Source organism: Nocardia rhizosphaerihabitans, from assembly GCF_014646295.1.
Classification (GTDB): domain Bacteria; phylum Actinomycetota; class Actinomycetes; order Mycobacteriales; family Mycobacteriaceae; genus Nocardia; species Nocardia rhizosphaerihabitans.
In genome coordinates this window covers 545308-659942 of the sequence record NZ_BMNE01000003.1, presented here as the reverse complement: position 1 = coordinate 659942, position 114635 = coordinate 545308, and the positions used below count along the sequence as shown (strand labels likewise).

The 114635-nt window shown below is 68.3% G+C and carries 108 protein-coding genes and 2 pseudogenes (2 of these 110 only partly in view); 54 read left to right on the top strand and 56 right to left on the bottom strand.

Annotation, left to right across the window (positions count from 1 at the left end):
* On the bottom strand, positions 1 to 218 hold the start of the coding sequence (locus IEY60_RS15920) for a form I ribulose bisphosphate carboxylase large subunit (protein ID WP_189028745.1). Its footprint begins 1225 nt before the window's first position; the window shows 218 of its 1443 coding nt (coding positions 1-218); the start codon lies at positions 216 to 218; the stop codon falls past the left edge of the window.
* 124 nt (positions 219 to 342) lie between these two features.
* Here IEY60_RS15920 and IEY60_RS15915 point away from each other — a divergent pair, with 124 nt between their 5' ends.
* Positions 343 to 1224, top strand: a complete 882-nt coding sequence (locus IEY60_RS15915) for a LysR family transcriptional regulator (RefSeq protein WP_229739871.1) — start codon at positions 343 to 345, stop codon at positions 1222 to 1224.
* Between the two features lie 21 nt (positions 1225 to 1245).
* Here IEY60_RS15915 and IEY60_RS15910 read toward each other — a convergent pair whose 3' ends face one another.
* Positions 1246 to 2070 carry a TIGR02452 family protein gene (locus IEY60_RS15910; protein ID WP_189028743.1) on the bottom strand — a complete coding sequence of 275 codons (825 nt, stop codon included), beginning with the start codon at positions 2068 to 2070 and terminating at the stop codon, positions 1246 to 1248.
* 206 nt (positions 2071 to 2276) lie between these two features.
* Between IEY60_RS15910 and IEY60_RS15905 the strand changes: the two genes are divergently transcribed.
* The 16 genes from IEY60_RS15905 to IEY60_RS15830 all read left to right on the top strand — a co-directional run bounded on the left by IEY60_RS15905 (position 2277) and on the right by IEY60_RS15830 (position 20413).
* A complete protein-coding gene (locus tag IEY60_RS15905) occupies positions 2277 to 3371 on the top strand; it encodes a hypothetical protein (protein WP_189028741.1) in 1095 nt (364 codons plus the stop codon).
* 100 nt (positions 3372 to 3471) lie between these two features.
* Positions 3472 to 3873, top strand: coding sequence for an Rv3143 family two-component system response regulator (locus tag IEY60_RS15900; protein ID WP_189028739.1), 402 nt, complete (start codon positions 3472 to 3474; stop codon positions 3871 to 3873).
* 370 nt (positions 3874 to 4243) lie between these two features.
* Positions 4244 to 4624 (top strand): NADH-quinone oxidoreductase subunit A, encoded by a 381-nt coding sequence (locus tag IEY60_RS15895; RefSeq protein WP_189028737.1) that lies wholly within the window; start codon positions 4244 to 4246, stop codon positions 4622 to 4624.
* Positions 4625 to 4634: 10 nt separating this feature from the next.
* Positions 4635 to 5189: a NuoB/complex I 20 kDa subunit family protein gene (locus IEY60_RS15890; protein ID WP_019047013.1), complete on the top strand. Its 555-nt coding sequence runs from the start codon at positions 4635 to 4637 to the stop codon at positions 5187 to 5189.
* Positions 5186 to 5941: an NADH-quinone oxidoreductase subunit C gene (locus tag IEY60_RS15885; RefSeq protein WP_189028735.1), complete on the top strand. Its 756-nt coding sequence runs from the start codon at positions 5186 to 5188 to the stop codon at positions 5939 to 5941. The genes IEY60_RS15890 and IEY60_RS15885 overlap by 4 nt, the downstream gene beginning before the upstream one ends.
* Positions 5941 to 7254 (top strand): NADH dehydrogenase (quinone) subunit D, encoded by a 1314-nt coding sequence (nuoD, locus tag IEY60_RS15880; protein ID WP_189028733.1) that lies wholly within the window; start codon positions 5941 to 5943, stop codon positions 7252 to 7254. The genes IEY60_RS15885 and nuoD overlap by 1 nt, the downstream gene beginning before the upstream one ends.
* Entirely contained in the window at positions 7251 to 7976 is a 726-nt protein-coding gene (gene nuoE / locus IEY60_RS15875; RefSeq protein WP_189028731.1) for an NADH-quinone oxidoreductase subunit NuoE, read from the top strand. Before nuoD ends, nuoE begins: the two co-directional genes overlap by 4 nt.
* Before the next feature lies 1 nt (position 7977).
* Positions 7978 to 9300 (top strand): NADH-quinone oxidoreductase subunit NuoF, encoded by a 1323-nt coding sequence (gene nuoF / locus IEY60_RS15870; protein ID WP_189028729.1) that lies wholly within the window; start codon positions 7978 to 7980, stop codon positions 9298 to 9300.
* Complete coding sequence (locus IEY60_RS15865) at positions 9297 to 11756, top strand: NADH-quinone oxidoreductase subunit G (RefSeq protein WP_189028727.1); 2460 nt, start codon at positions 9297 to 9299, stop codon at positions 11754 to 11756. The genes nuoF and IEY60_RS15865 overlap by 4 nt, the downstream gene beginning before the upstream one ends.
* The gene (nuoH, locus tag IEY60_RS15860; protein ID WP_189028725.1) at positions 11749 to 13533 is read left to right on the top strand and encodes an NADH-quinone oxidoreductase subunit NuoH; all 1785 of its coding nucleotides are present in this window, start codon (positions 11749 to 11751) and stop codon (positions 13531 to 13533) included. Before IEY60_RS15865 ends, nuoH begins: the two co-directional genes overlap by 8 nt.
* Positions 13530 to 14351: an NADH-quinone oxidoreductase subunit J gene (locus IEY60_RS15855; protein ID WP_189028722.1), complete on the top strand. Its 822-nt coding sequence runs from the start codon at positions 13530 to 13532 to the stop codon at positions 14349 to 14351. The genes nuoH and IEY60_RS15855 overlap by 4 nt, the downstream gene beginning before the upstream one ends.
* Positions 14348 to 14647, top strand: a complete 300-nt coding sequence (nuoK, locus tag IEY60_RS15850) for an NADH-quinone oxidoreductase subunit NuoK (RefSeq protein ID WP_189028720.1) — start codon at positions 14348 to 14350, stop codon at positions 14645 to 14647. Before IEY60_RS15855 ends, nuoK begins: the two co-directional genes overlap by 4 nt.
* A gap of 1 nt (position 14648) precedes the next feature.
* Positions 14649 to 16535 (top strand): NADH-quinone oxidoreductase subunit L, encoded by a 1887-nt coding sequence (gene nuoL, locus IEY60_RS15845; protein WP_189028718.1) that lies wholly within the window; start codon positions 14649 to 14651, stop codon positions 16533 to 16535.
* Complete coding sequence (locus IEY60_RS15840) at positions 16532 to 18154, top strand: NADH-quinone oxidoreductase subunit M (protein ID WP_189028716.1); 1623 nt, start codon at positions 16532 to 16534, stop codon at positions 18152 to 18154. Before nuoL ends, IEY60_RS15840 begins: the two co-directional genes overlap by 4 nt.
* Entirely contained in the window at positions 18151 to 19773 is a 1623-nt protein-coding gene (gene nuoN / locus IEY60_RS15835; protein ID WP_189028714.1) for an NADH-quinone oxidoreductase subunit NuoN, read from the top strand. Before IEY60_RS15840 ends, nuoN begins: the two co-directional genes overlap by 4 nt.
* A gap of 1 nt (position 19774) precedes the next feature.
* Positions 19775 to 20413 carry a class I SAM-dependent methyltransferase gene (locus tag IEY60_RS15830; RefSeq protein ID WP_189028711.1) on the top strand — a complete coding sequence of 213 codons (639 nt, stop codon included), beginning with the start codon at positions 19775 to 19777 and terminating at the stop codon, positions 20411 to 20413.
* A 183-nt stretch (positions 20414 to 20596) separates the two neighbouring features.
* On the opposite strand, the gene IEY60_RS15825 is transcribed toward IEY60_RS15830, so the two are convergent.
* The gene (locus IEY60_RS15825) at positions 20597 to 20926 is read right to left on the bottom strand and encodes a hypothetical protein (RefSeq protein ID WP_189028709.1); all 330 of its coding nucleotides are present in this window, start codon (positions 20924 to 20926) and stop codon (positions 20597 to 20599) included.
* 30 nt (positions 20927 to 20956) lie between these two features.
* Positions 20957 to 21565 carry a TetR/AcrR family transcriptional regulator gene (locus IEY60_RS15820; protein ID WP_229739870.1) on the bottom strand — a complete coding sequence of 203 codons (609 nt, stop codon included), beginning with the start codon at positions 21563 to 21565 and terminating at the stop codon, positions 20957 to 20959.
* A 65-nt stretch (positions 21566 to 21630) separates the two neighbouring features.
* Between IEY60_RS15820 and IEY60_RS15815 the strand changes: the two genes are divergently transcribed.
* On the top strand, positions 21631 to 22635 hold the full coding sequence (locus IEY60_RS15815) for a saccharopine dehydrogenase (RefSeq protein WP_189028707.1): 1005 nt from the start codon (positions 21631 to 21633) through the stop codon (positions 22633 to 22635).
* A 1-nt stretch (position 22636) separates the two neighbouring features.
* Here the strand turns inward: IEY60_RS15815 and sigJ are convergent, their stop codons facing one another.
* A complete protein-coding gene (gene sigJ / locus IEY60_RS15810) occupies positions 22637 to 23575 on the bottom strand; it encodes an RNA polymerase sigma factor SigJ (RefSeq protein ID WP_229739869.1) in 939 nt (312 codons plus the stop codon).
* A 176-nt stretch (positions 23576 to 23751) separates the two neighbouring features.
* Here sigJ and IEY60_RS15805 point away from each other — a divergent pair, with 176 nt between their 5' ends.
* Genes IEY60_RS15805 through IEY60_RS15795 form a run of 3 tightly spaced genes read left to right on the top strand, consistent with a single transcriptional unit; the run spans position 23752 to position 26815 of the window.
* A complete protein-coding gene (locus tag IEY60_RS15805; protein WP_189028703.1) occupies positions 23752 to 24873 on the top strand; it encodes an amidohydrolase family protein in 1122 nt (373 codons plus the stop codon).
* On the top strand, positions 24870 to 25253 hold the full coding sequence (locus tag IEY60_RS15800; RefSeq protein WP_189028701.1) for a hypothetical protein: 384 nt from the start codon (positions 24870 to 24872) through the stop codon (positions 25251 to 25253). Before IEY60_RS15805 ends, IEY60_RS15800 begins: the two co-directional genes overlap by 4 nt.
* Before the next feature lie 5 nt (positions 25254 to 25258).
* Complete coding sequence (locus IEY60_RS15795; RefSeq protein WP_189028699.1) at positions 25259 to 26815, top strand: multicopper oxidase family protein; 1557 nt, start codon at positions 25259 to 25261, stop codon at positions 26813 to 26815.
* A gap of 6 nt (positions 26816 to 26821) precedes the next feature.
* On the opposite strand, the gene IEY60_RS15790 is transcribed toward IEY60_RS15795, so the two are convergent.
* Positions 26822 to 27958 (bottom strand): epoxide hydrolase family protein, encoded by a 1137-nt coding sequence (locus IEY60_RS15790; protein ID WP_189028697.1) that lies wholly within the window; start codon positions 27956 to 27958, stop codon positions 26822 to 26824.
* Between the two features lie 62 nt (positions 27959 to 28020).
* Between IEY60_RS15790 and IEY60_RS15785 the strand changes: the two genes are divergently transcribed.
* On the top strand, positions 28021 to 28986 hold the full coding sequence (locus IEY60_RS15785; protein ID WP_189028695.1) for a helix-turn-helix transcriptional regulator: 966 nt from the start codon (positions 28021 to 28023) through the stop codon (positions 28984 to 28986).
* Between the two features lie 39 nt (positions 28987 to 29025).
* On the opposite strand, the gene IEY60_RS15780 is transcribed toward IEY60_RS15785, so the two are convergent.
* From IEY60_RS15780 to IEY60_RS15755, 6 genes are all read right to left on the bottom strand, one after another.
* Complete coding sequence (locus IEY60_RS15780; RefSeq protein ID WP_189028693.1) at positions 29026 to 29853, bottom strand: alpha/beta fold hydrolase; 828 nt, start codon at positions 29851 to 29853, stop codon at positions 29026 to 29028.
* Between the two features lie 107 nt (positions 29854 to 29960).
* On the bottom strand, positions 29961 to 31334 hold the full coding sequence (locus tag IEY60_RS15775; RefSeq protein ID WP_189028691.1) for an MFS transporter: 1374 nt from the start codon (positions 31332 to 31334) through the stop codon (positions 29961 to 29963).
* A gap of 91 nt (positions 31335 to 31425) precedes the next feature.
* Positions 31426 to 33057 carry a TlrC/CarA/OleB/SrmB family ABC-F type ribosomal protection protein gene (locus tag IEY60_RS15770; RefSeq protein WP_189028689.1) on the bottom strand — a complete coding sequence of 544 codons (1632 nt, stop codon included), beginning with the start codon at positions 33055 to 33057 and terminating at the stop codon, positions 31426 to 31428.
* A gap of 277 nt (positions 33058 to 33334) precedes the next feature.
* On the bottom strand, positions 33335 to 34765 hold the full coding sequence (locus IEY60_RS15765) for a three-helix bundle dimerization domain-containing protein (protein WP_229739868.1): 1431 nt from the start codon (positions 34763 to 34765) through the stop codon (positions 33335 to 33337).
* A gap of 221 nt (positions 34766 to 34986) precedes the next feature.
* Entirely contained in the window at positions 34987 to 35592 is a 606-nt protein-coding gene (locus IEY60_RS15760; protein ID WP_189028687.1) for an HdeD family acid-resistance protein, read from the bottom strand.
* Between the two features lie 58 nt (positions 35593 to 35650).
* A complete protein-coding gene (locus IEY60_RS15755) occupies positions 35651 to 35806 on the bottom strand; it encodes a hypothetical protein (protein ID WP_189029519.1) in 156 nt (51 codons plus the stop codon).
* A gap of 59 nt (positions 35807 to 35865) precedes the next feature.
* On the opposite strand from IEY60_RS15755, the gene IEY60_RS15750 reads away from it, so the two are divergent.
* The 3 genes from IEY60_RS15750 (at position 35866) to IEY60_RS15740 (ending at position 38268) form a co-directional block, all read left to right on the top strand.
* On the top strand, positions 35866 to 36804 hold the full coding sequence (locus IEY60_RS15750) for a LysR family transcriptional regulator (protein ID WP_189028685.1): 939 nt from the start codon (positions 35866 to 35868) through the stop codon (positions 36802 to 36804).
* A 32-nt stretch (positions 36805 to 36836) separates the two neighbouring features.
* Complete coding sequence (locus IEY60_RS15745) at positions 36837 to 37139, top strand: DUF6506 family protein (RefSeq protein WP_189028683.1); 303 nt, start codon at positions 36837 to 36839, stop codon at positions 37137 to 37139.
* A 196-nt stretch (positions 37140 to 37335) separates the two neighbouring features.
* Positions 37336 to 38268 (top strand): tyrosine-type recombinase/integrase, encoded by a 933-nt coding sequence (locus tag IEY60_RS15740; protein WP_229739867.1) that lies wholly within the window; start codon positions 37336 to 37338, stop codon positions 38266 to 38268.
* Positions 38269 to 38310: 42 nt separating this feature from the next.
* Here IEY60_RS15740 and IEY60_RS15735 read toward each other — a convergent pair whose 3' ends face one another.
* Both IEY60_RS15735 and IEY60_RS15730 read right to left on the bottom strand, forming a co-directional pair.
* Entirely contained in the window at positions 38311 to 38892 is a 582-nt protein-coding gene (locus IEY60_RS15735; protein ID WP_189028681.1) for a hypothetical protein, read from the bottom strand.
* The gene (locus tag IEY60_RS15730; RefSeq protein WP_189028679.1) at positions 38889 to 39497 is read right to left on the bottom strand and encodes a CBS domain-containing protein; all 609 of its coding nucleotides are present in this window, start codon (positions 39495 to 39497) and stop codon (positions 38889 to 38891) included. Before IEY60_RS15730 ends, IEY60_RS15735 begins: the two co-directional genes overlap by 4 nt.
* 237 nt (positions 39498 to 39734) lie before the next feature.
* Between IEY60_RS15730 and IEY60_RS15725 the strand changes: the two genes are divergently transcribed.
* Together IEY60_RS15725 and IEY60_RS15720 are read left to right on the top strand one after the other, a co-directional pair.
* The gene (locus IEY60_RS15725; protein WP_229739866.1) at positions 39735 to 40808 is read left to right on the top strand and encodes a TerC family protein; all 1074 of its coding nucleotides are present in this window, start codon (positions 39735 to 39737) and stop codon (positions 40806 to 40808) included.
* 124 nt (positions 40809 to 40932) lie between these two features.
* Positions 40933 to 41253, top strand: a complete 321-nt coding sequence (locus tag IEY60_RS15720; RefSeq protein WP_229739912.1) for a helix-turn-helix transcriptional regulator — start codon at positions 40933 to 40935, stop codon at positions 41251 to 41253.
* A gap of 227 nt (positions 41254 to 41480) precedes the next feature.
* On the opposite strand, the gene IEY60_RS15715 is transcribed toward IEY60_RS15720, so the two are convergent.
* From IEY60_RS15715 to IEY60_RS15685, 9 genes are all read right to left on the bottom strand, one after another.
* A complete protein-coding gene (locus IEY60_RS15715; protein ID WP_373291719.1) occupies positions 41481 to 41867 on the bottom strand; it encodes a Tn3 family transposase in 387 nt (128 codons plus the stop codon).
* Positions 41750 to 42226 carry a DUF4158 domain-containing protein gene (locus IEY60_RS35800; RefSeq protein ID WP_444543799.1) on the bottom strand — a complete coding sequence of 159 codons (477 nt, stop codon included), beginning with the start codon at positions 42224 to 42226 and terminating at the stop codon, positions 41750 to 41752. The genes IEY60_RS15715 and IEY60_RS35800 overlap by 118 nt, the downstream gene beginning before the upstream one ends.
* A gap of 191 nt (positions 42227 to 42417) precedes the next feature.
* Complete coding sequence (locus tag IEY60_RS35795; protein ID WP_229739864.1) at positions 42418 to 43197, bottom strand: excinuclease ABC subunit UvrA; 780 nt, start codon at positions 43195 to 43197, stop codon at positions 42418 to 42420.
* Positions 43194 to 43529, bottom strand: a complete 336-nt coding sequence (locus IEY60_RS35790; RefSeq protein WP_229739863.1) for a hypothetical protein — start codon at positions 43527 to 43529, stop codon at positions 43194 to 43196. The genes IEY60_RS35795 and IEY60_RS35790 overlap by 4 nt, the downstream gene beginning before the upstream one ends.
* Positions 43530 to 43769: 240 nt before the next feature.
* The gene (locus IEY60_RS15705; protein WP_189028677.1) at positions 43770 to 44975 is read right to left on the bottom strand and encodes a GNAT family N-acetyltransferase; all 1206 of its coding nucleotides are present in this window, start codon (positions 44973 to 44975) and stop codon (positions 43770 to 43772) included.
* Positions 44976 to 45072: 97 nt separating this feature from the next.
* On the bottom strand, positions 45073 to 46524 hold the full coding sequence (locus IEY60_RS15700) for a S8 family peptidase (protein WP_229739862.1): 1452 nt from the start codon (positions 46522 to 46524) through the stop codon (positions 45073 to 45075).
* Between the two features lie 255 nt (positions 46525 to 46779).
* Positions 46780 to 47760: a coiled-coil domain-containing protein gene (locus IEY60_RS36230; protein ID WP_189028675.1), complete on the bottom strand. Its 981-nt coding sequence runs from the start codon at positions 47758 to 47760 to the stop codon at positions 46780 to 46782.
* Positions 47761 to 48196: 436 nt separating this feature from the next.
* Positions 48197 to 48889: a DUF998 domain-containing protein gene (locus IEY60_RS15690; RefSeq protein ID WP_189028673.1), complete on the bottom strand. Its 693-nt coding sequence runs from the start codon at positions 48887 to 48889 to the stop codon at positions 48197 to 48199.
* A 96-nt stretch (positions 48890 to 48985) separates the two neighbouring features.
* Positions 48986 to 49843: a helix-turn-helix domain-containing protein gene (locus tag IEY60_RS15685; protein WP_229739861.1), complete on the bottom strand. Its 858-nt coding sequence runs from the start codon at positions 49841 to 49843 to the stop codon at positions 48986 to 48988.
* 277 nt (positions 49844 to 50120) lie between these two features.
* On the opposite strand from IEY60_RS15685, the gene IEY60_RS15680 reads away from it, so the two are divergent.
* The 5 genes from IEY60_RS15680 to IEY60_RS15660 all read left to right on the top strand — a co-directional run bounded on the left by IEY60_RS15680 (position 50121) and on the right by IEY60_RS15660 (position 54551).
* Positions 50121 to 50915, top strand: coding sequence for a CPBP family glutamic-type intramembrane protease (locus IEY60_RS15680; RefSeq protein WP_189028671.1), 795 nt, complete (start codon positions 50121 to 50123; stop codon positions 50913 to 50915).
* A gap of 188 nt (positions 50916 to 51103) precedes the next feature.
* Positions 51104 to 51643 carry a TerD family protein gene (locus IEY60_RS15675; RefSeq protein ID WP_189028669.1) on the top strand — a complete coding sequence of 180 codons (540 nt, stop codon included), beginning with the start codon at positions 51104 to 51106 and terminating at the stop codon, positions 51641 to 51643.
* 128 nt (positions 51644 to 51771) lie between these two features.
* A complete protein-coding gene (locus tag IEY60_RS15670; RefSeq protein ID WP_229739860.1) occupies positions 51772 to 52227 on the top strand; it encodes a VOC family protein in 456 nt (151 codons plus the stop codon).
* 97 nt (positions 52228 to 52324) lie between these two features.
* Positions 52325 to 53521 (top strand): 3-methyl-L-tyrosine peroxygenase-related protein, encoded by a 1197-nt coding sequence (locus IEY60_RS15665; protein WP_505827564.1) that lies wholly within the window; start codon positions 52325 to 52327, stop codon positions 53519 to 53521.
* Positions 53522 to 53567: 46 nt separating this feature from the next.
* Entirely contained in the window at positions 53568 to 54551 is a 984-nt protein-coding gene (locus tag IEY60_RS15660) for a TauD/TfdA family dioxygenase (RefSeq protein WP_189028663.1), read from the top strand.
* A gap of 40 nt (positions 54552 to 54591) precedes the next feature.
* On the opposite strand, the gene IEY60_RS15655 is transcribed toward IEY60_RS15660, so the two are convergent.
* Both IEY60_RS15655 and IEY60_RS15650 read right to left on the bottom strand, forming a co-directional pair.
* On the bottom strand, positions 54592 to 55455 hold the full coding sequence (locus IEY60_RS15655) for an alpha/beta fold hydrolase (protein WP_373291718.1): 864 nt from the start codon (positions 55453 to 55455) through the stop codon (positions 54592 to 54594).
* Between the two features lie 163 nt (positions 55456 to 55618).
* The gene (locus IEY60_RS15650) at positions 55619 to 56203 is read right to left on the bottom strand and encodes a TetR/AcrR family transcriptional regulator (protein WP_229739858.1); all 585 of its coding nucleotides are present in this window, start codon (positions 56201 to 56203) and stop codon (positions 55619 to 55621) included.
* Positions 56204 to 56274: 71 nt separating this feature from the next.
* Here IEY60_RS15650 and IEY60_RS15645 point away from each other — a divergent pair, with 71 nt between their 5' ends.
* On the top strand, positions 56275 to 57438 hold the full coding sequence (locus IEY60_RS15645; RefSeq protein ID WP_189028658.1) for an acyl-CoA dehydrogenase family protein: 1164 nt from the start codon (positions 56275 to 56277) through the stop codon (positions 57436 to 57438).
* 9 nt (positions 57439 to 57447) lie between these two features.
* Entirely contained in the window at positions 57448 to 58575 is a 1128-nt protein-coding gene (locus IEY60_RS15640) for an acyl-CoA dehydrogenase family protein (protein WP_189028656.1), read from the top strand.
* A gap of 48 nt (positions 58576 to 58623) precedes the next feature.
* Here the strand turns inward: IEY60_RS15640 and IEY60_RS15635 are convergent, their stop codons facing one another.
* The 6 genes from IEY60_RS15635 to IEY60_RS15610 all read right to left on the bottom strand — a co-directional run bounded on the left by IEY60_RS15635 (position 58624) and on the right by IEY60_RS15610 (position 70437).
* A complete protein-coding gene (locus IEY60_RS15635) occupies positions 58624 to 59019 on the bottom strand; it encodes a RidA family protein (RefSeq protein WP_189028654.1) in 396 nt (131 codons plus the stop codon).
* 100 nt (positions 59020 to 59119) lie between these two features.
* Positions 59120 to 60430, bottom strand: a complete 1311-nt coding sequence (locus IEY60_RS15630; protein WP_189028652.1) for a discoidin domain-containing protein — start codon at positions 60428 to 60430, stop codon at positions 59120 to 59122.
* Entirely contained in the window at positions 60430 to 63894 is a 3465-nt protein-coding gene (locus tag IEY60_RS35780; RefSeq protein WP_229739857.1) for a hypothetical protein, read from the bottom strand. Before IEY60_RS35780 ends, IEY60_RS15630 begins: the two co-directional genes overlap by 1 nt.
* Positions 63895 to 63923: 29 nt before the next feature.
* On the bottom strand, positions 63924 to 66032 hold the full coding sequence (locus IEY60_RS15620; RefSeq protein ID WP_189028650.1) for a hypothetical protein: 2109 nt from the start codon (positions 66030 to 66032) through the stop codon (positions 63924 to 63926).
* A 41-nt stretch (positions 66033 to 66073) separates the two neighbouring features.
* Positions 66074 to 68881 carry a DUF6603 domain-containing protein gene (locus tag IEY60_RS15615; RefSeq protein WP_189028648.1) on the bottom strand — a complete coding sequence of 936 codons (2808 nt, stop codon included), beginning with the start codon at positions 68879 to 68881 and terminating at the stop codon, positions 66074 to 66076.
* A gap of 425 nt (positions 68882 to 69306) precedes the next feature.
* Positions 69307 to 70437 carry an acyl-CoA dehydrogenase family protein gene (locus tag IEY60_RS15610; RefSeq protein ID WP_189028645.1) on the bottom strand — a complete coding sequence of 377 codons (1131 nt, stop codon included), beginning with the start codon at positions 70435 to 70437 and terminating at the stop codon, positions 69307 to 69309.
* A gap of 90 nt (positions 70438 to 70527) precedes the next feature.
* Here IEY60_RS15610 and IEY60_RS15605 point away from each other — a divergent pair, with 90 nt between their 5' ends.
* From IEY60_RS15605 to IEY60_RS15595, 3 genes are all read left to right on the top strand, one after another.
* Complete coding sequence (locus IEY60_RS15605) at positions 70528 to 71229, top strand: winged helix-turn-helix transcriptional regulator (RefSeq protein ID WP_189028643.1); 702 nt, start codon at positions 70528 to 70530, stop codon at positions 71227 to 71229.
* Between the two features lie 81 nt (positions 71230 to 71310).
* Positions 71311 to 71550, top strand: coding sequence for a hypothetical protein (locus IEY60_RS15600; RefSeq protein WP_189028641.1), 240 nt, complete (start codon positions 71311 to 71313; stop codon positions 71548 to 71550).
* A gap of 73 nt (positions 71551 to 71623) precedes the next feature.
* The gene (locus IEY60_RS15595) at positions 71624 to 72832 is read left to right on the top strand and encodes a site-specific integrase (protein WP_189028639.1); all 1209 of its coding nucleotides are present in this window, start codon (positions 71624 to 71626) and stop codon (positions 72830 to 72832) included.
* 3 nt (positions 72833 to 72835) lie between these two features.
* Here IEY60_RS15595 and IEY60_RS15590 read toward each other — a convergent pair whose 3' ends face one another.
* Positions 72836 to 73318 (bottom strand): nitroreductase family deazaflavin-dependent oxidoreductase, encoded by a 483-nt coding sequence (locus IEY60_RS15590; RefSeq protein ID WP_189028637.1) that lies wholly within the window; start codon positions 73316 to 73318, stop codon positions 72836 to 72838.
* 345 nt (positions 73319 to 73663) lie between these two features.
* On the opposite strand from IEY60_RS15590, the gene IEY60_RS15585 reads away from it, so the two are divergent.
* Complete coding sequence (locus IEY60_RS15585; protein WP_189028635.1) at positions 73664 to 74986, top strand: family 1 glycosylhydrolase; 1323 nt, start codon at positions 73664 to 73666, stop codon at positions 74984 to 74986.
* A 38-nt stretch (positions 74987 to 75024) separates the two neighbouring features.
* Positions 75025 to 75750: a TetR/AcrR family transcriptional regulator gene (locus IEY60_RS15580; protein WP_229739856.1), complete on the top strand. Its 726-nt coding sequence runs from the start codon at positions 75025 to 75027 to the stop codon at positions 75748 to 75750.
* Between the two features lie 21 nt (positions 75751 to 75771).
* Here IEY60_RS15580 and IEY60_RS15575 read toward each other — a convergent pair whose 3' ends face one another.
* From IEY60_RS15575 to IEY60_RS15560, 4 genes are all read right to left on the bottom strand, one after another.
* Complete coding sequence (locus tag IEY60_RS15575; protein ID WP_189028633.1) at positions 75772 to 76770, bottom strand: AurF N-oxygenase family protein; 999 nt, start codon at positions 76768 to 76770, stop codon at positions 75772 to 75774.
* Between the two features lie 130 nt (positions 76771 to 76900).
* Positions 76901 to 77494: a hypothetical protein gene (locus IEY60_RS15570; protein ID WP_189028630.1), complete on the bottom strand. Its 594-nt coding sequence runs from the start codon at positions 77492 to 77494 to the stop codon at positions 76901 to 76903.
* Between the two features lie 139 nt (positions 77495 to 77633).
* Entirely contained in the window at positions 77634 to 78353 is a 720-nt protein-coding gene (locus tag IEY60_RS15565; RefSeq protein WP_189028628.1) for a TetR/AcrR family transcriptional regulator, read from the bottom strand.
* 7 nt (positions 78354 to 78360) lie between these two features.
* Positions 78361 to 79092, bottom strand: a complete 732-nt coding sequence (locus IEY60_RS15560; RefSeq protein ID WP_189028626.1) for a MerR family transcriptional regulator — start codon at positions 79090 to 79092, stop codon at positions 78361 to 78363.
* Between the two features lie 99 nt (positions 79093 to 79191).
* Between IEY60_RS15560 and IEY60_RS15555 the strand changes: the two genes are divergently transcribed.
* A complete protein-coding gene (locus IEY60_RS15555) occupies positions 79192 to 80919 on the top strand; it encodes a GMC oxidoreductase (protein ID WP_189028624.1) in 1728 nt (575 codons plus the stop codon).
* Positions 80920 to 81014: 95 nt separating this feature from the next.
* Here the strand turns inward: IEY60_RS15555 and IEY60_RS15550 are convergent, their stop codons facing one another.
* A complete protein-coding gene (locus IEY60_RS15550) occupies positions 81015 to 83111 on the bottom strand; it encodes an MMPL family transporter (RefSeq protein ID WP_189028622.1) in 2097 nt (698 codons plus the stop codon).
* A gap of 92 nt (positions 83112 to 83203) precedes the next feature.
* Here IEY60_RS15550 and IEY60_RS15545 point away from each other — a divergent pair, with 92 nt between their 5' ends.
* Positions 83204 to 83713, top strand: a complete 510-nt coding sequence (locus IEY60_RS15545) for a MarR family winged helix-turn-helix transcriptional regulator (protein ID WP_189028620.1) — start codon at positions 83204 to 83206, stop codon at positions 83711 to 83713.
* Here IEY60_RS15545 and IEY60_RS15540 read toward each other — a convergent pair.
* The gene (locus IEY60_RS15540) at positions 83710 to 84057 is read right to left on the bottom strand and encodes a hypothetical protein (RefSeq protein WP_189028618.1); all 348 of its coding nucleotides are present in this window, start codon (positions 84055 to 84057) and stop codon (positions 83710 to 83712) included. The two genes, IEY60_RS15545 and IEY60_RS15540, sit on opposite strands and share 4 nt — an antisense overlap.
* 514 nt (positions 84058 to 84571) lie before the next feature.
* The gene (locus IEY60_RS15535) at positions 84572 to 85138 is read right to left on the bottom strand and encodes a TetR/AcrR family transcriptional regulator (RefSeq protein ID WP_189028616.1); all 567 of its coding nucleotides are present in this window, start codon (positions 85136 to 85138) and stop codon (positions 84572 to 84574) included.
* A gap of 87 nt (positions 85139 to 85225) precedes the next feature.
* Here IEY60_RS15535 and IEY60_RS15530 point away from each other — a divergent pair, with 87 nt between their 5' ends.
* Both IEY60_RS15530 and IEY60_RS15525 read left to right on the top strand, forming a co-directional pair.
* On the top strand, positions 85226 to 85795 hold the full coding sequence (locus IEY60_RS15530) for a hypothetical protein (protein ID WP_189028614.1): 570 nt from the start codon (positions 85226 to 85228) through the stop codon (positions 85793 to 85795).
* A gap of 39 nt (positions 85796 to 85834) precedes the next feature.
* Positions 85835 to 86632 (top strand): SDR family NAD(P)-dependent oxidoreductase, encoded by a 798-nt coding sequence (locus IEY60_RS15525; RefSeq protein WP_189028612.1) that lies wholly within the window; start codon positions 85835 to 85837, stop codon positions 86630 to 86632.
* A gap of 143 nt (positions 86633 to 86775) precedes the next feature.
* Here the strand turns inward: IEY60_RS15525 and IEY60_RS15520 are convergent, their stop codons facing one another.
* The 6 genes from IEY60_RS15520 to IEY60_RS15495 form a co-directional block, all read right to left on the bottom strand.
* Complete coding sequence (locus IEY60_RS15520; RefSeq protein WP_189028610.1) at positions 86776 to 87609, bottom strand: alpha/beta hydrolase; 834 nt, start codon at positions 87607 to 87609, stop codon at positions 86776 to 86778.
* 23 nt (positions 87610 to 87632) lie between these two features.
* On the bottom strand, positions 87633 to 88448 hold the full coding sequence (locus tag IEY60_RS15515; protein WP_189028608.1) for an MBL fold metallo-hydrolase: 816 nt from the start codon (positions 88446 to 88448) through the stop codon (positions 87633 to 87635).
* A gap of 8 nt (positions 88449 to 88456) precedes the next feature.
* A complete protein-coding gene (locus IEY60_RS15510; RefSeq protein WP_189028606.1) occupies positions 88457 to 89296 on the bottom strand; it encodes an alpha/beta hydrolase in 840 nt (279 codons plus the stop codon).
* A gap of 23 nt (positions 89297 to 89319) precedes the next feature.
* A complete protein-coding gene (locus IEY60_RS15505; protein WP_189028604.1) occupies positions 89320 to 89823 on the bottom strand; it encodes an alpha/beta fold hydrolase in 504 nt (167 codons plus the stop codon).
* Between the two features lie 93 nt (positions 89824 to 89916).
* Positions 89917 to 90105 carry a helix-turn-helix domain-containing protein gene (locus IEY60_RS15500; RefSeq protein WP_189028602.1) on the bottom strand — a complete coding sequence of 63 codons (189 nt, stop codon included), beginning with the start codon at positions 90103 to 90105 and terminating at the stop codon, positions 89917 to 89919.
* Positions 90096 to 92222 (bottom strand): ATP-binding protein, encoded by a 2127-nt coding sequence (locus IEY60_RS15495; RefSeq protein WP_229739855.1) that lies wholly within the window; start codon positions 92220 to 92222, stop codon positions 90096 to 90098. The genes IEY60_RS15500 and IEY60_RS15495 overlap by 10 nt, the downstream gene beginning before the upstream one ends.
* Positions 92223 to 92242: 20 nt before the next feature.
* Between IEY60_RS15495 and IEY60_RS35775 the strand changes: the two genes are divergently transcribed.
* Complete coding sequence (locus IEY60_RS35775; protein WP_229739854.1) at positions 92243 to 92434, top strand: hypothetical protein; 192 nt, start codon at positions 92243 to 92245, stop codon at positions 92432 to 92434.
* On the opposite strand, the pseudogene IEY60_RS36525 reads toward IEY60_RS35775, so the two are convergent.
* Positions 92393 to 92641 (bottom strand): annotated as a pseudogene (locus tag IEY60_RS36525) (AAA family ATPase); the annotation flags it as partial. The gene IEY60_RS35775 and the pseudogene IEY60_RS36525 sit on opposite strands and share 42 nt — an antisense overlap.
* A 260-nt stretch (positions 92642 to 92901) precedes the next feature.
* Here IEY60_RS36525 and IEY60_RS15485 point away from each other — a divergent pair.
* Complete coding sequence (locus tag IEY60_RS15485; RefSeq protein WP_189028596.1) at positions 92902 to 93774, top strand: helix-turn-helix domain-containing protein; 873 nt, start codon at positions 92902 to 92904, stop codon at positions 93772 to 93774.
* A gap of 189 nt (positions 93775 to 93963) precedes the next feature.
* On the opposite strand, the gene IEY60_RS15480 is transcribed toward IEY60_RS15485, so the two are convergent.
* From IEY60_RS15480 to IEY60_RS15465, 4 genes are all read right to left on the bottom strand, one after another.
* On the bottom strand, positions 93964 to 94680 hold the full coding sequence (locus IEY60_RS15480) for a histidine phosphatase family protein (protein ID WP_189028594.1): 717 nt from the start codon (positions 94678 to 94680) through the stop codon (positions 93964 to 93966).
* A 447-nt stretch (positions 94681 to 95127) separates the two neighbouring features.
* Entirely contained in the window at positions 95128 to 96114 is a 987-nt protein-coding gene (locus IEY60_RS15475) for a trypsin-like serine peptidase (RefSeq protein WP_189028592.1), read from the bottom strand.
* Positions 96115 to 96349: 235 nt separating this feature from the next.
* Entirely contained in the window at positions 96350 to 97963 is a 1614-nt protein-coding gene (locus tag IEY60_RS15470) for an ABC transporter permease (RefSeq protein WP_189028590.1), read from the bottom strand.
* The gene (locus IEY60_RS15465) at positions 97960 to 98880 is read right to left on the bottom strand and encodes an ABC transporter ATP-binding protein (RefSeq protein WP_189028587.1); all 921 of its coding nucleotides are present in this window, start codon (positions 98878 to 98880) and stop codon (positions 97960 to 97962) included. Before IEY60_RS15465 ends, IEY60_RS15470 begins: the two co-directional genes overlap by 4 nt.
* A gap of 154 nt (positions 98881 to 99034) precedes the next feature.
* On the opposite strand from IEY60_RS15465, the gene IEY60_RS15460 reads away from it, so the two are divergent.
* On the top strand, positions 99035 to 99592 hold the full coding sequence (locus tag IEY60_RS15460) for a flavodoxin domain-containing protein (protein WP_189028585.1): 558 nt from the start codon (positions 99035 to 99037) through the stop codon (positions 99590 to 99592).
* 628 nt (positions 99593 to 100220) lie between these two features.
* On the opposite strand, the gene IEY60_RS15455 is transcribed toward IEY60_RS15460, so the two are convergent.
* Positions 100221 to 101204, bottom strand: coding sequence for an Acg family FMN-binding oxidoreductase (locus tag IEY60_RS15455; RefSeq protein WP_189028583.1), 984 nt, complete (start codon positions 101202 to 101204; stop codon positions 100221 to 100223).
* Positions 101201 to 102181: an Acg family FMN-binding oxidoreductase gene (locus IEY60_RS15450; protein WP_189028581.1), complete on the bottom strand. Its 981-nt coding sequence runs from the start codon at positions 102179 to 102181 to the stop codon at positions 101201 to 101203. The genes IEY60_RS15455 and IEY60_RS15450 overlap by 4 nt, the downstream gene beginning before the upstream one ends.
* Positions 102182 to 102390: 209 nt before the next feature.
* Between IEY60_RS15450 and IEY60_RS15445 the strand changes: the two genes are divergently transcribed.
* Complete coding sequence (locus IEY60_RS15445) at positions 102391 to 105657, top strand: beta-phosphoglucomutase family hydrolase (protein ID WP_189029430.1); 3267 nt, start codon at positions 102391 to 102393, stop codon at positions 105655 to 105657.
* Positions 105658 to 105733: 76 nt separating this feature from the next.
* Here the strand turns inward: IEY60_RS15445 and IEY60_RS15440 are convergent, their stop codons facing one another.
* From IEY60_RS15440 to IEY60_RS15430, 3 genes and pseudogenes are all read right to left on the bottom strand, one after another.
* Positions 105734 to 106138, bottom strand: coding sequence for a DUF302 domain-containing protein (locus tag IEY60_RS15440; protein WP_189028579.1), 405 nt, complete (start codon positions 106136 to 106138; stop codon positions 105734 to 105736).
* 16 nt (positions 106139 to 106154) lie between these two features.
* Positions 106155 to 106424 (bottom strand): metal-sensitive transcriptional regulator, encoded by a 270-nt coding sequence (locus tag IEY60_RS15435; protein WP_189028577.1) that lies wholly within the window; start codon positions 106422 to 106424, stop codon positions 106155 to 106157.
* 32 nt (positions 106425 to 106456) lie between these two features.
* Positions 106457 to 107757 (bottom strand): annotated as a pseudogene (locus tag IEY60_RS15430) (MMPL family transporter); the annotation flags it as partial.
* Between the two features lie 245 nt (positions 107758 to 108002).
* Between IEY60_RS15430 and IEY60_RS15425 the strand changes: the two are divergent.
* The 3 genes from IEY60_RS15425 to IEY60_RS15415 all read left to right on the top strand — a co-directional run bounded on the left by IEY60_RS15425 (position 108003) and on the right by IEY60_RS15415 (position 110782).
* Positions 108003 to 108170, top strand: coding sequence for a hypothetical protein (locus IEY60_RS15425; protein WP_189028575.1), 168 nt, complete (start codon positions 108003 to 108005; stop codon positions 108168 to 108170).
* An 11-nt stretch (positions 108171 to 108181) separates the two neighbouring features.
* On the top strand, positions 108182 to 109672 hold the full coding sequence (locus tag IEY60_RS15420) for a bifunctional aminoglycoside phosphotransferase/ATP-binding protein (protein ID WP_189028572.1): 1491 nt from the start codon (positions 108182 to 108184) through the stop codon (positions 109670 to 109672).
* 120 nt (positions 109673 to 109792) lie between these two features.
* Positions 109793 to 110782 carry an Acg family FMN-binding oxidoreductase gene (locus tag IEY60_RS15415; protein WP_189028570.1) on the top strand — a complete coding sequence of 330 codons (990 nt, stop codon included), beginning with the start codon at positions 109793 to 109795 and terminating at the stop codon, positions 110780 to 110782.
* A 66-nt stretch (positions 110783 to 110848) separates the two neighbouring features.
* On the opposite strand, the gene IEY60_RS15410 is transcribed toward IEY60_RS15415, so the two are convergent.
* Positions 110849 to 111754 (bottom strand): universal stress protein, encoded by a 906-nt coding sequence (locus IEY60_RS15410; RefSeq protein WP_189028568.1) that lies wholly within the window; start codon positions 111752 to 111754, stop codon positions 110849 to 110851.
* Between the two features lie 236 nt (positions 111755 to 111990).
* On the opposite strand from IEY60_RS15410, the gene IEY60_RS15405 reads away from it, so the two are divergent.
* The 4 genes from IEY60_RS15405 to IEY60_RS15390 form a co-directional block, all read left to right on the top strand.
* Positions 111991 to 112407, top strand: coding sequence for a hypothetical protein (locus tag IEY60_RS15405; RefSeq protein ID WP_189028566.1), 417 nt, complete (start codon positions 111991 to 111993; stop codon positions 112405 to 112407).
* Positions 112408 to 112419: 12 nt separating this feature from the next.
* The gene (locus tag IEY60_RS15400) at positions 112420 to 112620 is read left to right on the top strand and encodes a hypothetical protein (protein ID WP_189028564.1); all 201 of its coding nucleotides are present in this window, start codon (positions 112420 to 112422) and stop codon (positions 112618 to 112620) included.
* Between the two features lie 94 nt (positions 112621 to 112714).
* Positions 112715 to 113359 (top strand): response regulator, encoded by a 645-nt coding sequence (locus IEY60_RS15395; RefSeq protein ID WP_189028562.1) that lies wholly within the window; start codon positions 112715 to 112717, stop codon positions 113357 to 113359.
* A gap of 40 nt (positions 113360 to 113399) precedes the next feature.
* On the top strand, positions 113400 to 114635 hold the 5' portion of the coding sequence (locus tag IEY60_RS15390; protein ID WP_189028560.1) for a sensor histidine kinase. 501 nt of this gene lie beyond the right edge of the window; only the first 1236 of its 1737 coding nucleotides appear in the window; its start codon is at positions 113400 to 113402; its stop codon lies off the right edge, out of view.

Genomic DNA, 114635 nt, shown 5'->3' with positions numbered 1-114635 from the left:
GTGAGCCGGTCGGTCCACACGACAGTCCAAGTGGCAGTGGAGGATTCGCCAGCGACGGCCGCCGACGCCTCGATCGGATCGACGCCTCGCTGCGGGGTCACCCGGAACACCGCGAGCACATCGGTATCCGAGGGCACGTAGTCGGGTGCGTAATATCCCATCGACGCGTACGACTGCACACCCGGATCCCAACGATCCCGTTCGGTTTCTTCCGCCATGGTTCCTCCTGTGGAATCGGCTGGGCGCCTGTCGAATTCCAGGATGGGGCCCGCCACCGTCACAAACAATGTGAATGTTTCTGGGAACGCTCAACCGAAACGTTGAGTTTGCTACCGTCGGGTAATGGGCAGGGTGAGCGCGGGGCGGATGGAAACCTTCCTCGCGGTGGCCCGGCTGGGCAGCATTCGCCGCGCGGCCGCCCAGCTGCATGTCACCGAGGCGGCGGTGTCGGCCGCGGTCGCCCATGTCGAAAAGCAGCTCGGCGCCAAACTGATCACCCGATCCGGGCGCGGGATCGCCCTCACCGAGGCGGGCCGGGTCTACGCCGAATACTGTCGCGGGATCCTCGGTCTCATGAAGGAAGCGCACGCCGCCGTGCGGCAGGCCGAGGCGGGCCGGCTACGCATCGGCGTCGTCGCGACGGCGGGTGAATCGGTGGTGCTGCGACCGCTGGCCTCGTTTCGCCACCGCTATCCCGAGGTGGAACTGAGTCTGTCCATCCAGCCCCGTGACGTGCTGTTTCTCGAACTGCAGCACCACGAGACCGATCTCGTCATCGCGGGACGCCCCCCGCACGCGGCGAACCTGGTCATCCAGGCGCGGCGCCCGAGCACCCTCGTCGTCGTCGGCGCAGGCGACACCCACGATCCACGCCACACCACCTGGCTACTGCGCGGCAACGGTTCGGGCACCAGGGAAGCGACGCTCGCGCTGATCGACCGTCTCCAGATCGACCCGCCGACGCTGACCCTGGGTTCACACGGCGCGGTCATCGCGGCGGCGCGGGAGGGTCTCGGTATCACCCTCATCCATTCCGACGCCGTCGGTGAGCACCTGGAATCCGGTGCGCTGCACACGATCGATGTGCCGGGCACTCCCCTCGACCGGGCCTGGCACGCGGTCACCACGGCTGCCCCCACCCCGGCGACCCGGCTGTTTCTGGCCCATCTCATCGATCCGCTCGAAACCGGGACCGACGCTTTCCACGCCGCGATCGGGCCGTAGCGGGATTCTGGTGTCGACCGGCTATTCGATTGCGCCGAAGCGTGACTGGAAGGCCGCTCGATTGGCTGAATCGGCGGCCCGGTCCCAGACCGCGAACACGACAGAATCGAACGCCGCTCCCCACGTGTCCAGTGCGGCACCGAACGCATCGGCGACCTGGGCGGGGTCGTTGCGGAACACCCCACAACCCCACGCGCCGAGCACCAGGGTGCGCACCTCGTGGCGTGCCGCCGCAGCGACCACACGTTCGGCCCTGTGCGTGAGCACTTCGCGCACGTCTACCCGGGCCGAACGACGGGCCAGTTCACCCGCGTTCGGCGCAGGCGAGGTCAGGAAGGTCACCGGGAACGGCTCGGCCAGCTCGCCCTGGTCGTCCCGGATCACCGGCACGTCCGGCGAGACGATCACCCGGTGGCTGTACCTCAGATCCGTCGACGCGCGATGCGCCGCATAGTAATCCGGGGCTTCGAGCAGGCACGTGTACAGCAGGGAGCTGCGGCACAGATCTTCCTCCTGCGCCCGCGCCCCGCGCAGGTAGCCGCCACCGGGATTGCGTGCCGACGCGAAATTGAGCACGCCGATCCTCCCGCTCGTGCCGTCGGCGTGCAGCCGTCGAGCCGCTTGCACACTGCCTTCGTCTGTCACCTCGACCACGGTGGGTCCGGCTCCGGGTGCACCGGTGCTCACGATCGCATCCAGCAGCGCCGGTGTGTACGACACTGTTCCCGCCCGTGCCGCCGCCACTGCCGCACCGATCTCGATATGTGCGCCACCGGCGGTCCGGTAGTTTCCGCGCTCGGCGATCTCTTCGTTCACCACGGCCACGTGGTGCCATTTCTTGTTCATCCTCGTGACCGTAAGCGGTGAGTCGCCCACGCCGCCACAGGTTTTTGTCACCAACACAACAACGTGTCTGTGGTGGTGCGGGCAGCCGATCGATTGCTGTCGGTACGTCGTTGATCGCAACACCGTGGACGCTGACCCGTGCCGCGGGTACGGTCGTCGCCAGGGGGACGGATTCGTCTGTACGCGATCGAACGAAGGGGTGGGATATGTCGTCCGAAGTGAAACTGTCCGGGGACGCGCTCGAACTGCCGGGCGGCGTGCGGGTGACCTTCATCCGCACCCTGCGACTGCCCGAGACGGGCACCTATCCGCTGCCACCCGGACTCGGTACGTTCCCGCTGCGCCGGGTCGCCGACTACCCCGACACCGTGCCCGCCGAATGGCGTCAGCGCGGCGGCGTCATGTTGCCGGTCTACCAGCGCGAAGCCATGTGGCTGCGATTCTCCGCGACCACCCCCGCCGCACTGAAGGTCGGTGTCGGCAAGGTCTGCGCGGTATCCGGCAAGCCGTGGAGCGACACCCTCGGCCAGGATCCGCAGAACTACCTCGCGCTACCCCAGCAGCCGTGGATGGACGGCATCAACTCCGGCGACGGCACAGTCCGCCAGTTCGTCGCGGTGCCGCTCGGACTCGGTGCGACCGTCGAAGGCCAGGTGACGGGCACCGAGCAATGGGGTGGCGTGCAGCTCGCCGTCCACGGACTCACCGATGCCGCGCTGGAAGCCTGGAACGCCGCCGAACGCGCCAGGCGGCAACCCATGCCCGCCGCGCCCACTGCACCGTGGCTCGCCGAGGAGATGGTCTACGGCGCACCGCCGGCCGCACCGCACTACGGCGCCCCGGTCGCGTGCGCCGCTCCCGGCGGTCCCCCGGCTCCCGGTGCGGTGCCAACGGGTTCGTCGCGTGCACGAGGAGCTCGTCCCGCCGCCAGGAAGATGGGTCTCGGCGCGGGCGGAACCATGCGTCAGGAGATCTTCGCCGACAAACGCCCGATCGAGGACTACCACCCCGACGCCGACGGCCGCGCCTTCGTCCACCTCGCCTCCGCCGCCGAATGGCAACAGATCACCGGCGAACCGGCACCCCCGACACCGATCACCGCCCAGGCCTACGCCCAGCACAACCTGCCCTGGTTCGACTACTACGCCGCCGACGCCGACGACCTACCACCATCGACCGAACTCGCCGAGGTGAAACCCACCGGCGACTGGCTCGCCGACGAACACCCCAATCCGCCCATCGAACAGCCACTTCCGGTGATCCCCCTGGGCGACAAGAAGGTCCAGGACGGCGACTGGTAACCCGCGGGAGGCCTCCGGTGGACTACCTTGCCCCGCAGGCCAACCGGCTGATCCGGCGAACCTGCCACGCGGCCTGCCCGCGCGGACGTACGATCCGAGCGTGGCCGAATCGAATGGTTCCACCCCGCTGCGTGTGCTGGTCTACAGCAACGATGCCGACACCAGGCAACAGGTGATCCTGGCGCTGGGCCGTAAGCCGCGCGCCGATCTACCGGAGCTCGACTTCTTCGAGGTCGCCACCGCGCCGGTGGTCATCGAGCAGATGGATGCGGGCGGGATCGATCTGGCGATCCTCGACGGGGAATCCGCGCCCGCGGGTGGCCTCGGCATCGCCAAGCAGCTCAAGGACGAGATCGAGAAGTGCCCGCCGGTGGTCGTGCTGACCGGCAGGCCCGACGACGCCTGGCTGGCGAACTGGTCGCGCGCCGAGGCGGCGGTGTCGCACCCGATCGACCCCATGCAGCTGACCCGCGCGGTGACCACCATCCTGCTCGCCCGCTGATCGGCCACGGCCGGGCATCGTCCCGATCCCTCGGATAGTCCGAGTCGCACAGTTCTGTCTATCACCACTGGTAACACCAGTGGTTGCTCGTCGTGCGCCCATCCGGGATTACCCCCGGGTCGCTCATGAATCGCGGTACCGAAATCGATCAAACCCCGCCCCGGAAACGCGCGGCGGACCACCGAAACGGCGGTAGTCTGTGCTCTAGCTCACACGAGCGCGGGCTCCTGTATAACGCTCCGCCATCGCTGCACAGCCTTGCGCGAGCCCCGTATCGGCGGACAACGTTGTCGGCCCCGTCTCGCCAAAGCTGCCGTCCGCGGCCGGGCCACACGGCTCGACCTGCTCCAGCGAGGAGGGGAAAGCAGTCGTGAATATCGAGGTGCCCGCGCTCGTACTCGGCGCCATCGCCGCCGCGTTCGCGGTGTTCTCCGTCATCATGGCGGCGCTGATCGGCCCGAAGCGCTACAACAGGGCCAAGCTGGAACCCTACGAATGCGGCATCGAGCCGACACCGCACGCCATCGCGGGCGGCCCGGGAAACGCCACGGGACAGCGCTTTCCGGTGAAGTACTACCTCACCGCGATGTTGTTCATCATCTTCGACATCGAGATCGTGTTCCTCTACCCGTGGGCCGTGCACTTCGATGCGCTCGGGCTCTTCGGACTCGCCGCGATGGCGCTGTTCATCGTCAATGTGTCGGTCGCCTACGCCTACGAGTGGCGGCGCGGCGGCCTCAGCTGGGAATGAGTGGGAAATAATGGGTCTCGAAGAGAAACTGCCCAGCGGGTTCCTGCTGAGCACCGTCGAAGATTTCGCCGGCTACCTGCGTAAGGGCTCGGTCTGGCCCGCGACGTTCGGGTTGGCCTGCTGCGCGATCGAAATGATGGCCACCGGCGCAGGGCGATTCGACATCGCCCGCTTCGGCATGGAGGCGTTCCGTGCCTCCCCGCGCCAGGCCGATCTGATGATCGTCGCGGGCCGGGTGAGTCAGAAGATGGCACCGGTGCTGCGCCAGGTCTACGACCAGATGACCGAACCCAAATGGGTACTGGCCATGGGCGTCTGCGCGTCCTCGGGTGGCATGTTCAACAACTACGCGATCGTGCAGGGTGTCGACCATATCGTCCCGGTCGACATCTACCTGCCCGGCTGCCCGCCGCGCCCGGAGATGCTGCTCAACGCGATCCTCGCGCTGCACGCCAAGATCGCCGAGATGCCGATGGGCGTCAACCGCGAGGAAGCGATCCGCGCCGCCGAACAGGCCGCGCTGGCCAGCACGCCGACCATCCGGATGGAGGGCCTGCTGCGATGACCTTCGACGCTCCCGACAACGCCGACAGCAATGCGGGACAAGACATTCCGGAGGAAACTCCCGCCGCACCCGCGCCGCCCGCGCCACCCGAGGACGAGGTGATCGGCACCCGCCGCGGCATGTTCGGTGTCACCGGCACCGGTGACACCTCCGGCTACGGCGGTCTGGTCACCCCCGTCGCCCTGCCCGCGGGCACCCCACCGCCCTACGGTGGCTGGTTCGACGCGTTCGTCGGCACCCTGCGCGCGGCGCTGACCAACCGGGTGATCGCCTTCGACACCGTGATCGAGAAGATCGTCGTCTTCCGCGACGAGATCACCCTGCATGTGCGGCGCGAACATCTGGTCGCCGTCGCGAGCGCGTTGCGCGACGACACCTCGCTGCGCTTCGAACTGTGCCTGGGCGTCAACGGCGTCCACTATCCCGACGACGAGGGCCGCGAACTGCATGCGGTCTATCACCTGATGTCGATCACGCACAACCGGCGGGTGCGGCTGGAAGTGTCTGCCCCCGATGCCGATCCGCACATTCCCTCGCTGTTCGCGGTGTATCCGACCACCGACTGGCACGAACGCGAGACCTACGACTTCTTCGGCATCCTCTTCGACGGGCATCCCTCGCTGACTCGCATCACCATGCCCGACGACTGGCGCGGCCATCCGCAGCGCAAGGACTACCCGCTCGGCGGGATCCCGGTGGAGTACAAGGGCGCGCGGATACCGCCGCCCGACGAGCGGAGGACCTACAGCTGATGACCGACACCGATTTCCGCCGCGACGAACCGCAGGTCGTCACCGTCGCAGGCCAGGACTGGGACCAGGTCAGCGAGGTGATCGACGGTGGGGGCGAAGAACGCATCGTCGTCAACATGGGCCCGCAGCACCCGTCCACGCACGGCGTGCTGCGCCTGATCCTCGAGATCGAAGGCGAAACCGTCACCGAAGCCCGCTGCGGCATCGGCTATCTGCACACCGGCATCGAGAAGAACCTGGAATTCCGCCCCTGGATCCAGGGCGTCACCTTCGTGACCCGGATGGACTACCTGTCGCCCTTCTTCAACGAAACCGCCTACTGCCTCGGCGTGGAGAAACTGCTCGACATCACCGAGCAGATCCCCGAGCGGGCCACCGTGGTGCGGGTCATGCTGATGGAACTCAATCGCATTTCCTCGCACCTGGTCGCGCTGGCGACCGGCGGCATGGAACTGGGCGCGCTCACCCCGATGCTGTTCGGTTTCCGCGAACGCGAACTCATCCTCGACGTGTTCGAGACCATCACCGGCCTGCGGATGAACCACGCCTTCATCCGTCCCGGCGGCCTCGCCCAGGACCTGCCCGACGACGGCGTGACCAAGGTCCGCGAACTCCTCGAGATCATGCCCGGCCGGCTGCGCGACATGGAGCATCTGCTCAGCGCCAACCCGATTTGGAAGAAGCGCACCCAGGACATCGGCTACCTCGACCTCACCGGCTGCATGGCGCTCGGCATCACCGGACCGGTCCTGCGGGCCACCGGCCTGCCCCACGATCTGCGCAAGTCGGCGCCCTACTGCGGATACGAGAACTACGAATTCGACATCCCGACGACCACCGGCTGCGACTGCTACGGCCGCTACCTGATCCGGGTCGCCGAGATGACCGAGTCGCTCAAGATCGTCGAGCAGTGCCTCGACCGGCTGCGGCCCGGCCCGGTCATGGTCGACGACAAGAAGATCGCCTGGCCCGCCGACCTGAAGCTCGGCCCCGACGGACTGGGCAACTCGCCGAAATACATCGGCAAGATCATGGGCACCTCCATGGAATCGCTGATCCACCATTTCAAGCTCGTCACCGAGGGCATGCGGGTGCCCGCGGGACAGGTGTATACGGCGGTGGAGTCACCGCGCGGCGAGCTGGGCGTGCACATGGTCAGCGACGGCGGCACCCGCCCGTACCGGGTGCACTACCGCGATCCCTCGTTCACCAATCTGCAGGCGGTGGCCGCGATGTGCGAGGGCGGCATGGTCGCCGACGTCATCGCCTCGGTCGCCAGCATCGACCCCGTCATGGGCGGAGTAGACCGATGATCAGCGAACAGCCCTCCGGCACCGCGATTCTGCTGAAGCTCACCAGCAGGCCGGAACCGTACCCGCCGCATGTGCGGCAGCGACTCGAAGTCGACGCCAAGGAGATCGTCGCCCGGTACCCGCACCCCCGGTCGGCGCTGCTGCCGCTGCTGCACCTGGTGCAGGCCGAGGAAGGGTATGTCACCGGCACCGGGATCGACTTCTGCGCCGACAAAATAGGCCTCACCGGCGCCGAGGTGACCGCCGTCGCCACCTTCTATTCCATGTACCGGCGCACCCCGACCGGCGACTACCACGTCGGCGTGTGCACCAACACCCTGTGCGCGGTCCTCGGCGGCGACGCCATCTATGAAGCGCTGCAACAACATCTGGGTATCTCGCACGGCGAGACCACCGCCGACGGCGCCATCACCCTCGAGCACGTCGAGTGCAATGCCGCTTGCGATTACGCGCCGGTGATGATGGTGAACTGGGAATTCTTCGACAACCAGACCCCGGAATCGGCGCGGGCCATCACCGATGCGCTGCGAGCGGGCCATCAGGTGCGGCCGACTCGGGGCGCTCCCCTGTGCACCTTCCGCGAAACCGCGCGCATCCTCGCCGGCTTCCCCGACGAACGCCCCGGCGCACTCGACGGAGCGCCGGGCGAGGCGACCCTGGCGGGGCTGCACGTCCCGGAAAGCAGTGCGGCAGAAGAAGACTCCGCCGGACAGGGAGCATGAGATGACCACACTCACCCCCGTTCTCAGTGAGCACTGGGACCGCCCCCAGTCCTGGACCATCGACAGCTACCGTGCCACCGGCGGCTACGAGGGCCTGCGCGCCGCCCTGCGCATGGCACCCGACGACGTGATCCAGACGGTGAAGGACGCCGGCCTGCGCGGACGCGGCGGTGCCGGCTTCCCGACCGGCATGAAGTGGTCGTTCATCCCGCAGGGACCCGGCCCCGACGGCACGACGAAACCGCACTACCTCGTCGTCAACGCCGACGAATCCGAACCCGGTACCTGCAAAGACATTCCGCTGATGCTGGCCACCCCGCACACCCTCATCGAAGGGGTGGTGATCGCCTCCTACGCGATCCGCGCGGCCACCGCGTTCATCTATGTGCGCGGCGAAGTGGTGCCGGTCCTGCGCAGGCTGCAGGCCGCCGTCGCCGAAGCCTACGAGGCGGGCTACCTCGGCCGGAACATCCTCGACTCCGGCTTCGACCTGGAACTGATCGTGCACGCGGGTGCGGGCGCCTACATCTGCGGCGAAGAGACCGCACTGCTCGATTCGCTGGAAGGCAGGCGCGGCCAGCCCAGGTTGCGACCGCCGTTTCCCGCTGTCGCCGGGCTCTATGCGTGCCCGACGGTCGTCAACAATGTCGAATCCATTGCCAGCGTGCCGTCGATCCTGCGCAAGGGCACCGAATGGTTCCGGTCGATGGGCAGCGAGAAATCACCCGGATTCACGCTGTACTCCCTGTCCGGGCACGTCGCGCGGCCCGGCCAGTACGAGGCACCCCTCGGCATCACTCTGCGCGAACTGCTCGCCTACGCCGGTGGCGTCCGCGCGGGGCACACGCTCAAGTTCTGGACGCCGGGCGGTTCGTCGACGCCGCTGTTCACCGCCGAGCATCTGGATGTAGCTCTCGACTACGAAGGTGTCGCCGCCGCCGGATCCATGCTGGGCACCAAGGCGTTGCAGATCTTCGACGACACCACCTGTGTCGTGCGCGCGGTCCTGCGCTGGACGGAGTTCTACGCCCACGAATCCTGCGGCAAGTGCACACCGTGTCGCGAGGGCACCTACTGGCTGGTGCAACTGCTGCGCAGGCTCGAAGCGGGCCAGGGCACCGAGGCCGACCTCGACAAGCTCGCCGACATCGCCGACAACATCAACGGCAAGTCGTTCTGCGCGCTCGGTGACGGCGCGGCCAGCCCGATCTTCTCCTCGCTGAAGTACTTCCGCGAGGAGTACATCGAGCATCAGCGCCGCGGCGGCTGCCCGTTCGATCCGGCTCGCGCCACGGTGTGGGCCTCTGGGGAAGGGAACCGATGACAGCGATCGCGCCAGGCAACAGCAGCGAGGTGGTTCCCGCCGAGCTGGTGAGCGTCACCATCGACGACACCACCATCCAGGTGCCCGTGGGCACCCTGGTGATCCGCGCCGCCGAACTGATCGGCGTGCAGATCCCCCGCTTCTGCGACCATCCCCTGCTCGACCCGGTCGGTGCCTGCAGGCAGTGCATCGTCGAGGTGGAAGGACAGCGAAAGCCGGTCGCCTCCTGCACGATTCCGGTCACCGACGGAATGGTCGTGCGGACCCAGCTCAGCTCACCGGTCGCCGAGAAGGCCCAGCGCGGTGTGATGGAGCTGCTGCTGATCAATCATCCGCTGGACTGTCCGGTCTGCGACAAGGGCGGGGAATGCCCGCTGCAGAACCAGGCGATGTCGACCGGCAGCGCCGACTCGCGGTTCGAGGGCGAAAAGCGCACCTATCCGAAACCGATCCCGCTGTCCACGGCGGTGCTGCTGGACCGGGAGCGGTGCGTGCTGTGCGCGCGGTGCACCCGGTTCTCCCAGCAGGTCGCGGGCGACCCGTTCATCGAGCTGATGGATCGCGGTGCGCTGCAACAGGTCGGCATCGCCCAGGCCGAACCACTGGACTCCTATTTCTCCGGCAATACGGTGCAGATCTGTCCGGTGGGCGCGCTCACCGGCACCTCCTACCGGTTCCGGGCGCGCCCGTTCGACCTGGTGTCCACCCCGAGTGTCTGCGAGCACTGCGCCTCCGGCTGCGCCCAGCGCACCGATCACCGGCGCGGAAAGGTCCTGCGCCGCTTGGCCGGTGACGACCCGCAGGTCAACGAGGAGTGGAACTGCGACAAGGGCCGCTGGGCCTTCACCTACGCCACCGAACGCGACCGCCTGACCACGCCGCTGGTGCGCGGCTGGGACGGCGTGCTCGCACCGGCCTCCTGGCCCGAGGCGCTCGCGGCCGCCGCGACCGGACTGCGGGCCGCGATCGGCAACGCGGGCGTGCTCGTCGGCGGCCGCGTCACCGAAGAAGAGGCCTACGCCTACAGCAAGTTCGCGCGCATGGTGCTCGCCACCAACGACATCGACTTCCGCAGCCGGATGCACTCCGAAGAGGAGGAACGATTCCTCGCGGCCCGCATCGCCGGACGGGGTGTCCAGGTCGACTACACGGCGCTCTCTGCTGCGCCCGTCGTGCTGCTGGTGGGTTTCGAGCCGGAAGAGGAATCGCCCATCGTCTACCTGCGGCTGCGCAAGGCCGCCCGGACTCGCGGCACGCGCGTGGTGTCGCTGGCGCCGTTCGCTTCCCGTGGGCTCGAACGCATGTCGGGTGCGCTGATCCAGACCCCGCCCTGCGGCGAAGCCGGTGTCCTCGACGCCATCGGTGCCGAAACATCGACGGACGCAGCCGAACTCATGGCGCTGCTGCGCACGCCGGGAGCGGTCATCATGGCCGGCGAGCGACTCGCGGGAAGCCCCGGCGCGCTGTCGGCGGTGATCCGCCTGGCCGACACCACCGGCGCCGGGCTCGCGTGGGTGCCGCGTCGGGCGGGTGAGCGCGGTGCACTGGAAGCCGGCGCGCTGCCCGGGCTGCTGCCCGGCGGCAGGCCGGTCGTCGATCCCGCCGCGCGTCAACAGGTTCGGCACCGGTGGCAGGCCGCGGAACTGCCCGTCACCCTCGGGCGCGACACGGCGGGCATCCTGGCCAGCGCCGCACAGCTCGGCGCACTGGTCATCGGCGGCGTCGACCCGGTCGACATGCCGGACCCGGCCGCGGCACTGGCCGCCATCGACGCCGCCCGCTTCGTCGTCAGCCTGGAGCTGCGCCACAGCGCCGTCACCGAACGCGCCGACGTCGTCTTCCCGGTCGCCTCCGTCATGGAGAAATCCGGCACCTTCCGCACCTGGGAGGGCAGGCCACGCCCGTTCACCGCCGCACCACTCGACACCACCCGCCGAGTCGCCGCACCGCTGTCGGACCTGCGGGTACTGCACTCCCTCGCCGCCGAAATGGGCGTGCCGATCAACCTGCCAGACCCGGCGTCCGCCCGCACCGAACTCGACGCCCTCGGCGCGTGGACCGGTGCACCGATCTCCGCTCCGGACATGACCAGCCAGACCCGTCCGGTGCCCGGGCCCGGTACCGCGATCCTCGCCGGCTGGCGGATGCTGCTCGATGCGGGCCGCATGCAGGACGGCGAACCCAACCTCGCAGGCATCGCCCGCCCGCCGGTGGCGCGCCTGTCGGCCGCGACCGCCGCCGAGATCGAAGCGGACGACGCCGACCACGTCATCGTCTCCACCGACCGCGGCGAGATCACCCTGCCGCTGATGATCACGGACCTGCCCGACCGGGTCGTGTGGCTGCCGCTGCACTCACCCGGTTCGACGGTCGCCGCCGCCCTCGGCGTGACGCCAGGCGCCGTGGTGCGCCTGCGCCGCGCCGACGACAGGATGAAGGAACACCGTCATGAGTGATCCCGTGCTGCACCTCGCGGCCGATTCGGCACCTGTCTTCGGCACCGACCCGCTCTGGCTGGTGGTACTCAAAGCACTCGGTGTGTTCGTGTACCTGATGCTGGTGCCGCTGATCGCGGTGTACGCCGAACGCAAAGTCGTCGCCAGGATGCAGATGCGCCTCGGCCCCAACCGGGTCGGCCCGAAGGGCATGTTCCAGTCCATCGCCGACGGCGTGAAGATGGCGCTCAAGGAAGACATCATCCCGGCGATCGTGGACAAGCCGATCTTCGTGCTCGCCCCGATCATCTCGGTGATCCCGGCGTTCATGGCGTTCGCGGTCATCCCGTTCGGCCCGGAAGTGTCGATCCTGGGCCAGCGCACACCGCTGCAGCTGACCGACATGCCCGTCGGCGTCCTCTATATCCTCGCCATCACCTCCATCGGCGTGTACGGCATCGTGCTGGCCGGCTGGTCGTCGGGTTCGACGTATCCGCTGCTCGGCGGTCTGCGTTCCACCGCGCAGGTGATCTCCTACGAGATCGCGATGGCGCTGACGTTCGCGACGGTGTTCCTGCTGTCCGGGACCATGGCGACCTCCGGGATCGTGACCGCCCAGGAAGGCACCTGGTACGTCTTCCTGCTGCTGCCCTCGTTCCTGATCTACTGCGTGGCGATGGTCGGCGAGACCAACCGGGCGCCGTTCGACCTGCCCGAAGCCGAAGGCGAGCTGGTCGGTGGCTTCCACACCGAGTACTCCTCGCTCAAGTTCGCGATGTTCATGCTCGCCGAATACGTCAACATGGCCACGGTGTCCGCGCTGGCGACCACGCTGTTCCTCGGCGGCTGGCGGGCGCCGTTCCCGATCAGCCTGTGGGAGGGCGCCAATTCCGGCTGGTGGCCGCTGCTGTGGTTCACCGCCAAGGTATGGACGTTCCTGTTCGTGTTCGTCTGGCTGCGCGGCACCCTGCCCCGCCTGCGCTACGACCAGTTCATGAACCTCGGCTGGAAACTGCTCATCCCCACCTCGCTGGTGTGGGTGATGATCGTGGCCACCGCCCGGGTGCTCGACATCGAGGGCATTCCCGGCCAGACCGCGATCCTGGTGACCGTCGGCATCCTCATCACCGCGGCGATGATCGCGATGTTCCTGCGCGCTGGCCGCGCCGAGGGACTGCCACCGCTGCCCGAGGAACCCGCGAAATCCCCGGTGTTCCTCGGGTTCCCGGTCCCGCCGATGCCGCCGCGCCCGGCCGGCGATCAGCCCGAGATCGGCCTGTTCGAACCGCTCGCGGGCTTCGCGGTCACCGCGGCCACGATGTTCAAGAAGCCCAACACCGAGTCCTACCCCGAGCAGAAGGTGCCGACCGCGCCGCGCTATCACGGCCGCCACCAGCTCAACCGGTACGCCGACGGCCTGGAGAAGTGCATCGGCTGCGAACTGTGCGCGTGGGCGTGCCCCGCCGACGCCATCTTCGTCGAAGGCGCCGACAACACCGAGGACGAACGCTTTTCCCCCGGTGAACGGTACGGCCGCGTCTACCAGATCAACTATCTGCGCTGCATCGGCTGCGGCCTGTGCATCGAGGCCTGCCCCACCCGGGCGCTCACGATGACCAACGAATACGAGCTCACCGATGACAACCGCGCCGACCTGATCTACGAGAAGGACCGCCTCCTCGCTCCCCTCCAGGACGGCATGACCGCCCCGCCGCACGCGATGGCGCCCGGCACCGACGAGGCCGACTACTACCTGGGCCGGGTCGGCCCCACCACGTCGGAAGAGGTGCTGCGATGACCACCGCACACGTACTGGCCGCCGAGATCGCGTCCACCTCCACCGGGGAGGCCGTGCTGTTCTGGGTGCTTGCCCCGATCGCCGTGCTCGGCGCCCTCGGCATGGTCACCGCCGCCAAGGCCGTGCATTCGGCCATCTGCCTGGCCGCCACCATGATCGCGCTCGCCGTGTTCTACATCGCCCAGGGCGCCCTGTTCCTCGGCGTCGTGCAGATCGTGGTCTACACCGGCGCGGTGATGATGCTGTTCCTGTTCGTGCTGATGCTCGTCGGCGTCGACTCGGCCGAATCACTGCGGGAAACGTTGCGCGGACAGCGGATCGCCGCCGCGATCGTCGGTCTCGGGTTCGGGCTGCTGCTCATCGGCGGCATCGGCGCTGCGCTGCGCGACAGCGCGACCAGCTACCCCGGGCGTGGATTCGGTGGTCGTGACGTCATCGCCGAACTGGCCGAACTGATCTTCCTGCGCTATGTGTGGGCGTTCGAACTCACCGGCGCGCTGCTGATCACCGCGACCATCGGCGCGATGGTGCTCGCGCACCGAGACCACTTCACGCCGCGGCGCGGTCAGCGCGAGATGTCACGCGACCGGTTCCGCACCGCGGGCGAACGCGTCACCCCGCAACCCACCCCGGGCGTCTACGCCCGTCACAACGCAGTCGACAGCCCGGCTCAACTCCCCGACGGCACCTTCGCCGAACTGTCGGTGAGCACGATCCTGCGTCACCGCCGCACCCGCGCCCACACCGAGGCCGCCGCGCTCTCGGTCGGTACGGGCAGCGACGTCACCCCGACGGCCGACGAGGAAGGCACCCGGTGAACCCCCAGAACTACCTGTTCCTGTCTGCGCTGCTGTTCACCATCGGCGCCGCGGGAGTGCTGTTGCGCCGCAACGCCATCGTGGTGTTCATGTGCATCGAGCTGATGCTCAACGCGGTGAACCTGGCGTTCGTCACCTTCGCCCGCCTGCACAGCAACCTCGACGGTCAGGTGATCGCGTTCTTCACCATGGTCGTCGCGGCCGCCGAAGTGGTCGTCGGCCTGGCCATCATCATGACGATCTTCCGTGCCCGCCGGTCGACCTCGGTCGACGACGCCAACCTGCTGAAGTTCTGACATGGGCACCGCAACGTTGTGGCTGCTGCCCGCCCTCCCGCTCGCGGGCGCGATCGTGCTGCTCCTGCTCGGGCGTTTCGCCGACCGCTGGGGCGCCTACCTCGGCACCGCCGCGGCACTGGCCTCCTTCGTGGTCGCCGCCGTCGCGTTCGTCGACATGCTCGGTCGCGCCGACGCCGACCGCGCGATCCACCAGGAACTGTTCGAGTGGGTCCCGGTCGGTGACCTCCAGGTCGGGTTCGGGCTGCAACTCGATCAGCTCTCGATCTGCTTCGCCCTGCTCATCACCGGCGTCGGATCGCTGATCCACCTGTACTCGATCGGCTACATGAGCGACGACCCGGGCAAGCGCCGGTTCTTCGGCTACCTCAACCTGTTCCTGGCCGCCATGCTCGTGCTGGTCCTGGCCGACAACTACCTGGTGCTCTACCTCGGCTGGGAAGGCGTCGGTCTCGCGTCCTACCTGCTGATCGGCTTCTGGTACGAAAAGCCCTCGGCCGCAACGGCAGCCAAGAAGGCATTCGTGGTGAACCGGGTCGGTGACATGGGCCTGGCGATCGCCATGATGACGATGTTCGCGGTGTTCGGTTCGTTCGACTTCCGCACCGTCTTCGCCGCGACGCCCGGTGCGAGCGAGGGCACGCTCACCGCGATCGGGTTGCTGCTGTTGCTGGCCGCGTGCGGCAAGTCCGCGCAGGTGCCGCTGCAGTCCTGGCTCGGTGACGCGATGGAAGGCCCGACGCCGGTCTCGGCGCTCATCCACGCGGCCACCATGGTCACCGCGGGCGTGTACCTCATCGCCCGTTCCAACCCGATCTACAACCTCGCACCCGACGCGCGCACCGCGGTCATCGCCGTCGGCGCGGTGACGTTGCTGTTCGGCGCCATCGTCGGCTGTGCCAAGGACGACATCAAGAAGGCACTGGCGGCCTCGACGATGAGTCAGATCGGGTACATGATCCTGGCGGTCGGTCTCGGCCCGGCCGGCTACGCGTTCGCGATCATGCACCTGCTCACCCACGGCTTCTTCAAGGCGGGTCTGTTCCTCGGCGCCGGTTCGGTGATGCACGCGATGAACGACGAGACCGACATGCGGCGCTACGGCGGTCTGCGCACGCTGCTGCCGATCACCTACGTCACCTTCGGTCTCGGCTATCTGGCGATCATCGGGGTCCCGCCGTTCTCCGGCTTCTTCTCCAAGGACAAGATCATCGAGGTCGCCTTCGACTACGGCGGCGCGACCGGGATCCTGCTCGGCACGGTCACCCTCGTCGGCGCCGCGCTCACCGCGTTCTACATGACACGCGTCATGCTGATGACGTTCTTCGGCGAGCGCCGCTGGAAGCCCGACACCCACCCGCACGAAGCGCCCGCGGTGATGACCGGGCCGATGATCCTGCTCGCGTTCGGTTCCGTCTTCGCAGGCGGAATGTTCGTCTGGGGTTCCTCGCTGCAGCACTGGCTCGAACCGGTCGTCGGCTCGCATCACGCGGAACCCGTCGTGCCTGCCGGTGTGGTCACCGCGCTGGCGTTGACCGCCGTCGCCATCGGTGTCGCGATCGCCTACCGCAAGTACGCCGAGAGTCCGGTCCCGGAGATCGCACCCGAGAAGGTCACGGTGTTCACGACCGCCGCGCGGAAGGATCTCTACGGCGATGCGGTCAACGAGGCGGCGTTCGAGCGTCCCGGTCGCCACCTCACCCGCGCGCTGGTGTTCCTCGACGCGCGCGGTGTCGACGGCATCGTCAACGGCACGGCCGCCGGAATCGGCGGACTGTCGGCGCGGATCCGGCGGATACAGACCGGTTTCGTGCGTTCCTACGCCCTGTCCATGTTCACCGGCGCGGCCCTGGTGGCCGCTGCCCTGCTGGCGGTGAGGTTCTGGTGAACTCGTTTCCCTGGCTGACGACGCTCTGGCTCGCCCCTGCGGTCGGCGCTGCGGTGGTGCTCGCGGTGCCCGCCGCGCACCGGAATGTGGCCCGCGCACTGGCTTTCGCGGTGTCGATCGGTGTGCTCGCGGTCGCCGTCACGGTGACGGTCCGGTTCCAGCCGGGCGGTGAGCAATACCAGTTCGTCGAATCGCACGAATGGATTCCGGCGTTCGGCGTCGGCTACACCCTCGGTCTCGACGGCATCGCCACCGTCCTCGTGCTGCTGACGGCGCTGCTGATGCCGTTGCTGATCCTGGCAGGCTGGCACGACGACACCGCTGCAGGCGGGGGACGCAGGTCCGCCCACATCTACATGGCGTTGATGCTGCTGGTCGAGTCCATGGTGCTGATCTCCTTCCTCGCCCTCGATATCCTGCTGTTCTACATCTTCTTCGAAGCGATGCTCATCCCGATGTACTTCCTCGTCGGCGGCTTCGGAGCACGCACCAGCGACGCCGCCATCCGCGCACAGCGGTCGCGGGCCGCGGTGAAGTTCCTGCTGTACAACCTGTTCGGCGGACTCATCATGCTCGCCGCGGTCATCGGGCTCTACGTGCTGACCGCACAGGCAGGGCTCGGCGAGGGCTCGGCGGGCACCTTCGACCTGCGGACCGTCGTCGCCGCGGCCAACAACGGGCAGCTCGGTGGCAGCACCGCGGTGGTGAACGCGCTGTTCCTCGGTTTCATGTTCGCGTTCGCGGTGAAGGCGCCGCTGTGGCCGCTGCACACCTGGCTGCCCGACGCCGCCGTCTCGGCCACCCCGTCGAGCGCGGTGCTGATGATGGCCGTGGTCGACAAGGTCGGCACGTTCGGCATGCTCCGGTACTGCCTGCTGCTGTTCCCGCTCGCCTCGGATGCGTTCGCGCCGTTGGTGATCACCCTCGCGGTGATCGGCATCGTCTACGGCGCGCTGCTCGCCATCGGGCAGACCGACGTGATGCGCCTGATCGCCTACACCTCGATCTCGCACTTCGGGTTCATCATCCTCGGCATCTTCGCCATGACCACCCAGGCACAGTCCGGGGCGGCGCTCTACATGGTCAACCACGGACTGTCCACGGCCGCACTGTTCCTCATCGCCGGATTCCTCGTCTCGCGGCGCGGCACCAGGATGATCGCCGAGTTCGGCGGCGTGCAGAAGGTCGCGCCGGTGCTGGCGGGCACGTTCTTGATCGCGGGTCTGGCCACCCTGTCCCTGCCGGGTCTCGCACCGTTCGTCAGCGAATTCCTGGTCCTCATCGGCACCTTCGCCAAGTACAAGGTGGCGGCGGTCGTCGCGACCGGTGCGCTGGTGCTGGCCGCGATCTACGTGCTGTGGATGTACCAGCGGATGATGACGGGCCCGGTGAAGAAGGGCAACGAGCACCTGCGTGACCTGGTGCCACGCGAACTCGCGGTCGTGGTGCCGCTGCTTGTCGCCCTGCTGGCGCTCGGCTTCTACCCGAAACCGGTCCTGGACCTGGTGGATCCCGCGGTGGGACACACCCTCTCGACGATCGGTAAGCACGATCCCGCTCCGACGGTCCCCGCTCCCGAAGCAGGTGCGGCCGCCCCGCCCGCAGGCGGACACAAATGAGGACGGACTCCGTGACCATCAACGAGCTCGCGGCCACCCTGCCCGCACCGAGCATCGAATACCACCTGCTCGCACCGATGCTGATCGTGTTCGCGGTCGGCGTGGTCGGTGTGTTGGTCGAGGCGTTCGTGCCCCGGCCTTTCCGCTACCTCACGCAGGTGGTGCTCAGCCTGGCCGGTGTGATCGGCGCATTGGTTGCCGTGACCCTGCTCGCCGGGACCGAGAGCACCGCCGTCGTGGGTGCCGTCGCGGTCGACGGCGTGACCCTGTTCATGCAGGGCACGATCCTGCTGGTCGCGCTGCTCGGTCTGCTGTTGATCGCCGAGCGGGGCGCAGTTCCGCGGGCCCGCAGCGGGCCGGGGACCTGGAGCCGGGCGGCCGCTGTCCTGGAACGGGGTGTCGACGCGTTCACGCCGCAGGCGTCGGCCGTGCCGGGCAGCGCACACGAGCTGGCCGCTGTGCGGGCCGGAGTGTCCACCACCGAGGTGTTCCCGCTGACCATGCTCGCGCTCGGCGGCCTGCTGTTGTTCCCTGCCTCGAACGATCTGCTGACGATGTTCGTCGCGCTCGAAGTGCTGTCGCTGCCGCTGTATCTGCTGTGCGGGCTGGCCCGGCGCAGGCGGTTGCTGTCGCAGGAGGCGGCGCTGAAGTACTTCCTGCTCGGCGCGTTCTCGTCCGCGTTCTTCCTCTACGGTGTGGCCCTGCTGTACGGGCAGACCGGCACCGTCTCGCTGCCCGGCATCGGTGCGGCACTGGACAAGCAGCCCGAGAACGCGACGCTGGCACTGCTCGGCATCGCGATGCTCGCCGTCGGGTTGCTGTTCAAGATCGGCGCGGTCCCGTTCCAAGCCTGGGTACCCGACGTCTACCAGGGTGCGCCGACACCGATCACCGCGTTCATGGCCGCCGCCACCAAGATCGCCGCGGTCGGCGCGACCCTGCGGGTACTGATGGTGGCGGCCGATGCGCTGCGCGACGACTGGCGGCCGGTGCTCGCGGCGGTGGCGGTGGCGACGATGGTTGTCGGCGCGGTCATGGCGATCACGCAGACCGATGTGAAGCGGATGCTCGCGTATTCCTCGATCGCGCACGCGGGCTTCCTGCTCGTCGGCCTCGTCGCCGCCGACAGCGCGGGTATCGCGGCGATCCTGTTCTACCTGCTGGCCTACGGTCTCGGCACGGTCGGCGCCTTCGCGGTCGTCACCCTGGTGCGCGATTCCTCCGGCGACGAGGCGACCGCGCTGTCACAGTGGGCGGGTCTGGGCCGCCGATCCCCCTGGCTGGCATCGGCTTTCGCGCTGCTGCTTCTCTCGTTCGCCGGCTTGCCGCTGACGAGCGGCTTCGTCAGCAAGTTCGCGGTGTTCGCGGCGGCATCGGGTGCGGGCTACACCTCGCTGGTCATCATCGGCGTCGTGTCCAGCGCGATCGCGGCGTTCTTCTATGTCCGGGTGATCGTGCTGATGTTCTTCACCGATCCCCCCGCCGACGCCCCGACCGTGACCGCACCGTTCGCGACGACTTTGGTGGTCGCGTTCAGCACGGGCGCCACGCTGCTGTTGGGCGTCTTCCCCCAGCCACTGCTCAACCTGGCCGAAGAGGCCGCCACGCTCATCCGCTGACATGCTCTCCGACGAACAGCTCCCCGGCCGACCCCTGACCAGCCACGAACGTCAGTCGGGGCGGCCGTGGGACGCTTCCTACCGCGACGGCCCCGCACCGTGGGATATCGGTGGTCCGCAACCGGCTGTGGTGCGGCTGGCCGAGGCGGGCGGGTTCTCCGGCGAGGTACTCGATGCGGGGTGCGGCACCGGCGAGAACGCGCTCTACCTCGCATCGCGTGGCCTGCCGGTATTCGGTGTCGACGTGGCCGAGCCGGCTGTCGCCCTGGCACGGCGGAACGCGAGCGACCGTGGCATAGCCGCCACCTTCGCCGTGGCCGACGCACTCCATCTCGATCGTCTGCCTCGCCGTTTCCGAACAGTCCTGGACTGTGGGCTCTTCCACACCTTCGACGTCGCCGAACGACACGACTACGCGGCGAGCCTGGCCTCGGCACTCGACCACGGCGGGACCCTCTACGTTCTCTGCTTCAGCGATACCGGCCCCGAGCCCGGACCCCATCCCGTCAGCAGGGAGTCGCTGTCGGAGCCCTTCGACGTCCTCGCTGATTGGCATGTCGACTCCATCGAATCGGATAGTCTCCGAACACGATTCAGCGATGCCACGCCCGCCTGGCTCGCGACTGTCCATCGCCGATAGGGCACCGTCCACGGCGTCGTCGACGTCCCCGACCATTCCCCATCCGTCAGGGTCCCGGTCCCCACCGACCCCGACTCGCTCCGGGAAATCGCGCGCCTGTCCGGCGGCGACTTCCATTCCGCGACAACCCTCTCGGAGCTCCGCAGCCCTCGCCGAGCTGACCTGCTCCGCCTGACCTCGGCGTTATGGCCGTTCTGTCGGCAGCTCCCCGTACAGTTGCCGCGCGCGAGTAGTCAGCAGCGGAAGCAGGATGGTGCGCCACGTCGGTAGGTGCACTGTTTCCGACCGGCCATCGGCGACGAACTCACGCTCGGTGGCGTCATTGTCGGTGTCGGCACCCACCAGGAGGGTGAACTCCTGCCGTAGCAACGTCGCGAACTCCGTCGCCGTCTCCGGCGCAGGGACGGCACAGATCCTGTCGCGCAACACATCCCACGCCACCGAATCGCCGGGCGCACCCCAGTGCCGCGGTCGCCGGTCGAAGAGTCGAGCTATCTCGGAAGTATCTGGCACCCGCTGAATCCTACCCAGGACCCGGATAGGTCATCGGCGCTGCTCGACGCCGATGCTGCCGACGATCAAATCGGTCAGCGCGGCGACAGCTTCGCCTGCGGTCGTCGCGCCCCGGTTCAGCTCTGCGCCCAGGGTTTCGGCGGCGCCGAGAACCGCGACACAGCGCAGCCGGAGCGCGACGGCATCGAGGCCCGAGTAGGGCAGCAGTGCGGTGGCCATCCAGTCTCGGTAGCTGTCGAGCATGGCGTGCTGGATGGCCTGGACGTCCGGATTGCCTTTCAGCGCGGCGGAGATCGCGTCGAACTCGGGCATGTCGGTGGCGCAGGCGAAGTAGGCGGCACTCATCACCCGGGCGATCTCCTCGACAGCGGGTTCGGCGTCACGCACGGCTTGTTCCGCGGCGAGGCGGTGGCGTTCTTCGAGCCTGCGGTAGAGGGCGAGCAGCAATTCGGGGCGGGTGCCGAAGTGGTCGTAGACGATCGGTCTGCTCACACCGGCGGCCTCGGCGAGGGTGACGAGCGTCAGTCCGTCGGTGCCGTGCCTGCGCACCATCGTCAGCGCGGTGTCGAGCAGTTGCTCGCGCCGGGCCGCCTTGGGCAACCGGGGTGATCGTGCGGGCATCGTCCTCCCTTGCGTCATGCCACCAGTTTAGCTACAAAGAGTAGGTTACAAAATGTAGCTTAGGGGTTGGAGAGGAAATCACCATGGAGCATTCGCCTTCCGTCCTGATGCTGGGCGGTTCGGGACAGGCCGGTTCCGATACGGCGGCCCTGCTGCGTCGCTGGCACCCGACGCTGCCGCTGACGATCGCCGGCCGCGATCTCGACCGCGCGCAGCGGGTCGCCGACGGACTCGGCACCGCGAACGCCGTGACTGTCGACCTGCGACGGCGCGATCTCGGCCTGCCTGCCGAGACGGCCTACTCGGCGGTGGTCGCGACACTGTGGGACGACCGGCTCAACGGACTCGGCTATGCCCAGGACCACGGCTTGCCGTACGTCAGCATCTCGAGTGGCCTGTTCGATATCGGACCGGAAGTCGTCACGGGCGCCCAACGGGCAAGCACCGCACCGATTCTGGTGGCGAGCCACTTCCTCGCGGGACTTGCGGTGCTCGCGGCACTGCACGAGGCGCGGGAGTTCGACCGCGTCGACAGCGTCCAGCTCGCCGCCGTGCTCGACGAGACGGACACGGGCGGGCCTGCCGGTGTCGCCGACCTCGAACGCTGGTACGCCGTGACCTCGGCGGGTCTGGTGCGCCGCGACGGCGTCTTCACCTGGCTCGCCGCCGAGGATGCCCAGGTGGAGGTCCGCAGTGTCGACGGCACCCGTCTGGCTGGGCAGAGCATCCCGATTCTCGACGTGCCGAGCCTGGCGATGGCGACCGGCGCGCCCGATGTCCGGGTAGACCTGGCGGTCGGGGAAACCCAGAGCAGACGCAGGGGCGAACCCGCCTCGATCGAAATCCGCATCGACCTGCGCGGAACCGATGCGGCGGGAGCTCCGCTGAGCAGGAGCCGGGCGCTGCTCCACCCGGCCGGGCAGCGGCCGTTGACCGCGCTCGGGGTCGCCCTCGGGATCGAACGACTGCTCGGGCTGCGCGGTGACGAGGTCGGCCCCGGTACCTACACGCCGGAGGCGTTGATCGACCCCGGCTATGCCGCGCTGCGGATGGCCGAGGTGGGAGCCGTCCTCGTCGACGCAGGCTGAGCTAGTTGACCGCCTGAGTCGTCCCGAGCATGCCGGGGCCGACGGAGGTCACGTGGGTCAGTTTCGCGGGGTTGGTGACCGAGTAGATGCCGACCACGGAGTCGTCGGCGGCGACGTCGAGAACAACGACGGCAAGTGGAGCGTCGCCGTCGAACACGACCGCGCACGGATCGCCGCTGATGGTGCGCCATCCGACCCGGTAGCCGTCGAGGCCCGCCGCGGCGACGGCAAGGAACACCTGCGCCACCGGCATCCGCCCGTGCACCGGCCGCAGGCTGGTCGCGGGTCCGGTGCCGCCGCCGTCGGTCCACAGGGTGACGTCAGGCGACAGCACGGCCAGCAGTTCCTCGAGGTCACCACCCATCGCGGCGGCGACGAACCGTTCGGTCACCGCGCGGCAGACCCGGGGGTCCACCTGGGTGCGCGGCCTACGGGCCTGCACGTGCGCGCGGGCGCGGTGGGCAAGCTGTCGGACCGCCGCGGGCGAGCGGTCGACCATGTCGGCGATCTCGGTGTGCGGGTAGGCGAAGACCTCGTTGAGTACGAACACGGCGCGTTCGAGCGGGGTCAGTGATTCCAGGACCACCAGCATCGCCATCGAGAACGACTCGGTCCGCACGGCCGCGGCGGCTCCGTCGTCCTCGGGTGCGTCCTCGACGAGTGGCTCGGGGAGCCATTGGCCCACATAGTCTTCGCGTCGGCGGCTGACGGCGGCGCGCCGGGCCAGCGCCTGGTTCACCGCGATCCGGGTCAGGTAGGCGCGGGGGTTGTCGATGCGGTCGCCGCGCGCTCGGGCCGCCCATGCCAGCCACACCTCTTGCAGGACGTCCTCGGTGTCGGCGACGGTGCCGAGCATGTTGTAGACCACCGAGAACAGCAGTTCGCGGTGGTTCACGAAAACATCGGTCGCGTCGGCGGTGTCATCGCTGTGCGCGGTCACGGTGTCCTCCTTCATGGCGGAAAGGTGTCGCTACAGAGAGGTGGGTGGCCACCGGATGTGTGACATGGCGCCCGAGGGTGTGATCCACCCCACGCGCACACTGTTCGTCCGTCACAGTCGACGATCCGGTTGCACTCCTTGTCGGCGAATCCGTTTTCTCCCACCTGGAGGTTGCCATGCGCACCCGTGTCCGTGACGTCCGTGTCTTCGACGGCGAACACATCATCGACCGCACCTCGGTCCTCGTCGACGGCGATCGAATCGTCGCCGAGGACGACGGCCCCGCCGACGTCGTCGTCGACGGCACCGGCCGCACCCTGCTGCCCGGCTTGATCGACGCCCACACCCACACCTTCGATACCGGCGACCTTGCCCGCGCCCTCACCTACGGCGTCACCACCGAGCTCGACATGTTCTGTCTCCCGGACCGGTTGGCCGAGCAGCGGGCTGCAGCAAACCGGCGGGACGATCTCGCCGACTTCCGGAGCGCGGGCACCCTGGCGACGGCGCCGGGAGGTCATCCGAGTCAGCTGCTGGCGGCGTCGGGGGTCGCCGAACTCGATGTCGCCCCGTTCGACACCATCACGGATCCGGCCGAGGCCGGCGACTTCGTGCGGTTCAGAATTGCTGAAGGGGCCGACTATCTGAAGATCGTCATCGACGACGGCGCCGTCCACGGGGCCGAGCTGCCGGTGTTGTCCGCGGCCACGGCGAGCGCACTGGTCACCGAAGCGCATGCGGCGGGTTTGCCGGTGATCGCGCATGCCGTCACCGAGGCCGAGGTGGGGATCGCGCTGGCCGTGGGAGTCGACGGTCTCGCCCATGTGTGGACCGACTTCTCTTCGCGCACCGCAGGTCTGATCGCACAGATCATCGACCGTGACGTCTTCGTGGTGAGCACCCTGGCGTACTTCGAGGCGATCATCCAGGGCCGCGAGGACGTCGCCGACTGCGCGGTGCCGGGGTCCTTCGACGACGCGATGCGCGTCGCACGGGCCCTGCACGGCGCTGGAGTGGCACTGCTGGCAGGCACCGACGCCACTCCGTTCGTCCCCGCTCACGGCACCGGGCTGCATCGCGAAATGGTGCTGCTGACCGAGGCCGGACTGACCCCAACGGAGGTGCTCGCCGCCGCGACCAGCAGACCCGCCTGCCGTTTCGGGCTGACCGATCGCGGTCGGATCGCTCCCGGCCTGCGCGCCGATCTGCTGCTCGTCGAAGGAGATCCGACCATCGACATCACCGCCACCCTCGCGATCGCCGAGGTGTGGCGGCGCGGCGTGCGGCAGGCCCGATGACCACGGCGGGGACCGTCCGCGTCTGGCCGCTGGCACTGTTCCGGACCACAGCGACCGTCGCGGCGGTGCTCGTCTTCGCCCAAGGCGCCCTGGCCGGCGGATTCCTCGCCGGACATTTCGAGGCGTTGGCGCTACACAGCCGCAACGGCGGGCTGGTCGCGATGATGTTGTTGCTCCAGCTGATCTCGGCGGTGTTGTGGTGGCGCGTCGGCGGTGGTCCGGCATGGCCGGCGCGCACCGCGGTGGTTCAGGTGCTGATCGGTGCGGCGCTGATCCCACTCGGCGAGGAGCGGGTGCTCGCGGTGCACATTCCGCTGGCGGTCGGGTTGGCGATCGGAACGGCGTTGCTGGTGAGCTGGGCGTGGCGGTGGCAGCGGTGAGGGGCATGAGCAGGCGGGGATTCCTGCGCGCGGGAGCCGGTGCCGGTGCGGCCGCGGCGCTCGGTGCGGCCGGATGGGTGGGCGTCCCACGGATCACGGAACCCGGTCAGCCAGGTGTGCTGCTACCCAGCGCCACACCGCTGCCGCGTCCGTTCCGGACGGAGTTACCGATCCCGGCGGTGCTGCAGCCTGTGCGCACCGACGCGACCACCGACTACTACGACATCGTCCAGCAGCGCGCCCATCTCGACATCCTGCCCGGACTGCGGACCGAGGCGTGGACCTATCACGGCACCTTCCCCGGTCCGACCATCCGGGCACGGTCGGGCCGGGCGACCGCCGTGCGTCACCGCAACGAACTCCTTCATCCGACGGTGGTGCACCTGCACGGTGGACACACACCGGCCGACAGCGACGGCTATCCGATGGATGTGGTGCTGCCGGCCGGCGCGACCGGCACCCCGGCCCGAGGCCACGGGCACGGGATCACCACCGCCACAGGCTCGGTCGCGCACGGTGAACGCACCTACCTGTATCCGAACAGGCAGCGCGCGGCCTCGCTCTGGTATCACGACCACCGGCACGGGTTCACCGGTCCGGCCGTCTGGCATGGTCTCGCCGGCTTCCACCTGATCGGTGACGAAGTCGAGGACGCGTTGCCGCTGCCGCGCGGCGACCGCGACATTCCTTTGTGCATCAGCGACCGTTCCTTCGCCGCGGACGGATCGTTCGCCTATCCGCTCCTGGACCCGTCTCTGCACACCCCCGGCGTCACCGACCGGTACATGAACGGCGTGCTCGGCGACGTGATCCTCGTCAACGGTGCACCGTGGCCACGCCTGCGGGTCGCGCCGGTGCGCTACCGGTTCCGGCTCCTCAATGCCTCCAATGCGCGCCGGTACCGGCTCACCCTCGAATCCGCTGTTCCCGGCGGTGGATTCGTACAGATCGGCAGCGACGGTGGCCTGCTCGATCACCCGATCCGGCACCGGCACCTCGACATCTCCCCCGCCGAACGCTTCGACGTCGTCATCGATTTCGCCGCCTACCCGCCCGGCACCGAGGTTCGGCTTCGTAACACCCTCGGCACCGGTTCGGCGGCCGATGTCCTGCGATTCGACGTCACCGGACCATCGGTCCCTGACGACACCGCCGTCCCCGACCGGCTCACCGACCTCGAGCGCCTCGACCCGGCCACAGCGGTCGCCGAACGCACCTTCCTGTTCCAGCTGCGCCCCGACGGCTGGACCGTCAACGGCGATCCCTACGAACCGGGCCGAGCGCTGGCGGACCCGCGCCGCGGCACCGTCGAGATCTGGCGGTTCATCACCGATTTCCATCATCCGGTGCATGTGCATCTGGACCCGTTCCAGGTCGTCGCCCGCAACAATCGGGCTCCGGGGCCGTTCGACGCGGGCTGGAAGGACACCGTCGACGTCCGGCCCGCCGAGATGGTGACGGTCGCGGTCCGCTTCACCGATTACGCGGGCCCGTTCATGCTGCACTGTCACAATCTCGAACACGAGGACATGGCGATGATGGCCGATTTCCAGGTGCGGTGAGAGCGGTCAGCGCAACGGCCGGAAGAATTCTCGTACATCGTCGACGAACAGGTCGGGCGCCTCCATCGCCGCGAAATGCCCGCCGCGGTCGAATTCGGTCCAGCGCACCAGGTTGTTCTGTTTCTCGGCGATACCGCGAATCGTGCTGTCGCCGGGGAAGATCGCGATGCCGGTGGGTACACCGGAGCTGGGCAGGTCGGCGCCCCACTGCTGGGATTCCTTGTACAGGCGCATCGAGGAACCGGCCGTGCCGGTGAACCAGAGGATCGCGATCTCGGCGAGCATCGCGTCGCGGTCGAGGGAGTCCTCGGGCAAGGCGGCGGCCGGATCTTTGTAGGTGTTGACGACATCGACGACCCAGCCGAGCAGTCCGGCGGGTGAGTCGGTCACCGCGTGGGACAGGGTCTGCGGGCGGGTGCTGTGCACGCCCGCGTACGCCGAGGTCTCGTTGCTGCTCCAATCCTGGAGTGCGGCAAGCTTTTCCTGATCCTGCGCGGAGTAGCCTGCGCCGTCGTCGTCCCAGGCGGGAATGGTGATCGCGGCATTGAGATGGACCCCGGCGACGTGTTCGGTGTCGATACGGCCCAGGTGCGGGGCGATGAACGAGCCGGCGTCGCTGCCCTGCGCCCCGTAGCGGGTGTAGCCGAGCCTGCTCATGAGCTGCGCGATCAGGACCGCTGATCGTTCGGTCGCGGCCTGCCCCGGCTGCCGGGTGGGACCGGAGAAGCCGAAGCCGGGCAGGGTCGGGATCACCAGGTCGAAGGCGTCGCGCGGGTCGCCGCCGTGGGCGCGGGGGTCGGTCAGTGGTCCGATCGTGGCGGCGAAATCGGTGAACGGCCATCCGTGCACGAGGACCAGTGGCAGCGCACCGGATTCGGGTGAGCGCACGTGGGTGAAATGGACGCGCTGACCGTCGATGTCGGTGACGAATTGGGGTCGGGCATTGCGGGCGGCTTCGGCGGCACGCCAGTCGAACCCGGTGCGCCAGTAGTCGGCGAGGCCACGCAGGTAGGCGGTGGGCAGGCCGTAGGTCCAGGCGGTTTCGGGCAGGTCCTCGGCCCAGCGGGTGCGGGCGAGGCGGTCGTGCAGGTCGTCGAGGTCGGATTGCGCAATGTCGATCCGGAAGGGGTGGATGTCGTTCATGCCGATCACGCTACGAACCGCTTAGGTCGGAATCGGGCCTAAGTTGCGGGCATTCTGGAGGCATGTCCGAAACGTCGGCCCGGTTGCTTCGTCTGCTGTCGCTGTTGCAAACCCACCGCGCGTGGTCCGGCGCCGAGCTCGCCGCCAAGCTCGACGTCACCGCGCGCACGGTGCGCCGCGATATCGAGCGGCTGCGTGGACTCGGTTATCCGGTGCAGGCCTTGCAGGGGACGGCGGGCTATCGGCTGGGTGCCGGTACGTCGATGCCGCCGTTGCTGCTCGACGACGAGGAGGCGGTGGCCGTCGCGGTCGGTCTGCGCACGACCTCGGGTGGCACCGTCACCGGCATCGAGGACGCCTCGCTGCGGGCGCTGGCCAAGCTGGAACAGGTACTGCCGTCGCGGCTGCGGCACCGGCTGAGCACCCTGCAGCAGTCGATGGTGCGCGTCGCCGCCGAGGCACCGCGCGTGACATCGGAAACCCTGTTGGCGATCGCGGACGCGTGTCGGCGGCAGGAACGCCTGCGGTTCGACTACACCGATCACACCGGCCGCACCTCCGTGCGCGACACCGAACCCGACTCGCTGGTCAACTTCAGCAGGCACTGGTATCTGGTCGCCTGGGACGTCGGCAGGAAGGACTGGCGATCGTTCCGGGTCGACCGGCTGTACCCGCGGATCCCGACCGGCCCGCGTTTCACCCCGCGCCCACTGCCCGACGGCGACGCGGCCACGTATCTGTCGCGCAGACTCTCGAGCGCGTCATGGCCGTGGCGCACGGTTGTCACCCTGCACCGGCCTGCCACCGAGATCGCCGAACGTCTGTGGCCCGGCACCGGTGTTCTCGAACCCGTCGACGACAAGACCTCTCTGCTGCACCTGGGCGCGGACTCCCCTGCCTCGCTCGCCTGGATGATCACCGCGCTGGACACCGACTTCACCGTCACCGGCCCTCCCGAACTCGTCACGGCACTGCGCAGATTGAGTGACCGCTGCCGCGCCGCCGTCGATGCACCGGGTGCCGACTAGCACCGACTGCCCGCCGATGACGCGCTGCCCCAGCACCTCTCACGGCTCGTCCAGCACTTCCTGCAAGCGGGCGGCGAACGCGATCGGGTCACCGACGAATCCGGTGTGATCACCGGGAAACAGCACCGGCTCGATACCCAACGCCGCGGCCAGCTCTCGCGATGTGCGGTCACAGAACTGTCCGGTCGATGCGTCCCCGATGCCGACGATCACGCGGGTGGGCACCGAACGCAGCAACGGCGGGTCGGGCACCCAGCCGGTGGTGGCGCGCAATTCATGGTCGAACCAGTGGCGTTCGCTGGCGACCTGCCGTGGATCGCGGTCACCGCCGAACATCCGCTGCACTTGCGCGTCCGGGATCGCGAAACCGGTCTGGGCGAAGAACTTCCGCCACGCGCCGAGCACGTCGCCGGTGTCGTAGGTGGCGATGATGTCCTCGGTGACGGCGCGCTGGTCCGCCGCGTCGGGCAGCAGCTCGCGCAGCGGCGGTTCGTGGGCGACGACGGTGGTGACCAGGTCGGGGTTGGTCTGGGCGAGCGCGAGCGCGCTGACGGCGCCGCCGCTGGAACCGAACACCACCGCCGGACCGGCGTCGAGGTGGGTGATCAGCCGGGCGAGGTCGTCGGCACGGGCCGGCACCGTCGAATCCTGGTGCGGATCGTCGAGGGGGCTGCCGAAATGCCCACGCGGATCGGTGGTCAGCACGGTGTTTGTCGGGGCGAGCTGTGCGGCCAGCGGTGCGAACGCGGCGGCGTTCATCGGCGCGCCGACGAGCACGAACAGCGGTCCCGTCCCGCGTACCTCGTAGTACAGGCGGGCATCGGGCACCACGAGGGTGCCGGTGGTGACGGCGGAGCTGGCGGTCATGCGACTCTCCCGGATCTCGGCTACAGGTAGCACTCATTGAGACGGTGGCCGATCCGGGAACTCATCGCTCGCCGCGAAATCTTTTTCGCGACAACCGATTCCGCTGGTCAGGACGATTTCGCGGGAGCAAGCCGGGCGAGGATGAGCACCAGCAGCCCGCACGCCGCCACCAGAGACCACCCGACCCGCGCCCCGCCGATCGGATCTGCCGCGGCGATCAGCCCGCCCGCGACCGCGATACCGACCGCCGCGCCCACCTGCCGTGCGGTGGAGGTGATGCCCCCGGCCACCCCAGCCCGGTCGGCGGGCAGCCCGCTCACCGCGGTGTTGGTGATCGGCGCGTTGGCGAAACCGAACCCGATGCCGACGAGTCCGAGTGCCACCAGCAATACCGCGGTGCCCGTCCCTGCCGTGGCGAGCAACAGCCCACCGGCGGTAAGGAATCCGCCCGCCAGCAGCAGCGGCGCCCGGGCGCCGACGCGGGCGACGAGCACTCCCGACAGCGGCGCGCACACTGTCGCGGCCACTGCCAAAGGCAGCGTGATCGCGCCCGCCGCGACCGCGCTCATTCCCCGCTCGTGCTGCAGATGCCAGGTGCTCAGCAGCAATGTCGTCGTCAACGCGACGAACACGACGACCGCGCCGGCCACCGCCGCGGTGAACGGCGGTCGCCGGAACAACCGCAGATCCATCAACGGTTCGGCCACCCGGCGCTCGACCCACACGAATCCGCCTGCCGCCGCACCGATGCCGAGGTGGCCGAGGATCGCCGCGGTCGACGTCCAGCCGATCCGCGGGCCTTCGATGAGCACCGCGATCACCCCGCCGACGACCACGACCAGCAGCACCTGCCCCGCACTGTCGATCCGCCGCGGGCGTTGTCCCCGGGATTCCGGCACCACCAGCATCGTCAGGACGAGGGCGACGACCACGACCGGCACCGCGATCCAGAACACCGACCGCCAGCCGAACCCGTCCACCAGTGCGCCACCGAGCGTCGGCCCGACCGCCATGCTCAGCCCGAACACCGCCGCCCACACCCCGATCGCCCTGGCCCGCTGCCGCGGATCGGTGATCGTGGCCACCACGATCGCCAGCGCCACCGGACTCAGCATCGAGCCACCGATGCCCTGGGCGATCCTGGCCGCGATCAGCACCTCGAGCGTCGGCGCGACCGCGCACGCCGCCGACGCGACACCGAAAACGATCAGCCCGAGCCGGAATACGCGGCGCCTGCCGAATCGGTCGGCGAGCGCGCCGGAGGTGATGAGGAAGCTCGCCAGCGCCAGGGTGTAGGCGTCGACGATCCACTCCAGTCCCTGGGTACCGATATGCACGCCATCGGCGATCGCGGGCAGGGCGACGGTGACGATGGTCGCGTCGAGCCCGACGACGAACAGGCTCAGCGAGCACACGGCCAGCACCGTCCAGGGATGGACGGCGCCGGCCGCGGCACGCGTGCGGGTGGGGTTGTCCAGCATGGGTGATCCTCCTCGGATGAGGGCCCGAGTATCGCCACCGACCGTGCGGGTTGACCAGAATCATTGCCGGAACAGCAAATTCGGCCCGCGCCTAGGCGGCCACCTCGGCAACCTCCCCGGCCCGCAGTGTCATCCGGTCCCCGGTGAACCGGCGGCGCAACTGCCGGTCGTGGGTGACGATCACCAGGGCGCCCTGGAACTCGTCGAGCGCCTGCTCGAGTTCCTCGACCAGTGCCGGGGCGAGGTGGTTGGTCGGTTCGTCGAGCAGCAGCAGGTCGGCGGGTTCGGTGACCAGGCGGGCGATCTCGATGCGCCTGCGCTGCCCGTAGGACAGCTCACCGACCCGCAGCGCGAGTTCGGCGGGATGGAACAGGCCGAGGTCGAGCAGGGTGTCCGCGTGGTCGTCGGGGTGGCCGGGTCTGCCGGTGGCGAACGCGGTGAGCACGGTCGCCGACGCCGGGTAGCGGGGAGGTTCTTGCCGCAGCCAGCCCACCCGGCCGGTGATCCGCGCAGTTCCGGCGTCCGGCCGCAAGTCACCGGCGAGTACACGCAACAGGGTGGTCTTGCCCGCGCCGTTCGGCCCGGTCACGAGCAACCGCGCGCCGGGTTCGACGCGCAGTTCGGGCAGTGTGAGGCGATCGCCGACGCGGACGCCGGTCAGCTCGGCGACCGGGCCCGCCGACCCGTCCTCGATCGTCGTCGGCACCGCCCCGCGGAATTGCAGCGGATCGATCGGCGCCGCCACCGGATCGGCATGGAGCCGCGCGACCCGCTCTTTGGCGTTGCGGATGCGCGACATCGCACCGTGCCCACGTCCCCGCGCCCGGAACGGACCGGCGGCGAACACGGCCAGCGGCAGCTTCCGCGGTATCGCTTCGAGCCGGATCACATTCGATTCGGCCAGTCGCCTGCTGCGTGCCAGTTCGGCCCGCCAGTCCGCGTATTCCTGTGCGGCCCTGCGCCGTTGGGCCGCCTTCGCCGCCAGGTAGCCGGGGTATCCGTCGCCGAAGCGGGCGACCTGCCCGGCATCGACCTCGACGATGGTGCTGGTGATCCGTTCCAGGAACACCCGGTCGTGGGTCACCGCGACCACCGTGCCCCGATGTGCGCGCAGCTGTTGTTCGAGCCAGGCGACCGCGGCGTCGTCGAGGTCGTTGGTCGGTTCGTCGAGCAACAGCAACTCCGGCGACGAGGCCAGCGTCGCCGCCAGCGCGAGCCGGGCCTTCTCCCCGCCGGACAGCGTCGAGAGCGGGCGGTTCCGGTCGAGCCCGGGCAGGCCGAGCGCGGCCAGGGCGATGTCGACGCGGGTGTCGGCGAGGTAGCCGTCGCGTGCTTCGAATCGGGCGAGCAGTACCGCGTAGTCGTCGAGCATCGCCGGATCACCTTGTGCCAGTTGCCGTTCGGTGCTGCGCAGCTGTGCCTCGAGTGTCCGGAGGTCGGCCAGCGCGTGGTCGATGGCCGCGGCGACGGTCGCGGTGCCGGGCAGTTCGAGTGCCTGCGGGAGGTAGCCGATGCCGCCGGGCGCCGAGACGATCACGCTGCCGTTGTCGGGCTGTTCGGCTCCGGCGAGTAGCCGGAGCAGGGTGGACTTGCCTGAACCGTTCTCGCCGATCACGCCGACCGTTTCGCCGGGTGCGATCGACAGCGACACGGTGTCGAGGACGGTGGTGGCGTCGTAGCGCTTGGTGACGTCGTGGAGGGTGAGTTGGGCGGTGCTGGTCATGGCAGCTCCTGTTCTCGGCCCGCGCGAGGCCGCACGAAAGGCCCCGTGCCGGGGCTGGATCGAGGGAAACGCACGCTGACCGAGCGAGGTGGCGTGCGGTGGTGGAACGCGGAGCTCAGCTCGACGCGTTCGGCGCGATCACAAGAACAGGAAACCGATACCCATGAGGTTTACGACCATAACGACAGTCCGCCCGGTTCGCCACCCCCTTTTTCGTGGTTGGAAACACGAGTGCCGCGCAGCTGTGGAGCTGCGCGGCACCGGGTGCTGTCGTCGGTCAGTTGTAGGAGTTGGCGACTCCGTCGAGCAGGTGCTCGAGTGTGTCGTAGGCGGGCGCGTCGACCACGTCGATCAGGTCGGCCGGGACCGGCACATTCCGTTCGGCGGCGACCGCCGTGAACTGCGCGTTGTCGCCGGTCCGGAAGCCGTGCTCGGCGGCCAGGCGCCGCAGCTCGGGGTTCTCGGTGAGCAGCTTGCCGATCGTGTCACCGGTGCCGGTCAGCGGGACCAGGGTGTGGCTCGACAGCACCGTCGGGGTCGGGTAGGTCAGCACCATGTCCGGCTTGATCCGGCCCTCGCCCGCGGCCTCGACGAACTGGGCTTCATAGATGCACACCAGCGGTGTCGGGCCCATCCCGTTGGTGAGGTACTGGGTGAACGGGCCTTCGCTGCTGTTGTCGGTGTAGCCCTGGGCGAGGAACAGTTTCGACAGGACGGGCAGCACATGCTGTTCGGCGGTGGCGCCGCGCACGATGGTGTGGTCGTTGGCGACGTAGCTCGCGATCGACAGGTACATGGCGGCGGAGTTGGAGCTGCGCGGGTCGGTGGTCGAGACCAGAATGTTCTTCGCGACCGGGTAGGTGGCGTTGTCGGGCAGGTCGTCCCACTGCACGCCGGTGCCCGCGAGTTCCAGGTACCGGTTCATGTCGAAGGTCGCGACCGGGCCCGGCTTGATCACCCCGGCCGCGGTCAGCAGGTCCGCGATGGGCCGGTAGGTGGCGATCGCGATCGGCGAGGAGAACGGCGTGTACTTGGCGGTGATGTTGCGCTGCCGCTGGATCCGTTCGGCGGCGGGGCTGCTCGACGGGAACGCGAAATCGAACTGACCGAGGTCGACCGTTGTCGCGATCTGGCGCGACCCGGCCGGTTCGACCTCCACCTTCACCCCGTTGTCGGCGAGCACCTTCACCACGCGCTCGTCCTGGAAGAACGCCATCTTCTCCGAGCCGACGACACCGCGCACGGTGGTCGCCGCCGCGACGGGCGTCTCGGCGGCGGGGGCGTCGGCACCGCCCGGCAGCAGGATCACCCCGGCCGCGACCGCGGCGACGACGGTGACCGCACCGATCGACAGCGGCAGCACGCCGCGTCTGCTCACCAGGCTCCTGCGCTCCCCGTCGGCTTCGGGCGCAGTGGCCGGTGCCGGGTCGGGGGTGGTGGCGCGGACGGTGGTCGCGGGTGCGGGCACCCGGACGGTCGGATCGGGATCGGCGAGTTCGGTGCGCACGATCCGCTCGACCAGGATGGGCACGAATTCCCGGATCGGCTTGCCCGCGAATCGATGATGCGCGGCGCCCACCGCCGAGGTCACCTGGTCGGCGGGGACGTTCTCGGACAGGTCTTCGACCAGACTCTCGGTCATGCGCCGCATGGCCAGCTCTTCACGCTGGACGGTATCGGCGGCTTCGCCGGGGGTTACGCGCGACACCACATTTCTCCTGGGCTCACATCGGGCTGCGGACGCGGCGCGCCGACCGGGCCCTCCCGTGCGCACGCCGCGGGCCACGCTACCGGCGCGCAGCACAGTTGCCCCAGCTGTGAACGGCCTGGCACGGAGAGTTCAGCACCCGCTCCGCTGCCCGCAACGTCACGTTGTCCGGGCGTTCGCGTAAACATCGAATCCCGCACTGCCAGTGTGGGATTCACTACTTATTCGGTGGCGGCAGGTCGGTGGACGACCGCGGTTTCGGTCGGCGCCTGCCGTGCGGCGCGCAGTGCCGTGTTCAGCATCCCACCGGCGAGCAGTTCCAGCACGCCGATCACGAGCAGCGCGCTCCCGGCGACCGTCGCCAGCCCGGTGACGGTCTGGAACTTCATGGCGATCATCGTGATCCCGATCGCCGCCGTGCCGAGTCCGCAGATCTCGTGCAGCCAGCCGTCGGTGACGTCGGCGTCCCAGGCCGCGACCAGTGCCTGCACGATGCCACGGACCGACCAGCCGATCCCGATCCACAGCGCGAGCAGTTCGATGTTGCCGCCCTCGAAGGCCAGCATCGCCAGGATGACGGTGAGCGCCGCGCTCACCAGAACCAGTCCCCGCAGCAGCAACGCGATCCGCGCCCGCAGCGCCAGGTACGCCTGCACGGCGGCACTGAGCAGCAGCGAGGTGCCGAACAGGTCGGCCAGCGTGGATTGGCTGCGGCCGGGCCACAGCAGCGTCACGACGCCGAGAACGACCGAGCACCCGCCGGCGATCAGCATCGCCTGCCGGGTTCGGTCACGCGCCGGTTTCCCCTCCCCGTCGTACACGGGCATTGCCCCACGATAGGCCCGCACCATCGGATAGCCCTATATTTGCCCGGCGTGCCGCTCGTCAGGTCTTCACGCGGTCCCGCAGATAGGGCGCGGTCCGGCTGATCGTGTCGGTCGCGACCTGTTCCGGTGTCCCTTGCGCCACGATGCGACCGCCCTGCGCGCCGCCGCCCGGTCCCATGTCGACGACATGGTCGGCCTGAGCGACGACGGTCATGTCGTGTTCCACCACGATCAAGCACAAGCCCGACCGCTGAAGTGCGTTAGCGTCGTCGGGTGGAGTTGCGACAGTTGCGGTATTTCCTCGCGGTGGCCGAGGAGCGCAATCTCACCAGGGCCGCCGACCTGGTCGGGATCCGGCCAACCTCGCTGAGCCAGCAGATCATCGCGCTGGAACGCGAGCTCGGTGCCGCACTGTTCGTGCGCACCGCGGCGGGAATGTCGGTGACACCAGCCGGTCTGCGACTGGTGCCGCACGCGCAGGCAGCGGTGGACGCTACGCGCCGGGCACAGCGTGCGGTGCGGGAGAGCCATGCTCCTCGTGTCGCTGTGACGCCCGGAGCGCCGCCCCAGTTCGCGGCGGCGATCTGGCAGGCTGCGGGTGATCCGGTCGCCGAGATCACCGATATGCAGACCGCGGAACAGCTTTCGGCGCTGCGGGCGGGAACCCTCGACGCCGGGGTGCTCCTGCTGCCCGCCGACCTGGCTGGACTGGAGCATGCGATCGTCGCCGATGTCGAGCTCGGTGTAGTGGTAGCGGACGGGCATCGGCTGGCACAGCAGCAGGCACTGCGATGGACCGACCTCGAGGGCAGCGCACTGCTGTGGTTCGCGCGTTCGGCGGCGCCGGGCTACCACGACGCCGTCCGCGAATCCTGGACGCGCGCGGGCTGGCAGCCCGCGGCGATTCGCGAGAGTTCGCCGCGCCGAGCGTTGTTCACCGCCGAACTCGGTTTCGGAGGCGATGTCCTCGCTCTCCGCCCGGCCTGGGATGTCCGCCCCGGCGACGGGTTGTCGTGGATTCCGTTTGCCGCCGAGGCAGCCCGCATCCGCTACGCCCTCGTCTGGAACACCGCGGATTCCGCCGCTGCCCGCTACCGCGAGATAGCGGCTGACCTGGCGTGTGCGGTTCCGCCACAGGCTCATCCGGTGCCGCCTCGTGGACAGGACGCCCGGCGATCGGCTGAGCTGGAGAGCGATCGGGTCGCGCCCTAGCGCGGCCGAACCGCACTTCGAGAGGTACCGAGATGGCGCTCACCGCATGGGGATTCATCTACACCGCGTCCGGCAGTGATCCGGCTCGGGAAACGGTCGTCGAAACTCGCGGCTGCCGCTCGGTATTCGTCGGAGTGAACGATCCGAGCCAGGTGGTCGACGTGGCGCGGCGACTGGTCGACGGCGGCGCGCAGTTGATCGAACTGTGCGGTGGTTTCGGCCCCGTCTGGACCGCCCGGGTGATCGAGGCGGTCCAGGGAGCGGTTCCGGTGGGCGGCGTGGCCTACGGCACCGAAGCCGTCGACCAGGTGCACGCGTTGTTCGCCGACCACTGACCGGTCAGCATTTGTCCCGGCTGGAAGCGGTGACTTGCAGGGGTCCGGGAACATCCACGAGAAAAGTCACGCTAAGCAGTTACCCGCAGATAGTGGCTTACTATGTGCGGTAACTGCTGAGTCGTCCTGGCGCTATGGGTGTTCCGGGTGTCTGCGACTCGGGAAACTATCTGCGGTAGGGGCCGGGGAGGTCGGGATGGGCAGGGTTCGGGTGCTGCCGCGGCCGGTCAGTGGTGTGCGGCTGGCCGATGCGGTGCGGATCTATCTGGCGACTATCACTGTCCCGAATACCCGCGCGACCTACGCGGCGGCGCTCGATCACCTGGTGGCCGACTTCGGTGCCGATACCGATGTGGCGCTGCTGGATTCGGAACCGGACCGGGTGGGGGGCTGGTTCACCTACGTGTGGGGTGGCAAGTCGGCCAAGACGTTCAACATCCGGTTGACCGCGTTGGGCTCGGCGTTCGCGTATTGGCGTGAGCAGGACTGGCTGGTTGGTGATCCGCTGGTGCGGTTGCGGGCCCGGCCCGCACCGCCGGACACCAGCAAGGCGTTGAGCCGGGATCGGGTCGCGCAGATCCTGGGGTCGGACGCGCCGCTGCGGGAGCGGGTGTTGTGGCATCTGCTCTACGAATCGGCCGCCCGCGCCGAGGAGGTGCTGATGCTGGATGTGGGTGATCTGGATACAGCGAACCGGTGTGCGGTGGTGACCCGCAAGGGCGGGGCGCGGGAGGTCATCGCGTGGCAGACCGGTACCGCCCGGTTGTTGCCGAGGATGTTGGCCGGGCGCAGGACCGGCCCGCTGTTTTTGACCGACCGGCGGGCTCGGCCGTCGGTGGCGGGCAACGATGTCGACCCGTCGACGGGGAGGGCCAGGTTGTCCTACCGGCGCGCGGCGGAGCTGTTCGAGGACCACACCAGCGGTTTCGCCGGCGGCCCCTACACCCTGCACCAACTGCGGCATTCCCGGCTGACGCACGCCGCGGAGGACGGCGCGTCGACACCGGTGCTGATGAAGCTGTCGGGGCACACCTCGGTCCGCAGCCTGGCCAAGTACGCGCGGGTCTCCGATGAGGGATTGCGCCGCTATCAGGCCGACAGCGATCCGGCCGCCCGTCGCCGGCGATAGAGGCCCACGCCGTCGCGGCCGGTCTGCGCCTGGCGCAGGTGTTTACGGGCGGGACCGGTCTGTGCATGCTGGGGCCGGTGTGGTGGTGAGGTGGATGCGCAGGTCAGTGGGGGCCAGTCGGGTGAGTTGGTGGTGGGTGTCGCCGGTGAGCAGCCCGGCCTCGCGGCCGTGGGCCAGCACGAGCTGGTCGGCGTGGTGGTCACGGCACAGCCGCAACAGCGCGGCGGCGATGCGGTGGGGGCGTGGGCGCCAGCCTCGCCGGTAGGAGCAGCTGAGGGTGTGGACCCGCACGCCGCGTTCGAGTAGGCCGTGGCGGTCGATGCGGGTCAGCAGCGGTGCCAGCGCGGCGGCGGCGACCCGGCCACGTTGGGTGTGCTGCCAGGCCACCAGGCGGGCGTTGAGGGTGAACCGGGCCGGTGGATGCAGCACCACCACGACCAGCCGGTCGCCGGTGCCCAGCCGCGCGGCCGCGGCGGGCAGGGTCCGCGCCGGGGCAGGGTCGGTGGCATCGACTACGAGCACAACTGTCTGTCCACCCGGCTGCGGGCCCTCGGGTGACGTCGCGGGCGCCCGGGCCGGGCCGGTACGGCGGGTGCGGCGGGTGCGGTCGGCGGTGGTGGTCATCGTGGTCTCCCGGCGGTGGCGGTCGCGCCGTCGAGGGTGGCGGCCAGGTCGGCGGTGGTGAGGGTGACGTCGCGGACCCCGGGCACGGTGCGGGCCAGGGCGGTGGCGATGCGGCGTTCGGATGCGTCGGCGAAGTCCCCGGTAACGGTGACGGTGCCCTCGCGGGCGGTGGCGCGCCAGCGGCGGGGACCGGTGTAGTCGTCGAGGACGGATTGGGCGCCGGCGGCGATCGTTTCGTCGGGGCGCAGCATGATCCGCAGCGCGTCGCCGCGGCTGAACATGCCCTGGACCCGGCCCTGGTCGTCGAGCACCGGCAGCGAGCGGACCCCGTGGGCCAGCAGCATCGCGATCACCTCGGCCAGGTCCTGGTCGGCGGTCGCCGCCAGGGCGGGGGTGCTCATCACCTGCCCTGCCGTGACCCCGGTGTCGGGTTGCCCGGCGCGCAGGATGTCGCCGCTGGCGAGTACTCCGGCCAGGCGCTGGTCGCGGTGCAGCACCGGCAGCGCGGCGAACCCGCGTTGGGCCAGCGTCACCGCCGCCACCCGCACCGGAATATCGGCATAGACCGTCACCACCGGACGGCACATCACCTCGTGGACACGCATCTACCTCGACCTCCTTGCGATGACGATCGCCGGCGAAACCACCGACACAAGAACCATAACTAGCGAAAAATATTTCGTCAATCATGAATCTGTTCAACATTCTCACGAAGCTTGACACACGAAACTATATTCATGAATCATGGATGGGGAAGCGGGGCGGGCTGCTTCGCCGGAGGCGGCACCAGGGCCTGCGGCCGGTCCCGAAACTGTCTTGGAAAACCCGGAAGGTTGTCGCTCATGTCGGTTCCGTTGTGGATGTGGCCAGCCGTGCTGGCGGTCATCCTGGTCATGCTGGCGGTGGACCTGTTCGCCCACCGCAAAGCCCATGTCGTGAGCGTGCGCGAAGCCGCGATCTGGTCAGGGGTGTGGGTCGCACTCGCCGTCGCGTTCGGCACCGGTATCTGGTGGTGGTGGGGTGGTGAGTTCGCCGCCCAGTACTTCGCCGGCTACGTGATCGAGAAGTCCCTGGCCGTGGACAACGTGTTCGTCTTCGCCGTCATCTTCAGCTACTTCGCCGTGCCGCGGGAATACCAGCACCGGGTGCTGTTCTATGGCGTGCTCGGCGCGCTGGTCTTCCGTGGGGTGTTCATCGCCGCCGGCTCCATCCTCATCGCCAGCTTCGCCTGGATCCTGTATGTCTTCGGCGCGTTCCTCGTCGTCACCGGCATCAAGATGGCCCGCCACAGCGACGAAACCATCGACCCCGACAAATCCCTGGTGCTACGCGGTTTCCGGCGTATGGTCCCGATGACCGACGGCTACCGCGGCCAACACTTCTGGGTCAAGGAAGGCGGACGCTGGCTGGCCACCCCGCTGCTGGCGGTGCTGGTACTGGTCGAGACCACCGACATCGTCTTCGCCGTGGACTCCATCCCCGCCATCTTCGCCGTCACCAGCGAACCCTTCCTGGTCTTCACCTCCAACGCCTTCGCCATCCTGGGCCTGCGGGCGATGTATTTCATGCTCGCCGACCTGATGCACCGCTTCATCTACCTCAAACTCGGCCTGGCCGTCGTGCTGGTCTGGGTCGGAGTCAAGATGCTGCTGCTCGAGATCTACAAGATCCCCACCACCCTCTCCCTCGCGGTGGTCATCGCCATCCTCGCCGTCGCGGTCACCGCCAGCTGGACCCGCACCCGCACCAGCCCCACCGACCCGGCCGACCCGGGCCACCGGGGCGAGGCTGCGCCGACCGGCGAGAAGATGGCCGGCGACACCGAGGAGGTCGGCGCCCCTGCCCACGGCAAGACGCTGATCGACCCCACCCTGCTCACCCCGACCGGCCCCGACGGCGGTGACCGGAAACCCTGAACCAGCCCGCACCGACTGTCAGCTGCGCCCGGCCTCCGCGCCGCGCAGCTGACGGCGTGCACAACCCCCCAACCTCAACACCAGAAGGTGGATACCGGAAATGACAATGGTCTATCGTGCGGGAATGGCCACCCGCGACACCACCGACGCCACGACCCAAGCGCAGCCCCCGGCGTCGCGGGGCTGGACGTTTCTGACCAACCACGCCCATGTGCTGCTGTGCCTGTCGCGCGACGGCGACCTGACCATGCGCGAACTCGCCCAAGCGATCGGCATCACCGAACGCGCCGTGCAGGCCGCCATCGCCGACCTGGTCGCCGACGGCTACCTCACCAGCGTCAAACAGGGCCGCCGCAACACCTACACCATCCACAGCGAAGGCCGCCTGCGTCACCCGCTGGAATCCCACCACACCATCGACGAACTCATCACCGCCCTACGCTGACCAGGCCCCGCACCCGGCGATCGCCCCGAAACCGACCGCCCGACGGCGCCCGCCCCGCATCCGGCCACGCCCCCGCCGAAACGCACGCACCCGGACTCACGACGTGAGAGCCTGTGGCCACAAACCGGTGTTCCCCCAAGCTCCGGGCAACGCCGCCGCCGCCCGCGACGCGTGCCCGGCCCCGGGGGCGGCGGATACCCAGATCCGCCGCCCTCACCGCGGGCCGCTCAGACCTCGTCGTCGGCGTCGGGATCGCGCAGCGGCCGATGCGCCCCACCCAGGTCGGGCAGATGGAAGCTGTAATGGCCGTCGATCCCGATGTGGGAGCGGATGAACGGCGAAAGCCGGGCCACATCGGCCTCGGCGACCGGGTAATGCTGGGCGCGCAACTCGGTCAGCGCCCGGTCCATGTAGACGGTGTTCCACAACACCACACAGTTGAGCACCAGACCCAGCACCGAGAGCTGGTCTTCCATCCCCTCGTAGTAGGCGCGTGTCATCTCGCCCTTACGGCCGTGGAAGATCCGCCGCGCCAGATCGTGGCGGCCCTCGGTGAGATTGGCCTGAGCCTTGATCTCGCGGCGATAGGGTTCGTCGTCGGCCAGCCGCAGCACGTGCAGATCCAGCCCGCCAGCTCCGCCTCCGCGTCGGCGAACGCGACCAGCCCATAGGAGGTCACGATCTCGGCCTGGTGCTCGAAGCGGGTGGTGCGCCGCACCATGTACTCGCCCAAACATGACGGGTCATCGATGTCGAGCTGTTCGCCCAGGTAGGCCACCAGTTCCGACGGGACAGCGACCGGATCGGCCAAGAACATCCCCAGGTAGCGCACGGTCACCACCTGGACGGCAAACCCGAGCCGGTTGTAATCACGCCGCCGCACCGCGATCAACCTGCGGTCCTCGTCATCGAGGTAGCAGAACCGTTCGAGTTCCACCCGCGACAACACACCGAAACGCCCGTAACCGGGCACACCCTCATCAGTCACGCCGACATGAAATCACCAGCACAACAACAAGATTCACCCTATCGGCTTAGCGTGACTTTCCGCGCGGATGTTCCTCAACCCCCTTGCACGCGGCGCATCGGCGACGCATACGCCCACCTTGCACCACGCCAATCAGGCCATCAACCCACTCACATGGACGACCGTTCGGACCCGTGTCACCGTGCCGGACCGGCAAGGGCAAAGTCGCCATCGGCTACCACACCGCCCGCTTCCGTCTCGTGCCCTCGCTCGCGAAAGCACTCGAGCTGGCGACCCCAGCGCTGCGCCGCCCGGGCGCGGTGTGGACCGAACTGCCGCGCCCGGCCGCTGCGGTCACCGATTCGGGCGCGCACGTGCGCATCGGCTATGCGCGCGCCTCCACCGCGCGCCAGTTCGAGGGTGCCGTTCGGGCTGCGATCCGCGCGCGGCGGGCGCGCGACCTCGTCGAACAGATAGGGGCGGGTGACCGAGCCGGTAACGCTACGCAGCCCGTCGACCTCGCCGCTGTAGAGCACCCGGCCACCGTGCACGCCCGCACCGGGACCGATGTCGATCAGCCAGTCGGCGTGGCGGACGACGTCGAGGTCGTGTTCGACGAGGAACACGCTGTTGCCGGAATCCTTGAGCCTGCCCAGGACCGTGGTCAGTGCGGCGGTATCGGCGGGATGCAGGCCCGCGGAAGGCTCGTCGAGAATGTAGACGACCCCGAACAGCCCGGACCGCAACTGCCCGGCCAGCCGAAGCCGCTGCAACTCGCCACCGGACAGGGTCGGGCTCTCGCGATCGACGCTGAGGTAACCCAGCCCGAGTTCGATGAGGACGTCGATGCGCGAGATGAGGTCCTGGGTGAGGACAGCCGCCGCACCCGTCCCCTCGGTGTAGGGGCGCAGCACCTCGACGAGTTCGCTCAGCGGAAGTTCCGCGAGCTCGGTGATGTTGTGCCCGGCGAAGGTCACCGCGAGCGATTCGGGTTTGAGACGTCGGCCCTCGCACAGCGGGCACGTCGCGGTATGCAGGTATTCGGCAGCGCGCGCAGCAGCAACCGCTCGGCACTGGTGTAGGTCCCCTGGTAGGGGCGGTGGATGCGATGCGGTTCCCGCTCGGGTTCGACGGTGACCACCGGTTTCTCGTCGGTGAACAGGATCCAGTTGCGCGCCGCGGGTGAGAGTTCGCGCCACGGGCGGTCGATGTCGTAGCCGAGCGCGGCGCGCAGGTTCTTGTCCTGCCACGCGCCGGACCACGACGCGATCGCGCCGCCGCGGATGCTGCGCGACGGGTCGGGCACCATCGACGCCTCGGTCGCCTCGTGGACGACGCCTTGTCCGTGACAGCGTGGGCACGCGCCTTCGACGGTGTCAGGCGAGAACGCATCCGAATACAGGCGGTTCGTGCCGGCCGGATAGTGTCCCGGCCGGTCCCTGTGGACCCGGGCGCCTCGCACCCGAACCAAGGGATCGACCTCGTGCGAATCCACAGCTACCCAGGCTACGCGCCCGGGAACGGCACACGCTGCGCCGCCGCGGGCGCGTCAGAAGAACCAGCCGAGTTCTGGCGCGCGGTCGGTGGTGAACGCTGCGTCGAAGTCCCGCAGCGCGGCGGGCGCATCGACCCGGATCCGATGCGCGGCGGCAAGCTTCTCGGCGCGATGTGCGCCGAAGTACAGGGCGGCGAGCACGTTGATGTCACAGCCGAGCTCGGCGGGCCGCGTGGTGGGTTCGCATTCGGCGATGCCGTCACGAATCCGCAGGGCGAAGGTGCCACCCGCGGACCGGAACGGATCGTGGACCGACAGCACCGTGTCGACGTCGTGGCGGTAGGTGCGCGCGGTCAGGGCCGCGGGAATGTCCATGAGCCGCGCCCACAGCGAGTCCCCGCGATCGGTCACCCGAACGGCACGTGGGTCGGTGAGCAGGTACGGCAGCGGATCGTCGTCGGCGATCTCGACTTCCACCGCGTCGATCAGGTCCATGCCGAGCAGCACCCGCCACAACGCGGCGTGGGCGTCGGGGGTGATGGCCCGGTACTCCCACACGATCGCGACGGACCGCTGATCGTGGTAGCGCCGCCGATACAGGGCGTAGCCGTCGGGGTGGATCAGCGCGAACAGCGAGGTGGCCCCGCCGCGCTGGCGCTCGACATCGGCGAAGAACAGATCCCACTTGGGTTCGGGCCGCACCTGCGCGCCGGGCGTCCTCCGCTGCCAGCGCTCGTACACCTCCCGGATATGCGGTGCGGCCTCGGCGAGCGTAACCAGCGCGACACCACCGGGATCGGGTGTGGTCGAACGGAATTCCGCCCGCCGGCGATCGATGGAGATCCTGGTGGCCAGGATCGCTGTGTCGTACCCGAAGCGCCCGTAGATCGTGCCCTCACTGGCGGTGAAGATCGTCAGCGGCAACCCGGCGGCCTCGGTCCGCTCGTGCTGCGCGGCATACAGTTCCCGCAGGATCCCGCGCCGGCGATGTGTCGGCGCGACCGCCACCCCGGACACACCGCACGCCTGCACGGTGCGCTCCCCCGGCACGGTCACCGTCATCGTCAGATCGACCGTGTGCCCCACGATCCGATCGCCGTCGACCGCGACCAGCGACCGCTCGACCGGAAACAACTTCCCCTGGTACCGCCGCTCGTCCTCCCCGAGCCGCATCCCGAACCCGGCCTCCTGCAACCCGGTGATCGCGGCCCGATCCTCCCCGGTAGCCGACCGTACAGTGAAGCTCTTCGCCGATGCCATCCCCGTACCATCCCACGCCCACCCACCCCCGCACATCCCATTTTCCGCCTAGCCGGTCCCCACCTCGACCAGCCTCCGGATGACGGCCATGGGTGCGCTATGTCCGTCCGAGCATCGCGCGCAGGTCGGGGAGGGTCCCGATGCGCTGGGTGGTGGGGCGGCCGGGAGCCGCGGTTTGCGGTGAGCCGGTGGTGCGCAGGAGGGACCTGATCTGGTCCGGTGTGGCGCGGCCCGCACCGAGGGCATGTATGCCCTGGTACGCGGCGACGGCGCCGACGACGATCGGGGATGCGCTGGAGGTTCCGCTGAATTCGTCGGTGTACCAGAGGTCTTCGTCGGCGCCGCCTTGGAGGTCGCCGTAGCCGGTGGTGGTGACCTCCCGGCCCCAGCCCTGGGCATCGAGGCGGGCACCGTAATTGGAGAACGGGAGGCGGGAGCGAGCGGGGCCGTGGTCGCGGCCGTGCAGGCCCGGCGGTGGGGCGCCCGCGCCGACCACGACGGCGCCGGAGTCGGTGTCGCCGCCGCGGAACGGGTTGTGCCAGGTCGCGGGGAAGTCTCCGGGGCGCGCGTCGTAGACGGGATCGTCGAGGTTCTCGTTCCCGTTGCCTGCGGCCTCGACGACGACGATGCCGCGGCCGACGGCATATCGGATGGCGGCGAAATCATCGGGCCACCATTCGACGGCGATGTAGCCGCGCTGGTCGGGCTGACTCCGGTAGTCGAATCGGGGTCCGGGGCGGTGCAGTTCGATGAGCAGGACGTCACCGGGGTCGAGGGCATCGGCCGCCGAGCGGATCGCGGTGGCCGAGCCGATCCCGAAGATCGAGATCGCCCTGATGTGAGCTTCGGGCGCGATCCCGGTGACGCCGAAGCCGTTGTGATCGCCGCTGATCTCCCCGGCGACGGCTGTGCCGTGGTTGCGCCAGCCGATGTCGGCCGAGGAGGTTCCGCCGATCACGCCGCCTTGGTTGTGCCGCAGGTCTTCGTGGGTGAATCGCCACGCGCCCTCCACATCGATCACCCGCACCCCGGTGCCGAGCCCACCGGGCCGGGTGTGCGCCCACGCCGCGTCGATCCCGGTCGGCGCGGCATCCAGATAGCCCTGCCTGCTGCGGAAATCCGGTGTCACGGCAGGTGCGTCCGGGACGACGATGTTCTCGGCCAGTGGCGCGAGGGGTGGTTCGGCCGCGGGTTTCACGTAGGCGGCGGCGACTGTGTCGTCCCGGCGCAGCCGATCCGCGAGTGCCGCGAGATCACTCACCGCACCGCGCACCGAGTAGTAGCTGAGGTACTCCCCGGCCACCGCGGCCTGCGGTGTGTCGGCCAGTCGCGCCGCCAGCCGGTTGTCCGGCCCGAAAATCGGAACCAGCCGCGCGTCGGCGGGGAGCAGGTCGTCGACGTGGGTGCGCACGGAACGGTTCTCGCGCAGCGCGATCGGCGTGATCTCGGTGGCGGTCGGTGTGGTGACGACGACCAGTTCGGCCGGTGAGACCGCGGGCCCGGGCACCCCTGGTCGCCGCTGCCTGCTGGGTCGAGCGGTGGAAGCCATGGCTACCAGTGAACAGTGCGCCGGGCCGAGCCGCCACCATTGCGCCACAACCGGATTCGCGACACGCCGGACCCGGGCAGCGGGCCTGGTCGCGTGCCACGATTCGCTGCGGCGCGCCGACGCCTTACGGTGCGAAGGGTGGCTTCGCCGCAACTTCGGCCCGGACCATCGAACTCACCAGCACATCGAATAGCGAGATCGGCCGCAGTGAGGGCAACTGCGTCGCTCGAAGCCGGTGAACTGGGGCGTCGGCGATCACTCGCCCGTAGATTGTTGCGTCGCGCCGACCGCGATCATGTGTGCCGAAGTCCGGCCCGCCAGGACTTCGTCGAGTTGACGTTCGGCACGTTCGGCGCGCGCGAGGGTCTGCAGACGGGCGTCGTCCAGCGCAGCCAATCGTTGCGCGGTCTCGGTCCGCAGTTGGTCGAGCGCGGCCGCCGATTCGATGCGCCGCTGTTCGGCCTCCGCCGCGGTGGTGCGCCGAAGCTCGGCGAGCTCGGCACGGGTGCGATCGAGTTCGGTTCGGGTGGTGTCGAGTTCGGTCCGAGCCCGCCGCCACTCCTCGCGCGCTTCGGCGGCGGCCTCAATCCGTTCGGCGGTGGCTTGTTCGGCGCGTTCGGTGGCGCGGTCGGCGTCGGCGGCACGTTGGATCGCCAGATCTCGTTCGGCGTTCGCGGCCGCGACCCGCGCTTCGGCATCCCGGCGCTGGTGAGCGACCTCGGCATCGGCCCGCTGCTCGGCCCGCGCGATACTGTCGGCGGCGTCCTGCCGCGCGGCGTCGATGTCGTCGGCTGCTTTCCGTTGCGCGGCACGCACTTCGGCCTCGGCCTCGCTGCGCGCGGTGAAGACGTCGTCGGCCGCCTGCTTGCTGAGCTGCTCCACCGAGGCCAGCACTTCATCCCTGGCGGCGAGCGCTTCCGTCACGGCTTGTTCGGCTTCTTCGGCGGCGAGCACGGCCTCCTGCGCCACCGATTCCGCCAGTGCCCGCGCTTCCTCGGCCTCCCGACGCGCCTGTTCGGCAGTGACGGTAGCCATCTCGGCCTCGGCAATCCGCCGCGCCGCATCCGCCTGCACCGCCTGGACCTGCGCTTCCGCCACCGACGGGTCCCCCAGCGTCTGCAGCTCCACGACCGCCGCAGTGAGCGTGGTCCCCAATTGTTCGGCGAGCCCACGGAACTGACCGAGCAGCTCATCGGCCCGCAACCGTGCCACCGTCACCGGCCCCTGAGTCGTCACAGTGACGGAATCGCCCGCACTCTCCGACTCCTGTTGCAGGCGTTGCCGTTCACGCCAGGCGCGCCATCTCGTGTGGTCCGGGTGATCGCAGTACTCGGAGGGACGACCCGGGCCACCGCCGCGAGTAATGGGACGGGCACAGCCCGGATAGTTGCAGACGCTCGACACGGGAGAATCGTAACGTTGGTTTCGTCATCTCCCTACGAATCAGACGAAACGAAAACCGTGTCGCCCCTTGGAGACTCGAATCGACTGAGTGCAAGCCTGACCACCGATAAGTGAACATTATCGGTGGTCAGACATCCGGGTTGTTGCCGAAGACCTCGGATTATTTACGTTTTCGTTTGGTTTGCGCCAACGATACATATTTACAACGGAACACAGCGGAAACTGTGCTCGGTGGTACGGGCGTACACAATGACGCCGACAGAGCCATCTATTCGACAGACACGCGTGGGCCTGGCTTGCGCATCAGGCGGATCGCCAACAGGGAAACCCAGACGCCGCCGGCGATGATTCCGATCCGTTCGATGAGCCCTGCCGGTCCCCCGTCTACCAATTTGGCGATGAGAGCGAAGACAACATAAGAGGTGGCGACCAGCAGGCCGGTGGCAACCGAATACCGGGACCAGCCGCGACTTTCGAGCGCCTCGTCGCGCCGGGCCAGCACAAAGCAGGCCACAGTCAGCGAAGTGAACTGAACTAGACCTAGGAGACTATGAATGGCGCCGTGGATGGTCAGCTCTTCGGACGCTCCTACTGGGTAACCCAGCGACGGGTCGGGCAGGATGGGCCCGATGGCGACGAAGGTGAAGCCATAGATGCCGAGCAGAATGGGCCCCCAGGTGGAACCACGCCCTGTACGCAGAATCCGCCTCATCCCGATGGCAAAGGCGAGCAGGAGCGCTCCGGTGACGATGTAGTTGGTGATCTGCATCCACCCACCAGGCCCCAATTCGAGGTTGCTGTCGGGGACTACCCAGGCGTTGTAGTCAGGGCGTATGGCCCCGAGGACGAGAATGACAACAATGTTGAGCAGCGGAGCGATGACACCGCAAGCCAGCAGCAGTCTCGTCGCCGCTGATTGCTCTCCAGTACGCAGCTTCGCAGGGCCGAGGGTGTCGGTCACGACACGTGTCCTCTCGTCGTCGATCGGGGTGAGGGTTCGAGGTGCGTTCGGCTCGCCGACCGCACCTCGAGGTGAACACCACTATCGACCGATCGATCACCCCGGGGATTGGAAGAATGTTCCCCAAGCGCGGTACCGATCCCGGGCGATGGCAGGCAGATTGTCCGCGTGCAGCGTCCCCGGTGTGCGGTCCGCGAAGATCGCCACATCCCGGCACAGATGAGCCTGATCGGTGTACCCACACACCGCGGCGACGTCGGCGGCGGGCCTGCCCGTCAGCAAACCGGCGACCGCGCATCGGAATCGGACCAGCATCGCCGCCCGTTTGGGGGTCAGGCCGATCTGGGATTCGAACCTCGCCCACAGCCGTTTACGGCTCCATCCGAGGGATTCGGCGAGCTCACCGACCTTCACCTGGCCACCGGAGGCGAGTATGCGATGCCAGGCGGCGATCACCTCGGGATCGGGCGTCCGCATCGGCCTGTCGCGCTGCACCAGAAACGATTTCGTCGGCGCGAACCGTTCCTCCCAGGACCCGGCGTCGCCGAGTTGCTCCCGCAGTCGCCGAACCTCGGATCCCCACAGCTCCTCCAACGGGACAATGCCACGGCCCAGATCGGTCGCGGCGATACCCAGCAGGGAGTGCGCCCGGATCGGCGACAAGCGAACCTCCACGCACTCGGCCTGCCTGCTACGAATGCGCATGGCCGCCATGGGAAGTCCCACGACGAAACCGCCCGAAGTCTGCCGCCCACCCGCGTCGTCCACAATCAGCTCGCGACCCCCGAACTCGATCACCACGGCGACCGCCGTCGTCGCGGCAGCCCGCAAGTCCAACCCGGCGCCGGCCACATCGCGGTAGCCGATGATCGCGGCACCCGACGGCGCGGCAGCGGACGGACCCGCGAAATCCCATCCGACGCCAGGCCCGCAGCCGATATCCGCAACTCCCACCCGGTCCAGGCTACGGAAACGTGAAAACCCTGCGCAGCACCCACACGATGGATGTCGGGCGCACGTTGCGGTTGGACAACAGCGATGGGCGCTGGAAGTTGTCCACGGTCAGCGCTCACCCCCGACAAGCAGCGGACCATGCGCCGATCACGCAAGAGTCTGCGGGAATACCCCCGACCGGGTCGATTAGCCGAAAGATCGCTACCTGAGGGCAGCGGGATTAGCTGAATGTTTCACATGCGGCGCGCAGCCGATCGTGAACAGATATGTTTCCCAGATGAGCACGCCAGAAACCGTGTTGCCTGCCACGGGAACCCGTCGCCGTCTGACCTACCCGATGTTCGCGCTGGTCGTGATCGTCTACCTCGCGATCATCCAGCTCGGCGGTCTGCTGATGACCGAGCTCACCGGCGAGGACGATTTCCTCTCCACGCGCGCGGTGTTCTTCGGCATGATCATTCCGTTGGGTGTGGCCCTTGCCTTCACCTACGGCGTGATCGCCTACCTGGGCTGGTTGCGGCCGGTCTTGCATGACGACCGGCCGACCCGGTCGTGGGTGCGGATCGTGCCGATCGTCTTCATCGTCGCGATCGTCTTCGGCATCAACTACAGCGCGCTGGCGGACAAGGGCCTGCTGTATGTGCTGGTGCTGCTGATCGCCACCCAGTTCGTCGGCTGGGGTGAGGAAGGCATGTTCCGTGGCATCGGCGTGCTGGTGTTGCGCGATCACGGGCTCACCGAGGGCCGGGTCGCGTTGTGGTCGAGCATCGTGTTCGGCGCGGTGCACCTGGCCAACGGGGTGACGCACGGTGTCAGCGCACTGCCGCAGGCGATCATCGTCAGCCTGGCCGGGTATTTCTTCTACCTGACTCGCCGGGTCAGCCGCGGCAACACGGTCAACTCCGTGCTGCACGGCCTGTTCGACTTCACCCTGCTCACCGGAACGGTCATCCTGGCCGACCAGACCATGTATCTGGGCACCTTGCTGCCGATTCTGGTCTACCCGCTGCTGGCGATCGTGCTGCTCGTCAAGCGCCACAGCATCGAGCCGGCCACGGCCACGGCTTCCTGACAACGGCGAGGAATTGGTAAAACATCAGCGCGAGTCCGAACGGGTGTGCCGCTACCGCAGAGACGAAACCCGTTCCCCCGCACCGCCGCCCGGTTTGCGGGGGACGGGTCCGTGCGGCATGTTTGCGGGTAGGTCCGCCGGGGGAACCGGACGGCAACTGGCCCAAGCAACTCGACCAGGAGCAGCACATGCCCGGAGCAGTCCCCCACACCGCACTGACCCACATCACTGTGGGTCTGGGCTGGGATCCCGTGCGCGCAGGCAAGTTCCGGCGGCATCCGAAAGACATCGACCTCAACGTGGCCGCGCTGTCGTTCAGCGGAACCCGCTTCGCCGACATCGCCTTTCACGAACAACTGACCTCGCGAGACGGCGCCATCCGCCACCTGGGTGACAGTCTGGACGGCGTCGGCGACGGAGACGACGAGATCATGGTGCTCGACCTGACCCGGCTGGCCCCGGACATCACCACCGTCGTGCTCCTCATCACCTGCTACACCGGACAACGATTCGAACAGATCGAGAACGCCTTCACCCGCGTCACCGACAGTGTCACCGGCACCGGACTCGCACGAATCGACCTGGCCACCGCCCGCTCCCACACCGGCCTCGTCCTCGGCACACTGCACCGCACCGACAACGATTGGCAGTTCACCCTCATCGCCGAGCCCATCCCGGCAGAACACGTCGTCGACGCCGTCCCCCACCTCACCACCTACCTGAGCTGAACCGCGCGAGTGGTCACCGGCTCGAGGCGTCTGCCTGACCGCAACTCGATGTCGCACTCCGGCGCAGCGCGTGTGTCAACAGATCGGCAATGGGAACGCGCACGGTAACTCGTACCGAAGGAGCCCCCGTGACCAGTCGCCAAGATCTCCCAGCTCCCGAACAGGGCCTGATCCTCACCCATTTCCTGACTGTGCGCGATGTAGCCCGCTCGCGCGAGTTCTACGCCGATATCCTCGGCGGACAGGTCGTACTCACGCAGAACCCGGCCATCGTCAAGGTCGCCAACAGCTGGATTATCATGAATCCCGGCGGTGGACCCACTCCCGACAAACCCGACATCACGCTGGCCCCGCCGACGACCGGCGAGGTGGTCTCCTCGTTTCTCAACGTCCGGGTAGCCGACATCGCCGCCTTCTATGCCGACGCCACAGCCAAAGGCGCCCAATTCTTGACCGAGCCGCTGGACCGCAAAGCCGAAATACGATGCTACCTGCGCGACCCCGACGGCTACCTGATCGAGATCGGTCAGGCCACCGGGATGCTGGAGGGCATCTTCGCCGACATACGACCCGAGGACGGATAGGCCGACCCAGCCGCCGACCAGGGGGCGCGCCCCCACGACAGCCGAACACCGGGCGACCACCTGGATCCCGATCACTGACCGGTTCGCATCGAGATTCATGACCGGACAATGGAATTCGCAACCATGGGTGGAAGTCGAACACCCGCCTGAGGGTCTTACCCCGGGATATTCTGGAGGTATGAGTACCCCGGCGGAGGTCCCGCACCCACCGGTGGCTGTTTTCCGTGAACCGAGGGCAGGGGGAACCGTCCCGAATCTGAACGTTCGCATACAGGCTGAGGCGCAACGGACTGCGACGGCATTGGACGAGGTCCCCACCCATGCCGGTCCGGTCGAGCGCACCACAGCGCTACAGCGGGCCGCTGCTGCGGCCGGCGGGTTGGTCGACGCCCTAGCGGCGGAGACCGCGATGGTGGTTGGCGAGGATTTGCCTGCCGAGTCGGTGAGTCAGTCGTTTTTCCGAGTCCGTGAAGTGGACTTGTCCGATCAGCAAGCAGCCCTGCACGGTGCTCTGGTCATCCATCGCGGTGTGCGGGACCTGGGCAGAGCCCCGCTCTCGGGTGCCGATTTGGCGATGGAGACCGCGGGTATGCGGCAGGCCGTACTCGACCTCACCGGCGCCGCAGGAGCCGCCGGACGGCCTCTCGGCTTCTCGACCACTCCCGAGATCTCTGACGAAGTCTCGTTGGAGGACGAGTGGACAGCCCGTTGGCTCGTCGGGCACCAGGTCCACGTTCTGTTCAACATTTGCGCAGCGGTCGCAGTGACCGACGCCGCGCATCATCTGCGCCACGGGGCGGGTGAGGCCGCACTGGCACGGCTCGAACACGCGACCACCTACGTGCGTGGGTTTCCCGCTGCGATGATCCACGCCAGCACGATTCCGGTGGACTACTATCTGGCGGCAGTCCGCCCCACCATGCAGCCGCCAGAGGTTGCGACCCCGCTGAGTGGCCGACAGCACCGCGGCTACAAAACGTTCCGTGCCGCGATGAAAGACCTGCTCAAAGTTGTGCCCGACACCTACGAGCAGTTGGTTGCGCGCGATCCGGAACTCGCCGATGCCCGGGACGCGCTGCTCGAGGCCGACCTCATCGACAGCGAACGCCATGTCACCCTTGCCTATTCGATGGTCCGGCTACGCCGTTCCATCGCGCAGCTGCCGACCGGCCCGGACAACGCAGTCGGCGAACTCCGGCTGATGCGGCACCGGCGGGCTGCCCAGTACGCACCGTTGATCCGATTCGGGGACCACTACATCGCCGACGCCGTGTCAGCCCTACGGCACGGATAGTGCAGTCCCTTGCGCCGCTGGTGTGCTGGATGGGGAGAGAGCGTCGATGCACGAAAACACTGACACCGTCGACTTCGCCGACCTGGAGTTGACTCCAATCGACACCACCGAGATCGACCGGATCGCCCGTACCCTGTGCACGGGAGACCAGGACCGGGTCGACGACCCTGCGTGGGTCGCGCGGGCCCGTCATTCCTGGGATGCGTTGCCGCTGAGGCTGCGTCGCGGTGTTCGGCAGTTCCGCCGGCACTCGGGACCGCTGGGGTCACTGGTGATCCACGGCCTGCCGGTCGACGAGACGATGCTGCCCGCCACACCCTCGACAGCGGATTCCGTGCAGCGTGCGGCAGTCGTCTCCGCTGCCGTTCTCACCATGATCGCCTGCGGGCTCGGTGACCCGGCCGCGTATCTGGCCGAGAAGTCCGGTGCCCTCGTGCAGGACGTCGTACCGGTGCGTGGCAAGGAATCCTTCTCGGGGAACGCCGGTTCGGTGCTACTGACCTTCCACAACGAGAACGCCTTCCACCTGCACGAACCCGACTATGTGCTGCTGTTGTGCCTGCGCGCCGATCACGACCGGATTGCCGGTCTGCGTACCGCCTGTATTCGGCAGGCACTGCCCCTGCTCAGCGCAGCGGCCCGGGAAACGCTGTTCGCACCAGAGTTCATCACCGCACCGCCACCGTCTTTTCCCTCCGACAACGCCGTGCGCTCACCGCAGCCGCTGCTGTCGGGCGCGGTCGACGACCCCGACATCCGGATGGCCACGATCGCGACTACCGCGCTGACACCGCGCGCCGAGGCAGCGCTGACCGAATTCGGCCGAGCCTGCAACTCTGTCGCCCGTACCACGGTGCTCACACCCGGCGATCTGGCCATTATCGACAACCGGGTCACTGTCCATGGCCGCACCGCCTTCCAACCTCGCTACGACGGCGCGGACCGCTGGGTGCAACGCACGTTCGCCATCGCCGACCTGCGCCGCTCACGCGACCACCGGCCACACGACGGATACATCCTCACCCGATGATCCGGGGTTCCCGCACAACCCGGCGCGTTCAGCCGAGCGGTCAGCGGGCGAGCATGGCGGCAGCGACCTGGTCGGCCGCGGTGTGCCGCAGGGCGGTACCCATGTCGTCGAGGACGAGCAGTCGCGCCGCGGGGATCTCGGCGGCGAGGGCCTCGCCGTTGCCGACCGGGAAGAACGGGTCGGCGCGACCGTGCACCACGAGCGTGGGCATGTCGAGCTCACCGAGCCGCTCCCGCCATCGCGGGGTGCAGTCGATCCGGGAGAACACCATCCCGAGCTGGTTCGCCTGGTGCACCGCCGGATCGCTCGACGGTGTCCGGTCCCAGATGCGGGCCGCCGTCACCCGCGCTTCCTGCGGATCGTTGCCCATCTGCTCGGCACCGTCGGCGGCGAACGCCGCGACGGCCTCCCGGTCGGTCCAGTCCGGCCGCGGGCGGGAGAACAGCGCGCCGATGACCGCGGCGTCGTGGTCCGGTAGGTCCTCGTCGACCGGGCCCGGCCCCACCGGCCGGGTGCCGACGAGGGTCAGGGCGGAGAACACCTCCGGGTAGTCCAGCGCGGCGACCTGGGCCACCATTCCACCGACGCCGACCCCACCGAGATGGGCGGTCCGGGCACCGAGCACCCCGACCAGCGTGGCCGCGTCGGCGACGAGATCCCGTAGGTCGTATGCCGGATTCTCCGGGTCGATGGTTGTCGACGCGCCGCAGTCACGCAGGTCGTAGCGGACTACCCGCCGCCCGCACGAAGCGAGCCGCGCACACAGCGCGTCGGGCCAGGACAACATCGTCGTGCCGCCGACCAGCAGGACCAGCGGATCGTCCTCGCGGCCGAAGCTCTCGATGCCGAGGTCTACACCGTTCACCCGCACCGAGGGCATGCCAGATCGAAACGGTCTCGCCATGCCTGGGCTCCTGTCTGTCGGTCTATCCAGAGATATCGACGACGGATTCACCCGAAAGTCATCGGTGCAGCCGAAATCAGGCGCAGCGGCACGGCCCCGACAGCGACCACGTTGCTCGACCGGTCGATCGACAGCGCACTCGGCGACGGGTGAGACAGCAGGCTCAGGCGCGTAGCAGTGCGGCTTGGACCTGTCGCAGGCGGTCGACGTCGCCGCGGAAGCCGGCGACAGCGTCGTTGTACAGGAATGCTTCCCAGAGCCTGACCAGCGCATAGGCCAAGGTGGCGCGTTCGATGGGTGGTCGGTAGCCCTGCTCCTCGGCGCGCTCGATGAGACCCTCCACGATGGCGACCGCGGCTTGGTGGACTGGACCGTCGCTGCGGGTGATCAGGCGCAGCGCCCCGGTGGACTCGTTGTCGAAATAGGTGCGCAGCGAATCGTCTTCGACCAGCCAGTGGATGCAGCGATCGAGGATCTCGTTGAGGCGTTCGGCGCCGGTGGCGTCACTGGTTCGGTCGGCGTAGGCGACCATCCGCTCGAGCTGGCGGGCGATCGCCGCGCCGAGCAGCCCGTCGCGGGAACCGAACCACCGGTAGATGCTGGTCCGGCCGAGGCCGAGCTGGGCGGCGATGGCGTTCACGTCGACGCGATTGCCGGACAGGAAGACCTCCACCGCGGCTTTCAGCACGTCGTCGCGGCTGGCCGCGGCCGGGCGTCCCGGCGCTCTCGTTCCCTCGGCTCGCGTCACATCGCACAGCATAAGTGCTCCTTCGCGGCTACCATTTGATACATAGGGATCTCTGTGTAACATACTCGACCATGCAACTGGCACTCACCGAGGACGAGCTCGCCTTCCGCGACGAGCTGCGTGCTTTCTTCCGGGACGAAATCCCCGCCGACATCCGTAATCGAGCCCGGCACATGGCCGAACTCAGCAAGGACGACATCGTCACGACCCAGCGCATCCTGCACGCGCACGGGCTGGCGGTGCCGAATTGGCCGGTCGAATGGGGTGGCCGCGACTGGACCCCGATCCAGCGCCACATCTGGCACGACGAAATGCAGCTCGCGTCGGTCCCGGAGCCGCTCACGTTCAACGCCAACATGATCGGGCCGGTGATCGCGCAGTTCGGCTCGCAGGAGATGAAGCAGCGCTTCCTGCCCGCCACCGCGAACCTCGACATCTGGTGGTGCCAGGGCTTTTCCGAGCCCGACGCCGGTTCCGACCTGGCCTCGCTGCGCACCGTCGCCGTGCGTGACGGCGACGAGTACGTGATCAACGGCCAGAAGACCTGGACCACCGCCGCCCAGAGCGCGGACTGGATGTTCTGCCTGGCCCGCACCGACCCGGACGCGCCCAAGAAGCAGGCGGGCATCTCGATGCTGCTGTTCCCCCTGGACTCCCCCGGTGTCACGGTCCGGCCGATCGAGCTGATCGACGGCGGTTTCGAAGTCAACGAGGTGTTCCTGGAGAACGTGCGGGTGCCCGCCGATCAGCTCGTCGGCGCCGAGAACCAGGGCTGGACCTACGCCAAGTTCCTGCTCGGCAACGAGCGCACCGGCATCGCCGCCGTCGGGCAGACCAAGGTGCGGCTGTGGCTGGCCAAGGAATACGCCAAGCAGACCCGGCTCGACACCGGCACCCTGCTCGACGATCCCGTCTTCGCCGCCCGCATCGCCGAACTCGAAAACGAGCTGCTGGCACTGGAAATCGTCCAGATGCGCGTGGTCGCCGGCTCGGCCGACGGGGCGCCCAACCCGGTGTCCTCGATTCTCAAACTGCGCGGCACCGAACTGCAGCAGGCCGTCACCGAACTGTTCGTCGACATCGCGGGCCCGGAATCCCTCGCCGCCGAAGCCGACACCGCGGACTGGGCGCGCCGCAGCACCGCCACCTACCTGAACTACCGCAAGACATCGATCTATGGAGGATCCAACGAGGTGCAGCGCAGCATCATCGCTTCGACGATCCTCGGACTGTGAGGCACTGCCATGGATTTCGAACTCAGCACCGAACAGACCATGCTGCGCGACACCGTGCGCAGCGTCCTGACCCGCCACTACACGCCGGAACGTCGCGTCGAGGTGATCGGCACCGAGCTGGGCTGGGACCCGCGGGTGTGGTCGACCTTCGCCGAGATCGGCCTGCTCGGCCTGACCATCTCCGCCGAGGACGGCGGCATGGGCACGGGCCCGATCGAGACGATGCTGGTGCTCGAGGAACTCGGTCGCGCCCTGGCACCGGAACCGGTCCTGGACTGCGCGCTCCTGCCTGCCCTGATCATCGGCCGGGCCGGTACCGAGACCCAGCGCAAAGAACTGCTGCCCAAGATCGCCGACGGCGAGTTGCGGCCGGTGTTCGCCCACGCCGAGCCCGGCACACGGTGGCCCTCCACGCGCATCGGCACGCAGGCGTTGCCGCACGGTGACGGCTGGCAGCTGTCCGGTCGCAAACACCCTGTCGCCTACGGTGACAGCGCCGACCGGCTCATCGTCAGCGCGGCGCTGCCCGGCGGCGGCACCGCACTGTTCCTCGTCGACCCCACCGCACCGGGCGTCACCAGGACCGGGTTCCGCACCCACGACGGCAGGCGCGGCGCCGACATCGAATTCGACGGCGCGGCAGCCGAATTGCTCGGCACACCCGACGATGCCGCCGACCTCATCGCCGACGTGGTGATCACCGCGCAGGCGGCACTGGGTGCCGAAGCGGTCGGGGCGATGGCGGAAGCGCTGCGGCTCACCACCGACTATCTCGGCACCCGCAAACAGTTCGGGGTCGCGCTGCGCAGTTTCCAGACCCTCACCCAGCGTGCCGCCGACATGTACGTCTCGCTGGAACTGGCCCGCAGTATGAGCCTGTACGCGTCGATGTCACTGGCCGACGGGGTCGCCGATCCGATGGTCGCCTCCCGCGCGAAACTGCGGATCGGGCGCTCGGGCAGGCACATCGGGCAGGAGGCCATCCAGATGCACGGCGGCATCGGCATGACCGCCGAATACCCCGTCGGGCACTACACCGCACGCCTGACCGCCATCGAGCACACGCTCGGTGATTCGAGCGATCACCTGCGTTACCTGGCCGGTCACGTCGCCGACCACCAGCTGGCCGAGATCTGAGGACACTGCTCGACATCGCCGCCGCGGCGATGTCGAGCAGCTCCCCGATCACCCCCGGACGGCGACCGCGTCCACCTCGAACAGCATCCCGGGCAGCGCCAGCGCGGCAACGCCCAGCAGGGTTTGCACCGGCGGCCGGTCACCCCAGATCTCGGCGATCTTCTTGCCGAGGATCGTCAGCTTGTCGAGGTCGTGCTCGACGATGAACGTCCGCAGCTGCGCGACATCGCCGTAGTCGAGCCCGGCCGCCCGCAACGCGATCCCGAGATTGCCGAACGCCCGATCGACCTGCCCGGCGAAATCCGTGGTCGTCGTGTGCCCGTCACCGTCGGAGTCGTACTGACCGGCGATCAGCACGAGCTCCCCGGTCACGCGTGCGACATGGCTGTACCCGAACCCCGTCGGATCGTGCAGCTCGGCCGGATTGATGATCTCCACAGACACGTGTCTCTCCTGTCGTCGCGAACGGTTCGCACCGAGATGACGACGCAGGCATCGCGAGTGTGACAACACGGGCAGGCCGGCTGTAGCGCCACTCCGGGCATCAGCCTTCGATGATTCCTCGATGCGCGGTGACGGGGACACCGAAAGAAGCGGCATCTTGGGTGACCCCCAGCCGCGGTCGCCCGACCTGGATCGATCGAATGGCGACACGGCCACCCGCCGAATTTCTGCGGACGTTCAGCGTGAGGTGTCGCATCTGGACACTGCCGGTCCAGTGCACCTCACGCTCCGGAGAGTTACTCGTGACCAGCCTGGTCGGATTGTTGTGACCCTCGATTGAGCCGTTCACGAAAAACGCGTCGGGTATGTAACTACCGTCAGGGCGACCGAAATAGATGTCGATGGCATCGATCACCTGGACGCTACCGAGGTCGATGTACAAAGTACCGCCGTACTGCCCGACACAATCCGTCTCGCTCTGGTAGTAGGTGTCGAGATTCCCATCCAGCATGTTCTCCGGCGGATGCTCGGGGTCGACACCGATGCTCGCTGTCGGATCGATGAGCCGGGGCAAGTCCACGATGAGGTTGCCGAGCGCCCGCAGGCCACCGCGCACGGTGAGGTTGCCGACCTCGAGGTCGGGTACGCGGACGGTGACGGTGGTCGACAGTATGCGTTCGACCGTGTTGTTGCCGACCTGGATGGTCGCGCGCAGATAGAACACAGTGGTGTGGGTGACAGTCTTGACCGTGAACGTGGTCATGTTCATGACATTGATGTCGGCGACGTCGTAGAGCAGCCGCAGTGAGGAGACACCGCTCGCCTCCCAGTTGAGCTTGACCGAGCCACGGTTGTCGATCACGAGTTCCTCGGCGATGAAATTGTCCACGTGGAAACTCGCCGGGAATTTGCCGATGTCGAATTCTGTGGTGTCGGTCGCCCACGGATCGTCGTAACCCGCTTCGCGCCATTCGATGTCGATCCGCAGCACCGCGTTACCGACTACCTCATTGATCCGCATTCCCATCAGTTGCACGGTCACGCCCTGATCGCGGCCGATCTCGGCGTGACCGGAAGCGGGTGTGAAGGTGATCGTCTTGGTGGCGGTATTGGTGGTCGGTGTCCAGTCCGGCAGGCTGATCTGGGCGGAAACGCTGGTGAGGTCCGGAGTCAGGTCGGGTGAATTGGTGCCGGTGGGGACAACGACGGTGATCTTGCGGCATTCGATGGCCGACGCGCTACGGCGGCTGCCCACCAAAATGATGTCGGCGCGCTGCGGGTCACCGCTGGACGGGGAGATGCGGACCGGGTCCGGGTTGGTGTTGAGATCGAAATGCAGTGGCGCGCTGCTACTCACCGAACCGTCGGTGGCTGTCGTCGTGGGTGCGGAGTACTGCGGGATGGTAGTCATCAGCGGGCTCCTTGGTTGTTGTGGTTGCGGCTGTGCTCGGCCGCGTCGCTGAGCACCAGAAATCCGGAGCGAATCTCGGGGTCGGCGCCGATCGGCAGGGAAGCGGGATCGGGTGCGACGACGGGCAGTTCGGACCAGTCCGTGGTGTGCTGCTCGGCCCACGACCAGGTCCCGGTGACGGTCGCGGGTTGGGGCAGTACGGCCGCACCGCCCTCGGTGGTGCCGATCAGCAGCGGCCCGGCGCGGAACGCCACAGCCATTTCGGCGAGTGCGGCGTCGGTGAATCGCTGTGGGACGAACACCGATTCGACCGGGAGGATGTCGGTGGTGGCGTGCACCGCGGCGCGCGGATCGGCGAGGAGGGTGAGGGTGGCGTCGCTGTCGCCGGCGAAAGCGAGCCGGATGCGTTCCCCTTCGCCGATCGGGCGAAGGTAGCCGCCGTGCTCGCCGGTCGGGGCGAGGACCGTCTCGAAGTGCTCGTAGTCGTCGTCGAGGACGTAGCCGACCAGGCCGTCGTCGGTTTGCTCTGCCTCACCGAGGCGAACGAACCACCGGTACCCGGGCATCTGCGGCGGCGCCGGGTTGAGCACCTGCTGCCAGGTGACATCGGTGCGGACCGGGCCGCACAGGCGCAGGTCCAGGCGGGCGCGGACCAGCGCGAGCGGACGGCCGAGCAGGAAGCCGAGCGACTTGTCTTCCGGACCGTCCGGGTCGATTTGGGTGAGAGTTTCATCGATCAACGCGCGCACCGAATCGAACACGGCCGGGCCGCGCTGTTTGATCGCGGCCAGGAACTGGTGCGCGTGCGGATGATCGGTGGCGAGCTGGTCGAAGTCCAGCACCGGCGACTCCGGCAGCGCGGTCCATGTGACGATACGTTGCCCGTTGGGGGACAACACGACTCGCAGATCACCGAGCACCTTGCCGTCCGGGGCGTAGCAGGCCAGCGCACGATCGAGGCGGTTGTGCACCAGCCATGCGCAGATCGGATTGGCGCCCGCGCTGAGTTCGACGTCGGTGTCCGCGGTCGCGGACAGGAAATCGAACCGCAGTTTGGCAGGTTGCAGAAGACGCGGGCCGAGTTCGACATAGCGGTCGGTCTGGATCTCGCCGACAGCGTGGTCGGGTGTCATGGACAGGGGTTTGCGGAGCCTGTCGAAGTGCAGTGGATTGTCGATGAGGTTGACGGCGCGACCGAACCGATCGACCACGGACAACCGGGTGAACATCAGATGCCCGGATCGCAGTTCCTGGAAGTCCGACGGCTCCCAGTCATCCCATTCGAACACTGGCTGCGGCCCGGGGTCGGGGGCCGAGCCGACGCCGGAGCCGATCAGGTCACCGATGGCGCCGATGGGAGTCCGGTTTCCGCCCGCGAGCCGCTGGCCGACCGCTTCGCTGAGCCCGTCCAGACGCTGCGACAGTTGATCCAGCTCGTTCAGTTGCTCGCGTACCCCCCGAAGCAGCGACTCGGGGAGATCGTCGCGGCCGTTGACGTAACTGTCGAGCTTGCCTTCCTGGTCGTAACCGCTGACGGGGGCCAGCATCTGGCGGCCGCTGACGGTGACCGCCGCCTTCAGCTCCCCCTCGCCCTGCCAGCGATAGCGGGTGCCGTCGAAGTGCCAACGTTCGGCGCTGCCCTCGATGAAGGGGATCGCGGTGTATTCGGCTTCCCACATCAGGTACAGCGGCTGCCAGGGCTGGCGCCACAGCGCGGTGCCGTACTCGGGCAGCGTTCCGGTGGCCCCGTCGAGGCCGACGCCGGTCTTGCGGGCCTGATCGATGATGAAGAACTCGGTGACCAGGGCGCGCATCGGACCGGGCAGGCCGGTGACGTTCACCTTGTTCACCTCGCCGGCCACCGTCGTCGCGGTGATCGACCCGATGGCGGTGACGAGGCGTTCCTCCACCCGGCACGGCAGATCCGAGCCGCGGGTCAGCGGCGCGTTCAGGTTGGCCCCTGCCAGCATCAACACCGGGTCGGCGTGCTGCTCGAACGGCTCCTCCGGGGAGCGCTGTAGTTCCAGCGTGGCCCGCAGGCCGTGCTGGGTGGCATAGTCGGCGGCTCGGGCGGCCAGCTCGTCCGCCGTTGTCGCCCAAGGGATTTCGCCACGCCGCGCGGCGACATCGGCGACCAGGCCCTTGACCCGGCACGCGGTGTGTCTGCACTGTTCCGGATCCGCGCACCGTTGCGGATCCAGTTCCGCGGCGATCCGACTGGCGAAGAAGTCCGGTTGTTTCGGTTCCTGCGACAACGACCACAGCACGTGCAGGCGCTGTTGGAGGGCGTGGAGTTCGCGTTCCTTGTCATCGAGATCGCGCTGGGCGCCGTTCAACTCGGCGACGACCTCGGCGGCACGGGCGGATTCGCTCGCCCGCTCGGCGGCCGACAGCCCGGCGCGGCCCTGCTCACCGCCGCGGTCCACTACACGCCAGGTGAAACCGCCTGGGACAGGGGCGAATCCGGAACGGTGTGCGGCGCGTTCGGGAAAGAGATCGCCGTCGACGCGGTCGTACTCGTTCAGCACGCCGAGGGTGAACGCGCTGTAGAGCCGGGCCGCGTCCTCGCTGAGCGAGTTGGTGCCGCCGGTCTGTTCCTGGAGCACACCCGCCGCCTCCGCGGTGCTGTTGCCGATGGCCACGGCGATGTCGGCGGCTCGCGGACTGTCGGACGGGTAGACACCGCCGTCCGGGCGCCAGTCGATGCCGAGGGCGCTACCCGAGTACACCGAGCGGCGCGGGCTACCGAAGGTCGAAGCCAGGGTCCACTCCAGATTCGACATCAGTGCGGCGAAGGGGGTTTCGGCGTTGTCCCCGACGACGAGAATGTCGGCGGCGGGATCGGAGTACCAGCCGAGGACCTGGTAGCTGAGCCGGTCGTCGCCGTCGAGATCGGCGAGGGTGTCGTGGATGGAGAAGACGTTCTTGTTGTACGGCTGGAACGCGGAGAACGTGAGTAGTCCCGGCCCGAGCGCGGTCAGGAACGGGATCCCGCCCGGCTCCTGCCACGGCTCGCCGGTGGTCAGCTCGACGAGCTTGCCGATCTTGGTCGCGGTGGCGGATTCGGCGTGCGGATCCAGGTAGGACACCGTGCCCTCGCGGGGGGCGAGGAAGTCGCTGTGCACAATCCACGCGCGCACGCCGCCGTTGGAGCGGCGCGTCACCAGCCAGCGATTGGGCACCAGCGGGAAATCGCCGATCTCGCCGGTGGTTTCGTCCTGGTGGCCCTGGGTGAGAGCCTCGGGCAGCTGCCACTGCACGTACACACCGATCCGGGAGGCGTCGCCGCCCCAGATTTCGGTGCCGGCGAAGGGCTGCGGTTCAGGGGCGACGTTGTCGTCGACGAACGGCACGAAGTTGGCGATCCAGCGCTGCATGACATAGGTGCCGTCGGTGTCACGGGTCTGCGCGTTGACCGCGAACGCCGCGACCTCGACAGGGACGACGAGCGTGTCGTTGGGCATGGTGGTTGCCTCCGGGAGATCGGATCGGGTCAGGACCGGTCGAAGGTCTGGATCTGCGGCCTCCGGATCATCTGCAGCGCGAACTGGGCAGGAGACAGCGTCGGCAAGCTGTGCAGGGCGGCAAGCTCGGGCACGAGCTTGTTCTCGATGTCGAGCACGTCCCCGGTCGGCCGCAAGAACCGCCCGAATCCGGCAGGGTCGGGGAATTCGCCCATGCCCGAACCGATGTCGCCGGTCAGCCTGCGCAGTTCGATGGTGCCGACGTCACCGATGCCGAAGTACAGCCCTTGCGGCGGTTCCGCGATGGTGAAGGTGTCAACGACCTCCGGGTAGAGCAACAGCAAGACGCCGTTGCCGAAGGTCGCCCGCCTGCTCGGCGCGATCTCCCGCTCACCCCGGAACGCGCTGTAGATGGTGCGTGGCCAGTTCGGGACGAGGGAGGAGCGGATCAGCACCCCGCACGCGGGTGGCGCGCTGATCTCGGCGGCGAGCGCGTTCAGATCGGCGTCGAGGGCGTGGCCTACACCGACGCTCAGCGCGCCGTCCACCGCGGCCCGCACCCAGCCGTCGTCCACGTAGCAGAAGCGAATGCTCTCCTGCGGCAGCATGCGCGGGTCCGGCACCAGGTGCTCGAACGGCAACATCTCCAGTGCGGCAAGACGATTCAGCCACTCCTGGACCGGATCGAGTTCCTCGGTCACCGCGGCCCGCAACACCGCGCGCGTTTCGGCCTGCGCGATGGTGGCGCGCAGCCCGGCCGCCGTCAACGCACCATTGCCGCGGGTGGCCCGCACGGCGGGGCGGATCGGCGCGGCGGCCAGATCGGCGCCGGTGCGACCCAACGCACCGGCGAGCCGTGTCTCGAGCAACTGATCGAAGTTCGCGCGAGCCCGGTTCCGCAACACCGCACGGCCCGCGGCCTCGACGCTGCGGCCGGTGACCAGGCCGGGGTGCGCGCTGATCCGGCGAGCCGCGCCGCGTGCGGATTTTCGGAATTCCAGCAGCCGGGACCGGAAGGGGCCGTCGGCCATGGCGAGGGCGCGGCCGAGGCTGAACGCGCTGGCATATCCGGTATCGAAGATTCCCCACTGCTCCAGATAGACCAGTGCTTCTCCGGCCGATTCCAGCCGGGGCGCCGCTGGGGTTGGCAGTGCGGGGGCGGGTTCGGCGGTGAGGGGTCCGCGGTAGAAGCTGACGGTGCGTTCGCCGGATTCGAGACGCTGGCCCAGCACGCCGGCGCCGGAGCGCAACCGCCGGATCGTGTCGTCGTCGGCGGATCCGGCGGCGAGCGGAACTCGCAGCGCCAGATCGGGTTCGGCGGCCAAGTGCTGCACGAGATCACCGAACCCGATGCCGGAGTCGTCCAGCGTCTCGAAGGCCCACGCGTGCAGTGTGACCAGGCGCAGACCCTCGCTCGGCGGTGTGCCGGTGAGGAACGGGTGGAACCCTTCCAGCGAAACCAGGTGAGCGACATGCCTGCCCGCGGTCTGGGTCGGGAATCGGCCGGTGACGACGGTGGCGTTGAGGTCGGCGAGCTGGGGTTCGGGATCGGTGCCGCGCACATGGTCGGCGTCGGGCGGCCCGCCCTCCCTGATGTGGGCGAGCAGGGCGAGTTCGGCGACGGTCGGACGGATCGTGGCGAACACCTCGGCGGGCACGAGGACACTGCTGCAGGCCATGTCGGCCTCGCCTTCCATCAGCGATTCGGCGGTGATGGACGGTGGTTTCCCCGGCCCGGCGTCGCCGTCGAGCAGTTGCCGGACCGTGGAAATGGTGACCTCGCCGACGGCCTGCGGGTCCTCGGGTAGCTCGTCCTCACGAAACAGCAACAACGCCACCCAGGGGACGCCGTCGCCGTACGAGCCGAGCAACCGCGCCCAGGGCAGACCAGCGGCGTCGAGGGTGATGTGCGGCAGGATCTGGCTGTACTTTCCGACGGCTCCCGGGACCGGGTAGCAGCCGTGGATCTCGGAGCCGCCCAGGGAGAATCTCGGCCCGCGTACCCCGAAGTTCTGCTGTCGGGTCGGCAAGTCGGCGACGGTGTCGATGTTCTGTTCGACGCTGAGCCGGTACTGGCCGGCGTAGAGCGAGGGGATGCGGTGGTCCAGGAAACGGGTGCGATGACTGGTGATCGGCATGGCGAGCTCCTCTTCTCGGGGGACACTCGAACCGGGCGGATTCAGTTGGCGCGAACCAGCATCGGCTCCGCGGTGAATGCCGTCTGGCATGCCACCGAGTAGCCGGACAGGTCCTCGTCGAGCGCGCCGACGTCGAAACCGAGCGTGGTGAGCTGCTGGACGAGGTGCGCTCGCGCGGTCTCCTGCCGCGGCGCCGCGATGGTCGCGGCGATCGTGGCGATGACACCACCCGGCCGTTGCGGGATGGCACCGTCCGGTGTCGCGTCGGGATCGAGGTGCAGTGCGCCGTCGGGGGACACGTCGTCGAACTCGATCGCCTCTTGGTCGATGAACCCGGTGGAGGTGCCGTGCTTCGGTGCGGGCGAGGTCATTCGGACGCCCAACAGCTGATCGGACACCACCTGGTCGCCGTCACCGGGCAGGGTGCCGGAACTACCGGAGCCCCACAGTTCGGCGGCGACGGTGGCGGTGTGTCGGGCGCGCACCCATTCGCCGAGGTCACGCGCGGTGCCGTCGAGGGTGAGTTGCACGCGCTGGTTGCTCGTTACGCCGCGCCACCGGGTAGGGCGCAGATTCACCGTGTTGCCCGATTCGGCGGGCGCGCTCCCGGTGCCGAGATAGATCTTGGTGAGCGGCACCGTGGTGTCGGTGGTGAAGGTGAATCCGCTGGCCGACACCTCCCAGTAGTCGTTCGCCGGGGTGCGGGTCGCGGGGTGCTTCTCGACCAGCAGACCCGCCCCCGGCAGCACCCGCACATTGTTCTCCGCGGGCGGAAGCAGCGCACTGAAGCCGGGCCAGTCGAGTTCGTTGCTGGCACCGGCGCGACCGTTGCCGAAATTGATGGTGAAGGAGATGAACCACAGCTTGACCTTCGCCTTACCGCCGGTCGGTGGGCCCCAGACCTCCAGCTGCACCCCGATTTCCACGGTGATCGTGACGCGGACGAAGACGATTTTCACCGACGCGGACACGCCGATGGACACCCGCAGTCCCACGTCGAAGTAGAACGGCTTCCACTGGATCAGCGCGTCCACCTGTGCCGTGCACCACGCCCGCACGACGCCGGAATGGAACCGGATGGCCAAGCCGCCGCCTGCCATCGCCGCGCCCGGGGTGATCGCCAGATAGGCGTTGCCGGAGATGGTCACCGCACCGGTCAGATCCCAGTCGAAGCCGACCCTCGGCTGGGCCGGATATTGTTTCGGCGCACGGTAGTTCGGATGGAAGCCGCCGACGGAGAAGACGAAGTCACCCGCGTACGGGCTGGGACCGAACCAGGTGCGCAGCGAGATCCCGCCGCGCAAACGGCAATTCGGGTCGAACAGGAACGAGTCGCCGGTGAGGCCCGCGTCGAAGGCCAGTTCGCCCTGCGCCGGTTTGATCACCGCGCTCAACCCCACCCCGATCCGGGCATACTTGCGCCCGCCGCCCTTGGGGAGGTCGGCGGCAGCGGTGCCCATCAAGGCGATGGTCAGCTCCTCGCCGGTCTGCACCATGGCCAGCAGTCGTCCCTCGATCAGCTCGGCGAGCGTGAAGCCGACCCCGGCCGCCACCCACAGCTCGTCGTCCTGCGCGGTAATCCACGGATTGGACGTGAGGGTGAGGGTACGCAGGATCTCGACCGGATCCTCGCTCTCGCCACCGATGGCCCCGGGATCGCTGAGCGCCTTGACGAACGGGAAGTCGTCCAGTGCGGCGACCGCCGGGATGCGGATACGGCTGTTCCAGCCGAAACCCACCGCTACACCGGTCAACCGAATCGCCGGAATACCGATGCCCGGATTGCCGCCGATACCCGCGTAACCGAAGAACGACGGCTTCGCCGCCCCCGACTCCGGGACCACGTACGCGCCCGCGCCGGTGCCGTACAGCCCCGATTTCGCGCCCTTGAACGAGAACATCAGGACGCCGCCGATGATCGTCTTGTACGGCGATTGCGCGTTGAGCAGCCCGAGTGCCCCGGTGATCATCAGCGGGTTGTAGTCGTAACCGACATCGGCAACCGCGCCGTCTTCACTGATGGTCAGACCCCAGCGGCCGTTGCCGCGCTCGGAACCGGAACCGGTGCCCGCGAGCAGGACGAACCCGTCGGCGGTCGCGACCGCACGGACCGGCGGATGCACGAATCCGGTGCGGTGAGTCCTCGACTTTACGACCGGCAGCGCCCGGCCGAGGCCATCGCGCCGGGCAGGGTCGAGCTCGACGTCGCCGCGAGGTGTGGCCAGCGGCACCACCGTGCGGCGCGGGCGGGTCGGCGCGGCGGGCAGCAGCAGCCAGCTGCCCGGTGGCAGATCGGTGCCGAGCGGATCGGGCAACGCGCCGCGACCGAGCTCGATGATGCCCAGTTCGGCCAGCCTCGTCACAGCCACCGGCGCGTCCGTGCAGACGACGCGCCAGCCATCCGCCGCCACGGTGAACACCCGCTCGCTGTCGGCGTGCATCCGCACGGTCGAGCCGGGCCCACTGGCCGTGAGCACCGTGCCGGCCGCGTTCAGCCGGATGTCGACCTGCTCCAGCAGCGGGCAGGGCAGCTCAGGCAACTCGAAGCCGACGCATCTGGCCAGCAGGTCCGCGGGCGCTCCCTGCCCGGGCAGGCGCAGGTCCAGTTCGGCCGAGCTGTCGCCCTCGGCGATTCGGAGGGTGACCAGGGCGGCGATTTCGGAGAACGGGACCCGCGCGGTGCCCACCGCTTCACGGGTCCCGGAACCATTGGTCCCGAAACGCAACACCCCGTCCGGGAAGAGGGCCCGCAGCCCGTCACCGATACCGAAGGAATCGACAGGAACTTCGGTCGGCTCACTATCGCTTTCCTCGAGAAGATGACGCAGCCAATCGATCTGGACGCTCACAGCTGTTCTCCTCCGTGAGTAGCGAACTACGAAACAGCTTCCGCTCACCTCGTCGGGCAACACACGAGAAGGTGCTGCCGGAGGGTGCCATCGAGATCACGAGAGGTACTGGAACCCCGGTTCCACAGTGACTGGACCGGTAGGTCGCACGATCCGAACAATAAGCCACCACTCGGACCCGCGCACCACATTCCGGACAGGACGACACCCGCGTTCGCGTGTGGCGCGCACAGTCCTTCCACTATCCACCGCATCACCTTCGCCGCGCTCGCCAAGCGCCCGACCTACTGCCCGCGGCCGACCCGGATCGGGCGCGACGGGAGTGGGCGATTCTCGAACCGTCGACTTCGTGCTGGCCAACGACCCAACCGTCACCGCCCACCTCTACGGGTAGTACCCGCTCCGGACCGGACTCACCGTCGTGGTCAGCCGAGTGGGCTGTGGCCCAACAGGACCCGGCCACTGAACCGGGTTTGCTTGGCCCGCGGTAGCGGGTGGAACTGGCAGCCGTGGATGTCGCGGTACAGGCGTTCGAGATCGCATGAGCGCGAGTAGCCCGCGCCGCCGGTGGTCTCGATCGCCAGGCGCACCGTGGTGATGAGGGCGTCGGCGGCGACGGTCTTGCGGCTCAGGGTCCGGCCTGCGTACTCGTCGGTGTTGGCGAAGCCGAGGTTGTCGGAGTCGGTGAACATGGCGGCGACGAGGTCGGCGGCGGTGGTGTAGGCGTTGAGCATCTCGCCTGCCGACTGCAGCGTGTGCGGTTCGGTGCGGCCCGCGAGCAGCCGTGCGGTGAGTTCGACAGCGGAGTCGGCGGCACCGAGGTAGGCGGCGAGCACCAGCGGAAGTGCCGCGCCGATCACCACATTCAACACCGGCGGCCACACCCCGGCGGGCCGGATCATCGACACCGCGGCATCGGGGACGAACACGTCGTCGAGGACCACGGTGTGTGAACCGCTGGCCCGCAGGCCCAACGTGTCCCAGGTCTTGTCGATGCTCACCCCGGGCGCGGTCATCGGGATCGCGCAGTGCAGGACCTGGTCGCCCTCGTCCTCGTAGCGGACGCTGGTGACCAGCACGTCGCCCACCTCGCAACCACTGGCCGGCGCTTTGCGGGCACTCACCCGATACCCGCCGTCCACGCGCACAGCCGAACCATTGGAGTCCACCCAGTCCGAAGCGCCGGTGCTCACCAGGATCGCGCCTGCCGCCACCTTCGCGAACACCGCCGAGGCGTCCACGCCGTGATTGTGCCGCCACACCTGGGCGGCGACGAGATGGGAATGCATCGCGAACGCGACGGCGGTCGACGGATCGTGCCTGCCGAGTTCGCGCAGGATCTCCCCCATCTCCTGATGGCTCGCGCCGCCGCCCCCGAATTCGGTGGGCACGAGCGCGGCGGACAGGCCGCTGGCTCGCAACCGGTCGAACGCGGCGACGGAGATCTCGCCGGTGCGGTCCCGCTCGGGCACCTCAGGGCGGAGGGATTCGCCGATCTCGCGGGCCAGGGCGACGCGGTCGGTGATGGTCGTGGTGTCGGTAAATGTGGAAGTCATGTTTCGAAGGTAGGAACCGCCGCGATAACCAGATAGTCCAGAAAGTGGACTCCCCCGGTCCTGAAAGTGGACCCCGTCGGTGAGGTGACCATGACGACTACGACCGCAGGCTACGGCCAGTACTGCCCCATCTCCCGCGCGCTCGACGTGCTCGGCGAACGCTGGTCGCTGCTGATCCTGCGCGACCTTTCCCTCGGCACCACCCGCTTCAACGACCTCGCCCGCGGCCTCCCCGGACTCTCCCGCAGCCTGCTCGCCAAACGCCTGCGCCAGTTCGAACGCGCCGGGCTGATCGAGAAGATCGGCACCGAACACCTGCTCACCGACGCGGGCACCCAACTCCAGCCGATCCTGTTCGGCCTGGGCGAATGGGGCGCACGCTGGACATTCGGAGCACCCCGCGACGAAGAGCTCGACGCGGCGCTGCTCGTCTGGTGGATGCACACCCGCGTCGACACTTCGAGCCTTCCCGGCCGACGAAACGTCCTGCACATCCGTTTCACCGACGACGTGCGACGGTTCTGGATCGTCGTCGAAGGCGCCGCGCCCTCGGTGTGCGAAACCGATCCCGGCTACCCGGTCGACGTCACCATCGTCGCGGACGTGGCAACGCTCTACGAAGTGTGGCTGGGCCGTATGCCACTGAGTCACGCCCAGCACACCGGCCGAGTGGTATTCACCGGTCCACCCGCCCTCACCCGCCGCATGCCGACCGTCCTGCGACTGAGCCCCGTCGCCGGATACGTCCGCGAATCGGCCATGGCCGAGGACACGACCGCCCGCGCGTCCTGACTTGAATTGAAAACGTGGCAGTTATCACTACCTGGCCTGTCATGTTGGCAACGGCCGTAATCAAAACGTTAGGGTTTCGTCATGGTACGCCACGGAGCAACGCACGCCGACACGGAGGTGCCGAATGTTCCTCTCCCCCAGCAACATCCGGCACATCTCGAACTAGTCGGCGATTCCAGGGACGTCGCCGAAACACCGTCGGACCACGTCGATGACCATTTTCCGCGACTCGGTGACACCAGTTTCCTCACCACCGCGGGGCGGCACCGGCTCGCCGCGTACATCCACACCAAGCTCGCCGAGCTCGCGGAGATGCCGTGATCGCGTGCCGATGACCTAGGCTCGAACGCCAGGAGTCATCGGCGACAGAGTGATTCACGCGAGGAGTGGCGACGTGAGCGGCAGCGACGCAGCGGTCGTCCTTCCCGAACAGGTACGGACCGAGCTGCGCCGCGGCGTGCGCAGCGTTCTCGTCGACACCGCCGCCCTGCGTCTGGTCCGCGAACGATTCGACGACGGCCAGGCCGATTCCCTGCGCCGCTACCTCGAGGCCTCCCAGTCGGCCAACACCCTGCGCGCCTACCGCACGGACTGGATCGCGTGGGCGGGCTGGTGCGTGGCCGAGCAACGCCAGGCGCTGCCCGCCGACCCACTCGATGTCGCCGTGTATCTCGCCGCGGCCGCCGATGCCCGACGCGAGAGCGGCGCCTGGGCCTTCAGCCCCGCGACACTGGACCGCAAGTCCGCCGCCATCGCCGCAGTCCACGCGGCCAACGGACTCCCCTCGCCGACGCGTTCCGACGTCGTCCGGCTCACGTTGCGCGGCATCCGGCGCACCCGGCGCACCCCGCCGACCCGCAAACGGCCGGTCCTGCTGCACACCCTCGATCAACTCCTCGCCGAACTTCCCGAACCCGGCTGGCCCACCGAACCAGCCCGCCGCCGCGATGCCCTCGCACTGCTGGTCGGATTCGCCGGCGCCCTGCGGCGCAGCGAGCTCGCGGGCCTGCGGATCAGTGACGTACATGTACGCACCGACCACACCACCGGCGAACCACTGCTCGTCGTGCACCTGCCGACCACGAAGACCGACCCCACCGGCGTCGCCGAACAGCGCATCGCCCTGCCTCGCGGCAAACACCCCCGGACCTGCCCGATCTGCGCGTTCGCCGACTGGGTCCGCCTCCTGGAGGTCCACGCCGACGCGGGCGATCCCGGCACCCGCTCGTGGACGGCCGATCACCCCGTGCCCGACACCACGATCCACCGCTGCCACGGCTTCACCGGCACGCCACTCAGCACAGACACCGAGCGACCGCTGTTCCCCACCATCAACCGGCACGGTTCCATCGGCGCAGCGCCGCTGTCCGGGCGAGCGGTCGCCGAGCTGGTCAAACGCTACGCCGCACGGGCGGGCCTCGACCCCGACCTGTTCTCCGGCCACTCGCTGCGGGCCGGCTTCGCCACCCAAGCCGCACTCGGCGGCGCCAGCGACCGCGAGATCATGCGCCAGGGCCGCTGGGCGAACCCGCGCACGGTGCACGGCTACATCCGCACCGCGAACCCGCTCGAGGACAATGCCGTCACCAAGCTCGGTCTGTGACGATCAGCTGATCCGGTCCAGCCGGAAGATGCGGAACTCGCGGCCGCCGGAGAGTTCGAACTCCATCTCGTAGCCGGGCCAGAACTCCACGACCTGATCCCAGACGCGCTTTCGCTCGACGCCGGTGATCTCCATGACCGTCACCGGGAACGACGAGCTGCTGTTGTAGCGAACCGAGGCGGTGCGGGCCGCGCGCAGGTTCGCCGACCATGCCGGATGCTGCGGCTTGCCCCAGTTCGAGCCGACGAGATAGAAGCCGTCGCCGTCCGGGACGCACAGCAGTGACGTGGTCCGCGGCTGGCCTGACTTGCGGCCGACCACGGTGACCTCGATCGACGGGAGGCCGGCCAGGTCCAGAACTCCCCACCGGCCGCCGCTGAGCCTGCGTAGCAGTCGTTCGGCCGGTAAGACGACGCCAGCGCCACGCATCACCCAGGGCTGGGTGGCGAATTCGCGTGCGAGGGCAGGTAAGGGATTCCACGCCATCCTCGAATCCTGGCTCGAGGGAAACGGATCCATCGACTCAGGACGGCCCCCTGAGAGGCAACTCACTCGACTCCCCGGAGAGCCGTCACGACATGCGGAGCCTGCCGCCCTCCCTCGTCTGTGCTGGTGAGTTGTCGAGAAATGAGGAGATCGCTGGTATCGGTGGCGGACGTCGATGGAACGAAGAGGATCTTTTATAAGTAGATGCGCATATCTACGTATTGACATGTTGTATATGGACTTTGAGTTCGTTCGCCGCCGCACCGACCTGATTCCCGGAATCAACCTGCCCGATGCCGCACACTGAAACACTCCCCTCCCCCTTTCATGCCAGGAGCGAGTGTCATGCCCTCCCCCAGTGGTCGCCGATTCCTTGTCACGATCGCCTTGGCCGCCGCGACCCTGCTCCCGGCCAGCCTCTCCCCCACCCTCGCTCGACCTCCCGCACCCGCCCAGTTGGCGCCCCTCGGACCCGAATTCCTCTGGGGCGTGGCAGCGTCCGGCTTCCAAGCCGAAGGCGATGCGCCGGACAGCAATTGGCGCCGATACGCCGAATCGGGCGCCACGCACGACCCGTATCTGAACTCGGTCGACTTCCGCACGCGCTACCGATCCGACATCGCCCTCGCCGCGGATCTCGGTGTGCGCGTGTACCGCATCGGCATCGAATGGGCTCGGGTGCAACCGCAACCCGGCGTCTGGGACGAGAGCGCACTCGCCTTCTACGACGATGTCGTCCGGGCGATCACCGACGCGGGCATGCGCCCGATGCTGACCCTCGACCACTGGGTGTACCCGGGCTGGGCCGCCGATCGGGGCGGCTGGCGCGATCCCGACATCGTGACGAACTGGCTGGCGAACGCCCGGCGCGTGGTCGACCGCTTCGCCGGCGTCGACCCGCTCTGGGTGACCTTCAACGAGCCGACGTTCTATCTGGTCAACGAGCTGCGTCGCGGCGGTATCGGCACGACCGACGCACTCACCATGGGTGAACGAATCACGCAGGCGCACAACAGCATCTACGACTACATCCATGCCGTGCAGCCCGGCGCCCAGGTCACCAGCAATGTCGCCTACATCCCCGCCGCCGACGACGCGGTCAGCGGCCCACTGATCGACCGGATCTCGGCCCGCCTGGACTACATCGGCATCGACTACTACTACGGTCTGTCCCCCACCCAGCTCGCCGTCCCCGATTTCGACCGGCTCTGGACGATTCCGCTGCAGGCCGAAGGCATCTACTACGCGCTCGATCACTACGCGCGCCGCTTCCCCGGCAAGCCCCTCTACATCGTCGAGAACGGCATCCCCACCGAGAACGGGCTGCCACGCGCGGACGGCTACACCCGTGCCGATTCGCTGCGCGACACCGTCTACTGGTTGCAGCGCGCCGTCGCCGACGGCATCCCGCTGATGGGCTACAACTACTGGAGCCTCACCGACAACTACGAATGGGGTTCCTACACACCACGGTTCGGCCTCTACACGGTCGACGTGCTCACCGACCCCACCCTCTCCCGTAAGCCGACCGACGCCGTCGCGGCCTACCGGGCGATCACCGCGCTCGGTGGCGTCCCCGCCGGTTATCGACCGACGCGCGGACCCGTGCCGTGCTCCCTGGTCGACGCATTGACCAGCTGCACCGATCCTGTGTCGGTCCCGCGGTAGCGGTTTCGGGACCCGCCGGGTGCTCTACACTCGGGCGGGTGTCGAGCGCAACGTCACGCCCCTCCAGCGCCGTGAGCGGCAGACAAGCCCGATGGCAGCCGCACAACGACAGCCGCCGGGAGCGGATCGTGCTGTCGGCGGTCGAGTTGATCGAGCAGGCGCCCGCCGGCGTCGAAGTCCCGATCGTGCAGATCGCCGAGAACGCCGGCCTCGCGAAATCCGTCGTCTACCGGCAGTTCGCCGGTCGTGACGAGCTGGATCGCCGGATCAGGAGCGAGATCGCGGACCGATTCGTCGCCGACATCGACGACGCCCTCGATATCGGCGACGGGTCCATCCGCGAAATCCTCGTGCGCACCGTCGGCGGCGTGGTCACCTGGATCGAGGAGCATCCGCGGCTGCACGAGTTCCTGCGCACCGGCCCGTCGGAGACCGATCCCGATGTCGACGCGATGAGCGCGCTGATCGGAACCATCGCCGCGTCGACCAGGGCGCTGGTCACCGGTCTCGCCGGTGTCGTCGGCGTGACCGACGACGGCTCGGCCGACACCATGACCTTCGCCATCGTGTCGATGACCGAAGCCACCGTCACCCGCTGGGCCAACGACCCGAATCCGGTCCTGACCAGGGAGCAGCTGATCGAGGAGGTCGCCTCCTACGCCTGGCACGTCGTCGACGGCGTCGCTCGCAGGCACGGTCTCACCCTCGATCCCGATCAGCAGCTCGTCGAGATCATTTCCCAGCTGGCCACCGGTGCCGGCTGAGCCACCGCCACCGGTCGGCATTCACGCGATCCGGCGTGTGCCGCGCTCGGGCTCGCTACGGTAGCGCGAGATGGGTCCGTCGACGCCGAGCGCCCGCCACGTCCGTCGCGCGATCGGGTTCATCAGGCCCAGGTCGTCGGCCAGCTTGCGCATGTCGCCGAAGTAGCCGGACAGGATCTTCTGGGAGTGCTCCGACTTCCAGAAGGCCTGCTCGATCACCTCGTGCGGAATGTCGAACTCCCGCTCGAACGACCGCGGCGGCGCCATGATCTCCCCGGCGAGCCAGCGCATGGCGATCGGGAACGCCACCGAACACACGCCACGGTTGAACTTGCCCATCCGCCCGATATGCGCGGCGAGGAATTCGCCCGCGAAGGAGATGTGGCGCGCTTCCTCGGCGATGTGGATCTCCATGGTGCGCAACACCATCGGCGGCATCGACGAACCCTCGCGGATGACGGCCTTCTGGTAGTGGTCGATCGGTTCCTCGCCACCGAGGATGCCGATGAACAGGATCGTGTGGGCGTAGCCGCCCGCGACGCCGATCAGCGGGGAGAGCGCCTTGAACAGCGGCCGCATGCCCGGCACGTCGACGCCGATGCGGTTGATCAGTTCCTGGAACATCTGGATGTGGTTGCACTCTTCGGTCATCTCGTGCAAGCAGTACCGGAACTCGGGCGAGCCGTTGGGCAGCTTCATGATGTACTGCATCATTCCGCGGATCAGGATGCTCTCGAAGGCAGCGCCGACCTTGATGACATTGGCGGTGCGCCATTTGCCGATCGCGACCTGCTTGTCGAGCGGCTGGTCGCGGTACCACTGGGTCGCGCCCAGCGGATCGACCTCGGGCGAGAGCACCCAGCGCACATCGTTCGGGTCAAGAGCGAGCTCCGGCGAATCCCAATCGATATCGAGGTAGGGATCGAAATGCCGGTCGACGGACCCCTGTGAAAGGGTCGCCAGCGCATCTCGGTACTCCTCGGTGATGAGTCCGCCACGGCTCGATTCGGTCAGCGTCATCGGTGCCTCCTCGGTTCGCGTCCGGCGCGGGCACTGTAAGCGCCGTCACACCGGTTACCCCGAGAATAACTGAGACTCCCAGTCCCACACAACCCACCACGCCGACTTGTGATCAGCCGTCCGTCTTCGACTACTCGACGAGGAGGACGACCAGTTGGCGGGCCAGCCCGGCATCGCCGGGGCCGCCGAGCCAGACCAGGGGGCGACGGGGGTCGAGGCGGTCGAGGGCGTCGGGGAGGGAGCCGAAGACTCGGTCGGCGCGGACTACGCAGACTTGCGGGATCGCCTCGGAGACGGCGGGACCACCATCGACGTCCAGTGCCAGCGAACCGCTCGATGCGTCGCCGGCGACGACGTCGCGGACCACCGCGTCACCGGCTTCGGTGGTGCCGGAGCCTCCGTGCACGACCTGGTGACCCGGTGCGCTCGCCCAGTGATCGAGCCAGGCCGGACCCGGTTCGACGGCCGCCAGGACCGAGCTCGCGCTCATGCCGTAGAGCACGTCCGCGACCGCGGCGGGCAGGCCCGCGATGTCGACGGTTCGCACGAGCGAGCCGTGTTCGCGCAACCGGTCGGCGAATCGGGTGAGTACGGCCGCCCGTTCGGCCGGATCGACGTCGTCACCGTGGCCCGACGTACGGCGCATCGGCACCCGACGCTCGTCGTCGGGTAGGTCTAGCAGCCTGTCACGGACTCGGCGCAAGATCTCCTCGCGAGAATTCACTCGGGCACTCCCGTTCGTTGGCGACACCGGTGGACATCGCCGTTCACACATCTCTCACCCCACATACCGCGGGAATCACCTCGTTCGCTACCGTACCGACCGGTCTACGGTAGGCGGTCCGACGCTCCGAACCGAATGGCTAGTTCGTGGCAACCTGCGTGAAGCCGAGCATCCGCAGCAACTGGTCGACCTGCAAGTCGAACACTTCGGCCCGATCGGCGAAGGTATCGCGGCCGTACATGTCGAAGACGTCGAAGTTCACGGCGCCGAACAGGGTCGTCCAGGCGGTGAGGGCGACGGCGATCAGCCAGTCCGGGGCGGCCAGGCCGAACTGCTCACGGATAGCGGAGAAATCGCCCGCGGTGGATGGTGAGATCACCGGTTCCGCGGTGGGGGCGCTGAGCTGCCCGGCGCGGTAGGCGCTGTCGACGATGCCGAGCAGCGTCGCGATCACCCGCACGCCGGGCGCTTCGGTGTCCTCGGCGGGCGCGGCGTAGCCGGGCACGGGGGTGCCGAAGAGCAAGCCGTACCAGGCGGGCTCGGCCAGCGCCCACGCCCGGACCGTCCGCGCGACCGTCCGGAATCGGGTCGCCGGATCGTCGGGTGCCTCGGCCAGTGCGGCGTCGACCGCGTCGCCGAGCGCGTTGTAGCCGTCCACCACGAGCATGGTCAGCAGTTCGTCACGACTGCGCACGTATCGGTACACCGCCGAGGACACGACGCCCAGATCACGGGCGACAGCGCGCAGGGACAGTGCCGCGGCGCCCTGCGACGCGAGGTGCTCCCGGCCGATCCGTTTGATGTCGGCGATCGTCTGGGCGCGAGCCAGTGCCCGCGGTCCTGGTCGGTCGGTACTCATCGACCGATCATCGCGCACCGGCGGCGCCGTGCAGGCGGCGGCGTTCGGCCGTGTCCTCGACCGGGTCGACCACATTGGCCGCGCGTTCGATCTCCGCGGCGAAGGTCGCGCCGCCGACCTCCCAGGCCATGGCGAGGAACTGGTCGCGGAAGCGGGTGAGGTCGACGCCGATGTCCTCGCCGCCGTAGCCGGTGCCCGCCGCGGCGCGGACCGTGCGCACGACATCGTCGGCGAGGTCGGCGATCCGTTCGCGGATCAGCGTGCGCAGCACACCGCTGAGGGTGATGTCGGTGCCGACGTCGTAGAGCACGAGCGCGCCCTTGAGCATGGGGCGGTCGGGCACGAACCAGCTGTCGCCGCGACGCTCGAGGTAGCCCGCCGCGATCAATTCGGCCAGGACGTCGGTGCCGCGGTCGCCGAGCAGGCCGGTCAGTTCGGCATCGTCGACCAGGACGGCGCGCTCCCCCGTCTGCGCGGCGCGCGGGTCGAAGAGCATCCGCCAGTCACCGGCGCCGGGCGAGGGTTCGGCGTCGAACACCTCGCGGATGGCGTCCAGGCGCAGCCCGCGGGCCTGCATGGCGACGATGTCGCGCAGCCGGTCCAGGTGCGCGTCGGAGTACACGACCTCCTTGCCGGCGCGGCCGGGTTTCGGCAGCACGCCGAGCGAGTGGTAGTAGCGGATCGTGCGCGCCGCCACGCCGCTGATGTCGGCGAGTTCCGCACGGGTGTATCGAGGCACCCGACCAGCATAGGGCCGATCCCGCCGAACTTTGACAGTTGTGGCTGTCGACGTTAGCGTTACCGACGTCACTGTCGACACCCTTCGAGGAGCCCTCGTATGTCCGATCGCACCACCGACTTCGACGTCTTGATCGTCGGCTCCGGCTTCGGCGGCAGTGTCACCGCACTGCGCCTGGTGGAGAAGGGGTACAAGGTCGGCATTCTCGAGGCCGGCCGCCGATTCGCCGACGACGAGCTGCCCAAGACCAGCTGGGACCTGCGCAAATTCCTGTGGGCGCCCAAGCTCGGCTGCTTCGGCATCCAGCGCATCCATCCCCTGCGCGACGTGCTGATCCTCGGCGGCGCCGGTGTCGGCGGTGGTTCGCTGAACTACGCCAACACCCTCTACGTCCCGCCGGAGCCGTTCTTCCAGGACGCCCAGTGGCGCGACATCACCGACTGGCGCGCCGAGCTCACCCCGTACTACGAGCGGGCCAAGAAGATGCTCGGTGTGGTGCAGAACCCGCACATGACCCCCGCCGACGAGATCTTCAAGGCCGTCGCCGAGGACATGGGCGTCGGTGACACCTTCGTGCAGACCCCCGTCGGCGTGTTCTTCGGGGAGCCGGGCAAGACCGTGGCCGACCCGTACTTCGGTGGCGTCGGCCCCGAGCGCACCGGGTGCGTGGAGTGCGGCGACTGCATGGTCGGCTGCAAGTTCGGCGCCAAGAACACCCTGGTCAAGAACTACCTGTACCTCGCGGAAAAGGCCGGGGCACAGATCATTCCGATGACGACGGTCAACGCGCTGCGTCCGCTGCCCGACGGCACCTGGGATGTCGCGACCGAGCGCACCGGCGCCTGGGTCCGCAAGGATCCCAAGACCTACACGGCCAAGCAGGTCGTGCTCGCCGCGGGCACCCTCGGCACCCAGAAGCTGCTGCACTCGATGCGCGATCAGGGTGTGCTGCCGAACCTGTCGGACAAGCTGGGCCTGCTGACCCGCACCAACTCCGAGTCCATCGTCGGCGCGGCGACCAAGACGCTCGCGCCAGGCCAGGACTTCACCAAGGGTGTCGCGATCACCTCCTCGATCCACCCGACCCCCGACACCCACATCGAGCCGGTCCGTTACGGCAAGGGATCCAACTCGATGGGTCTGCTGCAGACCCTCATGGTCGACGGTGGCGGCAAGGTCCCGCGCTGGCTGCGCTTCCTCGGCGTCGCCCTGATGCATCCGCTGCTGCTGGTGCGCTTCCTGAGCGTGAAGAACTGGAGCGAGCGCACCATCATCTCGCTGGTGATGCAGCACCTGGACAACTCGATCACCACCTACACCAAGCGCGGCCTGTTCGGCGGGCGCAAGCTCACCTCCAAGCAGGGCCACGGCGAACCGAATCCGACCTGGATTCCGGCGGGCAACGATGTCACCCGCCGGGTCGCGGAGAAGATCGGCGGCGTCGCGGGCGGCACCTGGGGTGAGGTGTTCAATGTCCCCCTGACCGCGCACTTCCTCGGCGGCGCCGCCATCGGCGCCGACCGCGAGCACGGCGTGATCGACGCCTACCACCGCGTCTTCGGTTACCCCACACTGAGTGTCGTCGACGGCGCCGCCGTCTCGGCGAACCTGGGCGTGAACCCGTCGCTGACCATCACCGCCCAGGCCGAGCGCGCGGCCGCCTACTGGCCGAACAAGGGCGAGGTCGACACCCGTCCCGAGCAGAGCGCCGGGTACTCCCAGATCGAACCGGTCGCCCCGCACCAGCCCGCCGTCCCCGCGGGCGCGCCCGCCGCGCTGGTGCTGCCGATCGTGGAGATCCGCAGCAAGGAGCAGACCGCGGGCTGAGACCCCAGAAGAGGCCCCGGACACCCGGTTTCGCACCGAGTATCCGGGGCTTCTCGGTTTCGCCACGAGGCCTCCATTCAGGATCGGCCTGAGTATCACGCCGTGGCAACGGTCTCCGGGTGCGCAGCTCCGGTTTTCGCGGGCATCGACGGCCACCAGACCTTGTCACCCAGCAGCTCGAACAGCGCCGGAACCACCAGCGTCCGCACGACGAAGGTATCGAGCAGGATGCCGACTCCGACGACGATGCCCAACTGGGTGAGCGTGATCAACGGCAGCACACCCAGCACACAGAACACCGCGGCGAGGACCGCACCGGCGCTGGTGATCACCGCTCCGGTCGAGGCGACGGCGCGGACCATCCCCTGGGTGGTGCCGTGCGCGGCCGCCTCCTCGCGCGCTCTGGTCACCAGGAAGATCGTGTAGTCCACGCCGAGGGCGACCAGGAACAGAAACCCGAACAGCGGAACGTTGGTATCCAACGCCGGGAATCCGAACACCGTGTCGCTGATCCAGCTGCCCGCGCCGAGCGCCGCGAGCGCACTGAGCACCGTCACGCCGACCAGCAGAACCGCCGCGGGAACCGCGCGCAACAGCACCAACAGGACCAGCAGTACGACGGCGAGGATCAGCGGGATGACCATCGCCTGATCACGGCGGGCGGCGTCGCGGATGTCGAGCGCCTCGGCATCGGAACCACCGACGAGCGCATCGGCACCGGGTACACCCCCGACCGCAGTCCTGATCGCCTCGACCGTGCTGAACGCCTCCGCCGAGCCTGGTGTCGCGTCCAGGACCACAGACCAGCGCGTGGTGCCACCGTCGGAGGTGCCGGTGCGCGTGGCACGCGAAACACCCTGCACTTTTTCGAGTTCCGACTGCACGGAGTCTGAGGCCGTGGTGCGCGCGATCACCACGGCGGGATCGGCGGAGCCGGAGGGGAAGTGCGCGGCCATGGTCTGCAACCCGTCGACGGATTCGGCCTCGACCCGGAACTGCTCGGTCCGGGAGAGCCCGATGTCGGTGGTCGCGAGCCCGGTCGCGAAGACGACCAGGACCGCTGACGCGGCGCCTGCGACGACGGCCGGACGGCGAACCACCCGCATCGCCACGGCGGCCCAGAGGCCGTGCTCAGCTGGATCACGACCGTCTGCGCTGGGCACGAACGGCCAGAAGACGCGGCGCCCGCACAGGGCCAGGGCGGGTGGCAGGGCGAAAAGCACGAAGATCAGCGCCACCACCAGTCCCGCCGCGGCGAACGCACCCAAGCTGCGCGTATTGGGCAGCGCGGCCAGCAACAACGTCAGCAGGGCCAGCACGACGGTGATGTTGCTGGCGACGATGGCCGGCGCGGCATGGCGCACCGCCGCGCGCAGGGCGACGCGATGGTCGGCATGCCGATGCAGTTCGTCGCGGTACCGCGAGACCAGCAGCAACGCGTAGTTCGTGCCTGCGCCGAAGACCAGGACGCTGGTGATGCCGGAGGTCGAACCGTCGAAGGTCAGGCCGGTGAGCTGGGCCAGCGCGGTGCCAACGCTGGTAGCGACGCGGTCGGCCAGGCCGACGACCGCCAACGGGACCAACCACAAGATCGGTGAGCGGTAGGTGACGATCAGCAGAGTCATCACCACCAGCGCCGTCACGATCAGCAGCAGCGTGTTCGCCCCGGAGAACGAGTCGGCGATATCGGCTCCGAAGGCAGGCCCGCCGGTCACCTGCACGCGCAGCGGTTCGGGCAAGCCGGTGGTGACGGTGGCACGCAGTGCGTCGATCCGGTCGGTGAGCGCGAAACCGTTGAGGTCGGCGGACACCGGGATCTGGGCGATGGCGGCGCGACCGTCGGGCGCCGGAACCAGGCGGGGACCGCTGGTCGAGGGCACATCAGCCCGGACGAGCGCGTCCTCCAGCGCCGCCAGATCAGGGGCTGTCAGCACGCCGTCGTCGGTGCGGGTCGCCACCATGATCGCGGCGGCCTGCCCTGCGTCCGGGAAGTCCGCGACCGCCGCGGCGGCCCTGGCAGATTCCGCCGACGACGGTAGCGACACCGGAGCCCGGCCCGCGCTGTCGTTGCTGCCCGCCAACGCCATGACGGCCACCGCGGCCGCCACCACCGCCAGGAGCACCGCCCACGATCGCCGTCCGGTGACCAGCTGGGCGAACCGGTCCCATCCCTGTCCACTACTCGCTCGCATCACAAGGGAAACTATTTCAGAAACTTAACTACCCGGCAATGCCGACCCCCGGGAACAGCTAAGCTCGCAGCCGGACCGAGAGGAGACACCGCGTGGACGAGGACACCGCGAACCCTGATCCGGCCCTCGACCGACCGGGGCTGGAAACCGAGATCGCCCGGGATCTGCGCGCGCTGACCGCGATCTCCGAACAGATCGGCCACGTCTTCGCGCGCTCGAACAGCCTGCGCCCGAACGACTTCCGTGCCCTCATGCACGTCGCGACCGCGGACGCCGAAGGCACACCGCTCACCGCGGGCCGGCTCAGCAAGCTCATGGGCGTCTCCGCCCCCGCTGTCACCTACCTGGTCGAGCGCATGATCGAATCCGGACATCTCGAACGGGTCCCCGATGCCACGGACCGGCGCCGCGTCCACCTCGGCTACACCGACCACGGGATGTCCGTGGCGGCCGGCTTCTTCGGCCCCCTCAGCGCCCGCACCCGCGCGGCACTGGCCGACCTACCCGACGCCGACCTGGCAGCCGCCCATCGAGTCTTCGTCGGGATCACGGCCGCACTGCGCGATTTCTACGGGGAACTACCGGGAGAGGCCGCCGACTAGGCAAGACCGCAGACTGAACCCCCGCGCCTAGGCAGGTCGGTGAACCAGCCTGGTCGTGGGCCAGTTCCGCCTCCCCCGTCCACCATGACCTCCATCAGTACGCCGACGTACCGGCTGAAGCCTTCTTCAGCCGCTTCGCTGGTGATTCCAGGGGCGATGGCCGTATCAACCACGATGGACCCATCGGTGAGGCCGCGCTGCGGCGCCACGGTCGGCAGCCACGCGGTGCTGGCTGCCCAGGTCCGCCAGCTCAGCGACATCCTCACCGCGCGGGAAAACGCCGAGATCGGCATCACGCCCTCGACGCCGAATTCGTTTCTCCTGCCGATAATTTCGTCATCCACGACTCGACCCATCGAACAGCTACCCCACTGAGGAAACACAGGCACCGACTTTCGGTGCAGAACAACCCTTTTCGCTGGTACCGGCTCCGCGCACCGCAGCCGCGCCCAGCATCTCAGCGCCACGGAACACGACAGACAACGCGATCCGGCACGTTACAACGGAGGATTCGATGAGCATCCACCAGCTGGTCGGCATCAGCTACGACGAGATCGTTCGCAACAAGTACATGCCCGTGATCCGGGACGAGATCACCGAGGGACACCTCGACTCCTGGTCGCTGATAGACCTCGGACCCGAGCGCGAGGTCATCGAGGCACGACTCGTCGGCGCCGACCCGCAACCGCGCACGAAGTTCTTCGTCCAAGCCGACAACGGCGAACGCGCACTGGCGTTGGAAGCCACGCGGACAGCGCTGCGCCACCTTCGGCAGCCGGGCCTGGTACCTCAGTACAGGATGCAACCTTCGACCGGACAGTCCGGCCGGGTGGTCTGTGTCGTGTACGCCGCCGCTGGTCAGTTCGGCACGGGTCGACCGGAGGCGGCGGTCAGGCTACGGACCAGCAGGTCGACGATCGCTCGTCTGTCCGCGTCGTCGCGCTTGTGGGTAAGCAGTCCTTCGATGACGAAGGTGCCGATGGCGGACATGCCCGCGAGGTCGGTCTCGGTGACTCCGGCAGCGCGGAGGCTGTCGTCGAACAGCGCGTCTGCCAGCCGGTGGAACGCGGAGTGCCAGGCGTCGATGGCGGGCGAGGCTGTAGCGCGGGCGTGGACGGTGTTGACGAGCCCATGCAGCTGTTCGAGCTGGTCGACCACCCACAGCAGGCGGTCGTTCAACGACATGTCTGCGATTTCGGTGTAGGTGGCGAGCGCCTCGGCCAGGAGGCGGTCCAGGACTGCGATGAGCAACTCGTCCTTGTCCTGGAAGTACCAGTAGATCGTATTGACGGCGACTCCTGCGCTTCTGGCGATCCGTGCCGTGGACGCCGACTCGAAGCCGTCGTCGATGAACAGGCGTTGCGCGGCGGAGATGATCTCCTCGCGCTTCTCCTCGCGGTCCTGCGGGCGTCGATTCCTGGGCACCCCATCATCCTATCTTGAGCGGTGCTCAAGAAAACGCTACGCTTCTTGAGCACCGCTCAAGAAACCGAGAGATGAGGTGGGTTTCCCTTGGACACCGACAATGTGGCCGCCGAGCTGCGCGGGCTGGACACCGATGGCCTGCTTGCCCTTTTCACCGCTCTGGAAGCCCCCACGATCAGCGAGATCGACGGCGAGTACGCCGCCTGGCTGCTGGCCCAGCCGAATCTGTTCGCCGAGGTGACCGGGAAGGTCGCCGTGGCCAACCCGCTCGGGCCGTGGCTGTGCAAGGCATTCCGGCCCGTCGATGAGAACGGCGGACGCGGCTACAACACTTTCGGCGAGTTCGGCCGGGTCCGGCAGCGCTACCCGATGCGCACGCTGTTGGCCCCTTCCCGCTACGACGGCGCTCCCGCTTACACGCTCATCTACCGCGCCTACACCTCGCTGTGTGGGTCGATCCACATGGTGGACGAAGTACGGCGCGCCGCGCCCGGCGTCTACCTGGGCATGGGCACCTGGGGATTCACCGACGCACAGCGCCGAGTTCCCCGGCCCTTCGTACTGACAGGCCCGGTCGGCCCCTATCGCGGTGATATCGGCACAGCCCGGCCCGCCTTCACCCCCGGCACCCGCGAGCTACCCGGCCGTCCTGCCTGACGCTCCTCCCCGACCGATCCCCACCAGAGCGAAGGAACCATGACAACATCCCCCCGCACCGCGCTGATCACCGGCGCGTCCGCTGGCATCGGTGCAACATTCGCCCGCCACCTGGCCGCAAGAGACCACCAACTGCTGTTGGTCGCCCGCCGTGGCGACCGGCTCCAGGAACTCGCCGCACAGCTGACCGAACAGCACGGTGTGCGCTGTGAGGTGTTCGCCGCCGACCTCACCGACCCCGCCGCACCCGCCGCGATTCTGGACCACGCCGACCAGCAAGGCCTGAACATCGACATCCTGATCAACAACGCGGGACTGTCGGGCAAGACAGCCTTCGCCGACACCCCATGGGAGGTCTTGGCCAGAGAAATCCAGCTGATGGTGACTGCCCAGACCGAACTCGCCCATCGGGTCGTCCCCGGCATGAAGGAACGTCGCTGGGGCCGCATCGTCAACCTGTCCTCGGTCGCCGCGTTCGCTCCACCCGCAGCCAGCCTGCTCTACACCGGCATCAAGTCCTACGTCCTCAACACCTCACAAGCCCTCGACATGGAACTCAAACCACACGGCATCCACGTCACTGCTCTGTGTCCAGGCTTCACCCACACCGAATTCCACGATGTGATGGGCACTCGCGACAGAGCCGACCACCTGCCCGGCATCCTCTGGCAGCAGCCCGACGCCGTCGTCGCCGAGGGCTGGGCCGCCGTGATGAAAGGCAAGCCCGTGTGCGTCCCCGGCACCGTGAACAAGATATCCGCCGCCGCCATGAAACCCCTGCCTATCCGCCTGGGCTACTTCGTCGGAAAGACTCTCAACCCTTTCAAGAACAGTTGAAGCCGCTCACTCGAGTTCAGCGACGGCACAGGCATTTACGACTCCAGGGCATCTACCCACAGAGGGCCTGACTCCCTCGGACAACGAGCACCCGACTCCCTCGGTGAGGGGGTCGGGTGCCCGCCGTTTCCAGGACTTGCCTGCTATCGAACAGAGTTCGCGGCCTCGACGATGGTCTCGGCGACGGTGACCGGCTGGGACACCAGGGAGGCGTGCGATGAGCTGATCTCCTTGGTCGTGCCGACGGCCGCGCGACTGGCCATGAATCGTTGTGCGGCAGCGGGAATGACGCGATCCTCACCCGAGATCAGATACCAGCTGGGAGTGGTCGCCCAGGACGGCGAGCCCGAGGGTTCGAGATTGGCGTTCAGCGCAGCCGAGCGTTGATGGGCGTACATGACCGCGGCGGTCTCGGTGCTCACATCCTGGGCGAAGATCGTGCGGAAGTACGGCGCGTCGATGTAGCCGTCGACGTTGCGGCCGGCGATGCCGGTGGGGTCGTCTACCACCCGAACCTGCAGTGCGGGCGGCAGCAGTTGGCTGCCGGGAAAGCGGATGGGGTCGAGCAGTCCTTGCACGAATTCGCCCTGCGCCGGCGCGAAGGCCGCGATGTAGACGTTGGCTACGACCTTGGGGTTGTGGGTGTTGGTGATAACGGCCCCGCCGTAGGAGTGCCCGACGAGCACGATCGGGCCGTTGATGCCGTCGAGAACACTCTGCAGGGCGGCCGCGTCGCTGCGAGGCCCACGCAGCGGGTTATTCACCGCGACAACAGGATAGCCGCGGCCACGCAGCTCGGCCGCGACCCCGTCCCAGCTGGTGGCATCGGCGAACGCGCCGTGCACCAGCACCAGTGTGGCTTCGCCGGGGTCGGCGGTCGCGATTGCCTGGACAGCTGGACCGGCCGCGACAATTGTCGCGGCCAACACGCTCAGCAACCGACGCGGACGCGGATTCGGGACAGGAGAAGACGACATGATCGATCACCTTTTCGGTAATTTCAGGGCGCGAGCGGGGTAATGGGAGCGGGAAATTCGACCGGATGTCCGAGCGGAAGCCATCGCACCCGGTGGTGCACGCCCTCGGACTCCGCGAGCAAACGCACGCGAGCACGGTCGTGGCTTTCGCTGAAATGGGTCCAGCCCTCGTAGTGCACCGGCAGTGCGACGCGCGGTTCGAGGAGTCTGATGAACCGGGCGGCATCGCGGGCATCCATCGTGTATTTCACCCGCCCGGTGAGTCCGAACCGGACCGCACCGATATGCACGAGCGCGATATCGACGTCGAGGCGGCGAGCGACCTGCTCGAGTCCCCGGAAGTAGACCGAATCGCCCGACATCCACACCGCAACGCGTGATTCCGACGGACGTCGAATTGCGAAGCCGAGGTTCTCGCCCACGAGCGGCCTGCTGAGCGGAGGTCCGTGACGGCTCGGCGTTGCGATCACCCTGAGCGGTTGCCGACCCGGTTCGGCCAGGACGGTCTCCTGCCACGGCACGATCGGCTCGGCGTGTGCAAGACCGAGCCGACGGCTGCCGCTCGCCGTGGTGATGACCCGCGGCACGGTGCGCAGCAGTGCGCGACCTGCGTGGTCCAGGTTGTCTGCATGGTGGTCGTGGGATAGCAACACGACGTCGATCGCGGGCAGGTCGGTCGCCCGCACTGCCGGGCCGCTCGTCTTCACCGACGAGGTACCGAGCGCGAAGTCGTAGCGCTGCCCCGGATCGTCGAAGGTCGGATCGGTGAGGATGTTCCATCCGTCGACCTCGATGAGCACTGTCGGACCACCGACGTGGGTGATTCTGACGTCTGCCACGGTAGCCGCTACGTCGCCTGGGGGAAGCGGGTCGCGGCATGGCGAAGCGACCAGTCGAGCGCGTAGTCCGCGATCTCCTCCCACCCGTCCTGACTCACCAGCCGGTGCGTGCGGTCCGGGAATTCCACCCGCTCGACCAGGGCGGTGCCCTGGGCGTACTTGCGCAGAGCGGCCTTCTGAATCGCAGGCGGGGCGACGTGGTCGATGCCGCCGGAGATGAGCAGCAGTGGTGCTCGGTCGGGCTTGCGGAAGTCGACGGCGGTGATGCCCGACTTCTTCTTCGGCAACGACAGCACACCCTCGAAGAACACCCGGTTGGATGAATTCACCGCGCTCGCAGCCCATTCCGCGTCGGAGTCGGCGCGACTGAGGTCGTTTCCGAACGTGTAGTGGAAGTGTCGCTTGGAGATCGGGCTGGCTTTGCCGAAACGGAACGGGTTCGACAACACCGGTAGTCCCGTCCGCAAGGTCGAGAACGGCAGTGTGAGGACACCGGCCGGTTGCCCTGGCGCCACACCGACACCGGCGATGCCGAGGCCGCGATCGAGCAGCATCTGGGTGAAGATCCCGCCGAACGAGTGGCCCATGATCACGGGCTGTTCCGGCAGCGACGCGATGAGATCGGCGTAGAAGTCGACGATCTCCACGATGCCGACGCCATCGAGCGCGCTCGGATCCTCCCTGACATCGGCCGGGGCGCGATCGCCGATGCCGGGCCAGCCCGCGGCGACCACCTGGTGTCCGAGGTCGCGGTAGCGCTTAGCCCACGTGTCCCAGCTCCGGGGTGTCATCCAGAGTCCATGGATGAGGACGATGGGCGGCTTGGTGGTGTGTTTCGGCTGGCTCATTTCGGTGTTCTCCGTTCCGGCGATCACGACTCGATGAAGTCGAGCAAGTCCTGGGACAGTCGCTGTTTCTCGGTGTCGGGAAGCGCGTGACCAGCGCCTTCATAGACCTTCAGCTCTGCATCGGCGATGAGCTTCGCCGAGCGGAGGCCACCGACCTCGATGGGCACGATCTGGTCGTCGTCGCCGTGGATGACCAGCGACGGCACGGTGATCTCGGCGATGCACTCGTAGGCGCCGCGATGGCCCGACGCGAGCCCCTGCAACCAGAACGCGTCACGCATGCCCTGGGGGACGTCGCCGCGCCGGTTGTGTCCGAAGAACGGGCCGTCGGCGAGGTCGCGGTACAGCTGCGAACGCGACGCACGTTCGCCGGCGCGGATCGCGTCGAATACCTCGACCGGCAGGCCCTCGGGATTGTCGTCGGTGCGCAACGGCCAGCCATGGCTCAGCAGGACCGCGTGCCCGTCGACCGGACCCCAGTCCTTATAGAAGATCTGTATCCCGTCATCTGCGGTGATCATCGGCATTGCGGCCTCCTCGCGTGCGGGTGCGGAGCACTGTGTTCACGATGGGCCATGCAGGGCCACGTACGGACCACGTATCGCACGTAGTCCTTCGGGTCAGCGCGTCGGCGGCGGCAGGTGCTCGCGGAGCTGGCGGCGCGAGGAAATGCCCATTCTGCGGAAGACTTTGCGTAGGTGATAGTCGACGGTGTTGGCGCTGAGGAACATGGTGGCCGCTATTTCGGCATTGGTGTGGCCGGCCGCCGCCAGCGCCGCGACCTCCGATTCTTGGGAGGTCAGCTCCACCGTGGCGGTTGGGCCGCGACCTGCGACCGCTCGCCGAACGCGTCCAGCTCGCGGGCCGCGCGCTCGGCGAAGGCCACCGCGCCGAAACGAGTGAAGCCGTCAGCGGCAGTGCGCAATTGGACCTTGGAGTCGGCGCGGCGACGTTGCCTGCGCAGCCACTCGCCGTACAGGAGGTGGGCGCGAAACAGGTCGATCGGGGTGTCCGTCTCGCTCAGGGCAGCGATGGCGGCCAGGTAGAGCTGCTCTGCGTCCTCGGCTGGTGCGATCAACGCGCGGCACCGCACCGCGACGCCACGGGCCCAGGGCGAGTCGATGTGCTCGGCGAACGCGGTGAATTCGATCGTGACCCGCTCGGCATCGGCAGGGTGGCCCGCGCGCGCGGCCGCTTCGATGTACTCGGGGAGCTGGTGCGGTGTGACCTGCATGAACCGGTCTGCTTCGAACGGCGCCAGTAGGTCGTACGCGACCTGGTAGTGCCCCTCGGCCAGGTTGCGGATGGCGAGCGCGTTGATCGTGGCGGTGTGCGCGCCGCCGAACCCGGCGGCCAGGACGAGTTCCGCGACCTGGTCGACCACCGGCGTCGGCGCCCCTGTCCAGGCCAGATAGGCACCGTTGACGACATGTTCGGCCGGATATCCCATCGCTTGCCGCAGCTCCCTGACCTGCGCTATCGCTCGGCCTGCGGCGGTGACATCGCCTCGATCGAGATCGGTCAGCGACCGCATCCACAGCAGCGCATCCAACTCCCGGAGGGCGCCCGCACGTGCCGCGATGCGCTCACAGCGGTCGAGCCAGTCGTTGCGGGCCCGTTCGTCCCAGAGGGCGCTCGTGAGTACCACCCCGGCCACGCTGAAATCCAGCACGTGCCGATCGTCGAGTTCGGCCAGCGTTCGCAATGCCAACCGATTCGCAGCCGCCGTCTCGCCACATGGTTGCAGGATCAAGCCGCACAGACCTGAGAGCACCGCGCGAATACCGGGTTCGGCGTCGGCCGTTGCGGCACGCATGCGCACGCCGAGCGCAGGGAAGGTGCCTCGGGCAACCGAACGTTCGGCGGTGAGCGCCGCATCGAACGAGCGAAGCAATGCGAGGTGCTCGCGGCGCGAATCGTGACCGTGAAACAGCTCCGCCGCCGCGCTCAGCTGATTCGATGCCAGCGGAATCGCCGCCGGGTCACCGAGAAACATGGCGAGCGAGGCACGCACGAACAGACGCCGCCCCGCGTCGACCGGTGCGAGAACTGTGGGATCCGGGATGCGATCGGTCAGATCGAAGGCGAATCGCGCGGCGCCCGCCGCGGAGGCCGATTCGGCACCGGCGAGCAACCGTTCGTCGCGCAGCCGGGGGTCCTCGCTCAGTTCCGCGGCACGCGCCAGCAGGCTCGCGCAGGCGAGGAGACCACCGCGGCGCGCCGCCCGCTCCGCGGCGTCGGCCAACCGCTGCGCGACCGCGGCGTCCGGGCGGGCGGTCGCCGCGGCGGCGTGCCAAGCCTCGATATCGATCAATCCCGAAGCTTGCGCCGCTTGTGCGAGCGCGCCGTGCACACGCCGACGCGCGGCGGCTGTCGCGCCACCGTAGACGGCCGCGCGGACCAGCGGGTGCCGAAACCGCACCGCTCCGTCGATGACAACCAGTCCGGCAATGTCTGCCGCCTCACCGGCACTTTCGTCGATATCGAGGAGCGCGGTCGCCCGGTCGACCAGCTTCAGGTCTCCCGTGGACTCCGCCGCCGCCACCAGAATCCATTCCTGGCAGGCGTCCGGCAGCGACTCCAGCGTGCGTCGATAGAACTGTTCCAACCGGGAACCCGCGCCCAGCGGTGAGGGAGCAAAGCTCGAATCCATGAGCTGCCGGGCGGTGAGCTCACGAGCCAGGTCCGTCAAGACGAGCGGGTTTCCCCCGACCTCGTCGACGATGTCGGCAGCCACCCGCGGCTCGAGCACCCCGTCGAACCGAGACGTCAGCAACTCGATGGCGGCGGGGCGCGCCAATTCCTCGACCGGCAGCACCGGCACTCCGCCGAGCCGGATATCGACATCGTCCTCGGCGCGCGCCGCGAACACCACCACCGCCGCTTCGGCCTGCAATCGGCGCGCGACAAACCCCAACGCGTCCAAGGACTCCCGATCCAACCACTGTGCGTCATCGACCGCGCACAGGACCGGCCCCCTTCGACCGACGATCGACCGAGTACCGCCCGACCGACCAGGAACCGGTCCGGCGCCGCACCCACCGCGATACCCAGCGCGACCCGAAGCGCATCCCGCTCTGGATCGGGCAGCTGCGTGGCGTCGACATCGAGCGAGCCAACCAGGCGCTGCACCCCTGAATACGGCAGATTGGCCTCGGCCTCGTAGCCATCCGAACGCAGGATCCGAAACCCGTGAGCCGACCCGATCATGGACTCGATCAGCACCGACTTACCGATTCCCGGCTCTCCACGCAGGACTATCGCGCGACCCAGACCGTTGCGTGCAGCGGCGATGAAGCCGTAGAGGCGGTCGAGTTCCTCCGCTCGTCCCAGCGGCTGGATCACGGAAACCTCCTACCTCGGGGCCCACATACAGGCGCTTTGCCGAGCGTAGGGCACTCCGACCAGGCAAACTGGACTCGGCGTGCACGATTTCTAGGCTGATAGTGCCACCCGGATCGTGCGGTCCGGCGGAGTATTTCCGGTCGAACCGAAGGGCGGGATTGTGGCCGTTGTTTTCGATACCGACGGGGTCGCGCCCCTCGAACGCGCCGACGCGATCACCGCCGCCATGCAGGATGCATCCACGCCGTGCAATGTGGTGCATGAGAACCCACGCCCAGTTCGATGTGTGGGAATTCGGAGATACCAACATCTTTCGCGCGGATATATCCGGCATCCAGCTGATCCGTACATCGAAGCAGATCAGGATGAGCCCGTCGCCCATGCTGGCCATCGCGGTGCACCGCAAAGGCGCGGCCCGCTACGAGCAGGACGGTCTCCAGCGCGAACTCGCGGTCGGCGATCTCCACCTGATGGACCTCAACGCACCGTATGACTTTCGATGGGACGGCGATGGCGGGTCGACCTGTCTGCACGTACCCCTCGACCACCTCGATCTTCCGGTAGAGCGCATCCGCAAGGTCGCACCGCATCTGCAGCAGAGCCCGTACTACCGGCTCGTCGCCGGTCACATCACCGAAATGACCCGGCAGGCAGGAACCCTCAGCGCCCATCCGACCGCGCGCCTGACCGGCTCGGCCAGCATCGACCTGATCCGGGGCCTGTTGCTGACGACGACCGAACCCGACCGCCACGATGGCGCGGTTCTACCGGCGGAGATCATGCTCGCCGAGATCCGTAGCTACGTCCGCCGCAATCTCGCCGACCCCGAACTCGACGCCACCCGCATCGCCGTCGCCCTCAACATCTCGGTACGGCACCTGTACAAGATCTGTGCCGCCGCCGGCTACAGCCTCGCCCAATGGATCATCGGTCAACGGCTCGCCCGCATACGTGACGATCTCGCCGACCCACAGCTACGTCACCGTTCCATCGCGATGATCGCCCTTCGCTGGGGCTTCCGCGACGCCTCACACTTCACCCGACGATTCCGCGTGACTTACGGCATCACACCCCGCGAATGGCGCCGCACCACCGCCGAAGACAGCAGGCACAGTGTTTTCGGCGACCCATAGATCCGACCGGCACTCGAGATCAGTTCGATGCCCACCGACACCGTCCGAGCGCGCACGCCGTCATCGCCACGACATGGGCCGCCCAGCACTGCTGGCAGCGGCCCATGCCCCGACGCCTCGCACCGCGTCGGTCAGTTGCCCGTCAACTGGCCTGCCGACGCAGACCGCGGGGACGACGAGATGGCGTGTTCAGCCGACGGAATGGCCGTCCCAGGAGACGAGCTTCCAGCCCTTCGCCGGGGTGCCCTTCACGACCACCCGGCCGGTGTTGTGCAGCGGATCGGACTGCAGCTTGCTCATGTCAGGATCGGAGACGGACATGAGTGCCCAGAACATGATGGCACCGCCATGGGAAAAGATCACCGCACGCTTGCTGCCGCGGTCCTGGATGTCCTGGATGGAGTCGTCCATGCGCTTCTTGAACTCGTGGCCGTTGATCGAGCCGGGGATCCGGGCATCGAGGTTGCCCTGCAGCCACTGGATCGGTGCGGCCAAATAGCCCTCACGCGCGTCCTTCTCCGGCGTGCCCTCGTAGATGCCTGCCTCGATCTCGTGCAGTCCCGCTTCGACGACTGTTGAATGACCACACAACTTCGAGATCGGCTCTGCCGTCTGTTGGGTCCGAACCATCGTCGACGCGTAGATGCCGTCGACTTTGCAATCGTCGAGCAGCTCGGCTACCGCAGCGGCTTGCACCCACCCCTTCTCGGTCAGACCTGGTCCGGGGACGGAAGTGTCGATCAGACCGGAAGTATTGCCTGCCGATTCGCCGTGGCGGACAAAGGTGAGGAACATTTCACCAGTTTTCGGCGCTGCGGCCGCGCCACCTGCTCCGACTGCCATGAGCGCCACCGCCGCGATGATCGCTGCGATCATCGCAAACAGGCGAGACTTCATCAGATTCATAGAGACTCCCTCGTAGATATGAGTGCAGGCCACGCTGAAACGTTCCAGTGGCCGGAGTCACAGTAAGTTCGACTCGACAGGCCCCCAAGAACGCCTCCCGGTGGACGGGAACCTTCGACCACGTTCTTATCCGGCCGCGTCCTCAGATGGGATAGGCACCCACGATGACCAGGAGTCAACCAGGATGGGGGGCAGTCTCGAGCCGGACCGGACTCTCGACCGCAGTGCTATACGAGAGGATCTCGGTGCACTCGCAGAAGTCGATACCCGGTTGCGCAAAGCCATCGCCGACAGGGGTCCTGTTCGGAAACGGAGAGGTGGACCCGGCAGTGGGTGGCGCATTCGAAATTCTGCGACGGCCAATGGCCCGCCAGTGCGTGCCCTTGCGGAACTGCTGAGCCGTTGCGCGCGACCGGTGCGTCGGCCGCATCCCGCCGGATTGTCGAGCTACGGGTAGTTCCGCTTCGCGTACCTGACGAGGCGGACGATATCTGCCCCGCCGGAGCACCAATTGATCCTGAAGGTAGGGGGGTAGAAGCCGAAGCTTTCCGAAGATATGACTGCCGTCGCAAAAGGCCAGGGTCGAGCTCCTGTGCCGTCGTCGTAATCCCACCAGCCGAACATCGGGGACCCTGACTGCCCCTTCATCACGTCGGCGTTGGTGTTCATGGCGCGACCGGAGCCGAAGTCCCACTCGTCCTCGTCCATGCTCTTGTTCCCGATGAAGGTGGGGTGTACCCCGCCGCCGACGTCCCCCGGGTACCCGATCGAGGACCAAACGTCGTCGTCGTCCCAGTCGCTGTCATACTCCCGGACGCCGAGCCAACCGAAGGCCTCACCGAGCGGTTTGTCGAGCACGAGACAGGCGTAGTCCTCATCGACTGTGGTGGACGTGACCGTTCCCGTGATGTCGGTATACGCAATCGCTCGCGTGGCGTAGGACAAGTCACGAGCCGTCGCGCCGAACAAGTGGACTTCGATCTTCTCCCACCCGCCCGACCAGTCGACACAATGACTCGCGGTAAGCACGTGACGTGGCCCGATCAACACGCCCGAGCAGGCCCCGAGGGCGTTGGTGATCCTGCAGACAGATCCCCATGGGTAGTTGTGGTCGTGGTAGACCACGCGTTCGTCGGGCGGATACACGACGGCCGGATCGAGCTCCTCGCCGTTATGGAATACCTTCAAAGGCCGCGGCAGGCGTGCCCTCGCAGGGCGGTAGGAAGTCGCGATCCATGGCGGACAGTAGCCTCCGAGGACGCCTGATTCATCATCGTCTCGACCCCGCAAATCCGCGGGGCTCAGGAAGTGTCGCTCGCACTGCGGCGGCTCTTCTCGATGGAGCAGTCCCCGCAGCTCAGCCGGAACCTCTGCCGTGGCCGGTTCACCGTCCTGTCTTCTGAGTTCCTCCCAACTCATCGCGCGTTCGCTCATCTCGCCCTCCCGGAGGTGCGGTCGAATCATCGAGACTTCAGTCCAACAGGATTTCCTCGATAGTCGCTCTTGAACTGTTGGAGCGCATGAGTACTTGACTACTCGAATCTCGCACGCCCCCAAGCGCGGCGCAGGGTCGTGGGAACCGCTGGCACGCCCGGGCTTCTCGGAGGACTGAAACTGACGTTGCGAGGCAGGGGCGAAGGCCATCACAGGGTGGGGCAGATCGACCCACTCAGCCCTCGATGTCGCGGCGCCGGAATCCGACGAGGCCGACACCTACTACCATCGCGGTCGCGGCGAGCAGGGCGAGCAGAGCACGAGGATCGACAGCGTCCATCGGTACCAGCGCGGTGTGACGCAGCGGGGATGCCGCACCGAACCATCCGGGCAGGTCGAATGCGTCGGCGAAGATTGTTGCCACCACGACGTATCCGAAGTAGATCCACGCCCCTGTGGCCGACACACTGGGCCACCAGCCGAGAGCGGCGGCCGCGACGGCCACGATCACCCAGAGAGCCGGCACATACGCGGCGGCGGCGAGCGCCATCCGCGGTGCTTGGGTCAGGTCGTGCACGGTCACGCCGTAGGCCAATCCCTCGCCGAGCCCGCCGGCGATCAGCACCAGCGCGCTGCCGGTCATCGCCACCGCGAGATTGCCGATCATCCATCGCGTGCGGCCCACCGGCTGCGCCAGGATCACCGATGTCCGGCCCGCCGATTCCTCGCCTCGCGCCCGCAGCACCGCGGCGATCCCGTAGGCCGCGGTCGGCAGTGCGAGGATCGACAACGTCAGGGCTAGGTAGGAGTTCACCGCATCCTGGGCGTCACCCGCCAGGTACGCGGCGATTTCGGGATTGTCGCGCAGGAATTGCTCGATGCTGTCGGCGAACGAACCGTAGGCGACACCGAGCACGAAAACACCCACGCACCACGCCAGAACCGATGCCCGTTGCAGCCGCCACAGCAGTCCGAGTGGCGAACTCAGCAGCCGCGAGGCCGAGGCCCGCCCGGTGCGGTAGCGCAGCAGACCCGCCCCGAAGTCGCGGTGCTCGGCGAGCAAGATCGCTACCGCGATCAGCCACAGCGATACGACCACGAACAACACGACCGGCCACCACCGGTCCTCGACGTAAGGGAACGTACGTTGCCCCCACCCGATCGGGGACAGCCAGGAAACGGCCGTGGGCCCGACGTCACCCACGGCACGCAGGATGTAGGCGACCGCGACGAGCGCGGTGACCGAGCCGTAGACGGTGCGCGGATTCTCGAACACCTGCGCAGCGACCGTGGTCACGGCGGCGAAGGTGAGCCCGACGCCACCAGTCGTCACGCCGAGCAGTATCGAGCCCGCGATCGGGAGTCCAGTGATCGATGCAGCGCCGCCGACGACGGCCGCGACGGCGACGTCCGCGATCAGCGCCGTTCCCAGCGCTGCGACCATCGGCGCGCGCCGTCCCACCCGTGCCGACCTGATCAGCTCCGCCCGGCCCGACTCCTCGTCTGATCGGGTGTTGCGGCCGATCAGGAACATGTTCATCAGCGCGGTCGCGATCGCGAGATAGGCGAAGATCTCGAACACGATCTCCCCGCCGATCGTATCCAGCAGCCGGGTCGGTCCGCCCATCGCGATCGCTGCGGCGTTGGCGCTCATGGTGGCGCGCAACTGGGCGAGTTTGGCGGGCGAGTCGTAGAAGCCCTGGCTGCTGACCGACTGCACCACCATCAGGGTGCCGATTCCGAGCAGCCACCACGGCACGGTCCAACGTTCGCGCCGTATCGCAAAGCGCAGCAATGTCGCGGCGCCGACCGTGGCGGGATTCGGCGCTGTGCTGGTTGCGGTGGTCATGATGCCACCGCCAACGCAATCGGTTCGCTCGCGTAGTGGCGCAGGAAGATGTCCTCGAGAGTCGGTCTGGTGCTGGTCATGTCGACCACGCCCAGGCCGGCCAGCGTGCTCAGGACCGTGTCGAAGCGCTCGGTCTCGACCTCGAACCGGGCCCGATGGCCCTCGATGGTCAGGTTGCGCACTCCGGGTACCGCAGCGAGCTCGCCAGCCGGTCGCACCGTCTCCACGCTGATCGTTGTACTACGCAGCCGACGGAGTTCGGCGAGAGTACCGCTGTCGACGGTGCGGCCGCGCCGGATGATGCTCACCCGATCACACAGTGCCTCGACCTCGGCAAGGATGTGGCTCGACAACAGCACGGTACGACCGTCGTCGACGAGCTCACGGACACACTGCTGGAACTCCACCTCCTTGAGCGGATCGAGGCCGATAGTCGGCTCGTCGAACAGGAACAACTCGGCGTCGGAGGCCAGCGCTGCGACCAGGGCCACCTTCTGCCGGTTACCTTTGGAGTACGCGCGCCCCTTGACGGTCGGGTCGAGGTCGAACCGCTCCAGCAGATCGGCTCGTCGGCGCGGGTCGATGCCACCGCGCAGCCTGCTGAGCAGATCGATCGTCTCTCCACCGGTGATGCCCGGCCAGAGCGTGACTTCGCCGGGAACGTAGGCCAGCCGGGTGTGTACCGCGACGGCGTCGGTCCACGGGTCGGCGCCGAGGATTCGAACGGTGCCCGTATCGGCACGCAGCAGACCCAGCAGGACCCGGATGGTGGTGGTCTTTCCGGCGCCGTTGGGTCCGAGGAAACCATGGACTTCGCCGGTGCGCACCGTCAGGTCGAGGCCGTCCAGCGCCATGGTGCGGCCGAATCGTTTCGTCAGCCGTGCGATGGCGATGGCGGGGAATTCAGCGTTGGTCATGATTCGATCGTCTGCTCCGGACCGCACTGGTTGCAGAGCCGAAGGTCCCAGCGCGAGCGCGCGATGGTCACTTGTACCGGCGGTGCCTTTGGTCCCCGCAATGCGGGCACCTCGGCTCTGCTTCCGGCGGCACCCTTCGAGCGACGCTGAGACCATGAAATCGAACCCTTCCCCCCGCATCGCGGTCCTGTTCGCCACAGCTCAGGGCTCGACCCGCGATATCGCCGAGTTCATCGCCGACGACCTCGTCGCCCACGGTGCCCGAGCCGAACTGCACGACATCGAACACGCGCCTGACCTGTCGGGCATCGACACCGTCGTCATCGGCAGTGCGATCCACGACATGGATCTGCTGCCCGAAGCCTCCGCCTACCTTCGTCACAACCTGAATACGCTGGCGCACAAAGATGTCTGGCTGTTCAGCGTCGGCCTCGGCCCCGCGCTGCGCGGACCGATCGGCCGCTGGATCGGACGCCGTATCCCCCGCAAGGTCGCCGATATCGTCACCGCGGTCCGGCCCCGCAACTACACCGCTTTCGCCGGCCAATACGAGCGTGCGGGTGTCTCGTGGCGCGCCCGCACCATGTACAGAGTCCTCGGAGGCGCGCGCTACGGCGATCTGCGCGACTGGCAGGCCGTGCGTGCATGGTCGAGCCGAATCGCACGTTCCCTGGGTCTCCCGCACGCCTCGACCAGCATCGTTCACCCCTGACCGACGAACAATCGGTTTCTGTCGGGACCCCCGCGCGCCGCGGGCGATTCCCGTCGTCATCTCCACCGTCAACCCCACCGGCGATGCGTCCCTCGAGGGCGCGCGACTGCTGCTGGAAGGCAAGTCCCGAGCGAGAGTTCGTTCTGTTCGCGTCGGCGGTGGCGGTATCAATGTGGCCCGCCGCGTCCGCCGGCTCGGCGCGGCGGCGATCGCGCTGCACACCGCGGGCGGTGCGATCGGCGCCCGGCTCGATCGGCTGCTTGGCGCGGTGCGCTCCGACGCCGACGGCCACTACGAGATCGCCGCACCGCCCCCGCCGACCCCGCCGGCGCAGCGACGCCTGCCCGGCGGCGTGGCCGCCGCGGCAGCCACCATGATGCGACCGGGAACCGTTGTCTTCGATATCGCTACGCTCGAATCCCTCACTGCCGATACTCGTCGGCGCGCACGAGCCGATGACGGACAGGGAATACCTTGGACACCCGGGGAAGGGCTTTCAGGCCCTCGGCCGACGCGGGTGCGGCGACGACACTCGAAGATGTCTCACGGTAATTCTCGAAGAATTCGCCGACACCATCATCGCGACCGTTTTCGCGGTCATGGTGATCGCCTCGACCTACATCTCCAGTCACAGAAGGCCCTGACACATCTCCAGAAAGCTGTCGACCGGACGTCGTGGAGTGCGTGGCGGCGGTTCGCATCTGGCGGCGCCGATGCGGACCAGCACCTGGGGGTATCGGCGGTCGACGAGGTCGGCCACGGCGGCGCGAGCCGCCGGGATCTCGATGACGTGGGAGACGGTGCACGTGGACAAGCCATGGGCCGTGCACTCGAGCAGCACCGCCGAGAGCGCGCTACCGCACTCGAGCAGGTCGGCCGCCGAATCGCCGTCGGTGGACAGCACGGCGACCGTCGCCTCGTCCGCTGCCTCACCCGCGGATTCGGCACTACCCGAAGGGAACTCGCGGCCGACCGGAACGCGCGTGCGATCCGCGATCGACGGCAGCGTGGTCGCGGGCACGCCGGTGCCGTCCGCGTCCGGACCCGCCGTCCACCAGGTGAGTTCGGCTTGATACTTCGGGTCGTAGTGGCGCAGACGGGCGGCTACCGTCGAGATATGTTGCAGCGCAACAGATTCAGTTGAGTCGAGGAAGGTCACCGTCGTGCCGGTTCGAGCACAGAGGAACTCCAGTACCTCCCGCGTCACCGGCCAGCCCGGCGGCGGATCCATCGGCATCCGGTCGCTGTAGCGCACGTCGATCGCGTCGCCGAGCAGGCGCTGCGACTCGGTGGGCTCGCGGCGGCGCGTCGGCCGCAGTGAGGCGACGTGAGCCCGCACGGGCGGCTCGGGGAACCGGTCGACGGAGGTCTCCCAGCCCGCGGCGGCCCACGCGATCTCGGCGTGGTGCAGCATCACCCCACAGCCGAGCACTCCTTCCCGGTTGAACATGTCGGTGGCGGGCAGGAGCCGGTCGGGGTCCATGTACAGCGCCGCGGTGGCGCCGTCCCAGCGCCACCGCCACGGCTGCGCGTTGTGCAGCGAGGGCGCCCGTGAGGCACGCCCGAGAATCGAACGGACAGTGCCGGGATCGGGATCGGCAGCCCCGGTCATGGGAGTCCCTCGTTCTTGGTGACGAGCAGTTCCTCGAGTGGTCGGCGGGGCGTCGGTGGCGGCGCGTCGGCGCTGGTCGGCGCCCAGCCGATACGCACGATGGCCTGGGGGAAAGCGATATCGTGCAGCAGCCGGTCACGCAGGCGCGCGCGTTCTTCCGCGACCTCGAGCGGTTCGGTGAGCAGGCAGGTGGCGAGCCCGATCCCGGTCGCTGTCAGCAGGACGCTGCTGATTGCTTCGCCGGCGCGTAGTCGCGAGGCGCGATCGTCGGCCGAGGTGCCGATCACCAGCAGTTCGGCATGGTCGGGTCCGCTCGCCGGATCGAGGATTTCCGGTGCCGCGAACGCCCTGGGCGGGAAGTCGTCGTCCGGCCGTGGCAGCGGCGTGTCGCGTCCGGGCACGCCATCGGCGCTACCGTGCCTGCCCGACCACATCGCGAGCTCGAGCCGGTAGGCCTCGTCGTCGGCGTGCACCCGGCTCGCGGTGCGGGCCGCGGCCTTCACCCGTTCCCGGTCGTCGATCCGGCGCACCACCGCGCCGAGCACGGCGGCGCGCTCGGTGAGCAGGCCGAGATATCCCGGCGGCACCGGCCAGGACGTGTAGTGGCGCCGGTCGGTGCGGCGCTGGGTGATGGCGGCGCTGAGTGAGATGTCCAGCGCGGTGGGCCGATGCGGTACCAGGGTCAGCGCGGCCAGGTGGTCCGGTTCGGCGGGGTCGGGGATGCGATGGATCACCGGCGCCCAGCCCATGGCCGTCAGCGCCACCGTCAGGTGATGCAGGACCGCACCACAGCTGATCACGATGTCACGGTGGTCGGAGTCGGTGGCGGGCAGCGCTCGTCGCGTGTCGAGATAGAGGTGGATGCTGTGGTCGGCGAGGCGCCAGCGCCACGGCTGCACGTTGTGCACGGACGGCGCGCGGCCGGCGAGGGTGAGTGCCGCCTTGACGGTGGTGCCGTCGGGCAGTCCGCGTCTCATGATGTCCATCCTTCGTCGCAGTGGGTTGTGTTCACCGTCCCAGCAGCACGTGGCCGGGATAAGGGCACGACGTCCCCATTCGGAAGGACTTCGGGAATCCGACGGCGTACCCCAGCGCCCTTTCCCCACCGGTCCGCGCTCGGCAGGATGAAGTCCGTGGACAGCGAACGTCTTCTCCCGACCTCGCCCGCGCGGAGGGCGTCGTGGTGATGCGTCTGGCGAATCTCCCGGCCGCGGCGGGCCGCACAGCGAACGGATTCGGTGCGGTGCTGTTCGACATGGACGGTGTCGTCACCGACACCGCGGCGGTCCATGCTGTTGCGTGGAAAAAGCTCTTCGACGAGGTGCTGCCCCGGCTGGCCGATCCCACCGTGGCCCCGTTCGACAGCGACGCGGACTACCGGCGTTTCGTCGACGGCCGTGACCGAAGTGACGGCGTCCGGACCTTCCTGGCCGCCCGGGGCATCACGGTCGACGAGGGTTCTCCGGATGACGCGCCGGATCGCCTGACCGTGGCCGGGATCAGCGCTCGCAAACAACAGCTGTTCACCGCCGAACTCGCCGGATCCGGGGTGCGCGTGTTCCCCGACGCCGCCGCGTTGCTGCGCCGGCTGCGCGCCGCGCGCGTGCCGACGGCCCTGGTCACCGCCAGCGCCAACAGCGCCGCGGTGCTGGACGCGGCCGGGTTGACCGAGGCGTTCACGGTGCGTGTCGACGGAAACGATGCCCGGCGCTACGGCTTGGCGGGCAAACCCGATCCGGCGATGTTCCTCGAGGCGGCCCGCAGGCTGCGGGTCGAGCCTATCGATGCCGTTGTGCTCGAAGACGCGACGTCCGGGGTCCAAGCGGCCGTCGAGGGCAGGTTCGGTCTTGTCGTCGGTGTCGATCGCACCGGTTCCGGTGCCCGCCTCGCGGCGGTCGGCGCCGACAACATCGTCACCGATCTGTCGGACCTGGCGCTGACGTCCGCCGAGGAGGACCCGATCCCCGCGGCGGCCCGGTGGTGTGGTGGTGCCGTCACCGCGAGTTCGGGTGGCTGGAATCTGATCTACGACGATGTCGATCCGGCCCAGGAGGGCACCCGGGAAGCGCTGTGCGCCACCGGCAACGGTTACTGGGCCAGCCGGGCTGCTACCCCGGGCACCGTGCCCGACGGCATCCACTACCCCGGTACCTATCTGGCCGGCATCTACAACCGGTGCGTCTCGTCCGTCGGCGAGCGCGTCATCGAGACCGAACACCTGGTGAACGCCCCGGATTGGACGTCGGTCGTGGTCCGGCAGACCGACGGGACGGTCCTGCGACCCGGCGCCCCCGAGATGGTCGGCCATCACCAGGACCTGAACCTACGCGCAGGCGTGCTCACCTGCCACGACCGGTACGAGGACGCTTCCGGCAGGCAGACGACCGTGACCACCCGGCGGTTCCACTCGATGGCCGACCCCCACGTCGCCGTCCTGGAAATGTCGGTGCGCGCCCACAACTGGGACGGCGAGATCGTCGTCGAGTCCGTGATCGAGGGGCGGGTGCGCAACCGCAACGTCGCCGCCGACCGGGCGCTGACCGCCGAGCACCTCGTGACCGGCATCCACCGCCGGCTCGACGACGACACCGTACTGTACGAGACCATCACCCGCCAGTCCGGGCTCACGATCGCCACCGCGGTGCGCACACGTATCGGCGGTGGGCTCGCCGACCGCGCCTTCCTCGACGAGCGATCACGACCGGGAGTGGTCGCGACGGTCCGGATCGGGCGCCGAGCACCGGTCACCGTCGAGAAGGTCGCCGTGGTCAGCACTTCGCGCGACCGCGGAATCTCCACCGCCGCGCTCGCCGCCGCCGATCGCATCGGGGTAGTCCCCGATGCCGCCAGCCTGCGTGACGCGCATGTGGCGGCGTGGGCGCTGCTCTGGGACCGTTTCGCGATCCGGCTGGGCAATCACCACGAGCACAACCTGGCCCTGAACCTGCACGTGTTCCACGTTCTCCAGGCGGTGCACGTGACGGGCACCGATCTCGACATCGGCGTACCCGCGCGCGGCCTGCACGGCGAGGGTTACCGCGGGCACGTCTTCTGGGACGAATTGTTCGTCTACCCCATGCTCACACTGCGACAGCCGGAGCTGACCAGGGCGCTGCTGCACTACCGCTACGAACGCCTTCCCCGGGCCAGGGCCGCCGCCCGCGCGGCCGGGCTCGACGGCGCGTTGTTCCCCTGGCAGAGCGGCAGCGACGGCCGCGAAGAAGCTCCGGCGGAACTGTTCAATGTCCGCAACGGTCAGTGGATGCCGGACCATTCGTCTCGGCAGCGCCACGTGGGTCTGGCCGTGGCGTACAGCATCTGGCAGTACTACCAGGCCACCGGCGACGAACGGTTCCTCATCGACGTGGGCGCCGAGATCGTCATCGAGGTGGCTCGCTCGTTCGCCGCGATGGCCGCCTATGACGCGGCCGATGACCGATACGACATCGAGGGCGTGATGGGACCCGACGAATACCACGACGGCGGACCGGATTCGCCCGGATGCGGGTTGCGCAACAACGCCTACACCAACGTGCTCGCCGCCTGGACGCTGGCGCGCGCCCGCGATGTGGTCCGGCTGCTCGACGGCCGCGACTGCGCGCCGCTGTGGGATCGGCTGCGGCTACACGCCGACGAACCGATCCACTGGGACCGGGTCAGCAGGCGGTTGCGCGTGCCGTTTCATCGTGACGGCGTCATCAGCCAGTTCGACGGGTACGAGGATCTCACCGAATTCGATTGGGACGCCTACCGTGCGCGCTACGGGAACATCGAGCGGCTCGACCTGATCCTGCACGCCGAGGGCGATACGACCAATCGCTACAAGCTGTCCAAACAGGCCGATGTGCTGATGCTGTTCTATCTCTTCTCCGCCGAGGAGCTGCGCCACATCCTCGAACGGCTCGGCTATTCGCTACCGCCGCAGATCATCCCACGCACCGTCGAGTACTACCTGGCCCGCACCAGCCACGGGTCGACGCTGAGCCGCCTCGCCCACGCCTGGGTGCTGGCCCGCACCGACCGCAAGGCGTCGTGGTCGCTGTTCACTCGAGCTCTCGATGCCGATCTGGCCGACACCCAGGGCGGGACGACCAGGGAAGGCGTCCATATCGGAGCCATGGCGGGCACGGCCGACATGGTGCTGCGCTGCTATTGCGGCATCGAGACCCGCCACGACCTGCTCCGGCTGCACCCGGTTCTGCCCGCCGAGCTGCAGGAGGCCGAGTTCACCGTCTCCTATCGCGGACAACCGCTCACCGTCACCGTCACCCACACCCAGATTCGACTCGACTCGCATCCGAGCACCGCCGATCCGATCCGGGTCAGTGTCGAGGGCATCGAGGGTGTGCTCGAAGCGGGCCGGTCCTGGGTGGTCCCGCTCGCGGATACCGCCGGTCCGGTCCGGATCGACCAAGATTCCCCGCGGTTTTCGGCGCGGCGAAGGTCCGGCTGAGCAGCGCGAAGGTCACCGGCGCCACGTCGGCGGGCACCGCACCGGGCTCGATCGCCGTCGGCCGGCACCGTCGCGGTCAGCTCGCGCTGAGCGCGTCGATGGCGGCGCGCAGCCGCGCGGTGGCGTCGGCGACGACCGGGTCGAAGGCCGGCTCGCCGGTGACGGTGGCCATCACCTGCGGGTTCATCGCCTCGACGATGACGGTGTCGTCGGCCGCGCGGTCGCGGCGGACCACCACGTTGCAGGGCAGCAGGAGTCCGATCTGCCGGTCGATGTCGACCGCGCGATGGGCCAGCGGCGGGTTGCAGGCGCCGAGGATGCGGTAGTCCTCCATCTCCTGACCCAGTTTGGCCTTCATGGTCGCGCGCATGTCGATATCGGTGAGGATGCCGAATCCCTGGGCGGCCAGTGCCGTTCGGGTGCGCTCGATCGCGTCGTCGAAGGTGATGTGCTGCAGGGTGGTCGACAGTGCCAGGTCCATGACGGACTCCTCTCGGTCAGGCGAGTGCGAGAAACAGCTTCTCGAGTTCTTCTTCGGTCATCGGCTCGCGCCCATCTCCGGTCTCGCCGGTCATGCATTCGCGCAGTCCACTCGCCACGATCTTGAATCCCGCGCGGTCGAGGGCGCGCGAGACCGCGGCCAGCTGGGTGACGACGTCCTTGCAATCGCGTCCGGCTTCGATCATGGCGATGACGCCGGCGAGTTGGCCGTGCGCGCGACGCAGCCGGTTGAGTACCTGGGCGATGCTTGCTTCGTCGCCGACCATGGTTTTTCCCTTTCGCTGTCCCCCGACCTCGAAGCGGCTGCGGTCGAGAGCAGACTCACGACGGTGCCCAGCGCCGCGATCACCGGCGCCTGCAACGCGAGCAGCAGCAGGACGAACCCGAGCACCAGGATCACCGCGACGACGATCGGCAGATAGTCGTCCAGCGCCTGTTGCAGATCGAGATTCTCCGCGGGCGCCACCGACCAGCGCCGACGCCGGGAGCTCTGCGCGCAGTCCGGCCACGATCTCGCCCACCCGCGGCGAGGGACGGATCGACGCCGGGCACGGCCTGCAACAGCACCAGCCCGCTGTCGTCGGCAGCCGGCTGTCGTCGGCAGCCGGCTGCGGCGGGGTGACCGCGACGATACCGGCACTGTCCCGCGCGGTGCGCGCGCCCTGTTCGGCCTCGGCCGCGGGCGCGACGATCGTCACGGCACCGGGCGCGCCGACGCCCATCTGCCGCTGGACGAGTTCGTAGCCCTGGCGCACCCGCGCATCGGCCGGGACGACCTCGATCGACGGCATGGCGGTCCGCAGGCCGAGCACCGGGACGGCGAGGGCGATCAAGACCGCCACCGCCGCGACGGCGAACGGCCACGGATGAGCCTGCAGCACCCCAGCGCGCGAAACATGGGGAGCGGTGCGGTTGACGCCGCGCGAACGGCACAGCCGCCGCGTCGATCCTCGGGCCGAGCGCGCCGAGGGCCGCGGGCAGCAGGGTCAGCGTCGCGACGAGCACGAAGCCGACGGCCAGCATGATCCCGACGGCCATCGTCCGTACCCGCCCGCCGAGGCGACCAGGCCTGCCACCGTCAGCAGCAGCGGCGGCCCGGCCGCGACGAGGGAACCGAAGGCCAGCACCATGATCGCCAGGGTCACCGGCCAGGAGAACAGCTCAGCGGTGATCATCGCCTCGTGGTTGGCCTTGTTGAAATCGCTCCACAAGGCCGAAGCGCCGCGTCGTCGGTGGAGGCGTCCGCGCCCGCCACGACGATCCCGGTGTGCCCGTCCGGGCTGATCGAGAATCCCGGCTGCGGTGCGATAACCGATCCGAACCGGGTATCGCCCGCGAAGTCCGCGCTCACCCGGTCGATCGCCTGCCGCATCTGCGGGCTGTCGATGGTGGCGGTGCCGGAGTGAATCACCACCTGCACCGCGCTGAGGAGTTGCCGCCGAAGTGCCGCTGCGCGAGCTCGCGTACCCGCACCGACTCGGAGCTGTCGGCCTGCCAGCCCGCGCCTGCCAGCGCGCCGAACACGCTCGGCGCGGCGGCGCCGAGCACGATCAGCGCCAGGAGCCACACTCCGAACACCGCCCGCGCGTGTGCGGACATCGCCGCACCCCAGCGGCCGAGCACCCCCCACCCACCGACGCGGGCGCGTGGGTCTGCGTTGTGGACATAGATTCCTGCACAGTCATCCTCGAAACCGTGTTCATATACCCCTAGGAGTTTCCGCCGGTGCGACCTCAGGTTGTGCCATTCCGCCCTCGCCGTGAGGCACTTCGGCGGTAGCCGGGTCGGCCGAGAACTCGGAAGACTGGGCCTGACAGCCATCGGACCAGCGGAAAGGGGACGTTATGGAGACGACGGTCGAGCACCGGGGACTGACCGACGCCGAAGCCGTCCTGCGCAACGGCCGTGACGAAGCCGACACTCCGCCCGAGCCGCCCTCACCGAATCGGATCGGGCAATTCGCGGCACAGCTGACCCATTTCTTCGCCGCGATGCTGCTCACCCCTTCCTGAGGAGGCCCCCGATGCTCACCCCGGCTTCGGCACCGGCACAGGTGCACGAAACGCACACCGGAGTCGTGCTGCTCTACGGCGACCGCGCGTACAAGGTGAAGAAGTCGCTGCGCACCGACTTCCTCGACTTCAGTACCCCGGCACTGCGCGAACGCGCGTGCACGCGCGAACTCGGGCTCAACCGCAGGTTGGCGCCGGACGTCTACGTCGGGGTCGCGCACCTCAGCGACCCGGCGGGCGGTCCGGCCGAGCCGGTGCTGGTCATGCGTCGGATGCCGGAGACCCGCCGGTTGTCCGAGCTGCTCACCGGCGGCCACGGCCCGACCCCAGCGGCCTCGGCCGCACTGGTCTGTCTGCTGGTGCGATTCCACGACGCGGCCGCATGTGGACCCGAGATCGACCGCGAGGGCACCGTCACCGCCGTGCGCGCCCGGTGGCGTTCCCTGCTCGACCCGCTGCGCGACTCGCAGGCCGACCTCGTCGACCCCGACCTGCGCGCCCGCATCGACCGAGCCTCGATGCGCTACCTCGACGGCCGAGCCGCCCTGTTCGACAGCCGGATCGCCGACGGCTACCTCGTCGACGGCCACGGCGACCTCCTGGCCGAGGACGTCTTCGAACTCCCGGACGGCTTCCGGATCCTCGACTGCCTCGATTTCGACGACCGCCTGCGCTATGTCGATCGGCTCGACGACGTCGCGTTCCTCGCGATGGACTTCGAGTTCCTCGGCCACGGCGCGCTCGGCGACCGTCTCGTCGCGGACTACCAGCGGATGAGCGGGGACACCGCGCCCACGTCGCTGCGCGACCACTACATCGCCTACCGGTCGACCGTGCGCGCGAGGGTGGATTCGATTCGCGCCGGGCAGGGCGACCCGGCCGCGGGCGAGCGACTGCGCGCCCACCTGCGGATCGCCGCGGACCGTCTGGCCCGCGGTGCGGTGCGGCTCACCCTGGTCGGCGGCCTGCCGGGAACCGGAAAGTCGACTCTGGCCGCGGAACTCGCCGCCGAGACCGGCGCGGTCGTGCTCGCCGCCGACCACGTCCGCAAGGAGCTGGCACGAGTCGACGGGGTGCCGGCCCACATCGGGAAATTCGGGGCCGGACGTTGCTCCGACGCCAACCGGGCCCGCGTCTACGACGAACTCCTGTGGCGGGCCAGGGTTCTGCTCGCCGGCGGCGTCTCGGTGATACTCGACGCCAGCTGGACCTCCGTCGACGATCGACAGCGCGCCGCGACGACAGCCGCCGATGCCTCCGCCGATCTCGTTCGCCTGCACTGTGTCTGCCCGGCGGAACTCGCGCATCGACGCATCGACAGCCGCCACGGCCACGAATCGGACGCGACCACCGCGATCGCCGACGCGATGGCCGTGACCGCGGCACCGTGGCCCGACGCGACCACCGTCGACACCAGCGGACCCCTCGCCGACTCCGTCGCGACCGCCCTGCACGCCTGGCACGCGGGCACACCACCCGTCCCCGCCGCGACCTCGTCCTGAGCCTGCGCCCCTGTGACGTTCGTGCATCCCGAGTGACCTGGTAACGAAGGCATTTGGTCCCCGCCGAACAGGCGCAATGGCCGTCTCGGCGAACTCCCCGCACCGACCAGACTCGATGGTATGAGCGAACAATCACCCCCCCGAGTTCCTGACCCTCCGACGATCCGAGCAGCTGTCGGGCTCGGATGCCGGGCGCCGTCGATCCACAACACCCAGCCGTGGCGGTGGGTCTTCGACGGCACCTGGCTGCACCTGTTCCGCGACACCGACCGTCAACTCACCGCGGCCGACCCGCACGGCCGTCAGGCGGTGATGAGCTGCGGCGCGGCGCTCCAGCATGTGCGCACCGCGTTCGCCTCGTACTACTGGCGCACCGATGTCACCCGTCTGCCCGACCTCAACAGACCCGGCCTGCTGGCCACCCTCGAGTTCCGACCGTGGCCCGACCCACCCACCGCGGTGTTCCGGCGGGCGGAGGCGATCGAATACCGCTACACCGACCGACTACCGATGGCGGAGCCGAGCGGCTGGGCGTCGGTCAGGGCGACGCTCGACGACCTCGTCAGCGCCTACGAACTCACCCTCGACGTGCTCGACGAAGACGCGCGGGCACGACTGTCGGTCGCTTCGGAGCAATCCGGCGCGCTGCGACGCTACGACATGGAGTATCAAACCGAAATCCGGTGGTGGGCAGGTCATCCCGATACACCGGAGGGGGTGCCGCCCTCAGCGCTGGTGTCGGAGTCCGAAGCCGCCCGCGTCGGCGTCGCCCGGACGTTCCCTAGACCGGGACCCGCCGCACGCCGCGGTGACCTGCGTGACCACGCGCGGCTGGCCGTCCTCACCGCGACGAGCGAGACCCCCCTGTCCTGGCTGCATACCGGCGAGGCGCTGTCGGCGGCATTGCTCGAATGCACCGCTTCCGGCTTCTCGACCTGCGCGCTGACCCATATCACCGAACTGACAGCGGGCCGGCGACTGCTGAGCAGCCTGATCGGCCACCCCGGGGTACCGCAGGTCGTGCTGCGGATCGGCGTCGCGCCCGACGACCACCGACCGCCGCCCACCCCGCGCAGGCCGCTGGCCGATGTGCTCACCATGACGACATGACCGCGCACGACACCACAGTGAGGCAGCCACCGGATTCCGGTGGCCGCCTCACTGTTCGAGCGGAATCTACCGTCTGCTACGGACGACGATCGTCGGGATCTCCACCGAATGCAGCAACGCGGTGCTGGTCGAGCCGAGCAACATGCCGGAGAAGCCGCCGCGCCCGTGGCTGCCCACCACCACCAGCTGCGCCGAGGCCGCCTCGTCGACCAGCGAACGCACGGGCCGGTCGGCGACCACGATCCGGCGCACCGGCACATCCGGGTAGCGCTCGGCGTAGCCGGCGAGGGTTTCGGCGAGGTCGGCCTCGGCCGACTGCCGGCCCATCTCCCACCCGAACGCGGGCAGATCCAGTGCGCTGGAGTCGCTGAACGCGTGCAGGGCGACCAGCTCGACCTTGCGTCGCGATGCCTCGTCGAACGCGAGCTCGACCGCGGGCACACTGTTGGCGGTTCCGTCCACGCCGACCAGCACCGGCAGCGCCGCGGAGACCGGGTCGATCGCCGCGATGCCGTGGATTACGGCCACCGGGCAGTGTGCGTGCTGAGCCACCGCGCGGCTGACCGACCCGAGCAGCCCACGCTGGAAGGCGCCGAGGCCACGGCTGCCGACGACCAGTATCTCTGCCGTCGGCGAGCGCTCGATCAGCAGCGGCGCCGCCAGTTCGAACGCGACCTCGGTGGTGATGGTGAGGTCCTCGTCGGGGACCGCGGCGCGGGCCACCCGCTCGGCCTCACCCACCACCCGCTCGGCGTCGACCCGCAGCCATTCCAGGTCCGCCTCCCCCAGCGACATGCCGGGCCCGAACCCGGTCTGCAATGCCCCCGAGGTCAGGATGTGCAGGGGCAGGTGATGCAGCGCCGCTTCCGCCGCCGCCCACGCGGCGGCCTGATAGGAGTTCGCCGACCCGTCGACCGCGGCCAGCACGGGCCGAGGACGATGTTCGGTGGGCCGTCCCTTCTTGTCGGTCATCGTCGTTCCTTTCCTCGTCGGGGCAACCAGGCCAACGCCGGTTCACCTTCGAGCATCGTCCGGGTCGGCGAGTCGTCGGCAGGGGACAAAGTCATCGCGGGGGCGGGCCGATCGACCCCGGGTCCACCGTGATCCGCGCACGTCGGCCACACTCCCGGCAGGTCAGGACACCGGTCCCTGGCTTCGGGGACCTTCGACCCTGCCTGCCCGCACCACCGGCACGCGAGGCTGTGGACATGATCACCACGTACTTCCAGCGGCTCGATCCCCGAAAGGCCACGCTCTGCCTGTTCGCCGGGCTTCTGGCGACCTGGGCCTTCGCCGGATCCCTCGGCCTCATCACCGGCGCACTGTCTCTCGGTCCCGCCGCCGAGAGCCGCCTGCCGTGGCACAGCCCCATCCTGGCGGGCGTGCTGCTCGCGCTGGTCGTCGGCCTGCCGATGACCGTCGTCGCCCTCACCGCCACCCACAACGATCCGGCCGCCGCGCAGACGACCCTGGCCGCCGCGTATCTGCTGATCGGCTGGGTGCTGGCACAACTGCTGATCCTGCGCGAGTTCAGCTGGTTGCAGCCGGTCTGCGTGGTCTCGGCGGTGACCGTGGCCGCCCTGGGCGCACCACCGCTCGGGCACCACACCACCCTCCGGCGCTGAAACGAGAAGACCGTGCGAGCACTCGTCGTCTACGAATCCGGCCTGAGCCGAACCTCGACCCGCCAGGATGCGGCGGGCCGGGTCGAGACTCCGGTCGCGGTCGAGCTGGGCATCCGTGAGTGGCTCGACGCCGCACTGCCTGTGTCGCGACCACGCCGGGCCGCGGCGTTCGGCACGAAAATGGCCGCAGACGAAGGCACGAGCCTTCGGTGATCATCACGGCGTTCGATGTACTGCTTCATTCCGTGCACCACGGAGTTGGCGGACAATGAAGGGCGACGTTCCCCTACCCGAGAGAGAGCCATCCATGACCACGGTATTCCTGGTCGACGACCACGAGATCGTCCGGCGTGGGGTAGGCGACCTGATCGCTCTGGAACCCGACCTCGAGGTCATCGGTGAAGCGGGCACGGTCGCCCAGGCGCTGGCCCGGATACCCGCGTTGCGCCCCGATGTCGTCGTGCTCGACGTGCGCCTGCCCGACGGCAACGGCATCGAACTGTGCCGCGAACTGCTCTCGGCGGACCTGAACCTGCGCTGCCTGATCCTGACCTCGTTCACCGATGAGCAGGCCATGCTCGACGCGATCCTGGCCGGTGCCAGCGGATATGTCGTCAAGGACATCCGAAGCCTGGAACTCATCCACGCCGTCCGCGAGGTCGGCGAGGGCAAGTCGCTGTTGGACAACCGGGCCGCGGCGGCCCTGATGGCCAAGCTCCGGTCGGAGGCGCAGGAGGACACCGGGCCGCTGGCGACGCTGACGGAGCAGGAACGGATACTGCTGTCGCTGCTGGGGGAAGGCCTGACCAATCGGCAGATCGCGGCGCGCATGTTCCTGGCCGAGAAGACCGTCAAGAACTACGTGTCCCGGCTCCTGACGAAACTGGGCGTCGAACGGCGCACGCAGGCCGCGGTGATGGCCGCCGCCCTGGACCAGCCGCAGCGACGATGATGCCCTGGCTTCCTCGTCGTGCCGTGGAAGAATGCACTTCATGGACGACGAGTCGGTAGGCGGCGCGCGGCCTCCGATGACCGAGACCCTGTCCCAGCTGCGTTTGCGTGAACTGCTGGCCGAGGTCCAGGATCGGATCACCCAGATCGTCGACGTCCGCGACCGGATGGACCGGTTGATGGAGGCGATGCTCGTCGTGACGGCGGGCCTCGACCTCGACAACACGCTGCGCACCATCGTGCACACCGCCATCGAACTCGTCGACGCGGGCTACGGCGCGCTCGGCGTACGCGAGACCGACAAGACCAGCAATCAGCTCGCCGAGTTCGTCTATGAAGGCATCGACGACCGCACCCGGGTGCTGATCGGCGATCTCCCGCGCGGGCACGGCGTGCTCGGCCTGCTCATCGCCGAACCGAAACCCATTCGGCTGACCAATCTTTCGCATCACCCGTCCTCGGTCGGCTTCCCGCCCAACCACCCACCGATGCGGACCTTCCTCGGAGTGCCGGTGCAGGTGCGCGGTGAGGTGTTCGGCAACCTCTACCTGACGGAGAAGGCCGACGGTGTCGAGTTCACCGATGACGACGAGGTCGTGGTGCAGGCGCTCGCGGCCGCTGCGGGCATCGCGATCGAGAACGCTCGGCTGTACGCGCAGTCGCGGGTGCGCCAGCTCTGGCTGGAAGCGATGCGGGACGTGGCCACAGAGCTGCTGGCGGGCAGTGCGTCGGAGGAGGTGCTCGGGCTGGTCGCCGAGCGCGGTCGCCTACTGACCAATTCCGCGTGTACGTTCCTGGCGTTGCCCGAGGATCCCGACATCCCGCACGAGGAAGTCACCGAACTCGTGGTGGTCGCCGCTGCGGGTGTGGATGCCGATGTCCTGGTCGGCAGGCATATCCCGATGACGGATTCGCATTCGGCCGAGGCGTTCCGGTCCGGTCACAAGGTCGCCGCCGACTCCCCGGCCCACAACCCGATCTTCGACTCGGTCGACAATTTCGGACCTGTCCTCACGTTGCCGTTGCGCGCGAACGGCGCCGTCACCGGCGTGCTCACCACAGTGTTCCCCGCAGGCGCGCGTCAGCTCGGCGCGATGGATCAATCGCTGATGGCCGCCTACACCGATCAAGCCGCCGTGGCACTACAGCTCGCCGACAGCCAGCGCCGGATGCGGGAACTCGACCTCTACGCCGACCGCGACCGGATCGCCCGCGGCCTGCACGATCACGTCATCCAGCGGTTGTTCGCCGTCGGCCTGTCGCTGCAGAGCACCATG

Coding starts and splice junctions, on each gene's coding strand:
- IEY60_RS15760 (WP_189028687.1), bottom strand. CDS start 35,592: ATGCCCGTGTACGACGGGGAGGGGAAACCGGCGCGTGACCGAACCCGG.
- IEY60_RS15525 (WP_189028612.1), top strand. CDS start 85,835: ATGACAACATCCCCCCGCACCGCGCTGATCACCGGCGCGTCCGCTGGC.
- IEY60_RS15450 (WP_189028581.1), bottom strand. CDS start 102,181: ATGAGACGCGGACTGCCCGACGGCACCACCGTCAAGGCGGCACTCACC.
- IEY60_RS15475 (WP_189028592.1), bottom strand. CDS start 96,114: ATGAGCGAACGCGCGATGAGTTGGGAGGAACTCAGAAGACAGGACGGT.
- IEY60_RS15780 (WP_189028693.1), bottom strand. CDS start 29,853: ATGACCGCCAGCTCCGCCGTCACCACCGGCACCCTCGTGGTGCCCGAT.
- IEY60_RS15480 (WP_189028594.1), bottom strand. CDS start 94,680: ATGAATCTGATGAAGTCTCGCCTGTTTGCGATGATCGCAGCGATCATC.
- IEY60_RS15510 (WP_189028606.1), bottom strand. CDS start 89,296: ATGAGCCAGCCGAAACACACCACCAAGCCGCCCATCGTCCTCATCCAT.
- IEY60_RS15645 (WP_189028658.1), top strand. CDS start 56,275: ATGCAACTGGCACTCACCGAGGACGAGCTCGCCTTCCGCGACGAGCTG.
- IEY60_RS15420 (WP_189028572.1), top strand. CDS start 108,182: ATGCTCACCCCGGCTTCGGCACCGGCACAGGTGCACGAAACGCACACC.
- IEY60_RS15410 (WP_189028568.1), bottom strand. CDS start 111,754: ATGACCGACAAGAAGGGACGGCCCACCGAACATCGTCCTCGGCCCGTG.
- IEY60_RS15415 (WP_189028570.1), top strand. CDS start 109,793: ATGAGCGAACAATCACCCCCCCGAGTTCCTGACCCTCCGACGATCCGA.
- IEY60_RS15700 (WP_229739862.1), bottom strand. CDS start 46,524: ATGGCTTCCACCGCTCGACCCAGCAGGCAGCGGCGACCAGGGGTGCCC.
- nuoD (WP_189028733.1), top strand. CDS start 5,941: ATGACCGACACCGATTTCCGCCGCGACGAACCGCAGGTCGTCACCGTC.
- IEY60_RS15470 (WP_189028590.1), bottom strand. CDS start 97,963: ATGACCACCGCAACCAGCACAGCGCCGAATCCCGCCACGGTCGGCGCC.
- IEY60_RS15620 (WP_189028650.1), bottom strand. CDS start 66,032: ATGCCGATCACCAGTCATCGCACCCGTTTCCTGGACCACCGCATCCCC.
- IEY60_RS15640 (WP_189028656.1), top strand. CDS start 57,448: ATGGATTTCGAACTCAGCACCGAACAGACCATGCTGCGCGACACCGTG.
- IEY60_RS35790 (WP_229739863.1), bottom strand. CDS start 43,529: ATGGTGCCCGACCCGTCGCGCAGCATCCGCGGCGGCGCGATCGCGTCG.
- IEY60_RS15805 (WP_189028703.1), top strand. CDS start 23,752: ATGCGCACCCGTGTCCGTGACGTCCGTGTCTTCGACGGCGAACACATC.
- IEY60_RS15445 (WP_189029430.1), top strand. CDS start 102,391: ATGCGTCTGGCGAATCTCCCGGCCGCGGCGGGCCGCACAGCGAACGGA.
- IEY60_RS15435 (WP_189028577.1), bottom strand. CDS start 106,424: ATGGTCGGCGACGAAGCAAGCATCGCCCAGGTACTCAACCGGCTGCGT.
- nuoL (WP_189028718.1), top strand. CDS start 14,649: ATGGGCACCGCAACGTTGTGGCTGCTGCCCGCCCTCCCGCTCGCGGGC.
- IEY60_RS15785 (WP_189028695.1), top strand. CDS start 28,021: ATGTCCGAAACGTCGGCCCGGTTGCTTCGTCTGCTGTCGCTGTTGCAA.
- IEY60_RS15740 (WP_229739867.1), top strand. CDS start 37,336: ATGGGCAGGGTTCGGGTGCTGCCGCGGCCGGTCAGTGGTGTGCGGCTG.
- IEY60_RS15910 (WP_189028743.1), bottom strand. CDS start 2,070: ATGAACAAGAAATGGCACCACGTGGCCGTGGTGAACGAAGAGATCGCC.
- IEY60_RS15550 (WP_189028622.1), bottom strand. CDS start 83,111: ATGCGAGCGAGTAGTGGACAGGGATGGGACCGGTTCGCCCAGCTGGTC.
- IEY60_RS15890 (WP_019047013.1), top strand. CDS start 4,635: ATGGGTCTCGAAGAGAAACTGCCCAGCGGGTTCCTGCTGAGCACCGTC.
- IEY60_RS15815 (WP_189028707.1), top strand. CDS start 21,631: ATGGAGCATTCGCCTTCCGTCCTGATGCTGGGCGGTTCGGGACAGGCC.
- nuoF (WP_189028729.1), top strand. CDS start 7,978: ATGACCACACTCACCCCCGTTCTCAGTGAGCACTGGGACCGCCCCCAG.
- IEY60_RS15770 (WP_189028689.1), bottom strand. CDS start 33,057: ATGACCAGCACCGCCCAACTCACCCTCCACGACGTCACCAAGCGCTAC.
- IEY60_RS15440 (WP_189028579.1), bottom strand. CDS start 106,138: ATGGACCTGGCACTGTCGACCACCCTGCAGCACATCACCTTCGACGAC.
- IEY60_RS15455 (WP_189028583.1), bottom strand. CDS start 101,204: ATGACCGGGGCTGCCGATCCCGATCCCGGCACTGTCCGTTCGATTCTC.
- IEY60_RS15395 (WP_189028562.1), top strand. CDS start 112,715: ATGACCACGGTATTCCTGGTCGACGACCACGAGATCGTCCGGCGTGGG.
- IEY60_RS15725 (WP_229739866.1), top strand. CDS start 39,735: ATGTCGGTTCCGTTGTGGATGTGGCCAGCCGTGCTGGCGGTCATCCTG.
- IEY60_RS15555 (WP_189028624.1), top strand. CDS start 79,192: ATGTCCGATCGCACCACCGACTTCGACGTCTTGATCGTCGGCTCCGGC.
- IEY60_RS15735 (WP_189028681.1), bottom strand. CDS start 38,892: ATGACCACCACCGCCGACCGCACCCGCCGCACCCGCCGTACCGGCCCG.
- IEY60_RS15915 (WP_229739871.1), top strand. CDS start 343: ATGGGCAGGGTGAGCGCGGGGCGGATGGAAACCTTCCTCGCGGTGGCC.
- IEY60_RS15665 (WP_505827564.1), top strand. CDS start 52,325: ATGACCGGACAATGGAATTCGCAACCATGGGTGGAAGTCGAACACCCG.
- nuoN (WP_189028714.1), top strand. CDS start 18,151: ATGAGGACGGACTCCGTGACCATCAACGAGCTCGCGGCCACCCTGCCC.
- IEY60_RS15790 (WP_189028697.1), bottom strand. CDS start 27,958: ATGAACGACATCCACCCCTTCCGGATCGACATTGCGCAATCCGACCTC.
- IEY60_RS15885 (WP_189028735.1), top strand. CDS start 5,186: ATGACCTTCGACGCTCCCGACAACGCCGACAGCAATGCGGGACAAGAC.
- IEY60_RS35780 (WP_229739857.1), bottom strand. CDS start 63,894: ATGCCCAACGACACGCTCGTCGTCCCTGTCGAGGTCGCGGCGTTCGCG.
- nuoE (WP_189028731.1), top strand. CDS start 7,251: ATGATCAGCGAACAGCCCTCCGGCACCGCGATTCTGCTGAAGCTCACC.
- IEY60_RS15465 (WP_189028587.1), bottom strand. CDS start 98,880: ATGACCAACGCTGAATTCCCCGCCATCGCCATCGCACGGCTGACGAAA.
- IEY60_RS15855 (WP_189028722.1), top strand. CDS start 13,530: ATGACCACCGCACACGTACTGGCCGCCGAGATCGCGTCCACCTCCACC.
- IEY60_RS15745 (WP_189028683.1), top strand. CDS start 36,837: ATGGCGCTCACCGCATGGGGATTCATCTACACCGCGTCCGGCAGTGAT.
- IEY60_RS15660 (WP_189028663.1), top strand. CDS start 53,568: ATGCACGAAAACACTGACACCGTCGACTTCGCCGACCTGGAGTTGACT.
- IEY60_RS15795 (WP_189028699.1), top strand. CDS start 25,259: ATGAGCAGGCGGGGATTCCTGCGCGCGGGAGCCGGTGCCGGTGCGGCC.
- IEY60_RS15905 (WP_189028741.1), top strand. CDS start 2,277: ATGTCGTCCGAAGTGAAACTGTCCGGGGACGCGCTCGAACTGCCGGGC.
- IEY60_RS15680 (WP_189028671.1), top strand. CDS start 50,121: ATGAGCACGCCAGAAACCGTGTTGCCTGCCACGGGAACCCGTCGCCGT.
- IEY60_RS15655 (WP_373291718.1), bottom strand. CDS start 55,455: ATGGCGAGACCGTTTCGATCTGGCATGCCCTCGGTGCGGGTGAACGGT.
- IEY60_RS15600 (WP_189028641.1), top strand. CDS start 71,311: ATGGTACGCCACGGAGCAACGCACGCCGACACGGAGGTGCCGAATGTT.
- IEY60_RS15755 (WP_189029519.1), bottom strand. CDS start 35,806: ATGACCGTCGTCGCTCAGGCCGACCATGTCGTCGACATGGGACCGGGC.
- IEY60_RS15675 (WP_189028669.1), top strand. CDS start 51,104: ATGCCCGGAGCAGTCCCCCACACCGCACTGACCCACATCACTGTGGGT.
- IEY60_RS15565 (WP_189028628.1), bottom strand. CDS start 78,353: ATGAGTACCGACCGACCAGGACCGCGGGCACTGGCTCGCGCCCAGACG.
- IEY60_RS15800 (WP_189028701.1), top strand. CDS start 24,870: ATGACCACGGCGGGGACCGTCCGCGTCTGGCCGCTGGCACTGTTCCGG.
- IEY60_RS15830 (WP_189028711.1), top strand. CDS start 19,775: ATGCTCTCCGACGAACAGCTCCCCGGCCGACCCCTGACCAGCCACGAA.
- IEY60_RS15720 (WP_229739912.1), top strand. CDS start 40,933: ATGGCCACCCGCGACACCACCGACGCCACGACCCAAGCGCAGCCCCCG.
- IEY60_RS15610 (WP_189028645.1), bottom strand. CDS start 70,437: ATGACTTCCACATTTACCGACACCACGACCATCACCGACCGCGTCGCC.
- IEY60_RS15705 (WP_189028677.1), bottom strand. CDS start 44,975: ATGGCATCGGCGAAGAGCTTCACTGTACGGTCGGCTACCGGGGAGGAT.
- IEY60_RS15485 (WP_189028596.1), top strand. CDS start 92,902: ATGAGAACCCACGCCCAGTTCGATGTGTGGGAATTCGGAGATACCAAC.
- IEY60_RS15605 (WP_189028643.1), top strand. CDS start 70,528: ATGACGACTACGACCGCAGGCTACGGCCAGTACTGCCCCATCTCCCGC.
- IEY60_RS15865 (WP_189028727.1), top strand. CDS start 9,297: ATGACAGCGATCGCGCCAGGCAACAGCAGCGAGGTGGTTCCCGCCGAG.
- IEY60_RS15520 (WP_189028610.1), bottom strand. CDS start 87,609: ATGTCGTCTTCTCCTGTCCCGAATCCGCGTCCGCGTCGGTTGCTGAGC.
- IEY60_RS15630 (WP_189028652.1), bottom strand. CDS start 60,430: ATGACTACCATCCCGCAGTACTCCGCACCCACGACGACAGCCACCGAC.
- IEY60_RS15730 (WP_189028679.1), bottom strand. CDS start 39,497: ATGCGTGTCCACGAGGTGATGTGCCGTCCGGTGGTGACGGTCTATGCC.
- IEY60_RS15405 (WP_189028566.1), top strand. CDS start 111,991: ATGATCACCACGTACTTCCAGCGGCTCGATCCCCGAAAGGCCACGCTC.
- nuoH (WP_189028725.1), top strand. CDS start 11,749: ATGAGTGATCCCGTGCTGCACCTCGCGGCCGATTCGGCACCTGTCTTC.
- IEY60_RS15585 (WP_189028635.1), top strand. CDS start 73,664: ATGCCCTCCCCCAGTGGTCGCCGATTCCTTGTCACGATCGCCTTGGCC.
- IEY60_RS15460 (WP_189028585.1), top strand. CDS start 99,035: ATGAAATCGAACCCTTCCCCCCGCATCGCGGTCCTGTTCGCCACAGCT.
- IEY60_RS15590 (WP_189028637.1), bottom strand. CDS start 73,318: ATGGCGTGGAATCCCTTACCTGCCCTCGCACGCGAATTCGCCACCCAG.
- IEY60_RS15775 (WP_189028691.1), bottom strand. CDS start 31,334: ATGCTGGACAACCCCACCCGCACGCGTGCCGCGGCCGGCGCCGTCCAT.
- IEY60_RS15820 (WP_229739870.1), bottom strand. CDS start 21,565: ATGACGCAAGGGAGGACGATGCCCGCACGATCACCCCGGTTGCCCAAG.
- IEY60_RS15505 (WP_189028604.1), bottom strand. CDS start 89,823: ATGCCGATGATCACCGCAGATGACGGGATACAGATCTTCTATAAGGAC.
- IEY60_RS15575 (WP_189028633.1), bottom strand. CDS start 76,770: ATGACGCTGACCGAATCGAGCCGTGGCGGACTCATCACCGAGGAGTAC.
- IEY60_RS15425 (WP_189028575.1), top strand. CDS start 108,003: ATGGAGACGACGGTCGAGCACCGGGGACTGACCGACGCCGAAGCCGTC.